Source organism: Mesorhizobium sp. YC-39 (assembly GCF_025753795.1).
Lineage (GTDB): Bacteria > Pseudomonadota > Alphaproteobacteria > Rhizobiales > Rhizobiaceae > Mesorhizobium.
In genome coordinates, this window is the sequence record NZ_JAOWPS010000002.1 from 752,501 (window position 1) to 864,461 (window position 111,961).

112 protein-coding genes, 1 tRNA gene and 1 riboswitch (2 of these 114 cut by a window edge) are annotated in these 111,961 nt (G+C 63.1%); of the genes, 54 read left to right on the top strand and 59 right to left on the bottom strand.

Annotated elements, in window-relative coordinates:
• Positions 1–933, top strand: the end of a protein-coding gene (locus OHD62_RS13065; protein WP_263783874.1) for a M23 family metallopeptidase. It extends 1,029 nt beyond the left edge of the window; the window shows 933 of its 1,962 coding nt (coding positions 1,030–1,962); its start codon lies beyond the left edge, outside the window; the stop codon is at positions 931–933.
• Between the two features lie 33 nt (positions 934–966).
• Here OHD62_RS13065 and OHD62_RS13070 read toward each other — a convergent pair whose 3' ends face one another.
• The 9 genes from OHD62_RS13070 to OHD62_RS13110 all read right to left on the bottom strand — a co-directional run bounded on the left by OHD62_RS13070 (position 967) and on the right by OHD62_RS13110 (position 14,582).
• Positions 967–2,526 carry an MFS transporter gene (locus OHD62_RS13070; RefSeq protein WP_263783165.1) on the bottom strand — a complete coding sequence of 520 codons (1,560 nt, stop codon included), beginning with the start codon at positions 2,524–2,526 and terminating at the stop codon, positions 967–969.
• Positions 2,527–2,653: 127 nt separating this feature from the next.
• A complete protein-coding gene (locus tag OHD62_RS13075; RefSeq protein ID WP_263783166.1) occupies positions 2,654–4,120 on the bottom strand; it encodes a L,D-transpeptidase family protein in 1,467 nt (488 codons plus the stop codon).
• Between the two features lie 150 nt (positions 4,121–4,270).
• Complete coding sequence (locus OHD62_RS13080) at positions 4,271–4,636, bottom strand: MmcQ/YjbR family DNA-binding protein (protein ID WP_263783167.1); 366 nt, start codon at positions 4,634–4,636, stop codon at positions 4,271–4,273.
• A gap of 135 nt (positions 4,637–4,771) precedes the next feature.
• A complete protein-coding gene (gene clpB / locus OHD62_RS13085) occupies positions 4,772–7,378 on the bottom strand; it encodes an ATP-dependent chaperone ClpB (protein WP_263783168.1) in 2,607 nt (868 codons plus the stop codon).
• 266 nt (positions 7,379–7,644) lie between these two features.
• Positions 7,645–8,688, bottom strand: a complete 1,044-nt coding sequence (locus OHD62_RS13090) for a DUF4167 domain-containing protein (protein ID WP_263783169.1) — start codon at positions 8,686–8,688, stop codon at positions 7,645–7,647.
• A 327-nt stretch (positions 8,689–9,015) separates the two neighbouring features.
• Positions 9,016–9,891, bottom strand: a complete 876-nt coding sequence (gene prmC, locus OHD62_RS13095; protein ID WP_263783170.1) for a peptide chain release factor N(5)-glutamine methyltransferase — start codon at positions 9,889–9,891, stop codon at positions 9,016–9,018.
• Complete coding sequence (gene prfA / locus OHD62_RS13100; RefSeq protein WP_263783171.1) at positions 9,884–10,963, bottom strand: peptide chain release factor 1; 1,080 nt, start codon at positions 10,961–10,963, stop codon at positions 9,884–9,886. Before prfA ends, prmC begins: the two co-directional genes overlap by 8 nt.
• 12 nt (positions 10,964–10,975) lie before the next feature.
• The gene (gene ptsP / locus OHD62_RS13105) at positions 10,976–13,246 is read right to left on the bottom strand and encodes a phosphoenolpyruvate--protein phosphotransferase (protein WP_263783172.1); all 2,271 of its coding nucleotides are present in this window, start codon (positions 13,244–13,246) and stop codon (positions 10,976–10,978) included.
• Between the two features lie 82 nt (positions 13,247–13,328).
• On the bottom strand, positions 13,329–14,582 hold the full coding sequence (locus OHD62_RS13110; RefSeq protein ID WP_263783173.1) for an aspartate kinase: 1,254 nt from the start codon (positions 14,580–14,582) through the stop codon (positions 13,329–13,331).
• A 372-nt stretch (positions 14,583–14,954) separates the two neighbouring features.
• Between OHD62_RS13110 and ubiG the strand changes: the two genes are divergently transcribed.
• Positions 14,955–15,704, top strand: a complete 750-nt coding sequence (gene ubiG / locus OHD62_RS13115; RefSeq protein ID WP_263783175.1) for a bifunctional 2-polyprenyl-6-hydroxyphenol methylase/3-demethylubiquinol 3-O-methyltransferase UbiG — start codon at positions 14,955–14,957, stop codon at positions 15,702–15,704.
• 140 nt (positions 15,705–15,844) lie between these two features.
• On the opposite strand, the gene OHD62_RS13120 is transcribed toward ubiG, so the two are convergent.
• Positions 15,845–16,759, bottom strand: a complete 915-nt coding sequence (locus tag OHD62_RS13120) for a DMT family transporter (RefSeq protein WP_263783176.1) — start codon at positions 16,757–16,759, stop codon at positions 15,845–15,847.
• Positions 16,760–16,861: 102 nt separating this feature from the next.
• On the opposite strand from OHD62_RS13120, the gene OHD62_RS13125 reads away from it, so the two are divergent.
• Positions 16,862–17,353 (top strand): MarR family winged helix-turn-helix transcriptional regulator, encoded by a 492-nt coding sequence (locus OHD62_RS13125; RefSeq protein ID WP_263783177.1) that lies wholly within the window; start codon positions 16,862–16,864, stop codon positions 17,351–17,353.
• Positions 17,354–17,644: 291 nt separating this feature from the next.
• The gene (locus tag OHD62_RS13130) at positions 17,645–18,223 is read left to right on the top strand and encodes a hypothetical protein (RefSeq protein WP_263783178.1); all 579 of its coding nucleotides are present in this window, start codon (positions 17,645–17,647) and stop codon (positions 18,221–18,223) included.
• Between the two features lie 67 nt (positions 18,224–18,290).
• Here OHD62_RS13130 and OHD62_RS13135 read toward each other — a convergent pair whose 3' ends face one another.
• From OHD62_RS13135 to OHD62_RS13155, 5 genes are all read right to left on the bottom strand, one after another.
• Positions 18,291–19,280 (bottom strand): carbon-nitrogen hydrolase family protein, encoded by a 990-nt coding sequence (locus OHD62_RS13135; protein WP_263783179.1) that lies wholly within the window; start codon positions 19,278–19,280, stop codon positions 18,291–18,293.
• Between the two features lie 335 nt (positions 19,281–19,615).
• The gene (locus tag OHD62_RS13140) at positions 19,616–20,041 is read right to left on the bottom strand and encodes a DUF1178 family protein (RefSeq protein ID WP_263783180.1); all 426 of its coding nucleotides are present in this window, start codon (positions 20,039–20,041) and stop codon (positions 19,616–19,618) included.
• On the bottom strand, positions 20,038–20,904 hold the full coding sequence (locus OHD62_RS13145; RefSeq protein ID WP_263783182.1) for a carbon-nitrogen hydrolase family protein: 867 nt from the start codon (positions 20,902–20,904) through the stop codon (positions 20,038–20,040). The genes OHD62_RS13140 and OHD62_RS13145 overlap by 4 nt, the downstream gene beginning before the upstream one ends.
• A gap of 10 nt (positions 20,905–20,914) precedes the next feature.
• Positions 20,915–21,184, bottom strand: coding sequence for a glutaredoxin 3 (gene grxC / locus OHD62_RS13150; protein ID WP_263783183.1), 270 nt, complete (start codon positions 21,182–21,184; stop codon positions 20,915–20,917).
• Between the two features lie 29 nt (positions 21,185–21,213).
• Positions 21,214–21,999 carry a ComF family protein gene (locus tag OHD62_RS13155; protein ID WP_263783184.1) on the bottom strand — a complete coding sequence of 262 codons (786 nt, stop codon included), beginning with the start codon at positions 21,997–21,999 and terminating at the stop codon, positions 21,214–21,216.
• A gap of 54 nt (positions 22,000–22,053) precedes the next feature.
• Here OHD62_RS13155 and OHD62_RS13160 point away from each other — a divergent pair, with 54 nt between their 5' ends.
• Positions 22,054–22,926: a methyltransferase domain-containing protein gene (locus OHD62_RS13160; RefSeq protein ID WP_263783185.1), complete on the top strand. Its 873-nt coding sequence runs from the start codon at positions 22,054–22,056 to the stop codon at positions 22,924–22,926.
• A 31-nt stretch (positions 22,927–22,957) separates the two neighbouring features.
• Here the strand turns inward: OHD62_RS13160 and OHD62_RS13165 are convergent, their stop codons facing one another.
• The 5 genes from OHD62_RS13165 to argJ all read right to left on the bottom strand — a co-directional run bounded on the left by OHD62_RS13165 (position 22,958) and on the right by argJ (position 26,139).
• Positions 22,958–23,137 (bottom strand): Flp family type IVb pilin, encoded by a 180-nt coding sequence (locus OHD62_RS13165; protein WP_263783186.1) that lies wholly within the window; start codon positions 23,135–23,137, stop codon positions 22,958–22,960.
• 150 nt (positions 23,138–23,287) lie between these two features.
• Positions 23,288–23,602: a hypothetical protein gene (locus tag OHD62_RS13170; RefSeq protein WP_263783187.1), complete on the bottom strand. Its 315-nt coding sequence runs from the start codon at positions 23,600–23,602 to the stop codon at positions 23,288–23,290.
• A 97-nt stretch (positions 23,603–23,699) separates the two neighbouring features.
• Positions 23,700–24,122 (bottom strand): (deoxy)nucleoside triphosphate pyrophosphohydrolase, encoded by a 423-nt coding sequence (locus tag OHD62_RS13175; protein WP_263783189.1) that lies wholly within the window; start codon positions 24,120–24,122, stop codon positions 23,700–23,702.
• On the bottom strand, positions 24,119–24,898 hold the full coding sequence (locus tag OHD62_RS13180; protein WP_263783191.1) for a GNAT family N-acetyltransferase: 780 nt from the start codon (positions 24,896–24,898) through the stop codon (positions 24,119–24,121). The genes OHD62_RS13175 and OHD62_RS13180 overlap by 4 nt, the downstream gene beginning before the upstream one ends.
• On the bottom strand, positions 24,898–26,139 hold the full coding sequence (gene argJ / locus OHD62_RS13185; RefSeq protein ID WP_263783193.1) for a bifunctional glutamate N-acetyltransferase/amino-acid acetyltransferase ArgJ: 1,242 nt from the start codon (positions 26,137–26,139) through the stop codon (positions 24,898–24,900). Before argJ ends, OHD62_RS13180 begins: the two co-directional genes overlap by 1 nt.
• A 224-nt stretch (positions 26,140–26,363) precedes the next feature.
• On the opposite strand from argJ, the gene OHD62_RS13190 reads away from it, so the two are divergent.
• Both OHD62_RS13190 and OHD62_RS13195 read left to right on the top strand, forming a co-directional pair.
• A complete protein-coding gene (locus OHD62_RS13190; protein WP_263783194.1) occupies positions 26,364–26,957 on the top strand; it encodes a TetR/AcrR family transcriptional regulator in 594 nt (197 codons plus the stop codon).
• Between the two features lie 14 nt (positions 26,958–26,971).
• Entirely contained in the window at positions 26,972–27,931 is a 960-nt protein-coding gene (locus OHD62_RS13195) for a glycosyltransferase (RefSeq protein ID WP_263783195.1), read from the top strand.
• A 120-nt stretch (positions 27,932–28,051) separates the two neighbouring features.
• Here the strand turns inward: OHD62_RS13195 and OHD62_RS13200 are convergent, their stop codons facing one another.
• Complete coding sequence (locus OHD62_RS13200; RefSeq protein ID WP_263783196.1) at positions 28,052–28,984, bottom strand: peptidylprolyl isomerase; 933 nt, start codon at positions 28,982–28,984, stop codon at positions 28,052–28,054.
• A 241-nt stretch (positions 28,985–29,225) separates the two neighbouring features.
• On the opposite strand from OHD62_RS13200, the gene secA reads away from it, so the two are divergent.
• The 4 genes from secA (at position 29,226) to OHD62_RS13220 (ending at position 35,003) form a co-directional block, all read left to right on the top strand.
• Complete coding sequence (secA, locus tag OHD62_RS13205; protein WP_263783197.1) at positions 29,226–31,958, top strand: preprotein translocase subunit SecA; 2,733 nt, start codon at positions 29,226–29,228, stop codon at positions 31,956–31,958.
• A 131-nt stretch (positions 31,959–32,089) separates the two neighbouring features.
• Entirely contained in the window at positions 32,090–33,490 is a 1,401-nt protein-coding gene (locus OHD62_RS13210) for a lipopolysaccharide biosynthesis protein (RefSeq protein ID WP_263783198.1), read from the top strand.
• The gene (locus OHD62_RS13215) at positions 33,490–34,770 is read left to right on the top strand and encodes a GNAT family N-acetyltransferase (protein ID WP_263783199.1); all 1,281 of its coding nucleotides are present in this window, start codon (positions 33,490–33,492) and stop codon (positions 34,768–34,770) included. The genes OHD62_RS13210 and OHD62_RS13215 overlap by 1 nt, the downstream gene beginning before the upstream one ends.
• Positions 34,771–34,802: 32 nt before the next feature.
• Positions 34,803–35,003: a hypothetical protein gene (locus OHD62_RS13220; protein WP_263783201.1), complete on the top strand. Its 201-nt coding sequence runs from the start codon at positions 34,803–34,805 to the stop codon at positions 35,001–35,003.
• Positions 35,004–35,163: 160 nt separating this feature from the next.
• On the opposite strand, the gene OHD62_RS13225 is transcribed toward OHD62_RS13220, so the two are convergent.
• Positions 35,164–35,248, bottom strand: a tRNA-Leu gene (locus OHD62_RS13225).
• Between the two features lie 432 nt (positions 35,249–35,680).
• Between OHD62_RS13225 and pstS the strand changes: the two genes are divergently transcribed.
• From pstS to OHD62_RS13250, 5 genes are all read left to right on the top strand, one after another.
• Positions 35,681–36,784 (top strand): phosphate ABC transporter substrate-binding protein PstS, encoded by a 1,104-nt coding sequence (gene pstS / locus OHD62_RS13230; protein WP_263783202.1) that lies wholly within the window; start codon positions 35,681–35,683, stop codon positions 36,782–36,784.
• Between the two features lie 99 nt (positions 36,785–36,883).
• On the top strand, positions 36,884–38,611 hold the full coding sequence (locus tag OHD62_RS13235; protein ID WP_263783203.1) for a Na/Pi cotransporter family protein: 1,728 nt from the start codon (positions 36,884–36,886) through the stop codon (positions 38,609–38,611).
• Positions 38,612–38,734: 123 nt separating this feature from the next.
• Positions 38,735–39,724: a DUF808 domain-containing protein gene (locus OHD62_RS13240; RefSeq protein ID WP_263783204.1), complete on the top strand. Its 990-nt coding sequence runs from the start codon at positions 38,735–38,737 to the stop codon at positions 39,722–39,724.
• A 366-nt stretch (positions 39,725–40,090) separates the two neighbouring features.
• Positions 40,091–40,678, top strand: coding sequence for a YqaA family protein (locus tag OHD62_RS13245; protein ID WP_263783205.1), 588 nt, complete (start codon positions 40,091–40,093; stop codon positions 40,676–40,678).
• A gap of 118 nt (positions 40,679–40,796) precedes the next feature.
• The gene (locus tag OHD62_RS13250) at positions 40,797–41,315 is read left to right on the top strand and encodes a disulfide bond formation protein B (RefSeq protein ID WP_263783206.1); all 519 of its coding nucleotides are present in this window, start codon (positions 40,797–40,799) and stop codon (positions 41,313–41,315) included.
• Between the two features lie 26 nt (positions 41,316–41,341).
• Here the strand turns inward: OHD62_RS13250 and OHD62_RS13255 are convergent, their stop codons facing one another.
• The 3 genes from OHD62_RS13255 to OHD62_RS13265 form a co-directional block, all read right to left on the bottom strand.
• Positions 41,342–41,800: a hypothetical protein gene (locus OHD62_RS13255; protein ID WP_263783208.1), complete on the bottom strand. Its 459-nt coding sequence runs from the start codon at positions 41,798–41,800 to the stop codon at positions 41,342–41,344.
• A 144-nt stretch (positions 41,801–41,944) separates the two neighbouring features.
• Complete coding sequence (locus OHD62_RS13260) at positions 41,945–42,502, bottom strand: HNH endonuclease (RefSeq protein ID WP_008874122.1); 558 nt, start codon at positions 42,500–42,502, stop codon at positions 41,945–41,947.
• A gap of 129 nt (positions 42,503–42,631) precedes the next feature.
• Complete coding sequence (locus tag OHD62_RS13265) at positions 42,632–43,273, bottom strand: DNA-3-methyladenine glycosylase family protein (protein ID WP_263783214.1); 642 nt, start codon at positions 43,271–43,273, stop codon at positions 42,632–42,634.
• Between the two features lie 92 nt (positions 43,274–43,365).
• Here OHD62_RS13265 and gluQRS point away from each other — a divergent pair, with 92 nt between their 5' ends.
• A complete protein-coding gene (gene gluQRS / locus OHD62_RS13270) occupies positions 43,366–44,241 on the top strand; it encodes a tRNA glutamyl-Q(34) synthetase GluQRS (RefSeq protein ID WP_263783215.1) in 876 nt (291 codons plus the stop codon).
• Positions 44,242–44,378: 137 nt separating this feature from the next.
• On the top strand, positions 44,379–45,278 hold the full coding sequence (locus tag OHD62_RS13275) for a DMT family transporter (protein WP_263783216.1): 900 nt from the start codon (positions 44,379–44,381) through the stop codon (positions 45,276–45,278).
• On the opposite strand, the gene OHD62_RS13280 is transcribed toward OHD62_RS13275, so the two are convergent.
• Positions 45,248–46,108, bottom strand: coding sequence for a YihY/virulence factor BrkB family protein (locus tag OHD62_RS13280; RefSeq protein WP_263783217.1), 861 nt, complete (start codon positions 46,106–46,108; stop codon positions 45,248–45,250). The genes OHD62_RS13275 and OHD62_RS13280 overlap by 31 nt on opposite strands.
• Before the next feature lie 48 nt (positions 46,109–46,156).
• Between OHD62_RS13280 and OHD62_RS13285 the strand changes: the two genes are divergently transcribed.
• From OHD62_RS13285 to OHD62_RS13315, 7 genes are all read left to right on the top strand, one after another.
• Positions 46,157–47,023 (top strand): SDR family oxidoreductase, encoded by an 867-nt coding sequence (locus OHD62_RS13285; RefSeq protein WP_263783218.1) that lies wholly within the window; start codon positions 46,157–46,159, stop codon positions 47,021–47,023.
• 25 nt (positions 47,024–47,048) lie between these two features.
• Positions 47,049–47,240 (top strand): twin transmembrane helix small protein, encoded by a 192-nt coding sequence (locus tag OHD62_RS13290; RefSeq protein ID WP_263783219.1) that lies wholly within the window; start codon positions 47,049–47,051, stop codon positions 47,238–47,240.
• Between the two features lie 28 nt (positions 47,241–47,268).
• Positions 47,269–47,850 carry a cob(I)yrinic acid a,c-diamide adenosyltransferase gene (locus OHD62_RS13295; protein ID WP_263783220.1) on the top strand — a complete coding sequence of 194 codons (582 nt, stop codon included), beginning with the start codon at positions 47,269–47,271 and terminating at the stop codon, positions 47,848–47,850.
• Positions 47,851–47,875: 25 nt separating this feature from the next.
• The gene (locus tag OHD62_RS13300; RefSeq protein WP_263783221.1) at positions 47,876–48,673 is read left to right on the top strand and encodes a rhomboid family intramembrane serine protease; all 798 of its coding nucleotides are present in this window, start codon (positions 47,876–47,878) and stop codon (positions 48,671–48,673) included.
• Positions 48,674–48,845: 172 nt separating this feature from the next.
• On the top strand, positions 48,846–49,595 hold the full coding sequence (locus OHD62_RS13305) for an electron transfer flavoprotein subunit beta/FixA family protein (RefSeq protein ID WP_023757211.1): 750 nt from the start codon (positions 48,846–48,848) through the stop codon (positions 49,593–49,595).
• Between the two features lie 24 nt (positions 49,596–49,619).
• Positions 49,620–50,549, top strand: coding sequence for an electron transfer flavoprotein subunit alpha/FixB family protein (locus OHD62_RS13310; RefSeq protein WP_263783222.1), 930 nt, complete (start codon positions 49,620–49,622; stop codon positions 50,547–50,549).
• A 118-nt stretch (positions 50,550–50,667) separates the two neighbouring features.
• The gene (locus tag OHD62_RS13315) at positions 50,668–51,546 is read left to right on the top strand and encodes a 3-hydroxybutyryl-CoA dehydrogenase (RefSeq protein ID WP_263783223.1); all 879 of its coding nucleotides are present in this window, start codon (positions 50,668–50,670) and stop codon (positions 51,544–51,546) included.
• Positions 51,547–51,660: 114 nt separating this feature from the next.
• Here OHD62_RS13315 and OHD62_RS13320 read toward each other — a convergent pair whose 3' ends face one another.
• Together OHD62_RS13320 and OHD62_RS13325 are read right to left on the bottom strand one after the other, a co-directional pair.
• The gene (locus OHD62_RS13320; RefSeq protein ID WP_263783224.1) at positions 51,661–52,299 is read right to left on the bottom strand and encodes an NrsF family protein; all 639 of its coding nucleotides are present in this window, start codon (positions 52,297–52,299) and stop codon (positions 51,661–51,663) included.
• 1 nt (position 52,300) lies between these two features.
• Positions 52,301–52,837: a sigma-70 family RNA polymerase sigma factor gene (locus OHD62_RS13325; RefSeq protein WP_263783225.1), complete on the bottom strand. Its 537-nt coding sequence runs from the start codon at positions 52,835–52,837 to the stop codon at positions 52,301–52,303.
• Positions 52,838–53,042: 205 nt separating this feature from the next.
• Here OHD62_RS13325 and OHD62_RS13330 point away from each other — a divergent pair, with 205 nt between their 5' ends.
• From OHD62_RS13330 to OHD62_RS13340, 3 genes are all read left to right on the top strand, one after another.
• The gene (locus tag OHD62_RS13330; protein WP_263783226.1) at positions 53,043–54,047 is read left to right on the top strand and encodes an iron ABC transporter substrate-binding protein; all 1,005 of its coding nucleotides are present in this window, start codon (positions 53,043–53,045) and stop codon (positions 54,045–54,047) included.
• A 175-nt stretch (positions 54,048–54,222) separates the two neighbouring features.
• Complete coding sequence (locus tag OHD62_RS13335) at positions 54,223–55,797, top strand: ABC transporter permease (RefSeq protein WP_263783875.1); 1,575 nt, start codon at positions 54,223–54,225, stop codon at positions 55,795–55,797.
• Positions 55,794–56,876: an ABC transporter ATP-binding protein gene (locus tag OHD62_RS13340; RefSeq protein ID WP_263783227.1), complete on the top strand. Its 1,083-nt coding sequence runs from the start codon at positions 55,794–55,796 to the stop codon at positions 56,874–56,876. The genes OHD62_RS13335 and OHD62_RS13340 overlap by 4 nt, the downstream gene beginning before the upstream one ends.
• Positions 56,877–56,884: 8 nt before the next feature.
• Here the strand turns inward: OHD62_RS13340 and OHD62_RS13345 are convergent, their stop codons facing one another.
• The 6 genes from OHD62_RS13345 to tlpA all read right to left on the bottom strand — a co-directional run bounded on the left by OHD62_RS13345 (position 56,885) and on the right by tlpA (position 63,236).
• Positions 56,885–57,688 (bottom strand): phosphodiesterase, encoded by an 804-nt coding sequence (locus OHD62_RS13345; protein ID WP_263783228.1) that lies wholly within the window; start codon positions 57,686–57,688, stop codon positions 56,885–56,887.
• A 62-nt stretch (positions 57,689–57,750) separates the two neighbouring features.
• Positions 57,751–58,851 (bottom strand): sn-glycerol-3-phosphate import ATP-binding protein UgpC, encoded by a 1,101-nt coding sequence (locus tag OHD62_RS13350; RefSeq protein WP_263783230.1) that lies wholly within the window; start codon positions 58,849–58,851, stop codon positions 57,751–57,753.
• A 19-nt stretch (positions 58,852–58,870) separates the two neighbouring features.
• Positions 58,871–59,785: an ABC transporter permease subunit gene (locus OHD62_RS13355; protein WP_263783231.1), complete on the bottom strand. Its 915-nt coding sequence runs from the start codon at positions 59,783–59,785 to the stop codon at positions 58,871–58,873.
• 7 nt (positions 59,786–59,792) lie between these two features.
• Positions 59,793–60,677, bottom strand: a complete 885-nt coding sequence (locus tag OHD62_RS13360; protein ID WP_263783232.1) for a carbohydrate ABC transporter permease — start codon at positions 60,675–60,677, stop codon at positions 59,793–59,795.
• Positions 60,678–60,826: 149 nt separating this feature from the next.
• Positions 60,827–62,179 carry an extracellular solute-binding protein gene (locus OHD62_RS13365; RefSeq protein ID WP_263783234.1) on the bottom strand — a complete coding sequence of 451 codons (1,353 nt, stop codon included), beginning with the start codon at positions 62,177–62,179 and terminating at the stop codon, positions 60,827–60,829.
• A gap of 376 nt (positions 62,180–62,555) precedes the next feature.
• Positions 62,556–63,236, bottom strand: coding sequence for a thiol:disulfide interchange protein TlpA (gene tlpA, locus OHD62_RS13370; RefSeq protein ID WP_263783236.1), 681 nt, complete (start codon positions 63,234–63,236; stop codon positions 62,556–62,558).
• Positions 63,237–63,270: 34 nt separating this feature from the next.
• Here tlpA and argH point away from each other — a divergent pair, with 34 nt between their 5' ends.
• From argH to lysA, 3 genes are all read left to right on the top strand, one after another.
• Entirely contained in the window at positions 63,271–64,671 is a 1,401-nt protein-coding gene (argH, locus tag OHD62_RS13375) for an argininosuccinate lyase (protein ID WP_263783237.1), read from the top strand.
• A 71-nt stretch (positions 64,672–64,742) separates the two neighbouring features.
• Positions 64,743–64,949, top strand: coding sequence for a hypothetical protein (locus OHD62_RS13380; RefSeq protein ID WP_263783238.1), 207 nt, complete (start codon positions 64,743–64,745; stop codon positions 64,947–64,949).
• Positions 64,950–65,001: 52 nt separating this feature from the next.
• The gene (gene lysA / locus OHD62_RS13385; RefSeq protein WP_263783239.1) at positions 65,002–66,270 is read left to right on the top strand and encodes a diaminopimelate decarboxylase; all 1,269 of its coding nucleotides are present in this window, start codon (positions 65,002–65,004) and stop codon (positions 66,268–66,270) included.
• Positions 66,271–66,292: 22 nt separating this feature from the next.
• Here the strand turns inward: lysA and OHD62_RS13390 are convergent, their stop codons facing one another.
• Positions 66,293–66,595 (bottom strand): ArsR/SmtB family transcription factor, encoded by a 303-nt coding sequence (locus OHD62_RS13390; RefSeq protein WP_263783241.1) that lies wholly within the window; start codon positions 66,593–66,595, stop codon positions 66,293–66,295.
• Positions 66,596–66,651: 56 nt separating this feature from the next.
• Between OHD62_RS13390 and OHD62_RS13395 the strand changes: the two genes are divergently transcribed.
• From OHD62_RS13395 to OHD62_RS13405, 3 genes are all read left to right on the top strand, one after another.
• Entirely contained in the window at positions 66,652–67,587 is a 936-nt protein-coding gene (locus OHD62_RS13395) for a threonine/serine dehydratase (RefSeq protein WP_263783242.1), read from the top strand.
• A gap of 139 nt (positions 67,588–67,726) precedes the next feature.
• Positions 67,727–70,345 (top strand): TIGR02302 family protein, encoded by a 2,619-nt coding sequence (locus tag OHD62_RS13400; protein WP_263783243.1) that lies wholly within the window; start codon positions 67,727–67,729, stop codon positions 70,343–70,345.
• Positions 70,346–70,386: 41 nt separating this feature from the next.
• Entirely contained in the window at positions 70,387–70,755 is a 369-nt protein-coding gene (locus tag OHD62_RS13405; protein WP_263783244.1) for a VOC family protein, read from the top strand.
• A 20-nt stretch (positions 70,756–70,775) separates the two neighbouring features.
• Here the strand turns inward: OHD62_RS13405 and OHD62_RS13410 are convergent, their stop codons facing one another.
• Positions 70,776–71,633, bottom strand: coding sequence for a LysR substrate-binding domain-containing protein (locus OHD62_RS13410; RefSeq protein WP_263783245.1), 858 nt, complete (start codon positions 71,631–71,633; stop codon positions 70,776–70,778).
• Between the two features lie 282 nt (positions 71,634–71,915).
• On the opposite strand from OHD62_RS13410, the gene OHD62_RS13415 reads away from it, so the two are divergent.
• Entirely contained in the window at positions 71,916–72,866 is a 951-nt protein-coding gene (locus OHD62_RS13415; RefSeq protein ID WP_263783246.1) for a DMT family transporter, read from the top strand.
• A gap of 63 nt (positions 72,867–72,929) precedes the next feature.
• On the opposite strand, the gene OHD62_RS13420 is transcribed toward OHD62_RS13415, so the two are convergent.
• From OHD62_RS13420 to OHD62_RS13430, 3 genes are all read right to left on the bottom strand, one after another.
• A complete protein-coding gene (locus tag OHD62_RS13420) occupies positions 72,930–73,301 on the bottom strand; it encodes a response regulator (protein ID WP_263783247.1) in 372 nt (123 codons plus the stop codon).
• Positions 73,302–73,365: 64 nt separating this feature from the next.
• A complete protein-coding gene (hpt, locus tag OHD62_RS13425; protein WP_263783248.1) occupies positions 73,366–73,908 on the bottom strand; it encodes a hypoxanthine phosphoribosyltransferase in 543 nt (180 codons plus the stop codon).
• Between the two features lie 77 nt (positions 73,909–73,985).
• Positions 73,986–74,630 carry a hypothetical protein gene (locus OHD62_RS13430; protein ID WP_263783249.1) on the bottom strand — a complete coding sequence of 215 codons (645 nt, stop codon included), beginning with the start codon at positions 74,628–74,630 and terminating at the stop codon, positions 73,986–73,988.
• Positions 74,631–74,821: 191 nt separating this feature from the next.
• On the opposite strand from OHD62_RS13430, the gene ftsE reads away from it, so the two are divergent.
• From ftsE to OHD62_RS13445, 3 genes are all read left to right on the top strand, one after another.
• Entirely contained in the window at positions 74,822–75,481 is a 660-nt protein-coding gene (gene ftsE / locus OHD62_RS13435) for a cell division ATP-binding protein FtsE (RefSeq protein ID WP_006328438.1), read from the top strand.
• Entirely contained in the window at positions 75,474–76,463 is a 990-nt protein-coding gene (locus OHD62_RS13440; protein ID WP_263783250.1) for a cell division protein FtsX, read from the top strand. The genes ftsE and OHD62_RS13440 overlap by 8 nt, the downstream gene beginning before the upstream one ends.
• Before the next feature lie 133 nt (positions 76,464–76,596).
• The gene (locus tag OHD62_RS13445; RefSeq protein ID WP_263783251.1) at positions 76,597–77,319 is read left to right on the top strand and encodes a YdcF family protein; all 723 of its coding nucleotides are present in this window, start codon (positions 76,597–76,599) and stop codon (positions 77,317–77,319) included.
• A gap of 28 nt (positions 77,320–77,347) precedes the next feature.
• Here the strand turns inward: OHD62_RS13445 and OHD62_RS13450 are convergent, their stop codons facing one another.
• Positions 77,348–77,980 carry a pyridoxamine 5'-phosphate oxidase family protein gene (locus OHD62_RS13450; protein ID WP_263783253.1) on the bottom strand — a complete coding sequence of 211 codons (633 nt, stop codon included), beginning with the start codon at positions 77,978–77,980 and terminating at the stop codon, positions 77,348–77,350.
• Positions 77,981–78,094: 114 nt separating this feature from the next.
• Here OHD62_RS13450 and OHD62_RS13455 point away from each other — a divergent pair, with 114 nt between their 5' ends.
• Complete coding sequence (locus OHD62_RS13455) at positions 78,095–79,006, top strand: LysR family transcriptional regulator (protein WP_263783255.1); 912 nt, start codon at positions 78,095–78,097, stop codon at positions 79,004–79,006.
• Between the two features lie 134 nt (positions 79,007–79,140).
• Complete coding sequence (locus tag OHD62_RS13460; RefSeq protein ID WP_263783256.1) at positions 79,141–79,941, top strand: lysophospholipid acyltransferase family protein; 801 nt, start codon at positions 79,141–79,143, stop codon at positions 79,939–79,941.
• 12 nt (positions 79,942–79,953) lie between these two features.
• Here the strand turns inward: OHD62_RS13460 and OHD62_RS13465 are convergent, their stop codons facing one another.
• The 3 genes from OHD62_RS13465 to OHD62_RS13475 all read right to left on the bottom strand — a co-directional run bounded on the left by OHD62_RS13465 (position 79,954) and on the right by OHD62_RS13475 (position 82,310).
• Positions 79,954–80,568, bottom strand: coding sequence for a LysE family translocator (locus OHD62_RS13465; protein ID WP_263783258.1), 615 nt, complete (start codon positions 80,566–80,568; stop codon positions 79,954–79,956).
• A gap of 142 nt (positions 80,569–80,710) precedes the next feature.
• The gene (locus OHD62_RS13470) at positions 80,711–81,658 is read right to left on the bottom strand and encodes an aldo/keto reductase (RefSeq protein ID WP_263783259.1); all 948 of its coding nucleotides are present in this window, start codon (positions 81,656–81,658) and stop codon (positions 80,711–80,713) included.
• A 115-nt stretch (positions 81,659–81,773) separates the two neighbouring features.
• Positions 81,774–82,310 carry a gamma-glutamylcyclotransferase gene (locus OHD62_RS13475; RefSeq protein WP_263783261.1) on the bottom strand — a complete coding sequence of 179 codons (537 nt, stop codon included), beginning with the start codon at positions 82,308–82,310 and terminating at the stop codon, positions 81,774–81,776.
• Between the two features lie 113 nt (positions 82,311–82,423).
• On the opposite strand from OHD62_RS13475, the gene OHD62_RS13480 reads away from it, so the two are divergent.
• Entirely contained in the window at positions 82,424–83,422 is a 999-nt protein-coding gene (locus OHD62_RS13480) for a DUF2125 domain-containing protein (protein ID WP_263783263.1), read from the top strand.
• Between the two features lie 4 nt (positions 83,423–83,426).
• Entirely contained in the window at positions 83,427–84,353 is a 927-nt protein-coding gene (locus OHD62_RS13485; RefSeq protein WP_263783264.1) for a sugar kinase, read from the top strand.
• 19 nt (positions 84,354–84,372) lie between these two features.
• On the opposite strand, the gene OHD62_RS13490 is transcribed toward OHD62_RS13485, so the two are convergent.
• Positions 84,373–85,308, bottom strand: a complete 936-nt coding sequence (locus OHD62_RS13490) for a prephenate/arogenate dehydrogenase family protein (protein ID WP_263783265.1) — start codon at positions 85,306–85,308, stop codon at positions 84,373–84,375.
• A gap of 4 nt (positions 85,309–85,312) precedes the next feature.
• Entirely contained in the window at positions 85,313–86,422 is a 1,110-nt protein-coding gene (gene hisC / locus OHD62_RS13495) for a histidinol-phosphate transaminase (RefSeq protein WP_263783266.1), read from the bottom strand.
• Positions 86,423–86,559: 137 nt separating this feature from the next.
• Positions 86,560–86,637: riboswitch (SAM riboswitch) on the top strand.
• A 116-nt stretch (positions 86,638–86,753) separates the two neighbouring features.
• Between hisC and metX the strand changes: the two genes are divergently transcribed.
• Positions 86,754–87,923, top strand: coding sequence for a homoserine O-acetyltransferase MetX (gene metX, locus OHD62_RS13500; protein ID WP_263783267.1), 1,170 nt, complete (start codon positions 86,754–86,756; stop codon positions 87,921–87,923).
• Positions 87,924–88,038: 115 nt separating this feature from the next.
• Positions 88,039–88,653 carry a methionine biosynthesis protein MetW gene (gene metW, locus OHD62_RS13505; protein WP_263783268.1) on the top strand — a complete coding sequence of 205 codons (615 nt, stop codon included), beginning with the start codon at positions 88,039–88,041 and terminating at the stop codon, positions 88,651–88,653.
• Positions 88,654–88,676: 23 nt separating this feature from the next.
• Here metW and OHD62_RS13510 read toward each other — a convergent pair whose 3' ends face one another.
• Positions 88,677–88,997 (bottom strand): DUF1330 domain-containing protein, encoded by a 321-nt coding sequence (locus OHD62_RS13510; RefSeq protein WP_263783269.1) that lies wholly within the window; start codon positions 88,995–88,997, stop codon positions 88,677–88,679.
• A gap of 329 nt (positions 88,998–89,326) precedes the next feature.
• Between OHD62_RS13510 and OHD62_RS13515 the strand changes: the two genes are divergently transcribed.
• Positions 89,327–90,262 (top strand): glycosyltransferase family 2 protein, encoded by a 936-nt coding sequence (locus OHD62_RS13515; RefSeq protein WP_263783271.1) that lies wholly within the window; start codon positions 89,327–89,329, stop codon positions 90,260–90,262.
• Positions 90,263–90,295: 33 nt separating this feature from the next.
• Here OHD62_RS13515 and OHD62_RS13520 read toward each other — a convergent pair whose 3' ends face one another.
• The 3 genes from OHD62_RS13520 to OHD62_RS13530 form a co-directional block, all read right to left on the bottom strand.
• Complete coding sequence (locus OHD62_RS13520; protein ID WP_263783272.1) at positions 90,296–91,102, bottom strand: DUF1194 domain-containing protein; 807 nt, start codon at positions 91,100–91,102, stop codon at positions 90,296–90,298.
• Between the two features lie 84 nt (positions 91,103–91,186).
• Positions 91,187–93,004 carry an ABC transporter ATP-binding protein/permease gene (locus tag OHD62_RS13525; protein ID WP_263783273.1) on the bottom strand — a complete coding sequence of 606 codons (1,818 nt, stop codon included), beginning with the start codon at positions 93,002–93,004 and terminating at the stop codon, positions 91,187–91,189.
• Positions 93,005–93,124: 120 nt separating this feature from the next.
• The gene (locus OHD62_RS13530) at positions 93,125–93,913 is read right to left on the bottom strand and encodes a class I SAM-dependent methyltransferase (protein WP_263783275.1); all 789 of its coding nucleotides are present in this window, start codon (positions 93,911–93,913) and stop codon (positions 93,125–93,127) included.
• A 202-nt stretch (positions 93,914–94,115) separates the two neighbouring features.
• On the opposite strand from OHD62_RS13530, the gene gloB reads away from it, so the two are divergent.
• Both gloB and OHD62_RS13540 read left to right on the top strand, forming a co-directional pair.
• Entirely contained in the window at positions 94,116–94,883 is a 768-nt protein-coding gene (gloB, locus tag OHD62_RS13535) for a hydroxyacylglutathione hydrolase (protein WP_263783276.1), read from the top strand.
• 60 nt (positions 94,884–94,943) lie between these two features.
• Positions 94,944–95,381, top strand: a complete 438-nt coding sequence (locus OHD62_RS13540; RefSeq protein ID WP_263783277.1) for a cupin domain-containing protein — start codon at positions 94,944–94,946, stop codon at positions 95,379–95,381.
• On the opposite strand, the gene OHD62_RS13545 is transcribed toward OHD62_RS13540, so the two are convergent.
• From OHD62_RS13545 to OHD62_RS13555, 3 genes are read right to left on the bottom strand one after another with little or no spacing between them, the layout of a single operon-like run.
• Entirely contained in the window at positions 95,378–96,049 is a 672-nt protein-coding gene (locus OHD62_RS13545; protein ID WP_263783278.1) for a lysoplasmalogenase, read from the bottom strand. The two genes, OHD62_RS13540 and OHD62_RS13545, sit on opposite strands and share 4 nt — an antisense overlap.
• Entirely contained in the window at positions 96,046–96,933 is an 888-nt protein-coding gene (locus tag OHD62_RS13550; protein WP_263783279.1) for a DMT family transporter, read from the bottom strand. Before OHD62_RS13550 ends, OHD62_RS13545 begins: the two co-directional genes overlap by 4 nt.
• 43 nt (positions 96,934–96,976) lie before the next feature.
• A complete protein-coding gene (locus OHD62_RS13555; protein WP_263783280.1) occupies positions 96,977–97,765 on the bottom strand; it encodes a DUF3108 domain-containing protein in 789 nt (262 codons plus the stop codon).
• Positions 97,766–98,021: 256 nt separating this feature from the next.
• On the opposite strand from OHD62_RS13555, the gene rpmB reads away from it, so the two are divergent.
• The 3 genes from rpmB (at position 98,022) to OHD62_RS13570 (ending at position 99,827) form a co-directional block, all read left to right on the top strand.
• Positions 98,022–98,318, top strand: a complete 297-nt coding sequence (gene rpmB, locus OHD62_RS13560) for a 50S ribosomal protein L28 (protein WP_140784042.1) — start codon at positions 98,022–98,024, stop codon at positions 98,316–98,318.
• A 93-nt stretch (positions 98,319–98,411) separates the two neighbouring features.
• Entirely contained in the window at positions 98,412–99,077 is a 666-nt protein-coding gene (locus tag OHD62_RS13565; protein WP_263783281.1) for a queuosine precursor transporter, read from the top strand.
• A 60-nt stretch (positions 99,078–99,137) separates the two neighbouring features.
• Positions 99,138–99,827 (top strand): hypothetical protein, encoded by a 690-nt coding sequence (locus OHD62_RS13570; RefSeq protein WP_263783282.1) that lies wholly within the window; start codon positions 99,138–99,140, stop codon positions 99,825–99,827.
• A 10-nt stretch (positions 99,828–99,837) separates the two neighbouring features.
• Here OHD62_RS13570 and OHD62_RS13575 read toward each other — a convergent pair whose 3' ends face one another.
• From OHD62_RS13575 to OHD62_RS13590, 4 genes are all read right to left on the bottom strand, one after another.
• Positions 99,838–100,869, bottom strand: a complete 1,032-nt coding sequence (locus OHD62_RS13575; RefSeq protein WP_263783283.1) for an esterase-like activity of phytase family protein — start codon at positions 100,867–100,869, stop codon at positions 99,838–99,840.
• On the bottom strand, positions 100,866–102,764 hold the full coding sequence (cobT, locus tag OHD62_RS13580; protein ID WP_263783284.1) for a cobaltochelatase subunit CobT: 1,899 nt from the start codon (positions 102,762–102,764) through the stop codon (positions 100,866–100,868). The genes OHD62_RS13575 and cobT overlap by 4 nt, the downstream gene beginning before the upstream one ends.
• Before the next feature lie 11 nt (positions 102,765–102,775).
• Positions 102,776–103,762 carry a cobaltochelatase subunit CobS gene (gene cobS / locus OHD62_RS13585; RefSeq protein WP_095084912.1) on the bottom strand — a complete coding sequence of 329 codons (987 nt, stop codon included), beginning with the start codon at positions 103,760–103,762 and terminating at the stop codon, positions 102,776–102,778.
• A gap of 123 nt (positions 103,763–103,885) precedes the next feature.
• Positions 103,886–104,515: a J domain-containing protein gene (locus OHD62_RS13590; RefSeq protein WP_263783286.1), complete on the bottom strand. Its 630-nt coding sequence runs from the start codon at positions 104,513–104,515 to the stop codon at positions 103,886–103,888.
• 191 nt (positions 104,516–104,706) lie between these two features.
• Here OHD62_RS13590 and OHD62_RS13595 point away from each other — a divergent pair, with 191 nt between their 5' ends.
• Positions 104,707–105,009 carry a BolA family protein gene (locus OHD62_RS13595; protein WP_263783287.1) on the top strand — a complete coding sequence of 101 codons (303 nt, stop codon included), beginning with the start codon at positions 104,707–104,709 and terminating at the stop codon, positions 105,007–105,009.
• Positions 105,010–105,012: 3 nt separating this feature from the next.
• On the opposite strand, the gene OHD62_RS13600 is transcribed toward OHD62_RS13595, so the two are convergent.
• The gene (locus OHD62_RS13600; RefSeq protein ID WP_263783288.1) at positions 105,013–105,819 is read right to left on the bottom strand and encodes an alpha/beta hydrolase; all 807 of its coding nucleotides are present in this window, start codon (positions 105,817–105,819) and stop codon (positions 105,013–105,015) included.
• A gap of 352 nt (positions 105,820–106,171) precedes the next feature.
• On the opposite strand from OHD62_RS13600, the gene OHD62_RS13605 reads away from it, so the two are divergent.
• From OHD62_RS13605 to OHD62_RS13615, 3 genes are read left to right on the top strand one after another with little or no spacing between them, the layout of a single operon-like run.
• Positions 106,172–108,121 carry a PrkA family serine protein kinase gene (locus tag OHD62_RS13605; RefSeq protein WP_263783289.1) on the top strand — a complete coding sequence of 650 codons (1,950 nt, stop codon included), beginning with the start codon at positions 106,172–106,174 and terminating at the stop codon, positions 108,119–108,121.
• A gap of 18 nt (positions 108,122–108,139) precedes the next feature.
• Entirely contained in the window at positions 108,140–109,447 is a 1,308-nt protein-coding gene (locus tag OHD62_RS13610; protein ID WP_263783290.1) for a YeaH/YhbH family protein, read from the top strand.
• Between the two features lie 11 nt (positions 109,448–109,458).
• A complete protein-coding gene (locus tag OHD62_RS13615; RefSeq protein WP_263783291.1) occupies positions 109,459–111,009 on the top strand; it encodes a SpoVR family protein in 1,551 nt (516 codons plus the stop codon).
• Positions 111,010–111,048: 39 nt separating this feature from the next.
• Here the strand turns inward: OHD62_RS13615 and OHD62_RS13620 are convergent, their stop codons facing one another.
• Complete coding sequence (locus OHD62_RS13620) at positions 111,049–111,945, bottom strand: HlyC/CorC family transporter (RefSeq protein ID WP_263783292.1); 897 nt, start codon at positions 111,943–111,945, stop codon at positions 111,049–111,051.
• Positions 111,942–111,961, bottom strand: the 3' end of a protein-coding gene (gene aroB, locus OHD62_RS13625; protein ID WP_263783293.1) for a 3-dehydroquinate synthase. Its footprint extends 1,123 nt past the window's final position; 20 of the gene's 1,143 nt are visible here — the last part of the coding sequence; its start codon lies off the right edge, out of view — the gene reads right to left on this strand; the stop codon is at positions 111,942–111,944. Before aroB ends, OHD62_RS13620 begins: the two co-directional genes overlap by 4 nt.

Consider the following 111,961-nt stretch of genomic DNA (forward strand, 5'->3'; position numbering starts at 1 on the left):
GTCACCATCGCGCTCGACGATCGCGGCCAGTATGTGCCGGCGCAGGAGCCGGAGCCCAATCCCGAACTTTTGACCGCGTTCGATGATTCGCCGCCGGTGGTGGTGCGCGGCAATCTGCCGAACATCTATGACGGCATCTACCGAGCGGCCTATTCCTACGGCATGTCGAGGGCGATGACCCAGCGGCTGATCAAGCTGCTCGCGTCCGGTGTCGATTTCCAGTCGCGGCTCAGTCCGTCGGATCGCATCGAGGTGCTGTTCTCGCAGCCGGACGGCGACGACCAGGCATCGGACGAATCCGAACTGCTCTATGTCTCGGCGACCTTCGGCGGCGCGACACGCAATTTCTACCGCTTCCAGATGCAGGACGGCAGCACCGACTATTTCGATGAGGACGGCTCGAGCGCCCAGCAGTTCCTGTTGCGCAATCCCCTGCCCGCGGGAAAATTCCGCTCCGGCTTCGGCGCCCGCAGACACCCGATCCTGGGCTATGTCCGTATGCACACCGGCGTCGATTGGGCGGCCCCCATCGGCACACCGATCATTGCCGCCGGCAACGGCGTCGTCGAGAAGGCCGGCTGGGCCGGCGGCTACGGCAAGCAGATCATCATCCGCCACGCCAATGGCTACGAGACCTCCTACAATCACCAGAGCGCCTTCGCCAAGGGCATCGAGCCGGGCGTGCGTGTCCGCCAGGGCCAGACCATCGGCTATCTCGGCCAGACCGGCCTCTCCACCGGTCCGCATCTCCACTACGAGCTGATCGTCAACGGCACCAAGGTCGACCCGATGCGCGTTCGCCTGCCGGTCGGCAAGGTGCTGAAGGGCGATGACCTCGTCGCCTTCAAGCGCGAGCGCGAACGCATCGATGATCTGCTCAAGCAGGAAGACAGCAATTCGCTGAAGGTCGCGAGCGCCAAGATCGAGGGCTAGACCCTAGACCCTAGTGCGAATCAATTCCCCGAATCAGGCCTGCGAGTTTTCCGCGCGGCGCGACCAAGGCAGCGCCTGCCCGGAGATGGTCGTCCAGGCAATGACCGCGGCAAGCAGGCAAAGCAGGGCGGTTGCGAGTGAGACGGCCGAGAAGGCCGCGTCGCTGGCGGCAAGCCTGGTTGCATCGAGTTCGGGCGCCAGCCCGACTGGTGCCGGTTCACCAAAACCCGGAATGCCTGATCTGACGCTGGTGTCCAGCATCGTCGAGTAGACCCAGGCTGCGAGCGAACCCATCGCCGCCACCGCGATCAAGCCGCCAATGCGGGAAACCGCATTGTTGATACCCGAGGCAGCGCCCGTGTCCTTGTCCTCGACGGCGGTCATGATCGCTGTCGACAGCGGCGACACGACCAGCGCCATGCCAAGCCCCATCACCGCCATCAGCGGAAATGTTCCCGTCCAGAAATTGTGGATGCCGGCGTGGGCGAGCAGGGCAAGGCCGGCGAAGGCGACGGCCACGACCAGACTGCCGCTGGCGATCGGAAAACGCGGTCCGATCCGGTCGGACCACTGACCGACCGGCCCCGACAGCAGCGCGATCGACGCCGACAGTGGCAGGAAGATGAAACCGACCTCCGCCGTGCTCAACCCCCATCCGGCGATCAACAGCATCGGCAGATAGAACAGATTGGCCGACAGCGCGAAGTAGAGGAAGAAGGTCGCCGCGTTGGCGCCGGCGAAAGCCCGGATGCGAAACAGCGAGAGGTCGATCATCGGCTCGCGCTGCCGCAGCTCGAAGAAGACAAAAACCACAAGCAACACCGCGCCGACAATAATGCTCGGTCCCGACATATGCCCGCGGCCCTCGGCGCTCATCGAGGTCAGGCCGTAGGCAAGCGCTCCGAACGCCAAAGTTGCGAGTGCAGCACCGCCGAGATCGAGGCTTCGCTTCTCCGCCGGTGCGTCGGCTGGGACCTTGGCCAGCAAAAGGTAGATCGACAGAAGGCCGAGCGGCAGGTTGATCGCGAAGATCGCCCGCCAGATGCCGTCGCCGAAGGCCGACAGGACAAAACCGCCCAGTACCGGACCGAGCGCCGTCGTCAGCGCCGAGGCCGCCGCCCAGATGCCGATGGCCCTGCCGCGTTCTTTCTTCGGATAGGCTTTGGCGATGATGGCCAGGCTGCCCGGTACCATGATGGCGGCGCCGATGCCCTGGATGGCCCGAAAGGCGATGAGCACTGCTGGGTTCGGCGCCACCGCGCAGGCAAGCGACGCGACAATGAACAAGGCGATGCCGGCGACGAAGGCATGGCGCAGGCCGAAACGGTCGCCTGCCGCGCCGCCGACAAGGATGAGTGCCGAAAGCGTCAATGCATAGGCGTTGGAAATCCACTGCGCTTCGGCCAGGCTGGCGCCGAGATCGACGCGGATCGCCGGCGTGGCGATGGCCAGGATCGAACCATCGATAAAACCGAGCGCGGAAGCCAGGATCGCCGCGATCAGCACGAACCTGCGCCGCGATTGCGGGCAGAACGCATCACCGGGTAGAGAGCCGGTCAGCGGAATGGCAGCGGCTTCGCTTGGAGACTTCATGCAGCCTGCATAGGCCTCGGACGCGCCATCAACAACCAGCCAGCAGGTTGTTGTCGTTGAACCCAGGCCGGAGGCTCCGGCACTCGGGCTAATACGCCGGATCGTCAGCCGATCCGAGCAGCAACGTTCAATCGACGAACTCCACCGTGACGCCTGGAGACACGATCCTGGCGAGTTCGCGCGCGTCCCAATTGGTCAGCCGCACGCAGCCATGGCTTTCGGTCTTGCCGATCTTGGAGGGATCGGGCGTGCCGTGGATGCCGTAGGTCGGCTTGTCCAGCGCGATCCAGACCGAGCCGACCGGTCCGTTCGGGCCCGGCGGAATGGTCAGGACCTTGTCGTTCTCGCCCTGCTTGAAATTGATGTTGGGGTTGTAGGTGTAATTGGGATCAAGCGCGACTCGCGACACCGTATGCGTACCGGAGGGCGACGGCGTGTCCGACGAACCGATGGTGGCCGGATAGGCCGCGACCAGCTTGCCCGACGCGTCATAGGCAAAGACCTCTTTCTTGCCCTTGTCGGCGATGATGCGTGCCACCGGCTTTGCCACCAGCTTGCCGAAATTGGCGACCTTGATGATCGTGCCTGGACGGTTGAAATTGGCGTCCGGATTAATCGCCTTCAGATAGTTCTCGTCCATATGGAACCGCTCGGCGATCGCCTCGGTGACGGAGGTATAGCCCATGCGGTCGAGCTGCGCCTTCTGGCTGTAGTTTTCCGGTATCGACGCGACATAGGGGCCGGCCGCATCTTCCGGTGTGATTGTGTAGGAGGCGAAGGCATCGCCGCCGGATTGCGCAAGGGCTGCCTGGATGCCGACCGCATCGGTGGATCGCAGATTGCTGCCGGTGATCTCATTGTAGGCGGCAAGTGCCTTGTCGACATTCGAGCCGAAGCGCCCGTCGATGACGCCGGGCGAAGCGCCGGCACGGTCGAGCAGCACCTGCAGCGCGGCGATATCCTGGCGCGCGCCGAGCGAGAGTGACGGATCGACTGTTGTCTTGCCACCGGTCTTTGGCGGCAGCGCCGCCTGTTCGGTCGGCGCGGCGGGCTCGACCGGTTCGATCGAGGCTTCGTTGAGCGGCTGGCGTTTGATGGTGCGCGGCTTTGCCGGCTGCGGCGCTTCCGGGTAGGTGCTGCCATAACTGCCGTCATCCTGCGGCGCCTCCGGAAAAGCCTCCACTGAATTCTCGCCATAGGGATCGTATTCGTCGGCCGGCGGCTCGATGATGCGGCCCTGCCCGTCCAACTGCCTGCGGCGGACGCGCGCCGTGTCTTGCGGGTCGTCGAGATAGTAGTCGTCATCCTCGACCGGCCCGAGATTGCGCCAGCGCTCGCGGCGCAGCGCACGGCGGTCATACCTGGTCTGTGGCGGCTGGATGGCGATGACCTTGCCGGTTTCGGCATCGACGAGGACGCGGTTTCCCCTGGCGTCGTAATAGACGTCGACATTACCGTTCTGGGCTACAAGAATGCCGCCGGAATCGTTCGCACGGACAGGTCGCGGCGCGGTATCCGCCATTGGCGAGGCCATCGCATTCGACACCAGCAGCCCGATGGCGAGTGCCGAAAGGGTGAAAATCCCGCGAAACATGATGGTCAAACTCTCCGGTCCCAAATGCCGCCGCTCCGGCGTTGCCTTTACGACGAACCCCTTCGCCAGCAAATCAGTCGCTACGATAAAGGTCCAACATGAACCGGGCATGAAGATGGCGGATTTCTGGCAAGGCTGAAGCAACATGCGTTAGCTTGCAGCGAGCCCCAATTCCTTGCGCGTCTGTTTCGTCAGCTTCAGCACGACAAGGCGATGGCTGTCGCGCAGATAGTCCTTCAGCGCGTCGTCATCCATGCTCTGGCTTGTCTGGCGCTGGATCCATTTCATGCCGCGCGACGCAAGATAGGGCGCGGGCCGGAGGCCTGGCTGTTCCTTCAGGATGTCATAGGCGATGTCGGAGCATTTGAAGGTGACGAAGGGCTGTTTGCCCTCGTCCCAACCGGCGATGGCAAACACCTTGGCGCCGACCTTCCAGACATGGGCGCCGCCCCACTGGACGACATGGGTCGTCGCAGGCAGCGAGGCGCAGAAGCCGTTGTAGTCGTCCAGCGTCATTCCGCTCCCCATTCTATACATGTCGCGCAAAAGTGCGCAGCGGTTTTGCGATAACGACTTGCATGAAAAACAAGAACGCCGCGCGTCTTTCTGAACGCGCGGCGCTCCGACGTTTTCTCAGGAGACGGCCTGAACTCAGGCCGCCGCCTCGGTCGCCACGACCGCCGGCTTCGAGCGGAAATTCAACCGGTCGGAACCGGCGGTGACCTTGACGGTCGAGCCGTCGAGGATCTCGCCGAGCAGGATCTTCTCCGCCAGCGGATCCTGCAGTTCCTTCTGCATCACCCGCTTAAGCGGCCGCGCGCCATAGGCCGGGTCGTAGCCCTTGGCCGCCAGCCAGTCGATCGCCTCCTGGTCCAGCGACAGCGTGATCTTGCGGTCGACGAGCAGGCTTTCCAGCCGCTTGAGCTGGATCTCGACGATGCGGCCCATATCCTGCCGGCGCAGCCGGTGGAACAGGATCACCTCGTCGACGCGGTTGAGGAATTCAGGCCGGAACGATGCCCGCACCACGCTCATCACCTCGTCGCGCACCTGATCGACATCCTGGTCCTCTCCGAGATTGACCAGATATTCGGCACCGAGGTTCGACGTCATGATGATCAGCGTGTTGCGGAAGTCGACCGTGCGACCCTGCCCGTCGGTCAGGCGGCCATCATCGAGCACCTGCAGCAGCACGTTGAACACGTCTGGATGCGCCTTCTCGATCTCGTCGAACAGCACAACCTGATAGGGCCGGCGCCGCACCGCTTCGGTCAGCGCGCCGCCTTCCTCATAGCCGACATAGCCGGGAGGTGCGCCGATCAGCCGGGCGACAGAGTGCTTCTCCATGAACTCAGACATGTCGATGCGCACCATGGCGCTCTCGTCGTCGAACAGGAAATTGGCCAGCGCCTTGGTCAGTTCGGTCTTGCCGACGCCCGTCGGGCCGAGGAACATGAACGAGCCGATCGGCCGGTTCGGGTCCTGCAGGCCCGCACGCGCCCGGCGGACGGCTTTCGACACCGCCTGCACCGCCTCGCCCTGGCCGACGACGCGCTTGCCGATCTCGTCTTCCATGCGCAACAGCTTGTCGCGCTCGCCTTGCAGCATCTTGTCGACCGGAATGCCGGTCCAGCGCGACACGATATGGGCGACGTGGTCGGGCGTGACCACCTCCTCGACCATGCCGGCCTTGCCGTCCTGGGCTTCAGCTTCCTTGAGCTTCTTTTCAAGTTCCGGGATCTTGCCATAGGCAAGCTCGCCGGCGCGCTGGAATTCACCCTTGCGCTGGGCAATGGCGAGCTCGTTGCGCGCCTCGTCGAGCTGCTTCTTGAGGTCGGCGGCGAGCCCAAGCTTCTGCTTTTCGGACTGCCATTTCGCGGTGATCTCGGTCGATTCTTCCTCGAGACCGGACAGCTCCTTCTCGAGACGGGCAAGCCTATCCTTCGAAGCGTCGTCCTTCTCGACCTTCAGCGCTTCGCGCTCGATCTTGAGCTGCATGATGCGGCGATCGATCTCGTCCAGTGCCTCGGGCTTCGAATCGACCTGCATCCTGAGCCGCGACGCGGCCTCGTCGACGAGGTCGATCGCCTTGTCCGGCAAGAAGCGGTCGGCGATGTAACGGTTGGACAGCGTCGCCGCCGCGACCAATGCCGAATCCGAGATGCGCACCTTGTGGTGCTGCTCGTATTTTTCCTTCAGGCCGCGCAGGATCGAGACGGTGTCCTCCACCGTCGGCTCGTCGACGAAAACCGGCTGGAAGCGGCGGGCAAGGGCTGCATCCTTCTCGACATGCTTGCGGTACTCATCGAGCGTGGTCGCACCGACGCAGTGCAGCTCACCGCGCGCCAGCGCCGGCTTCAACAGGTTCGATGCATCCATGGCGCCATCGGCCTTGCCGGCGCCGACCAGCGTGTGCATCTCGTCGATGAACAGGATGATGCCGCCGGCCGCGGCGGTCACCTCGTTGAGCACGGCCTTCAGCCGCTCCTCGAACTCGCCGCGATATTTGGCGCCGGCAATCAGCGCGCCCATGTCGAGCGCCATCAACTGCTTGTCCTTGAGCGATTCCGGCACGTCGCCATTGACGATGCGCAGCGCCAGCCCTTCGGCGATCGCCGTCTTGCCGACGCCGGGCTCGCCGATCAGCACCGGGTTGTTCTTGGTGCGGCGCGACAGCACCTGGATGGTGCGGCGGATCTCGTCGTCGCGGCCGATGACCGGGTCGAGCTTGCCGGCACGGGCATCCGCCGTCAGGTCGCGCGCATACTTCTTCAGCGCATCATAACCCTGTTCAGCGCTCGCCGAATCGGCGGTGCGGCCCTTGCGGACATCGTTGATCACCTGGTTCAGCGCCTGCGCGGTCACCCCGGCCTTGGCCAGGATGTCAGCGGTCTTGGCGGATTTCTCAACTGCCAGTGCCGTCAGCAGCCGCTCGACCGTAACGAAACTGTCGCCGGCCTTCTTGGCCAGTTCTTCGGCCGTCGAAAACACCTTGGCCAGCGGTTGCGCCAGGTAAAGCTGGCCATTGCCGCCTTCCACCTTGGGCATCGCTTCAAGGGCGGATTCGACGCCAAGCTTGACATCGCGAACGCTGCCGCCGGCGCGCTCGATCAGCGATGCTGCCAAGCCCTCCTCGTCGTCGACAAGGACTTTCAGGATATGCTCGGGGGTGAATTGCTGGTGATTGCGGGAGAGCGCCATGGTCTGTGCGGACTGGATGAAGCCGCGCACGCGCTCGGAATATTTTTCAAGGTTCATATCTGTCTCCTTCCGTCACCGGCCCGCTTTGCGGCACCGGATCAGATTGCGGTGACGGACCCGCCCGTTCGAGCCGGATCCTGTTCACGCGAGATATGGTGCATAGGCCATGGTCTCTCAAGACGCCTTGATGTCGGTCAAAGCATAATATTCCACCGAGGCGAAAACAAAAACGGCGGAGATTTCTCTCCGCCGTCCAGGGTAAAGGATGCTCTAACTTGGCTTGGCTCTAACCCGGCTTGAACGCCCGGTTAGAAAAGTCTGTTTTATCGGTTGTCGACGTCGGCAACGACAGCTTCGCCACCGCCTTCAACCGGCGCGGCCACTTCGCCGGGACCGGCATTGTCGCCAACACTATTGACCTGGCCTGTGTCTGCCTGGTCAGCGTCTACCTGGCCTGTCCCGTGGACAGCATCGGCACGCGGACGGCGCGGACGCCGGGGGCGGCGCGCAGCGCCATTCTCGGCGGCCGCTTCGTTCATCTCGGCCTGTGCGGCGAGAGCAGCCGGCGAAAAATTGCCGAACTGCGGCGCGGGTTCGGCGGCAAAAACAGGCTCGGCCTGAGACACGAAACCGGTTTCGGTCTGAGGCGCGAAACCAGTTTCGGTCGGGGAAGCCGCTTCCACCTGTACCGGGGAAACCGCTTCCGCCTGCACCGGTGTCTCGTTGCGCCGGTTCTGATCGCCGCGCTGGCCGCCCTGCTCGCCACGCGAACCATACTCGCCGCGCTGGCCGTTCTGGCCATAACCGCCATTGGGGCGACGGTCGCGGTGGCGACCGCCATTGTTATCGCGGTTGTCGCGCCCACCATTGTCGCGCCCGCTGTCACGATTGTCGCGGCTGTTTTCCTGGTTGAACGCCAACTCGGCCGGCATGCCCTCGATGACCGGCTGCGGGCCGGCGCCATGACCGGCCGCAGGAACCGAAGCCTCACCGGCATTGTTGCCGGCATTGTCGAACTCGTCGCGATCTTCGTCGCCGTCCTCATCGAAATCGTCGCGGTTCTGCTGTGCGTTCTGGATCGGCATCTGCGCCTGCGCGGCTGCAATGATGCGATTGTAATGTTCGGCGTGCTGGAGATAGTTTTCCGCCATCACCCGGTCGCCGGAGCTCTGCGCGTCACGGGCAAGGGTTGCGTATTTTTCGGCGATCTGCTGAGCCGATCCGCGGATCTTCACGTCCGGGCCGTTGCTCTCGTAGTTGCGCGTCAGGGGATTTGGGCCCTTGCGGTTGTTGTTGTTATTGTTGTTGCCACCGCCGCCATTGTTGTTGCGACCGCGCATGCGCCTGTTCTGCTGTTGTGGCCTCATCCGACTCTCTTCATTTTGAAATTTTCGAACAACTCTTCACGAACGGAGGCGCTCATGCAGCCAGCCGTTTCGTTTCTTCACCGGCGTTCGCCCGCATCAATTGCGTTGGCGCCACGTGTCATCCTGTTCCGGTTACATCACTTGCCGGACGATTCCCGCACGAAGCTTGGGCGTCGTTTGCGCAAGAAGGCAGCTATTTCCAAGGAAAACCGAATCGCTAAGAGCACTGCCTGCTTCGTCTCATCCGGTTAAGGCGACCCTAGCCGCATTCCCCGGCATTGCCAAGCGGTTTTTTCGCACTGCATCACGGCTTTGTCAGTTCCTCGATCAGAACCCATGTTCAAAGATCAGAACCCTGTCATTTCCGCCAAGATCGCGGAACGCCCCAGCCCGCCCATAGCCGGCTGTAGAAAATATCTCCGTGACCTCGTCGCGCTGCGTATGGCCGATCTCGACCACGATTCTGCCCTTGATGTCCAAAAACCCTGCCGCCTCGGCGGCGATGATCCTGTAGGGGCTCAGACCGTCCGCACCACCATCCAAGGCTTGGCGCGGATCGAAATCGCGGACTTCGTCCTGCAGATTTTCAATGTCTTGGCTTGGTATATAGGGAGGGTTTGCGGCAATTACATGGTACCGGCCTGAAACTTTTTCGAACCAGTCGGATTGAAGCGCCTTGAACCGGGCGGCGAGCCCCAGTTCCCTGGCATTGCACATGGCGGTCGTCAACGCGCCTTGGGAAATATCGACGCCGGTGGCAGTTGCGCCAGGAACCGCATTGAGCAGCGCCAGCGCGATGGCGCCGGTACCGGTGCCGAGATCGAGGATACGGCATTCGCGCTGCCGCTCCGCTGTCGCCTTCACGAAGGGCATTATCGCTTCGACCAGCGTTTCGGTGTCCGGCCGCGGCTCCAGCGTTTCAGGCGACAGCGACAGGCGCAAGCCGTGGAATTCGCGATAACCGAGGATGCGATGCACCGGCTCGCCGGAAATGCGCCGCTCCAGGGCCGCATCGATAGCGGCAACCGCGTCGGAGCCGATCTTGCGCTCGGGATCGGCGATGGCCTGCGTGCGGGTCGTGCTGGAAAAATGCTCGACGATCAGCCTGGCGTCCAGCGCCGGATCGGTCACGCCGGCTTCCGTCAGGCGTTGCCGCGCCGCCCGCAGCAGCGACCCGAGCCTGTCCGGCAAAATGTCAGCCATCGACGCCCATGTCGGCGAGCAGCTTCGATTGGTGATCAGCGATCAGCGCGTCGACGATCTCGTCGAGCTCGCCCATCATCACCCGGTCGAGCTTGTAGAGTGTCAGGTTGATGCGATGGTCGGTGACGCGTCCCTGCGGGAAATTATAGGTGCGGATGCGCTCAGAGCGGTCACCCGAGCCGACCTGCGATTTTCGCGACTCCGAGCGCTCCTCATCCGCCTTGCCGCGCTCCAGGTCGTAAAGCCTGGCCCGCAGGATCTGCATGGCTTTCGCCCGGTTCTGATGCTGCGACTTCTCCGCCTGCACCACCATGATGCCGGTCGGCAGATGGGTGATACGGACCGCCGAATCGGTAGTGTTGACGTGCTGGCCGCCGGAGCCCGAGGCACGCATCGTGTCGATGCGGATATCCTCGGCCCGGATGTCGATGTCGACCTCTTCGGCTTCCGGCAGCACCGCGACCGTCGCCGCCGACGTGTGGATGCGCCCGCCGGCTTCGGTTTCCGGCACGCGCTGCACGCGATGCACGCCGGATTCAAATTTCAGATGGGCAAAGACCCCCTTGCCCGACACGGTGGCGATGATTTCCTTGTAGCCGCCGACCTCGCCCTCGCTGGCCGAGGCCGTCTCGAAACGCCAGCCGCGCGACGCTGCGTAGCGTTCGTACATGCGAAACAGGTCGCCGGCGAACAGCGCCGCCTCGTCGCCGCCGGTGCCGGCGCGGATTTCGAGGATGGCATTCTTGTCGTCGGCGGCATCCTTGGGCAGAAGCAGGATCTGTATATCCTTCTGCAGCGCCTCGATGCGTTCCTCGACTTGCGGAAGATCCGCCTCCGCCAGGGCCCGCATCTCGGCATCGGTGCCCTTGTCGGCAAGCATTGCCTCCAGATCGGCCTGCTCCTGCTCGGCGGCGCGCAGCGCCCTGATCTTGGCCACCATTTCCTGGATGTCGGCATATTCCGACGCCATCCGGACATAGGCGTCTGCCGCCGGCCCGGCCGACATCTGCGCCTCGAGCATATCGAAACGCTTGACGACTTGATCCATACGGTCGCGGGGCAGGTTGATCATGGTGGGGTACTACTACAACGGAATCGAACGGTCGTCGGCAAAGGCCTGCAGCAAGGCCCGCATTGGCAGCCCCTGGGCCGGCGCCATCAGATTATCGTCGAAGAATGCCTGCAATTCATCCAGCGGCAATTCCGTCAGCATCGCCTTGACCGGACCGATCGAGGCCGGCGACATCGAGATCGAGCGGTATCCCAAGCCGATCAGTGCCATCGCCGAGATCGGCTTGCCGGCGAGTTCACCGCATAGCGTCACCGGCGTGTGGTTGCGCGCGCCGGCATCGGCAATGAGTTTCAAGATGCGCAGGAACGGCGTCGACAGCGTGTCGAAGCGGTCGGAGAGCTGTGTGTTGCCGCGATCGACCGCCATGACGAACTGGAACAGATCGTTCGAGCCGACCGAGACGAAATCGACGGCCTTCATCAACTCGTCGAGCTGGAACAGCAGCGACGGCACTTCCAGCATGGCCCCGAGCTTCAGGCTGGTCGGCAGATGATGGGCAAAACGCGACAGATGCCGCACCTCGCGATCGATGATCTCGCGCGCCTGGGCGATCTCGCCAAGCTCGGTCACCATCGGCAGCATCAGCTTCAGTTCGCGCCCGCCGCAGGCCTTCAGCAGCGCGCGGATCTGGGTCCTGAGCAGGCCCGGCCGGTCGAGCGTCAGCCGGATGGCGCGCCAGCCGAGCGCCGGATTCTCTTCCTGGATCGCTCCCTTGAAGTAGGGCAGCACCTTGTCGCCGCCAATATCGATGGTGCGGAAGGTGACCGGCTTGCCGCGCGCCGCGTCGAGCACGTCGCGATAGAGCTTTTCCTGTGCCTCGGCGCGGGGAAAGGTCGAGGCGACCATGAATTGCAGCTCGGTGCGGAACAGGCCGATGCCGGCAGCACCCGCCTCGGCAAGCTGCGGCAGGTCGACGGCCAGGCCTGCATTCATCAAGAGATCGACCTGGACACCGTCCTTGGTCAGCGACGGCTTCTTGCGCAACTCGCGATAAACCTCCTGCCGCCGCGCCCTGAAGCGGACCTTTTCGGCGTAGGCGGCCTCCAGATCGGGCTGCGGCCGCAGATGGATGAGGCCTTCCTCGCCATCGACGATGATGGCATCGCCGTTTTCCGCCATGGAAACGGCGCCCTTCATCTGTCCGGCGACCGGTATGCCCATGGCGCGCGCCACGATGACGACGTGGCTGGTCGCAGCCCCATCCTCCAGCACCACGCCGCGCAGCTTGTCCCTGGGATAGTCGAGCAGTTCGGCGGCCCCCATCGAACGGGCGACGATGATGGCATCCTTCGGCAGCGCGGCCGCGACATCTTCCGGCCCGCGCCCCATCAACTGGCGCAGCAGCCGGTTGGCGAGATCGTCGAAATCGCTCATCCGCTCGCGCAGATACGGATCGGTCATGTGCATCATGCGGGCGCGCATGTCGCTCTGCACCTTCTCGACCGCCGCTTCCGCGGTCAGACCGTTGCGGATCGCCTCTTCGAGCCGCCGCACCCAGCCACTGTCGTTGGCGAACATGCGATAGGCTTCGAGTACCTGGCGATGCTCGCCCTCGAAGGCAACTTCGCGGCGTTCCAGCATGTCGTCAATGGAAAGCCTGAGCGAACTGAGGGAGGTGTCGAGCCGCCTGACCTCCTCCTCGCTGTCCTCGTTGAACAAATTGGTGACGACGATGCGCGGCTCATGCAGCACGACATGGCCAAGCCCGACGCCCTCGTTGAAGGACAGGCCGGTGAAGCTCACCGGACGGCGCAAGTCGAGTTCGAGCCCGGGCCGGGTCAACCGCGCCAGATCGCCGGTGGCGATCATCTCGGCGATCACCATCGCCGTGGTTTCCAGCGCCTCGACCTCGTCGTCACGATAGTGGCGCATGGTCTTGTTCTGGACCACCAGCACGCCGAGCGTGCGCCCTGCCCTGAGCACCGGCACGCCGAGGAAGGAATTGTAGATCTCTTCCCCCGTCTCCGGCAGGTAGGCGAAGGCCGGATGCTCCTGCGCGTTGGAAAGGTTGAGCGGCCGCGCGGAGGCCGCGATGGTGCCGACGAGGCCTTGTCCCAGCCTGAGCTGCGCCAAGTGGACGGCGTTGGGGTTCAGACCCTCGGTGGCATAGAGTTCGAGCACCGAATCGGCGCGCAGCACATAGAGCGAGCACACTTCGGCGACCATGTTGGAGGCGATGTCGCGCACGATGCGGTCGAGCCGCTCCTGCGGCTCCAGCGGCTCCTGCATGAGCTCGCGGAGCCGTTTCAGCAAAACGCGCGGGCCACTGGCCGTATCACGCATCGCGGCTTCTTCTCCAATGGCATGTCAGCCGGCGCAGTTTCTCCTGCGGCCGGCGCTCACGCAACAACTGACTCAAGTCTTGCTACTGCTTATCCAGACCGTAGACGGAATGCAAAGTGCGAACCGCAAGTTCCGTATAAGGACCGTCGATCAATATCGAAATCTTGATCTCGGAGGTCGTGATGGCACGGATATTGATGGCGCGGTCGGCGAGCGCCTTGAAGGCGGTGGCCGCGACGCCGGCATGGCTCCTCATGCCGATGCCGATGACCGAGACTTTCGACATGCCGGCTTCCGACTGCACCACGTCATAGCCGATCGTGCCCTTCAGGCGCTCGAGCACGGCCAGCGCCTTGTCGACGTCGCCGGATGGCACGGTGAAGGTCATATCGGTGAATTTGCCGTCCTCGGAGATGTTCTGGACGATCATGTCGACATTGATGTTGGCCTCGGCCAGTGGCCCGAAGATGCCGGCGGCGACGCCCGGCCGGTCGCCGACACGGCGCAGCGAAATCTGCGCTTCGTCCTTGGCGTAGGCAATTCCGGTGACGACCTGCTGTTCCACGATCTCTTCCTCGTCGCAAATGAGCGTTCCGGGCGGATTGAGCAAATCCCCCATTCCAGGCGCGTCGGGATCGTCGAAGGACGACCGCACGAAAGTACGCACCCTGTGCACCATGGCAAGCTCGACCGAGCGCACCTGCAGCACCTTGGCGCCGAGCGAGGCCATTTCAAGCATTTCCTCGAAGGAAATCTTGGCCAGCCGCCGCGCCTTCGGCTCGATGCGCGGATCGGTGGTGTAGACCCCGTCGACATCGGTATAGATATCGCAGCGGTCGGCCTTGACCGCCGCCGCGATGGCGACGGCGCTGGTGTCCGAGCCGCCGCGGCCGAGCGTGGCGATGCGATTGTCCGGCCCGATACCCTGGAAACCGGCCACCACCGCCACCTGGCCCTCGCCGAAGCGCTTGATCAAAAATGCGCCGTCAATGTCCAGAATGCGCGCCGCGCCATGCGCGTTGTCGGTCTTGATCGGGATCTGCCAGCCCTGCCATGACCGCGCATGCACCCCCATATTCTGCAGCGCGATCGCCAAAAGACCGGCCGTCACCTGTTCGCCGGAGGCGACGACGGCATCATATTCACGAGCATCGTGCATCGGCGAGGCTTCGCGCGTCCATTGCACGAGCTCGTTGGTCTTGCCAGCCATCGCCGAGACCACCACCGCGACCTCATGGCCAGCATCGACTTCGCGTTTGACATGGCGCGCCACGTTGCGGATGCGGGCGATGTCGGCGACGGAGGTTCCGCCGAATTTCATCACGATGCGCGCCATGGAAGCGAAATGCCTTTGACTGGATGCCGGACCGAAGGCCGAAAAAACGGAAAGGACGTCCGGTTGAGGCCGGCCGTTGAATGCGCGGCCTCCTTAGCCAAAACAGGGACTATCTGCAAGGACCGTGGGCAAGTGCCGGAATCCTCTCGCCCCTCGTGATAAGGTCCCGCGGCTTGCTGCGACCTGTGGATAACAGCATTTTGATGCGCCGAGGCAGCGGCACCTTTGGTCAGCAGGGACTGGTCGGCGAAAATTGTTACCTTGACTTTCCTGCCCTCACGCCCGACTTCCTAGCGCACCAGAGCGCGATTAGCAAAAGTCGTTTTGCGTCCGATCGCGCTCTGAATTTTTGAGTCTGCGGGAGACCATGCCATGCCAGAGCCCCGACGATCGACGATCGATGCAGGAGAAGTGGAGCGTTTTTCCGCTCTTGCCGCCGAATGGTGGAACCCGAACGGCAAGTTCCGCCCGCTGCACAAGTTCAATCCGATCCGGCTTGCCTATATCCGCGACCGGGTCGCGGCGCGCTTCGGCCGCGACCCGCGCGCGGCAAGGCCGTTCGAAGGTTTGCGCTTCCTCGACATCGGCTGCGGCGGCGGGCTTTTGTGCGAGCCGATGGCGCGGCTTGGCGCCGAAGTGGTCGGCGCCGACGCATCCGCTACCAATATCGAAGTGGCCAGATTGCACGCCGCCGAGGGCAATGTGAGCGTCGACTATCGCGCGACGACGGCCGAGGATCTCGCCGACGCCGGCGAGAAATTCGACGTCATCCTCAACATGGAAGTGGTCGAACATGTCGCCGACATCGACCTGTTCGTGGCCAAATGCGGCGAGATGGTCAAGCCGGGCGGCATCATGTTCGTCGCCACCATCAACCGTACGCTGAAGGCGCTGGGTCTGGCCATCATCGGCGCCGAATATGTGCTGCGCTGGCTGCCGCGCGGCACCCACCAGTTCGGCAAGCTGGTGCGTCCCGAAGAGCTCGAAAAGGCGCTCGCCGGCGCCGGGCTGACCGTCATCGACCGCACCGGCGTCGTCTATCATCCGCTCGCCGACCGCTGGCAGCGGTCGAACGACATGGACGTCAACTACATGGTGCTGGCGGAAAAGGCATCCGTCTGAAACGGCCGCGGGCGGCCCGCGCCCCGCCGGCATCCCCGGCCGGAACCCGGCTGCGAACAGAGCGGCGACGGTCCAGGCTGAGACTACGATCCGAAAAATGGGAATCCGGTTTTCGGACAAGATCATGGTCAAACAAAACGTCACGCCGTCTGGCTTTGCGTCTTCATGGCGATCTGGCTTTGCGCTTTCGTGGTGATGAACACGCCTGCGGTGATGATGGCCGCGCCCGCCCAGGTCAGCAATTGGTAATGCTCGCCCAGAAAGACCGTCCCGGCAAACAGCCCGACCGCAGCCGCGACATAGCCGATCTGGCTGAGATAGACCGGGCCGCCGACCGCCTGCAGGCGGAAGAAGAAGGCGAACATCGCAGCAGCAGACGCGACCTGCCCAACGACGATCAGCGGCACGCCGGCGAGCAGGGCAAGCGAACCGCCGCCCGGCAGCATGAGGATGCCGCAAAAAAGCAGCACTGCCGCTGCCAGATGGCTGCCAACGGCAAGCTCGATCGGTCCGGTCCCTTCGGGCCAGTCGACCGTGCGGTAGATGTTGCCGACGGCAAGACTGACCGGGATGAGCAGCCCCACTGCCACCCAGAAAAATTCGGCCGGCTGGCCGGCCTCGCCGCGCGTCACCGCCACCATCACCGCACCGACGAAGCCGACGGCAATGCCGACGACACCAAGCAGATTGGGGCGCCGGACACCGAGCAGGATCGAAAACACCAGCGTGATAACAGGCGACAGCGTGAACATGATGCCGGTGTAACCGGCGCCGAGATGCGGGATGGCCGAGAACATCAACAGATTGGGCAAGGCATAGGACACCGTCGCCGTGACGAAGAAGTAGCGCAGCCTGTGCACCGTCAGCCGGATGCGCTGCCCGCGCAGCAGCAAGGCGCACAAAAGCACGCTGCCGGCGCCGAGCGAGATGACGAAGGCCCAGATGATGGCGGGAACTCCGGCCGCCGTCGCCAGCTTGCCGAACGGCAGCGTCAGGCCGAGCAGGCCGCCGGTGACGACCAAAAGACCGAGCGCTGAATCCCAGAAAAATTTCATGTCGTAGCCCTGTCGCCCATTTTGCGGCTCTTGGCCAGCATTGTATCTTGAGGTAAGACAATACAAAGAATCTTAACGTCAAGATATTTAACGGTGAGATAAATGGATCGCGCAGCGAAAGCCATCGAGCAGTGGAAAAGGGAACGGCCGGATTTGGATGTTTCTCCGATGGCCGTGCTTGGACGGTTGAGCGAGGCCTCGTCGCTGATCGCCCGCGAGCGCCTCGCTCCTTTGTTTGCGCGCTACGGATTGCAATCCGGGGAATTCGACGTGCTGGCGACGCTGCGCCGTTCCGGGTCACCTTACGCGCTGACGCCGACCGCACTCTATGAGGCGACGATGGTGACGTCGGGCGCCATGACCAACCGGCTCGACCAGTTGGAGAAGGCCGGGCTGATCGAACGCGCACCGCATCCCAGCGACCGGCGCGGGATCGTCGTGCAACTGACCGAAAAAGGTCTCGCATTGATCGATGAGGCGGTCGCCGCCCACGTCGCCAACGAACACGAGATCCTTTCCGGCCTGACGCGCCCGGAGCAGGAGACACTGGCTCGCCTGCTCGAGAAATTGATAGGGAGCGTGAGCCGGGGGTGAAAACCTGACGGTTGGTGCCCAAAACTAAACTACCGCTCAGGGTGGAGGGCAGGCCTTGCGGCCATCACGAAAATCGGTCGCGAAACTCAGACTTTCGCGAGAAAGTTTTGCGACGAGCAAATCGCTTGGCTTTCAATGACGCTCGATCCGTGGCGAATGTCAGGAGTTCCGCGACAGATTAGCCATCTTCAAGCTTAAGGGAATTTCTGCCGACTCGGTCTTGACCGCAACGGTGACGGCGGAGTCTTTCCAAATTAAGATGGAGCACCGAGCGAGATTCGAGCCGAGCCAGTGAATACGATTCCAGAGGTTGTGACGCATAACTACGATCCGAAAGGCGTCTTCCTCTCGAATCTATGTGATTTGCCCCCTGCTGAAGCAGAGCAGGCCTTGCAACGCATCCGGGATGCAGGCAAGCGGACCATTAAGGCAAACTATCTCGGTAGACGGCTCGAAACAGAAGCATGGCTGATTAACGAGAGGCAGCGACTCCTGGGGCAAACTCGACGGAATAGACCGATCTACTTCTTTCTCGGTGATTTTGCAGACGGTCGAGATTTTTCTCGCCCGTGCTCCTTGGTGATGCCGCTTGCCGAGATTCCCCCGGACGTGCTCACTTTTACCTATCCCGATAGCATGGCCAGCTTGCCTATCGGGACCCGTGACGACCATCGACCCGAACGGCAACCCTACCACGGACAAGTGTTTACGTTGCATCAGATCAAGCGAGTAGTCGAAGATTTCGGAATGCCCGGTGAGCGTTGGCGGACAGATCACCTGCGGCGCTATGATCGCTTCATTGAGGTCCAGGTCTGGGACGAAAGACCTATTTTGGGATTCTTGAATAATGCAAAGACCGGCACAAACTGACCGCCAGACTGGGAACAGGGACATGTCGTCAGGGGCCGAAGGCCAGCCCCTGACCGTTGACGTTCAACTAAAATAGATTTCTGCCGTCACTCCTCGGATCACCTTCTATGTGATGAGGCGTGTAAAGATCAGCGCGAGCCTTTCGCCGCCACGGCCTTGCAGGATGCTGCGGATCAGCCCAGATGTCGGCAACAGCAATTGCGGGCTCACCGTTTGCCGGGCATTGCGCTGCCCATCGTCCTTCGGGGCCAGCCACCCCGGAGGGGGTTGTCATGCTTTTAGGTGCGTGAGCCGAATAACTGACCCAAAGGGGATTGCTTGCCGCAAGTCCCAGAACCTCTGCCGCAAAATTCGGCTCGTTGGCAGCGGCTTCCCCCATGGTCGAGAACAGGACGCAGTCAACATCCAGGCGCTGATACTCCATAAAGATTTCAGGGAAATGGGCCTCTATACCGAGGGCGCAACCGAAACGGAGACCATCCACCTCAAACGTCACCGGAGCTTTCCCTGGAGAGTACATGAACGAAATTTTCGTGTTTGATAGCAGGCGCTCGTCGTATCGTGTCACCAGTTCTCCATGATCGGATATCACGTAAAGGCTGTTATGCGGTCGATGCGGCGCGGTGAGCTGATGAACCGAGCCAAAGATCGTCCATAGCTTAAGTTCCCCCGCAAGCTTTCTGGTCGCTTCCAGCTCCTCGCGTAACGCGCCCCACTCGAAGCGTGTCCAATCTGAGGGGCCGATTTCTCGGGGGCCGTTTTCAGACATGATACGCTTGTTCGGGCAGCAGGTCGTCCCTTCCGGGAAATGTACGACGCGAGCCTCCGCTTTCTGTGCATCACGCATCAGCCGGCGCATTTCGGTTCCGCTGGCGCGAAGCGCGACACTATCGCGGGGATCGTTGAACAGAGACGTTTGTGCTACAGCCACCCATATCGATCGGATTACGGGCTCGCCTGGCGGCTGGCGAATATGTTGGAGAGCTGCGGTGTAAGATTCGCCGGTTTTGGCTGCGCGAGCACGTACACGGCGTTTGAGATTTCCATTTTGCGTCATTGTCAGGCCTTTCACGTCCCGGACGCGGTTCCCCAGCAACCTCGCCCGAAACGATCGGACCAAGACAGCAGCCTGAGACGGAAGTCCCTTTGCCTCCGTTCAAGACCATGCTGGGGAAGGTCTGGGAGGTTAGGCGCAGGCCACGCCAAAATGAAGATGTCGGGCGAGCCTTGATTCGTCAAGCTTTCGCAAAAATCCCGATTAAAGCGACAGTTTCGCGCCCGATTTTTGCAACGTCGCATAAATCAGATTTTGCGACTTGCTCCAAGGACTGCAACGGGTCGGAAGCGGAATCCCGTCTCGGGTACCAATCGTCAGATTTTCACACCAACCTGTCAGTTCCGGTCCTCCGGGAACACCGGGATCGGCATGAACTCGACGCCGTCCTCGACCAGGCTCTTGGCTTCCTCGAGCGTCGCCTCGCCATAAATGCCGCGCGGGTCGCTCTCGCCGAAATGGATCTTGCGCGCTTCCTCGGCGAACTTGTCGCCGACATAGTCGGCATTCTCGCGCACCTTCTCGGCCATCGCCTTCAACTGCGCCAGCGCCTGCTTCTGCGCCTCACCCATGGCAAGCGCGATCTTCTCCTGTCTGCGCCCGGTGGAGACGGCCGGCGCCATCAGCGCCTTTTCTATCTTGTGCGAGCCACAGGTGGGGCAGTCGACGAAACCGCGCTTCTTCTGGGTGTCGAAGTCGTCATTGCTGCGGAACCAGCCTTCGAATTCGTGGTCGTGCTCGCAGATCAGGGAAAAGCGGATCAAGATGCCGCACCCCTGAGAGGCAGTGCCGCGGCCGAACCGGCGTTCACGGCAAAGTCCCGAGCATTCTTCAAATTGGGGATTTTTTTGCGCGCGGCGAGAGATTGCGCCGGGTCGATCTCGGCGACGATCACGGTGGGCTCGTCATGCGCGGCCTCGGCGATGATGCGGCCCCATGGATCGACGATCAGCGAATGGCCATAGGTCTCGCGACCGTCCTCGTGCAGTCCGCCTTGCGCGGCGGCCACGACATAGGCGCCGTTTTCGATCGCGCGCGCCCTGAGCAGCACATGCCAGTGCGCTTCGCCGGTTTGACGGGTGAAGGCGGCGGGCACCGAAAGCAGGTCGGCGCCGGCCAGCGCCTCGGCGCGGAAGAGCTGCGGAAAGCGCAGATCGTAGCAGACGGCGAAGCCCAGCCTTGCACCGTCGATGCCGATGACGACAGCCTCGGTGCCGGGTTCATAGGCGGCGGATTCGCGCCAGCTCTCGCCATTGTCGAGATCGACGTCGAACATGTGGATCTTGTCATAGGTGGCGAGCGTAGCGCCATCGGGACCGAACAGCAGCGCGCGGTTGGCGAGCTTGCCATCGGTGCGCAGGATGGCGGTCGAGCCGATATGCAGGAAGACGCCGAATTCTCGGGCCAGCTTGCGCGCGGTTGCGACGATGATGTCCTTGTCCTCGGAGGTGAATGAGGTGGCTCGTGCCTGCTTGTCGCGGACCAGCGCACCGGTCATTTCCGGGGTCTGGATATAGGTCGCGCCCTGGCTTGCCGCCTCGCGCACCAGCCGCTCCAGATCGGCCGCATTGCGCTCCGGGCTGGTGCCCGAACGCATCTGGATCGCCGCCGCCTTGAAAACACTCATGGTCATATCCTCAAATCGCCGAGCCGTTGGCAAGAAGTTTGTCCAGCCGGCCCTGCGCCTCCAGTTCGTGAAGGTCGTCGCAGCCGCCGACATGCGTGTCGCCGATGAAAATCTGCGGAAAGGTCGAGCGGCCGCGTGCGCGCGAAATCATTTCCTGGCGCAGCTCCGGCGAGAAGGACGCGTCGTGTTCGATATAGGCAACGCCCTTGCGCTCGAGCAGCCGCTTGGCCGCGGTGCAATAACCGCACATCATCCGCGTATAGATCGTCACATCGACCATCGGGTCAACAATCCTGCCTTTTCCAGAGCTTATATAGTCGCGGACTCGTCCGCCCGAAAGTCCCCCGGCAGCACGCGCGCGAAGGTCAGCACGTCGACCGCGCCGGCACCGCCCTTCTTCAGCGCCTTGGCGACCGCGCGGACGGTGGCGCCAGTGGTATAGACGTCGTCGATCAAAAGCACCCGGCGGCCGGCGATCTCGATCTCCGCCTCGCCGGGCACTCTGAATGCGGCACGCACATTCTCCTCACGCTCCTGCCGCTCCAGCCCGACCTGCTGGCGGGTGAGTTTGACACGGCGGATCGCCGATGGCGCGAAAGGCAGGCCGCCAAGCTGCGACACCGCCCTTGCGAGCTCCGCCGACTGGTTGAACTGGCGCCTGAAAAAGCGCCGCCAGTGCAACGGCACCGGCACGACCACATCGGCCTCCGCGATCAAATCAGCGCCGGCGCGCAGCATCCAGCGCGCCATCCATGGCGCCAGATCGGTGCGATCCTGGTATTTCAGCCCTTGCACCATCTGGCGGGCGACACCGGAATAGGCCACTGCCGCCCGCGCCCGCTCGAACGGCGGCGGGTCGGCAATCGCCTCTGCGGACAGGAACCCTTCGCCCATGTGATGGGTGAACGGCGTGCCCATCACCGGGCACCAGGGCCGCTCCAGCAGCCTGAGTTTCGGCCAGCAGGCGCCGCACAGCACGCCTGGCTGCGAGACATGGCGGCGGCAGCCGGCGCAGACCGGCGGAAACAGGATGCGCGCCGGCCAATCCAATGCCTTTCGAGCAATACCCTTGATCTCCAGCATCGGATCGGCCACGTGGTTGGTCTCCGCGCTACTATATCCAAGCGCGAGAAAACAGGAACCTGCCCATTGCAACCTATAATCGACATCCCGCTTTGGCTGGCGCACAAGCGCCGGGCATTGGCCTACCCTGTCAGCGGCGCGGATTTCCTGATGCGTCGGGCAGCCGAGGACCTTGCCGACCGGCTGGGCGCCGTCGAGCGCGAATTTAACAGGGCGGCCGTCCTGTTTTGCCAGACGCCGGCCGCCGCCGGCGTGATCGCGGCAAGCGGCAAGGTGGCGGACATCATACGCGTGGAGGCGGACGGAGCTTTCCTGAAGGGCGAGACGGGGCTGGTCTCATCATTGGAAACCGTACCGTTCGAGCCGGAAAGCCTCGACCTCGTTGTCAGCCTTTTGTCGCTGCAGGCGATGAACGACATTCCCGGCATGCTGGTGCAGGTCCGCCGCGCGCTGAAGCCGGACGGACTTTTCCTCGGCGCCTTTGCCGGAGCCGGCACGCTTTCCGAACTGCGCGAAAGCCTGCTGGCCGCCGAGACCGAGCTTCATGGCGGCGCCAGCCCGCGCGTCATCCCGTTCACCGACGTGCGCGACGCCGGCGCGCTTTTGCAGCGTGCCGGCTTCGCCTTGCCGGTGGCGGATGTCGAGACGGTCACGGTGCGTTACGCAACCCTGTTCGGCCTGATGGCGGATTTGCGGGCCATGGGCGAGACCAGCGCGCTAGTCGACCGCAGCCGCCGGCCGGGCACGCGAAAGCTGTTTGCCCGTGCCGCCGAAATCTATGCCGAGCGGTTTTCCGACGCCGACGGCCGCGTCAGGGCGAGTTTCCCGATCGTCTGGATGTCCGGCTGGGCGCCAGACGCCTCGCAGCAAAAGCCGCTGAAGCCGGGCTCAGCCACGGTCTCGCTCAAGACGATATTGGAAAATCCCGAAGGCCGCTGACCGGGTTCCGACAACCGATAACCGGTTCGGATCACTTCGCGAAAGCGTTGGCCAGCTTGCTGTTGTTGTCGCTGAACAACCAGGAGATCGCATTGGCGGCCTGGCCGACGCCAGTAACGATGGTGAGCGACAGTACGGCCACGATCAGCCCATATTCGATGGCTGTGGCGCCTGTCTCGTCTTCCAAAAATCGCTGCAGCACTGTTTTCATGGACATCGATCCCGCTTGCCACGACCTTAGCGCCGACCTGTTAAGAAAGGTTAACGGCACAGGCTTAACAGGCGATGAAACGCCGGCGTTCTCGGAATATGTTAGCTATGCATGTCGCTCAAAGGTGCGCCGCATGCATGATGCGCTTGATCAGCAGTCGCCGCTGCGCCTGCCATTGTCGCGTATCACACAGACCGAATCGGGCAGCGGTTGCAGCACGCTCCGGCGCAGCGTGTAGGTGTCATGTTGACCGATCGAAGCCGTGCTCATCATGTCGACGCCAGCAAGATCGTCGCCGGTGGCTTGCAATCGCGTCCGGCTGTCGAGATAAGGCGTCGCCAACAAGGCCAAGGCCACCGCGGCCGAACCGAACAGCAGCGTGATGCGCAAAAGGCCCATGCCCGCTTCGCTGGCGCCATGGAAACGGTTGGGCCTGATCGAGTCCCAGTCCCTATCGAGGCTCATGCAATTGCTCCCGGTGAAATCGGCGCTTTGCCTCAACTTTTCACGGCGAGATAAATCTTTCATTAACGCTGCCTGAAACAGGCCGTCAGCGAACGGCTCACAGCAGATCGATGAGGAACTGGATCAGCGGCGCGTCGGCCGGCGGCATCGGAAAATCGCGCATCTGGCGCGGCCGCACCCATTTCAGCGCCTGGCCTTCCTTCGGCTGGGCGATGCCACGGAAGCGGCGGCAGACGAACAAAGGCATCAGCAAGTGAAAATCATCATAGGAATGGCTGGCGAAGGTCAGCGGCGCCAGGCAGGGGATTTCGGTCTCGATGCCGATTTCCTCATGCAGCTCGCGGATGAGGCATTGTTCCGGCGTCTCGCCGGGCTCGACCTTGCCGCCTGGAAACTCCCACAGACCGGCGAGCTGCTTGCCTTCGGGACGTTGCGCCAGAAGCACGCGGCCATCGGCATCGACCAGCGCGCAGGCCGCGACCAGGAGCAGGCGCTTGCCGGCGGAGCTAGCGCCGGTCATGCGCCGGGCGGCCGGCGATAGTGATAGCGGTAGACTTCTTCGAAGCCCAGCGAACGGTAGAGCGCCAGCGCTGGCGCATTGCCGGCCTCGACCTGCAGCCAGGCTTCGCGGGCGCCGCGCAGCCGCGCCCATTTCAGCGCCGACAGGATAAGATTGCGGCCATGGCCCTGGTTGCGCACCGATTTGTCGGTGGCGATCTCGAACAATCCGGCAAGATCGCCGTCATGAACGCAGATCAGCGTCGCCAGCGCCTCGCTGCCCTCTTCGAGCGCGAACAGCCCGGCCTCGGGCTGGATCGCGCCGATGATCTCCGACAGGCCGGGGCGCAGCGACACGTCCGAGCCGCTGACCTTGAGCGACGCGCCGATGAAGCGGCTGATATCCTTCAACGGGATCTGGTCCATGGCCGGGTCGAGTTGCGCATCCGCCAGCGGCAGGCGCATCACCAGCGATTCGTCGAATATGCTCCAGCCTTCCTTGTCGAGGTGACTGGACAGATCAGGCCCCGACAGCGGCGAGATGCGAAAGGTCAGCGGCCTGCCATAGGCGTCGAAACGCCGACTGGCGCGGCCGATGCGCTCGGCAATGTGCTGGATGTCGCCCGGATCGAGCGGATTGACCGAATTCAGCCGCTTGGCCGGGTGGCCGGCCGTCAACCGGACCACCCAGGTGCCGTCATAGTGGACGGCCGCCGCCGGCCAGGCGCGAAAGCCGGCCGCCTCGTAGCGGCGTACGATGGCGAGCACGCTTGCCGGATGTCTGGAAACCAATGCCATCAGCTCCGATAATCGCCATTGATGGCGACATATTCCTTGGTGAGGTCGCAGGTCCACACCGTCGCCTTGCCGCGGCCGAGGCCGATATCGGCGCGGATGCGAATTTCGTCGCGCTTCATATAGGCCGATGTCGCCTCTTCCGAATAGCCGGGATCGCGCTCGCCCTCATGCGCCAGCCTGTTGTCGCCGAACCAGATCGACAGAAGGTCGCGGTCGGCCGGTTCGCCGGCCTTGCCGACAGCCATGACGACGCGGCCCCAATTGGCGTCCTCGCCGGCGACCGCCGTCTTGACCAGCGGCGAATTGGCGATGGACAGCGCGATGCGCTTGGCCGAGCGGGCCGATTTCGCCCCAGTGACGGTGACTTCGACCTGCTTGCGCGCGCCTTCGCCGTCGCGCACCACCTGCAGCGCCAGCGATTTCAGCACCTTGCCGAGCGCGCGGCGGAACGCGCCGAGGCGCGCATCTTTCGGATCGCTGATCAAAGGCGCGCCGCGCCTGGCGGCAGCACCTGTGGCAAAGATCAGCAGCGTGTCGCTGGTCGAGGTGTCGCTGTCGACGGTAACCGCGTTGAAGGTCTTGGCCGTGCCGCGCGACAACAGGTCCTGCAGCACGGGTGCCGCGATCGGCGCATCGGTGGCGATGAAGGAGAGCATCGTCGCCATATCGGGCGCGATCATGCCCGCGCCCTTGGCAATGCCATTGATGGTGACGTCGGCATCGCCGAGCTTGATGGTCGCGGTCGCCACCTTCGGATAGGTATCCGTGGTCATGATCGCCTTGGCGGCTTCGGTCCACAGCTCCGCCTTTCCGTCCTTGACCAGCCCGGCAAGCAGATGGCTGAACTTCCCGGTATCGAGTGGCTCGCCAATGACGCCGGTAGAGGCCAGGAACACCTCGCCTGGCATGCATCCCGCCGCCTTTGCCGCCGCCTCGCCGGTCATTGCCGTGGAGGCCCGGCCCTTCTTGCCGGTGAAGGCATTGGCGTTGCCGGAATTGACGACGAGCACACGCGCCTTGCCCTGCCCCAGGTTCTGCCGGCAGAAATCGACCGGCGCGGAGGGGCATTTCGATTTCGTGAACACACCGGCGACGGTGGTGCCGGCGTCGAAGACCATGGCCAAGAGATCGGTGCGGTTCTTGTACTTTATCCCCGCCTCGGCAGTGGCGATGCGCACGCCCTCGATCGCGGGCATTTTGGGGTATTTCTTCGGCGCAAGCGGCGAAATCGTTGCGGACATGGGGGCCTCGGGCGGGAAAAATCGCTTGGGGAAGGCCGGTTTGCCCGATACGACGCGCCGGCGCAAGGGCGTTTTCGTCGCCGGCCGGGGCATGGGCTTCTGGTTTCCACCGCTTCAGCGCCAAGCGATTTGTCAGCATCATGGCTGCCAGCGGAACGGCGCGTTTCGTTTCGGCACAGGGCCATGTATGAATGCCGGGAATAGGCCTAACGCGGACAGAACTCATGGGCGCTCACTCAGGCCGCAAGTCGATCGGCGCGCGACGCAACCCCGATAGCGCCGAGGCCATTCTCGACGCCGCCGAAGCGCTGCTGGTCGAGGCCGGCTATGCCGGTTTTTCGATCGAAGCCGTGGCGCGGCGGGCGCGGGCCGGCAAACCGACGATCTATCGCTGGTGGCCGAGCAAGGCGGCTTTGCTGCTAAACGTCTATCAGCGCGGCAAACGCGTCGACAGCCCCGACACCGGCAACCTCGAGGACGATCTTGTCGGCTTCCTCAAAAGCCTGTTTTCGCACTGGCGCGAGACATCATCGGGCAGCGTGTTCCGATCGCTGATCGCCGAGGCGCAGTCAGATCCGGCTGCCGCAGCCGCCCTTGCCGAATATTCGAAAGGCCGCCACTCCCATACCGGCCGGATGATCGAACGCGCCAAGGCGCGCGGCGAGGTGGCAGTCGATGTCGATGCCGCGCTCGTCGCCGACCTGATCGCCTCCTTCGCCTGGAAGCATCTTCTCACCGATCGTCTCGACGAGGACGAAGTGACACTACGCAGGGCGATCCGCTATGTGGTACAAGGCATACTTTCACCTGGTCGTTAGGGAGGATCGGCGGCTTGCTTGACAGAATATCTCCAGTACTGCCGGTCAGCCTGATCATCGTTTCCGACTATCTGACTGCGGATGGCGACACGGAATTGCGGCGCTCGCTGCAGGCCTATGCGCAGGACCGCCAAGGCATTCCCGGCGAAATCGTCATCATGCTGCCCAGCGGCCAGACTTCAGGCAGTCATCATTCGAAAATCGAAGCCGAGTTCGCCGGCAAACCCGCCTACTTCTGCCCGTCTGTGATCGTCGCGACGCATGACAGCGACGAATCCTCGCAACTGAAGGACGCCGCCCTCGCATACTGCCGTCATGACCTCGTTGCGGTGGTCGAGGCCGACTGCCTGCCGCGGCCGGGATGGCTGGCGGCCCTCTACGAAACCGTCGAGAAGGACCCGCAACTCGGCGCGGTTTCCGGACGGACCAGCTACGGCGAAGAGAGCATGATGAAAAGGGTGATGTCGCTGCTCGACCGCGGCTTCATCGAACGCCGCAACCGCCATGGCCAGGTCATTCATGCCAGCAACAATGGCGCGCTCTACCGGCGCCAGGTGCTCGAACGCTATCGCTTCGAGGCCGATCATGGTCCTTTCGTCAGCTCACATCTGCGCCAGCACGCCATGCTGAAGGACGGTGTCGCCATGGAGGTTGCGCCCAAAGCCGTCTCGATCCACGCCTATGAGGGATTGGGTTTCATCTGGGACGTCAGGCGCAACAAGGGCTACCAGTTCGCTCGGATGGAGCAGCGCAGGAAACCGCATCGCTCGAAGCTCGGCCTCGCCTGGCGCGCCATGGCGACGTCATTCAAGGAAAACCGCCAGACCGCGCAGGCCGTGGGCAAGGAGTTCTGTCGCTGGACGGACTGGCCGCTGTTCTGGGCAATGATGCTTCTGGTGCGGGTCCCCGAATTCACCGGCGCGCTCGCCGCCGATGATCCGGCGGGGTTCAAGGCATCCACGCATTATCGGTAATGCATGTCGCGCAAAAGCGTGCAGCGGTTTTGCGACAACGACATGCGTAAAAACAATAACTTAAAGCAAAAGGGCGCCTTGCGGCGCCCTGTCACCATCAGATTTTGATGCAGCCCTGAATTACTTCGCGCTTTCCAGCGTGTCGACCGTCTTCTTCAGGTTGGCGTCCGGGATTTCGACCTTGGCGGCGGCGCGCAGTTGCTTGACCAGGGCGAAATACTTGTCGCGGATGACCGCCTGCTTGGCCTGGTCCTTGACCTCGTCGAAAGCCGGCGGCTGCTTGGTGCGCTTGTCCTCGACCTTGATGACGTGCCAGCCGAACTGCGACTGCACCGGTTGCTCGGTGTATTTGCCGACCGCCAGCGCAAAGGCTGCCTTGTCGAATTCCGGCACCATCTGGCCCGGTCCGAACCAGCCGAGATCGCCGCCGCTGGTCTTGCCTGAGGGATCGCTGGTGTGCTCGTTGGCGAGCTTCTGGAAGTCGGCGCCCCCGTCGAGCTGCTTGATGATCGCGTCGGCCTCTTCCTTCGTCTTCACGAGGATGTGACGGGCATGCACCTCGTTTGTGGGTGGTGTGTTGGCGATTTCCTGGTCGTAGCGGGCACGAACCTCGGCATCCGTGACCTTGTCGACGACGCCCTTTTCGACCATTTCGCCATGCAGGGCACGCTGCTGCAGAAACGCCATGCGGCGCTGGAAGTCGGGATCCTTGTCGAGGCCGGTGGCAACCGCCTGGGCGGCCATGACCCTGATTTCGATCGCCGCCGAAAGTGCCGCCGCGCGCCGTTGTTCGGGCGGCAGCTGCGCAAACTGCTGCGACAGCTCGCCCTCGGCAAGCCCAAGGTCCGCCTCCGTCAGCGTCTGGCCGTTGACGGTCGCGACCACGGCGTTCGGATCGACAGGTGCCGCCGGCGCGGGGGTGGCCGGTTGGGCAGGCGCCGCCGGCTGCGCGGGAGCGGTGTCCTGCGCCATCAGCGGCGACAGCGACAGAGCCGACAACCCGACGGCCAGACCCAGGCTGGCGAACGACGCACGGCGGAACAAGAAGGACATAAAGATAACTCCGATGGGATTGGCGGCTGTTCAGATCAGCCGGATTGTGGCGGAATTTGGCGCGGTCGACAGGGCGAGCGCGGCGTTGACATCGATTGAGCCCCCTCTTATCTGTCCAACGACTTTGCGTCCAGAACCGTTTTCCGGGCGCTTTTTGCGTTTGTCTGCGTTTCACGCGGAATTGATGGGGCCGGCCGGTGCCCGTCGCAACGACTAAGAATGCTATCGAAAGGGCCATTGGATGGTCAGTCTCGGCGGTCTCGCCCGTAAGGTTTTCGGCTCCTCCAACGATCGTCGGGTCAAGTCGACCCGGCCGCGCGTCGAGGCGATCAACGCCATGGAAAACGAGATGCGGGCGCTCTCCGACGCCGAACTGACAGCCCGCACCGGGAAATTCCGCCAGGACATCGCCAATGGCGCCTCTCTCGACGACCTGCTGATCCCCGCCTTCGCCACCGTGCGCGAGGCGGCGCGCCGCGTGCTTGGCATGCGCCCGTTCGACGTGCAGCTGATCGGCGGCATGGTGCTGCACAATGGCGGCATCGCCGAGATGCGCACCGGCGAGGGCAAGACCCTGGTCGCCACGTTACCGGTCTATCTCAACGCGCTCGCTGGCAAGGGCGTCCATGTCGTCACCGTCAACGACTACCTCGCCACGCGCGACTCCGAATGGATGGGTCGCGTCTATAAATTCCTCGGCCTGAGCGTCGGCGTCATCGTCCACGGCCTGTCCGACGACGAGCGCCGCGCCGCCTATGCCGCCGACGTCACCTATGCCACCAACAACGAGCTCGGCTTCGACTATCTGCGCGACAACATGAAATATGAGCGCGACCAGATGGTGCAGCGCGGCCACAGCTACGCGATCGTCGACGAAGTCGATTCCATCCTGGTCGACGAGGCGCGCACGCCGCTGATCATTTCCGGTCCGCTCGAAGACCGCTCGGACATGTACAACACCATCGACGCCTTCATGCTGAAGCTCGGCCCGGCCGACTACGAGATCGACGAGAAGCAGAAGACCTCGATCTTCACCGAGGACGGCACCGAGAAGCTGGAGAACCTTTTGCGCGACGCCGGCCTGCTCAAGGGCGAGTCGCTCTACGACGTCGAGAACGTCGCCATCGTCCACCATGTCAACAATGCGCTGAAGGCGCACCGGCTGTTCCAGAAGGACAAGGACTACATCGTGCGCAATGGCGAGATCGTCATCATCGACGAGTTCACCGGCCGCATGATGCCGGGCCGCCGCTATTCCGAGGGCCTGCACCAGGCGCTCGAGGCCAAGGAGCATGTCGCGATCCAGCCGGAGAACCAGACGCTCGCCTCCGTCACCTTCCAGAATTATTTCCGCCTCTACAAGAAGCTTTCCGGCATGACCGGCACGGCGCTGACCGAGGCCGAGGAGTTCGGCAACATTTACGGCCTCGAAGTCACCGAGATCCCGACTAACCTGCCGGTCATCCGCAGGGACGAGGACGACGAGGTCTACCGGACGGTCGAGGAGAAATACAAGGCGATCGTCAAGGAGATCCGGGACGCCAGCGCCAGGGGCCAGCCAACGCTGGTCGGCACCACTTCCATCGAAAAATCCGAGCAGCTCGCCGAACGCCTGCGCAAGGAAGGCTTCAAGGACTTTGAAGTGCTGAACGCCCGCCACCACGAGCGCGAAGCCGCCATCGTCGCTCAGGCCGGCAAGCCCGGCGCCATCACCATCGCCACCAACATGGCCGGTCGCGGCACCGACATCCAGCTCGGCGGCAATGCCGAGATGCGCATCGCCGAGGAGCTTGGCGACATGCCGGAAGGCCCCGAGCGCGAGGCGAAGGAAAAGGCCATCCGCGACGACATCGCCCGGCTGAAGGAAAGAGCGCTCGCCGCCGGCGGCCTCTACGTGCTCGCCACCGAGCGACACGAAAGCCGCCGCATCGACAACCAGTTGCGCGGCCGCTCCGGCCGCCAGGGCGATCCGGGCCGCTCGAAATTCTTCCTGTCGCTGCAGGACGATCTGATGCGCATCTTCGGCTCCGAGCGCATGGACGGCATGCTGCAGAAGCTCGGCCTCAAGGAGGACGAGGCGATCATCCATCCGTGGATCAACAAGGCGCTGGAAAAGGCGCAGAAGAAGGTCGAGGCGCGCAACTTCGACATCCGCAAGAACCTCTTGAAATATGACGACGTCTCCAACGACCAGCGCAAGGTGGTGTTCGAGCAGCGCATCGAATTGATGGAAGGCGAGGGTCTCACCGAGATGATTGCCGAGATGCGCGAGGGCGTCATCGACGAGATCGTCGCCAAGGCCATTCCCGAAAACGCCTATGCCGAGCAGTGGAACGTTGCCGGCCTCAAGGCCGAGGTCGCCGAATTCCTCAACCTCGATCTGCCGATCGAGGAGTGGGTCAAGGAAGAGGGCATTGCCGAGGACGACATCCGCGAGCGCATCGCGACCGCCGCCAACGCCGCCGCAAAGGAGCGCGCCGAGCGTTTCGGCCCCGACGTGATGACCTATGTCGAGCGCTCGGTCGTGCTGCAGACGCTCGACCATCTGTGGCGCGAGCACATCGTCAACCTAGATCATCTGCGCTCGGTCGTCGGCTTCCGCGGCTACGCCCAGCGCGACCCGCTGCAGGAATACAAGGGCGAGGCGTTCGAGCTGTTCCAGGCGATGCTGGGCAATCTGCGCCAGGCCGTCACCGCGCAGTTGATGCGCGTCGAACTGGTCCGCCAGGCGGCAGAAGCCCCGCCACCCGAGGCGCCCGACATGTTCGGCAGCCATATCGACGGCACCACCGGCGAGGACGATTTCGACGGCGGCGAGACCGCCGTTCTGGTCCGCCAGGAAACCAACGCCATCGTTGCCCCCGAAAACCGCGACCCGAACAACCCGGCGACCTGGGGCAAGGTCGGCCGCAACGAAGCCTGCCCCTGCGGGTCGGGGAAAAAGTACAAGCACTGCCACGGCGCGTTTGCGTAAGAGGCACTCTCTTCCTTCTCCCCGTCCCTATAGGGGAGAAGGGAGCAATCCCTCCGCCCCACCCAACCGTTTCTTAATGTGTTTTCGTTAGACGCATAGGCAGAAAAGAGGCGGAAAACGGAGAGTATTGGGTGCGCTTTTCCGCGGCGACGACTGCCGGGCGGTTCCTGCCGCAGCGCCTTGCGCTGCGCGTAAAGCCGTTGCTTGGTCGTATCGACGCCGTGCTGTTCACCGCCGACGAGCGCGGCGAAGCCGGGCGCATGTCGCTCATCGCCTTCTCCGTCCGCATCATCAGCGCCGTCATCGCCTTCGTCAGCCAGGTGCTGATGGCGCGCTGGATGGGCTCGTTCGAATACGGTATCTTCGTCCTCGTCTGGGTGACGATGGTCATCGTCGGCAACCTCGCCTGCCTCGGCTTCCACACCTCGGTCATCCGCTTCATTCCCGAATATAGCGAGCGCGGCATGCTGGCCGAATTGCGCGGCATCGTGATGACCAGCCGCCTGTTCGTGCTGATTGCCTCCACCGCCATCGCAGCCCTTGGCGCGCTCGGCGTCTGGCTGCTCTCGCCCTTCATCGAAAACTACTATGTCGTGCCGTTCATCCTCGGCGTCATCCTGCTGCCGATGATCGCCATGTCCGACCTGGTGCAGGGACTGGCGCGGGCGAACTCATGGGCGCTGTTCGCGCTGTCGCCGACCTTTCTGATACGGCCGCTGCTGATCCTGGCCTTCATGGCGCTGATGCTGTTGTTGGGCTATGCGCCCGACGCCAAAACCGCGATCTTCGCCGCAATTGCCGCCACCTATGCCACCACGATCGGCCAGCTCATTGGCGTGACGTCGCGCATGGACAGGAAGATCCCCACCGGACCGGTGAAGGTGCATTTCGCGCAATGGTTTGTCGTGTCGCTGCCGATCTTCCTGGTCGAGAGCTTCTTCTTCCTGCTCACCAATGCCGATGTGCTGATGGTCGGCGCCTATATGGATCCCGACGACGTCGCCGTCTATTTCGCCACGGTCAAGACTCTGGCGCTGGTGCATTTCGTCTATTTCGCGGTCAAGGCGGGCGTTGCCCAGCGCTATGCGCAATTCACCCATGGCGAACCGGAAAAGCTCGCCGCCTTCGCCCGCGAGACGGTGTCGTGGACCTTCTGGCCGTCGCTGGCCATGGCGCTCATGGTGCTGGTGCTGGGCGAGCCGATGCTGACCCTGTTCGGCCCCGATTTCACCGCCGGCTATCCGCTGCTGTTCCTGCTGGTCTTCGGCGTCGTGGCGCGGGCCGCCGTCGGCCCTTGTGAAAGCCTGCTCACCATGAGCGGCAACCAGAACATCTGCGCCGCCGTCTACGCCATGACGCTGGCCTTCAACATCGGCCTCAACGTGGTGCTGATCCCGCTTTTCGGCCTGTGGGGTGCTGCCATGGCCACCACCTTCGCCATGATCTTCGAGGCAGCCGCATTGTCCTTCACGGTCTGGCGCAAGCTCGGCATCGTCATGGTTATTTTCGTAGCCGCCAAAGGAGCCGCGTAATGGCCGCCATCCCCTTGCTCGAGGAAACCAGCGGCGGTCCGGCCGGCGCCATGGTGTCCGGTCTGGCCGGGCTTGCCCGCGAGGCCGACCCCGCCCATATCGAAATCCTGGCCAACAACCGCCCCGAGCGCAAGCTCGCCATCTATCCGGCCTCCGCCGGCTTCGACCTGGTCGAGGAACTGGATTATCTCTGCGCCCGCACGATCGAGCCCAACATCTTCTTCAACCCGCGCTTCCTGGCGCCGGCCATGCCGAGGCTGGAAGACCGCGAGGTGCGGCTGGCGGTGATCCGCGACGGCGACGAATACCGCAACCGGCTGCGCCTGCTGGTGCCGTTTTCGGTGGAGCGGCCGGGCGTGCCGCTCGGCGTCCCGGTCATGCGCACTTGGTCGAGCCCGTTCGGCCCGATCGGCACGCCGCTGGTCGACCGCGACGACCCGGTCGGCGTCATCGAGGATTTCTTCGCGATGCTGTCGCGGCCGCATCTCAAATTGCCGAAAGTCCTCGTCCTGCCCGACATCAGGCTCGACGGCCCGGTGGCGAGCCTCTTTGCCACCGTCGCCGAAACGCATGGCCTGACGCTGCTCATCACAGGCAAGGCCGAACGCCCTGTGCTCGAAAGCGAACTCGACGGCGAAACATACCTCAAGGCGTCGTTGCGCTCGCACCACTACCGCGAATTCCGCCGCCTGAAGCGCCGCCTTGCCGATCTCGGCAGGCTGGAGCATCAGGTGGCGCGCGGACCGGAAAATATCCGCCATGCCATCGAGAGTTTCCTGTCACTGGAGGCGGCGGGCTGGAAAGGCCGCGAGCGCACCGCCATGGCCATCGACCGCTACCGCGCCGCCTTCGCCCGCGAGGCCGTGCACCGGCTGGCCGAACAGGATCTGTGCCGCATCCATTCGCTGACGCTTGACGACCGCACCATCGCCAGCCTGATCGTCTTCGTCGAGGCCGGCGTCGCCTACACCTGGAAGACAGCCTATGACGAGACGCTTGCCACCTATTCGCCAGGCACGCTGTTGATGATCGAGGTGACCAGGCAACATCTCGACGACCCCAACATCATGATGACCGATTCCTGCGCCGTGCCCGACCATCCGGTGATGAGCAGGCTGTGGATGGAGCGCAAGCCGATGGGCACGCTTGTCATCGGGCTTTCGCCGGACGCCGACCGCCTCGCCCGCCAGGCGGCGTCGCAGCTTCATCTCTACCGCGAGACCCGCAACATGGCGCGCATCCTGCGCAACCGGATGCGGAGTTTGCTGGGGCGGCGGTAGACCTGGATGACGATCTCAAGCAAGGGTAATCCATGAGTAACGATATCTGGACAGCCTTCATATACGGGATCATTGCCCTGGCGGCGATCGGCTGGCTGGTGGGCGCACTCCTCGCCCGCAGCCCGAAGGCGGGTTTCGCCCTGCTGGGATACACTCTGGTCGTGCCAGCTGTTGGCGCGATGCTGATGGGCGCTTTCTGGCTGTTTACCGTATTATGGGCAGAGGCCGGCTGATCGTCCGGTCCGTCGAAGAGTGTCCGCTTCGATCCCGGCGTTGACAAATGCGCTGCGGGGGGGCGTCCTTCATACCCAAAGCGGCCGGCCAACCCGGATGTTCCCGACATGCAAAAACGCCCATCGGCGTCAGCCAGTGTGCCTGTCGCCAAAAATGGGATGGTGCCCCTAGCCGGGATCGAACCAGCACTCCTTGCGGAACTCGATTTTGAGTCGAGCGCGTCTACCAATTCCGCCATAGGGGCTCAGGCCGGGCGGCCTGGATGGGCGCGGACTATACGGTTGGAGGCCTGTTCGTCAACTGGCCAATTCGCGACGGCCGCAAAGCCGACGCACAACCTCGAAGTCAGGCCGGTTTTTGCCATGATGGCGATCGGCTCGAAAAGACTTGGCCTCCGGAACACCCCAGCGTGTCGAAGCGATGAGGCTTCATTCGATCTGAGAGATTTCCCGCGACAGTGGGCGGCTAGGCGCATCCAACTGGAAAGCCCTGGCGCCTGAAAGATCCGGCCGCAGCGATCCTTGTCATCCAATCGTTAAGAAAAGTCAATAAGAAATAGGAGCGATCTTGTCCTCTTTGGCTGGAGGCCTACCTCGCCGAGGGTATGATCTACTGATTTTTCACTGAAATTCGCAGTTATTCACGTATTTTCGGTAGTATTAAGTGGGGTAAAACGATGTTTTCAGGAAACCCGACAAGTATTGCGTCATCGCGCAGCCCATGGCCTAAAGCCGCTGGTGGCGTCATCGCCCTTGCCGTTGCTTTGGCCGTTGCCTTGATCGGCCCCGCTGCCCGGGCTGAGCCCATTCGCGGCGCCGGATCGACCCTGGCCGCGCCGGTTATCGCCAAATGGGCAACGGCATATAAGAATGCGCGCGCCGATGGCGGCGACTTCTTCACATTGGATTGGACCGTCGACTATGAGCCGGTCGGCTCGCTTGCGGGCCTGATGCGGCTCAAGCAGCCCGAACTGGATTTCGCCGCCACCGACGTTCCGGTGCCGCCGGCCAACCTCGCCAGCAACGGCCAGAAACAATTTCCGATCGTCATGGGCGGCATCGCGGTGGTCACCAATCTGGAGGGCCTGCCGGAGGGTGGCTTGCGTCTTTCCGGCCCGGTTCTGGCCGACATCTATCTGGGAAAGATCAAGTCCTGGTCCGATCCCGCCATCCAGGCGCTCAATCCCGGCGTTACCCTTGCCGATCTCGCCATCAGCGTCTTCCATCGCCAGGACGGTTCGGGCTCTACCCATGTCTTCACCGAGTTCCTGTCGGCCAGCAGCGAGGAATGGAAGACCAGGTTAGGCGCCGACACGCTGATCGAATGGCCGCTTGGAACCGGCGCCGAGGGCACGCAGGCCCTCATTCGCGCCGTGGCCGCGACCAAGGGGGCGATCGCCTATGCCGAATATGGCCAGGTGCTTCGCGCCGGCCTGCCCTTCGCCGCGGTCCGCAACAGGGCCGGCAATTTCGTCAAGCCGGATCCCGCCGGCGTGCAAGCGGCGGCCACCTCCGTCGCCTGGGGGGAAACGACCGATTTCTTCGCCTCCCTGACCGATCGCGACGGCGATGCCGCCTATCCGATCAGCACGGCGGTGTTCGCGGTGGTCCAGGTTTCGGGGCGCTCGGAACATCGCTATCGCCGCGTGCATGACCTTTTCAGGCTGGCCTTCACGCAAGGCGTGGGCGATGCCGCAGCACTCGGCTACGTGCCGTTGCCGAACGCACTCGTCGCCCAGATCGAGCAGTACTGGGCAGGTCCGGCACCTATTGGAAACTGAGCATGAACGAAGGGCCAAGGCGTTTGTGCCTGGCCACTTCGCGCAGCAACTGAACTTTCGTGTCGCGTCGCAATGGCGACTTGTTGGGGATAGCGTGAAATGGACATAGATATCTTCAAGGACATTCTGGTGCCGGTGATCGGCGGATTGGGCATTTTCATGCTCGGTCTGGACTTCATGGCAAATGGCATCCAGGCGCTTTCGGTCAACCGGATGCGCGACTTTCTCGCCAAGGCGGCGGGAACGCCGATCAAGGGCGTGCTGGCGGGAACGCTGATCACTGGCGTCATCCAGTCGTCGACCGCGATGAGCGTCATGGTCGTCGGCCTGGTCAATGCCGGCGTCATCGCGCTGCGGCCGGCAATCAGCGTGATCATGGGCGCCAATATCGGCACCACGCTTGGCAACGGACTTATCGCCCTGCCGCTCGGTCCGCTCGGATTGATCCTGGCCGGCGTGTTCTCGCTGGTCTATTGCTTCGCCAAGAGCGAAAAGGTGAAGAACATAGCGCTCGCCTGCATGGGTTTCGCGCTGATCTTCTATGGCCTCAACCTGATGACCGGCGGCCTGCGCCCGCTGCGCAACCTGCCCGAAGTCATGTCGCTGCTGCAGACGCTCAAGGCCGATTCCTTCCTCAACCTGCTCAAATGCGTGTTCATCGCCGCTGGCGTCACCGCCATGATCCACTCGTCCTCGGCGACGATCGGCATTGTCATGGGCCTGGGTGCTGCCGGCATTCTCGACTGGACGACCGCCGTCGCCTTCTCGCTCGGCGCCGATCTTGGCACCACGATCACCTCGTGGATGGCCTCGCTCAATCTTTCGAAGAATGCCAAGCGGACCGCTTACGCGCACATATCGTTCAACATCATAGGCGTGTGCATCACCATCCCGCTGTTCTTCGTCTCCATCCAGGTTCTGGAATGGGCCATGCAGTTCTTCGGCGGCGATCCGGCCGTTCCGGTGATCGTCGACGGCAAGGAGACTTTCCCCCTGGTGCCGGTCGCGGTCGGCCTTTACTCGACCTTCTTCAACGTCTTCAACACGCTGTTGCTGTTCCCGTTCATCGGCGTGTTCGAGCGGGTGCTGTCGCGCGTCGGCCACACGGATGCCGAGGACGCGGAGGATTTCTCGACGCCGAAATTCCTCGACCGCAAGCTGGCCAGCGATTTTGCCAAGGCCGTTCCCGCCGTCCAGCAGGAGACGGCCCGTCACCTCGAGGCCGGCGCCATGTTCCTCGACATCGCACGCGGGTCGAAGAAAGCACCGTCCGATCCAGGCGAGCACTATCTTGCAACCGACATCCTCAGCCGCGACATCCGTGCCTACACCGCCGCGCTGATGAAGGAGGATCTGCCTTACGAGCAGCTCGACCTGATTGCCAGCCTGATCGAGGAAGCAGATTTCACGGCTGCCTTGACGGAATCGATGCACCAGGTGGCCCGGCGCGTCAAACGCGAGAAGTTCAGCAGTCCGGCGCAAGCCATCGTCGAGGTCGCGCTGAACAAGCTCGATGCCTCGCTGCGTGAGATCTTGCCGGACTACGGCATTGCCAACCCGCGAATGCCTGCCGGCCATGTCAGCTTCCCGGAGGTCGAGGAGCTGCGTGCCCGCACGCTGGCGCTGGGGCCGAATGCGGGGGCGGCCGAACGCGGCACGATCCTGGCCCTGCTCGGCTCGATCGAGCGGGCGGAAATCCTGATCCGCCGCATCGACGCCGAACGCAAATCCGTCAACCGGCAGAGTGTGCTTGCCCGTGCATCGGCACGCCGGGACAAGCCGCGTCCGATCGGAGACACCGGCCTCAGCCCGGTCCCGGCCGAGTAACGGCCAAAGGCGGTAGAACAAACGACCCGAGCGGCATCGCCATCTTGCGATGCCGTTCTCTATCCGGCCTTGCAATGACGCACTCCTTCCGCATGATCTGCAACACTGCTAAGTGACGGGTCCATGAGTGTCGGTCTGATCGCCCTTCTCGATGATGTCGCAGCTCTGGCGAAGGTCGCCGCGGCGTCGCTGGACGACATCGCCGGCCAGGCTGCCAAGGCGGGCGCCAAGGCAGCCGGCGTGGTCATCGACGACACCGCCGTTACGCCGCGCTACGTCACCGGTTTCACGGCGGCGCGCGAATTGCCGATCATCCGCAAGATCGCTGTCGGCTCGCTCAGAAACAAGCTTTTGATCCTGCTGCCGGCCGCACTCGCGCTCAGCCTGCTCGTGCCGCAAGCCATCACGCCACTGCTGATGATCGGTGGCGTCTATCTCTGCTACGAAGGCGTCGAAAAGATCTACGAACTCGTCGTGCCGCATGCAGCGCACAAGCATGAGGCAGAACTCGGCTCGATCGATCCCGGCGCACAATCCTTCGAGGACCAGAAGGTGGCAAGCGCGATCAAGACGGACTTCATCCTCTCGGCCGAGATCATGGCCATCACGCTGGGTTCGGTTCCCGACAGCGGCTTCGTGACGCAAGCCGTCATTCTGGCGGTTGTGGGCGTGGGCATCACGATTGCGGTCTATGGCGCGGTCGCGTTCATCGTCAAGGCCGACGATCTCGGCCTGGCGATGGCCGGTATGACGTCAACCTCGCCGACCGGCGGGCTTGTGCGCGTCATCGGGCGGGCGCTCGTTCTCGGCATGCCCTATTTGCTGAGGGGGCTCGGCATCATCGGTACCGCGGCGATGATCTGGGTCGGCGGCGGCATCGTCGTTCACGGCTTTGAAACCTATGGGTTCGGGGGCCTAAGCCATTTCATCCACGACACTGCCGAGATGGCGGCGCACAGCGTTCCCGCGGCCGAAGGAGCGGTCAAATGGCTGGTCCAGGCGATCGGCGCCGGCGTGGCTGGAATTGCAATCGGGCTCATCACCATTCCTGCGATCAGCTATTGCATCTCGCCGATATGGAACCGGTTCAGGCACAGAACGCGCCATGCCTGACGCATCGGCCCGAAAATCCGAATCGATTTTCGGAAAGCACGATGAGCAGATTCAAAGTGTTAGAGCGTACTTTGTGCGTCCAAACGGACGCACGTCGCTCTAACGACTTCAGGGACCGACAGCGAAACAGCAGGAAGCATCATGATCCAGGTCTACAGCGCCATCGCCATCCGGCGATACCGTTTTCGCGTTTGGGCGGCGGGACCCGATACCATCTTTCGACTTCGTGAAGCCCCAGCCATTGTGCGGCGCGGAAAATCTTTCTAGACAGACGGCGCATTGGAGCGCGCCGCGTCTGAAGAGATGATGCGACGCGCTTTGGGTCTTGGTTTTATGCACCTTGGACGACGTGCATTAGGAGTGCCGATGCTTCGCGGACTTTACGACTGGACCTTGTCGCTGGCGGCAAGGAAATCCGCCGAATGGTGGCTGGCCTTCATCGCCTTCGTCGAAAGCTCGGTGTTCCTGGTGCCGGCCGACGTGCTCTATCTGCCGATGGCGCTGTCGCGGCCGGATCGCGCCTATCGCTACGCGCTGGTTGCCACGGCGGCATCGGTGCTGGGCGGCATCGCCGGCTGGTTCATCGGCCACTATGCCTACGACGCCGTGGCAAAACCGATCCTCGAATTCTACGGCAAGTATGACGAGTTCGAGGCGCTGCGCACCTCGTCGGGCATTGGTTTCATCATCCTGATGCTGATCACTTCGGGGGCAGCGCATTTGCCGCCGATCAAGGTGGTGACCATCCTGTCCGGCGTCATCGGCGTCAATCTGCTGCTGTTCATCGTGCTGGCGATCGTCGCCCGCGGCGCCCGTTTTCTGTTTCTTGCCTGGCTGTTGCGCCGTTATGGCGAGCCGATCCGCGAGTTCATCGAAAAGCGTCTTGGCCTGATAGCAAGCGCCGCCGCCGCTGCCCTGATTTTGCTCTATATCACAGTCAAATACGCCATCTGATGCATTTCGCCCAAAAGCCCTGTCCACGGGCTTGACCCGAGGATGCGCAGCGGTTTTGGGACAACGACATGGACAAAAAGAGGCTGAGCGGGCGGCGAACGGAACGGACGGAAGATCGATGACAGCGACCGTGGATCCCGATACCGGACGCCAGCGCATGCGGACGGCTTTGTTTCTGGCCGTAGCCATGGCCGCCACTGTCGGCTCGGCGCTGGCCTTCCAGTACCTTGGCGGCTACATCCCCTGCCATCTGTGCCTCGAGCAACGCACCCCTTACTACATCGGCGTGCCGTTGATGCTGCTGGCGGTGCTTGCCTCGGCGCTGGGCGCACCCGCATGGGTGACGCGTGGCCTGCTGGCGGTCGGCGGCCTGCTGATGCTCTATGGCCTTTATCTCGGCGTCTATCACTCGGGCGTCGAATGGGCCTGGTGGCAAGGACCGGCCGACTGCACCGCGGGCGCCGGACCGGTCGACACCGGCGGCAAGGGCGTGCTCGACGCGCTCGACAAATTCGTTCCGCCCTCCTGCGACAAGGCGGCGCTGCGCATCCTCGGCCTGTCTCTGGCCGGCTGGAACGCCATCGCCAGTTTTGTTCTCGCCGTCGTCGCTTTCCGCAGCGCGTTTTCCCGCGACTAGTCTGAGCCAATGCGAGACGGGGCAACTCAAATGCTTCGGAGCGCTCTCTTCGCCGCCTCAGTGTGATCCACGCGACCGATGAACCGACGAGCACGAGGGATGGGATCGTGCAGGTATTGATCCGGGCCCAACATTTTGCGTTGGTTCAGTTCGGTCGTATCCAACAAATCGAAATCGACTGTCTCTATCGTGCAGCCCCAGCCAACGCTACGCTGGGTCCAACCTTTCCTGTGATGCTCCAGTAGCCGTCCGCGGTCGCAATAGCCGTGATAGTCGAAGGCGACGGCACCGTTCGTCACATAGATATGGTTTCCGGAAAGACCCTCGTCCGGGACGATGCGCTCGGCATAAAACCCTTCAAGAGGCCGGAGTTCAAGGAAAGTACCAGCAAGGATATGGCACGCACCGTGACCGAAGAAGATACGGTCTGGCAGCGCCCAGCGTTTTTGCGGATTTTTCTTGATGCCGTGCTTCAGGACATACATGCCGGTAGCCAAACTGTGAGCACCGGCCTACGCCGGCCGTAGCCTTAACCACCACACCATGACGCTCATGAGTGCTTCGGCCGGCGAAGGCCGGAAGCGCAGAAATCGCTTCAGGCGGCCAGCCTCCCGAATTGTCGGGTAATCTCAAGGCTCCAGTTCGACATCCCAGTAGAGATAGTCCATCCAGCTTTCATGCAGATGGTTGGGCGGGAACAGGCGGCCATTATTGTGCAAATCGTGTACCGTTGGCTGGTAGGGCTTCTGCAGCGGCCACATCTTGGCATGCGCCGGCATCATGCCGCCCTTCCTGAGGTTGCAGGGCGAGCAGGCGGCGACGACATTCTCCCACGTCGTCGCGCCGCCGCGATGGCGGGGGATGACGTGGTCGAAGGTCAGATCCTCCGGCGTACCGCAATACTGGCACTGGAAACGGTCGCGCAGGAAGACATTGAAGCGCGTGAAAGCGGGATGCCTCGACGGCTTCACATAGGCCTTGAGGCTGACCACGCTCGGCAGCTTCATCGAGAAGGTCGGCGACGACACCGCGTGCTCATATTCGGCGACGATGTTCACCCGGTCGAGGAACACTGCCTTGATGGCGTCCTGCCACGACCAGAGCGACAGGGGGTAATAGCTGAGCGGACGGTAGTCCGCATTCAGCACCAGTGCTGGAAGCCCATCCGGAGATACGGCAACCGTCACGTCATTGACCTCCTTGCTATTCGAAGCGATCGGCGCGGATACTGTAAGCCCGACATGACAGGGATGTGAAGCGGATTGTCGCTCGCCCGAAGCGTCAAAAACGCATGATTTCAAAGCTTTTTTGCGACTTTAGGCGGGAGGCGCCGCGTCCCTGCCCTTCAATTCGCGATAATAGGCCCAGAAAAGCCGCGATGCGACACCTCGCCACGGGCTCCATGATTCGGCGAGCTGGATCAGTGTTTTCTCCGGCGGACGCGGCTCGATGCCCAGCGCATGACCGACCGCGCTTTGCAGGGCAACGTCGCGGGCCGGGAAAACATCGGGATGGCCGGCGGCGAACAGCAAATAGACTTCCGCCGTCCACGGCCCGATGCCCGGCACGGAGATCATCGCCGCAATCGCTTGGGGGGCGTCGAGCGAACAGAGATGGTAGAGGTCAAGCCCATCAACCACCGCCTGGGCAACCGCGATCAGGCCACGCTGCTTCGGCCGCGACAGGCCGGCTTCGCGAAAGGTGTCCTCGCCGGCGGCGAGAATGGCTTGCGGCGTCAGCGGATCGACGAGCTTTGTCAGCCGCCCGAAAATGGCGTCGGCGCTGGCGCGCGACACTTGCTGTGAAACGATAATCGATGCAAGGCTGCGGAACCCCGGCTCGGACAGCCGGAGCGGCACCTCGCCGGCCATGCCGCGCACCCTTTCCAGGCGCGGATCGATCAGGCAAAGCGCATCGAGGCCTTGCGCAATGTCGTCAAGATTGGCGATGCGTTGCATGAATGCTTGTTCCCGGCGCAAAGTGGCTGACGTAACCAGCACACGCTAGCAACCGGCGAAAGCGCCTGACAACCGACAAGCCGCCCTCAGAGATGACACTCCTGACATTCCGCTTCGCGCCGAGCCCGAATGGCGAACTGCATCTCGGCCACGCCTATTCGGCGCTGCTCAACCAGCAAATGGCAAAAGCGGCCGGTGGGCGCCTGTTGCTGCGCATCGAGGACATCGACACGACACGCTGCACCCCGCAATTCGAGGCCGGCATCTATCGCGACCTGAAATGGCTGGGGCTTGGCTGGGAGGAACCGGTGCGCCGCCAGTCCCGGCATTTCGCGGACTATCAGGCCGTGCTCGACCGGCTGATCGGCCAAGAGCTCGTCTACCCGGCCTTCATGAGCAGAAGCGAGATCAGGGCCTTCATCGCCGACAGTGAAAAGCGCGGCCGTGACTGGCCGCGCGACCCTGACGGCGTGCCATTCTATCCCGCCGCCGACAAGGTACTGCCGATGAAGGAACGCCAGCGGCGGATTGCCGAGAATGCACCTTTCGCCTGGCGGCTGGATGTCGATGCCGCAATGGCGCATGTCGGCAAGGATCTGTCATGGACCGAATTTGCAGACGAGACGCTTTCCGCGGCGCGACAAATCGAGGCCAGGCCGCAGGACTGGGGCGACGTGATCGTGGCGCGCCGCGACATCCCGACCAGCTATCATCTCGCTGTCGTTGTCGACGACGCACTGCAAGACGTCAGCCATGTCGTGCGGGGCAAGGATCTTTATTCCGCAACCAGCGTGCAGCGCCTGCTCCAGGAGGTGCTTGGCCTGCCGCAGCCGGCCTATTTCCACCATCGTCTCGTCCTCGGCCCGGATGGACGAAAGCTGTCGAAGAGCCTTGGCGATACCGGCCTTGCCGCCTTGCGCGAAGCCGCCGCGTCGCCGGACGATGTCAGAAAACTGATCGGGCTCTGATCCTCGAAGAGAGCATGTGGGTTCGCCATGCGTTCAATTCGAATGACGTATGGATCAATCGTTTCGTTTTGCGTGTTGAGTCGAACCGCACTAGAGCATCGCCACGGTCAATCTCACCACGCGGCAGCCTCCGAACAATGCACAGCGTCAAGCGGTTCATCCCCGCCACCTTCGTCGTTCTTTGGGCGACCGGCTTCATCGGTGCGCGCTACGCCATGCCGTGGGCTGAGCCCTTCACCTTCCTCGCCGCACGCTTCGTCCTGGCCGCCGTCCTGTTGGTTGCCTTGATGGCGGCTTTTGGTTCGAAGCGTGCCACTCCCACGGAGGCGCTGCACGCCACCGGCGCCGGTATCCTGATGCATGGCGTCTATCTCGGCGGCGTGTTCTGGGCGATCCATAGGGGCATGCCCGCCGGGATTTCGGCCTTAATCGTCGGCCTGCAGCCGCTGATCACCGCGGTGCTCGCCGGCAAGTTCCTCGGCGAGACCATCTTGCCACGCCATTGGACAGGCCTCGGCATCGGCCTGGTCGGGGTGATCATTGTGCTGTGGCCTAAGCTTGGCGCGATCGGCGGCGGCGTGACCGCCGAGACGCTGGCCGCCTCGCTGGTCTCGGTGCTTGGCATGAGCGCCGGCACGATCTGGCAGAAGCGCTTTGCCTCCGATGGTGACCTCGTCGCGGCCACCATGTGGCAATATGTCGGCGGCGCCTCGCTGATGGTCCTGGCCTCGCTCGCCTTCGAGACGCACACGGTCACCCTCAACGGCGAACTGGTCTTCGCCATGGCATGGCTGGTGCTGGTGCTCTCGATCGGCGCCATCTTCCTTCTGATGGTGATGATCCGCGATGGCGAGATGTCGAAAGTCGCCTCGCTGTTCTACCTGGTACCGGCCGTCACCGCGCTCATGGCCTGGGCGCTGTTCGGCGAGCATCTGAACCTTGTCCAGATCGTCGGCATGGCGATCACCACGTTCGGCGTCGGCCTGGCCACTGCTCGGCCAGCCACTCAGCCAACCCGGGCGCGCGCCTCGAGATAGCGGCTGATCGCGGCGTTGAGCTCACCGCCAAGGATGAAGATCGCCGAGACGATATAGAGGAAGACGACGGCGATCATGATCGAGGCAAGGCCGGCATAGGTCGTCACATAGGACGAGAAATGGTCGAGATAGGTGGCGAAAATGGTTGAGCCGATGAGCCATGCGGCCAGCGTGAAGATGATGCCCGGTACGATCGAGACGAAGCGGCGCTTGCCCGCCGGCAGCCAGAAATGCACCGCGAACAGCCCGCCGACGATGACGGCGGAAGCGATGACGTAACGCCACAGCGTGATCGTGCCCATATAGGGCTTTATCCACTCGAAATTGGCCTCGGCCAGCCGCGCCAGCAAGGGCGCGAAGACCAGGAGTACGCTGATCGCCAGGAACCCTGCCGTGGCGATCAGCACGAAGGCGATGCTCTGCACCCGGCGGTAGATGATGCCCCGCGTTTCGGAGACGCGATAGGCGCGGTTAAGCGAGGTGCGCAGCGCCTCGATACCGTTGGAGGCGAAGAAAGCAGCGAGCACCACGCCATAGGTCAACAGATCGGTGCGCCGGACGGTAAGCACGTTGAGCACTTCGCGCGCGATCGGCTTGGCGATCTGCTCCGGCCAGGTGTCGAAGACGATATGCACGGCCGTGTCGGCGAAAGCCTGCGCACCGAAAAAACTGGCCAGCGTCGTGGCGAAAATCAGAAATGGAAACAGCGCCATCAGCGCCGTGATCGCCAGATGGCTGGCCATCGCCCAGCCGTCATCGGTGTTGAAATGGCCGAGCGCGTCATAGAGCACGCGGCGCAGGGCGACAATCTTCCGCAACAAGAGCCGCATTCCCTTCGATTGTCTCGACGTTGCGAATATGGGAAGGGATTGCGGCAAATGGCAACCCTGCGTCAAACCATGAATTCTGCTGGAGAAGAGTTGCGCACCATCATTGTCACCGGCGCCTCTTCCGGGATAGGCGCTTATTGCGCCCGGGCGCTGAAGGCGGACGGCTGGCGGGTGTTCGCTACGGCGCGCAAGCCTGATGACATCGCTGCCCTCGAGGCCGACGGCATCGAGGCCTTCTATCTGGACTACCGCGAAGCCGAATCGATCGAGGCCCTGGTGGCGTCGGTGCTGGAGCGTGCGGGCGGGAGGCTCGATGCCCTGTTCAACAACGGCGCCTATGGACAGCCCGGCGCCGTCGAGGATCTGCCGGTTGCGGCGCTCAGAGAGCAATTCGAGGCCAATGTGTTCGGCTGGCATGACCTCACCCGCCGTGTCATCCCGGTGATGCGTCGCCAGGGCCATGGCCGTCTCGTTCATTGCTCCTCGATCCTCGGCCTGACACCGCTGCGCTTTCGCGGCGCCTATGCGGCATCCAAGCATGCGATCGAAGGGCTGATGCTGTGCATGCACCAGGAGCTGCAGGGCAGCGGCATTCATGTCTCGCTGATCGAGCCTGGGCCGGTGAAATCGAAGATCGCCAGCAATGGCCTTGTTTGGTTCCTGAAGAACATCGACCACGAGAACTCCGTCCACCGCCTCGCCTACGCGGCGCAACTGGAGAGGCTGCGGGCCGGCGGCAGCACGTCACGCCTGAAACCCGGTCCGGAAGTGGTTTATGCGGCCCTGCGCCATGCACTTCTGTCGCGGCGCCCGCGCCCGCACTATGTGGTAACGGTGCCGGCCAGGATTGGCGTCGTCCTCAAACGTATCCTGCCGGCATCGATGCTCTACCGCCTGCTTGCCAAACGCGCTTGAACGCAATCGAAACTGGAAACACACTATGGCAACCGTCTTCAATGTCCTCGCCATTCTCGTCATGGTCGCCGTGGTGATCGTGCTCATCCGTGGCCTCATCAACATGATGCGCGGCGGCGACGGCATGACCTCCAACAAGCTGATGCAGGCGCGCGTGCTGTTGCAGTTCGTGGCATTGGTGCTGATCATGCTGGCCGTTTGGTTTACCCGCAAATAAGGCGACCAGCGAGTTCGGGAGGCAGGGCGTGGTCAAGCTCAACAAGATCTATACGCGTACCGGCGACGACGGCACCACCGGCCTCGGCACCGGCGAACGGCGGCTGAAATCCGATCTGCGTGTCGATGCCTATGGTACGGTCGACGAGGCCAATGCCTGTATTGGCATGGCCCGCCTCCACACCGCGACGACGCATCCATCGATCGACGCGATGCTTTCCCGCATCCAGAACGACCTTTTCGACCTCGGCGCCGATCTGGCTGTACCCGACGACGGCAAGCCGCTCGGCTATGAGCCGCTGCGCATCACAGCTGTGCAGACCGACCGTATCGAAAAGGACATTGACCTTCTCAACAAGGAACTGCAGCCGCTCAAATCCTTCGTGCTCAATGGCGGCACGCCGGCCGCGGCCAGCCTTCACCTCGCCCGCACCGTGGCGCGGCGCGCCGAGCGCATCATGGTGGCTTTGGCCCAGGATCCGCACGAACACGTCAACCGCGAGGGGATAAAATACATCAACCGCGTATCGGACTTTCTGTTCGTCGCCGCCCGTGCGGTCAATGACAATGGAAACGCCGACGTGCTATGGGTTCCCGGCAAGAACCGCTGAATCCGGCAGAAAGCGGGAGGGCCCGATGTTTATCCCGCTCTACGACACCAACAAGCTGCGGCACATCAGGCTGCAATATGTCACGATCGGGCTGATCGCGCTCAACACGCTCATCTATCTTGCCACCGTGCTTGCCGGCGAGAATTTCGCGAATGCCGCGGTGCTGGGCCTCGGCTTCATTCCGTCCGTCGTTCACGACAAGGTGGAACTGGCGCCGCAGTTTGTCGTGATCCCCGAGAGCCTGAGCTACGTCACCTATTCCTTCCTGCATGCGGATATTTTCCACCTCGGCGGCAACATGCTGTTTTTGTGGGTGTTCGGCGACAATGTCGAAGATGCGCTCGGCCACATCCGCTATCTGATCTTTTATCTGCTTTGCGCCATCGGCGGCGCCTTCTTCCAGGGCTTGGTTGCCTGGGATTCGCAGGTGCCGTTGATCGGCGCCTCGGGCGCCATCGCCGGCGTCGTCGCCGCCTATCTGATCCTCTACCCCAGGGTAAAGGTATGGGTGCTGGCCTTTGCCCGCATTCCGTTGCGCATCCCGGCCTTCATCCCGCTCATCCTGTGGATCATCTTCCAGATCGTGATGTTCGCCGCCGGCGGCGAGGACCAGGTTTCCTGGGCCTGCCATGTCGGCGGTATCATCGCCGGGGCCGTGCTGGTGCTGATTCTGCGCAGACGCGGCGTGCCGCTGCTTGCGGCGGCGGACGAAGGCCCCGCGCTGGTCCCTGGCCAGACGCCGGTTTCCGCTGAGCCAGTCGCCAGCGAGCCGCCGGCAGCGCAGCCAGCACCGCGCTGGGGCCGCGCGTCGGCTCCGGACTGAACCGATTTGAGTGGCTGGCGGATATTGACGTGCAGGTTTGTCGCAACTACGGAAGCGCCATTGTTAGGCGTTTGGAGAGCAGAATTCCGTCCCAAATGTCGGCTTTCGACAATTCTGCAGAGGCGCAGGCTGATATAGCGCGCCCAACTATCTCAAGAGAGGTGACAGGCAAATGAAGATCCTTGTGCCCGTGAAGCGGGTTGTGGATGCGAATGTGAAGGTTCGCGTGAAGGCTGACGGCTCGGCGGTGGAACTGGCCAACGTCAAGATGGCGATGAACCCGTTCGACGAGATCGCGGTCGAAGAGGCGATCCGGCTGAAGGAAGCCGGCAAGGCCGAAGAGATCATCGTCGTTTCGATCGGACCGCAGCAGGCGCAAGAGACCCTGCGCACCGCGCTCGCCATGGGCGCCGACCGCGCCATCCTGGTCAAGACCGACGAGCAGACCGAGCCGCTCGGCGTCGCCAAGGTGCTGAAGGGCGTCGTTGAGGCGGAGCAGCCCGGCCTCGTCATCCTCGGCAAGCAGGCGATCGACGATGACTCGAACCAGACCGGCCAGATGCTGGCCGCACTTCTCGGCTGGGCGCAGGGCACCTTCGCCTCCAAGGTCGTGCTCGACGGCGACAAGGCCAAGGTGACGCGCGAAGTCGATGGCGGCCTGCAGACTGTGGAGCTGAAGATGCCGGCGATCGTCACCGCCGATCTGCGTCTCAACCAGCCGCGCTATGCCTCGCTGCCCAACATCATGAAAGCCAAGAAGAAGCAGCTCGACGAAAAATCGCCCGCCGACTACGGCGCCGACGTCAAGCCGCGGCTTAAGGTGATCAAGACCGAGGAGCCTGGTGGCCGCAAGGCGGGCGTCAAGGTCAAGAGCGTCGCCGAACTGGTCGACAAGCTGAAGAACGAAGCCGGCGTGCTGTAAGCGATCGGGAAAGGAACAAGAAAAATGACAATTCTCCTCATCGCAGAACACGACAATTCAACGCTTTCCGATCAGACCGCCAAGGCGCTGTCGGCAGCGCTTCAGATCGGCTCGGACGTGCATGTGCTGGTGGCCGGCAAGGGCGCCAAGCCAGCAGCGGACGCCGCCGCCAAGCTCAAGGGCGTCAGCAAGGTGCTGTTGGCCGACGCTGACGAACTCACCGAGCGCCTCGCAGAACCGCTGGCGGCGCTGGTTGTTTCCCTGGCCGGCTCCTACGACACCATCATCGCGCCGGCGACGTCGTCGGGCAAGAATGTCGCGCCGCGCGTGGCGGCACTCCTCGATATCGCGCAGGTGTCCGAAATCATCGAAGTGGTCTCGCCAGACACGTTCAAGCGACCGATCTATGCCGGCAACGCCATCCAGACGGTGCAGTCGAGCGACGCCAAGAAGGTGATCACCGTGCGTACTGCTTCCTTCCAGGCAGCGCCCGAAGGCGGTTCCGCCGCGGTCGAGACCATCAAGGCAGCGGCCAATCCGGACCTGTCCTCCTTCGTCGAGAACAAGCTGTCGGAGACCGACCGTCCGGAGCTGACTTCGGCCAAGATCATCATCTCGGGTGGTCGTGCGCTGGGCTCGGCGGAAAAATTCCAGGAGGTCATCCTGCCGGTCGCCGACAAGCTCGGTGCCGCCGTCGGCGCCAGCCGCGCCGCCGTCGACGCCGGCTATGCGCCGAACGACTGGCAGGTCGGCCAGACTGGCAAGGTCGTGGCCCCCGATCTCTACATCGCCGTCGGCATCTCCGGCGCCATCCAGCACCTTGCCGGCATGAAGGATTCCAAGGTCATCGTCGCCATCAACAAGGACGAGGAAGCCCCGATCTTCCAGGTTGCGGACTACGGCCTTGTCGGCGATCTCTTCGTCATTCTGCCGGAACTGCAAAAGGCGCTTTGACGCTTTCTGCCAAAGCGTATTAAATTGTGAAGGGTGGGGTAGACGAAGCTGCCCCGCCCTTTTAGTTTGCACCGCACAAAAAGCAGGCCGCAAAGGCCTTTTCGACGGGATCGGTGTAATGAGCAAGATCGAGACGATCGGCATCATCGGCGCGGGCCAGATGGGCGGCGGCATAGCCCATGTGTCCGCGCTTTCGGGCTACAAGGTGCTGATCTACGACATCTCTCCCGACCGCATTGAAAAGGGCATCGCCACCGTCAGCGGCAACATGGCCCGCCAGGTCGGCTCCGGCAAATTGGAAGAGAAGCTGCGCAACGCCGCCATGGCGCGCATTTCGTCAGCGCCTGCCATGGCTGACCTTGCGGGTGCTGACCTGGTGATCGAAGCGGCGACCGAGGACGAGACGGTCAAGCGCAAGATCTATGCCCAGCTCTGCCCCCTACTCAACCCGGAAGCCATCCTGGCGACCAACACCTCGTCGATCTCCATCACGCGTCTGGCCGCGCAGACCGACAGGCCTGAGCGTTTCATCGGCATCCATTTCATGAATCCGGTTCCGGTGATGAAGCTGGTCGAGCTGGTGCGCGGCATCGCCACCGAGGACCAGACCTTCGAGGCGGCCAAGGCCTATGTGAAGCAACTCGACAAGACGATCACCGTCTCCGAGGATTTTCCGGCCTTCATCGTCAACCGCATCCTGCTGCCGATGATCAACGAGGCGATCTACACGCTCTATGAAGGTGTCGGCTCGGTCGACGCCATCGACACCGCCATGAAACTCGGCGCCAACCATCCGATGGGGCCGCTGCAGCTTGCCGATTTCATCGGGCTGGACACCTGCCTGTCGATCATGCAGGTGCTGCATGACGGCCTGTCGGATTCGAAATACCGCCCCTGCCCGCTGCTGGTGAAATATGTCGAGGCCGGCTGGCTCGGCCGCAAGACCGGGCGCGGCTTCTACGATTATCGCGGCGAGCATCCCGTTCCGACGCGTTAGAGCGACGCGCGGCCACTCGAACGCGCAAAGCTACGCACGCGCCATACGAGTATCCAAGCGTCGTGCTTTCCAGAAATCGATTTCGATTTTCGGAGTGATGCGTTTGCCGTGCGCCTACCAGCGCACGAAAAGCCGCCCGCCGAGCGCACCGAGCCCGGCAAGGACGGCAATCGCGATCGAGTACCAGGTGGCGACGAAAAGCGGCGAATCGTCGAAACAATGCGCCGCATAGAAAGTCGCCGCCAGCCCGCCGGCGAGCAGGCCCGCCACCGTCCCGGCAAGCACCGGCCGCGTCGGTGCGCCGTAACGTAGCATCCAGAGGAAGATAGCCAGCGGGCCGATGCCGATCAGCGGGATGAAGCCCATGCAAATCATCATGTTGCTGCCGACAAGGCGCGTGCCCCAATCGGCCTCGGGCACGGCGAAGAGCTCCAGAACCACCGCGACCAGCACAAGCAGCGGCGCCGCGATCATCCAGGCCGCCGCCTTGCCTGTCGACGCCCCGGGCGTCGACAGCGCTCGGATCAGGGCAAAGGCGGTGGCGGCAAGCACGATGGTGAAGACGAATTTCGACAGGAAGCGCATCGTGTGCATGGCTATCATGATGTCGGGACGCGGACCGATGGTGAGCCAGAAAACCACCGCAGCGATCACCGCCGCGGCAGCCGCGGCCAGCCACCAGGCCGAGCGCAGCGGCATCGCCTTGCTGCTTGCGTCAGCGTCCAATGCCTTGATGAGATCCTCGGTCCTCATGTCATTCCCGCCCGAATCGCTTGGCGATTGCGGCAAGCCCGCGATGCAGCGACACGCGCACGGCCGTCTCGCTGATGCCGAACTTCGCTGCCGTCTCGCCGATGGAACGGCCTTCGACCGACACGGCCGAAACCACTGAACGCTGCGCCGGCGGCAGGCCGTCCAGCGCCCGGTTGATGTCGCGCTCGCTGACCGTCTCGGTCTCCGGTTCGGCGAATGTCTCGGCAATCTCGTCGATTTCGATCTCGATGCGCCGCCCACGCCGCCGGAAGGCGTCGATCAGCTTGAAACGCGCTATCGCATAGACCCAGGGCAAGACCGGTGCATCCTGGCGCCAGGTATGCCGTTTCACATGAATGGCCAGCAAGGTTTCCTGCACGACATCCTCGGGGTCGACCCCGCCCTGTACGATCTTGCGCCTGACAAAACCGCGAACGAGAGCCGCCGTCCGGTGCAGAAAATCGGCATAGGCCCTTTCATCTCCTCCGATCGCAGCCCGCAGCAGCCGGGAGAGTTCGGCCTCGTCCTTGCCGGTCACAAGAGTTCACTCCCCGATGTTCGCGCCTCGGCGCTGATTTGTTACGTGGCCAGCGAAATAATGTCCAAGCCAAAGTAGGGAGCGTCACGAAAGTTTGCGGCCCGGCGACCGATTGAAGCAGCCTCTCAATGTTGACTATGATATTCAGGTATTGCTAGGTGCGGCCGTACCAATTCAGAAACCACCAAGAGCGAGGACGACGCCCATGAAATCTGCCCTTTCCACCCTTGCCGGCGCCGCGCTGGCGATCGGCCTGATCGTCGGCCCGACCTTAGCCGCGGATGACGGCATCGTCGTCTACAACGCCCAGCATGAGAGCCTGGCCAAGGAATGGGCCGAGGGCTTCACCAAGGAAACCGGCATCAAGGTCACGCTGCGCAATGGCGGCGACAGCGACTTCTCCAACCAGATCGTCGCCGAAGGCGCTGCCTCGCCGGCCGATGTGTTCCTGACCGAAAATTCGCCAGCCATGGCCCTGGTCGAAGCATCAGGCCTGTTCGCGCCTGTCGATGCCGACACGCTGGCGCAGGTCCCGCAGGAATATCAGCCGACCACCGGCAAATGGGTCGGCGTTGCCGCCCGCAGCACCGTCTTTGCCTACAACAAGACCAAGCTTAACGCCGACCAGTTGCCCAAATCGCTGCTCGATCTTGCCGATCCGAGCTGGAAGGGCCGCTGGGCCGCCTCCCCCTCCGGTGCCGATTTTCAGGCGATCGTCAGCGCCCTCTTGGAGCTCAAGGGCGAAGCCGCCACGGCTGACTGGCTGAAGGTGATGAAAGAGAATTTCACCGCTTACAAGGGCAATGGCACGGTGATGAAGGCGGTCAATGCCGGCGAGATCGAAGGCGGCGTGATCTACCACTATTACTATTTCGGTGATCAGGCCAAGACCGGCGAGAACAGCAAGAACGTTGAGATGCACTATTTCAAGAACCAGGATCCGGGCGCTTTCGTCTCGATTTCCGGTGGTGGCGTACTGGCCTCCAGCAAGCATCCGAAGGAAGCCCAGGCGTTCCTGAAGTGGGTGACCGGCAAGGGCGGCCAGAACGTGCTGAAGACCGGCACATCCTATGAGTACGCCGTCGGCAAGGGCGCGGAGTCCAATCCCAAGCTGGTGCCGCTGGCCGATCTGCAGGCGCCAAAGGTCGATCCGGCGAAGCTGAATTCCAAGAAGGTGACCGATCTGATGACGGCAGCCGGCTTGCTTTAGCCGGCATTCGTCCTAAAAGGGCAACCGACTGGCGCTCCTGCGGGAATTCGCTTTCCGCAGGGGCGCTCTATTTTTCGAGATGGCATTCGTCGATGACGACAGACTGCATTTCCGGCCGCGTTTGCGGTTCCTTCGACCGCTGCCGCCGGCAGGCAACGACACGGCGTCCGGCCTGATGCTGCCTGCGGCCGATCTTGCCCGCCCAGGCTTGCCGGCCGCCCGGTCGGCCCGACTTCGGTCCTCATCCTGGATCCTGCTGGCCGCCGTCCTCGTCTCGCTGTTTGCGCTGCTGCCGCTTGCCTTCATCGTCTGGGTCGCGGTGCAGACCGGCTGGGAAACCGTAGCGACGCTGGTCTTCCGGCCGCGTGTCGGCGAGCTTCTGGTCAACACCCTCCTTTTGGTGGTGCTGGCCGTTCCGATCTCGATCGTGCTGTCGGTCGCGCTGGCCTGGCTGACCGAACGCTCGGACCTGCCCGGCGCCCGTTTATGGGCCTGGCTCTCGGTGGCGCCGCTCGCCATTCCAGCCTTCGTCCATTCCTATGCCTGGATCACCCTGGTGCCGGGATTGCACGGCCTGTGGGCCGGCGTTCTGGTTTCGGTCATCGCCTATTTCCCGTTCCTCTATCTGCCGGTGGCGGCGGCACTGCGCCGGCTCGACCCCGCTCTCGAAGACACCGCAGCAGCCCTCGGCCTCGGCCCGTGGCGCGTGTTCACCCGCGTTGTGCTGCCGCAGCTCAGGCTCGCCATCTGTGGCGGTTCGCTGCTGGTCGGCCTGCACCTGCTTGCCGAATACGGCCTCTACGTGTTCATCCGCTTCGATACCTTCACCACGGCGATCGTCGACCAGTTCCAGTCGACCTTCAATGGTCCCGCCGCCAACATGCTGGCCGCCGTGCTGGTGACCTGCTGCTTCGTCCTGCTTGGGCTGGAAGTGCTGGTGCGCGGCGAGGAGCGCTATGCCCGCGTCGGCTCGGGCGCAGCGCGCCAGCAGCAGCGCACACGGCTCGGCCGCGCCACGCTCCCTTGCTTGGCTCTGCCGGTGATCACCACGCTACTGGCGCTTGGCGTGCCGTTTATCACCATAGGCCGCTGGCTGATCGCCGGCGGCGCCGATGTCTGGCGCCTCGACGAGATCGGCCTGGCGCTCGGCCAGACCCTGTTCCTGGCGCTCGCGGGCGCCTTGCTCGCCACCGTCGCCGCCATGCCGATGGCCTGGATCTCGATCCGCGCGCCGGGGCCGCTGCAGCGGATTCTGGAGGGCTGCAACTACATCGTCGGTTCGCTGCCCGGCGTCGTCGTGGCGCTGGCGCTGGTGACCATCACCGTGCGCATCGCCCTGCCGCTCTACCAGACCCTGTTCACCATCCTTGTCGCCTATGCGCTGATGTTCCTGCCGCGTGCCCTGATTAGCCTCAGGGCCTCGATCGCGCAGGCGCCGGTCGAGCTTGAACGTGCTGCCGCCAGCCTCGGCCGGCCGCCGCTCAAGGCGTTGTGGTCGACGACGATCCGCCTGTCGGCGCCAGGTGCGGCGGCGGGCATGGCGCTGGTGGCGCTTGGCATCATGAACGAACTGACCGCCACGCAGATGCTGGCACCGAACGGCACCCGCACGCTGGCGATGGCGTTCTGGTCCTACAGCGGCGAGATCGACTATGCGTCGGCCGCACCCTACGCCTTCATCATGGTGGCGATGTCGCTGCCGCTCACCTGGCTGCTCTATGTCCAGTCGAAGCGGATGGCCGGACGATGAGTTTTCTCGAAATCACGGATGTGCACAAGCACTACGGCCCGGTGGCGGCACTGGCCGGCGTCGACCTTAGCGTGACCAGCGGCAGCCGCACGGCGATCGTCGGACCGTCCGGCTGTGGCAAGACGACGCTGCTCAGGCTGATCGCCGGCTTCGAGGCGCCCGACCGGGGCCGCATCGTGCTCGACGGCGAGGTGCTGGCCAATGGCGGCGCGGCCGTGCCGGCGCATCGCCGCGGCATCGGCGTGGTGGCGCAGGACGGCGCCCTGTTTCCGCATCTGAGCATCGCCGACAATATCGGCTTCGGCATGGCTCGCGGCGAAGACAAGCGCACTGAGCGCATCGTTGAACTCGCCTATATCGTCGGGCTGGACAAGGCGATCCTGAGGCGTCGGCCGCACGAGCTCTCCGGCGGTCAGCAGCAGCGGGTGGCGCTGGCCCGCGCCATGGCGATGAAACCGCGGCTGATGCTGCTCGACGAGCCATTCTCGGCGCTTGACACCGGCCTGCGTGCCTCGATGCGCAAGGCGGTCGCCGAGCTTCTGGAGACCGCAGGGATCACCACCATCCTGGTCACCCACGACCAGGCCGAAGCACTGTCTTTCGCCAGCCAGGTCGCCGTGATGCGCGACGGCCTGTTCTCGCAGGTCGGCACGCCGCGCGAACTCTATCTCCAGCCGAAAGACCGCATGATTGCCGAATTCCTCGGCGACGCCATCATCCTGCCGGCGAAGATCGCCGATGGCTTCGCCAGCTCGCCGCTCGGCCGCATCGCCGTCGATACAAAGGAACGGCGCGACGTCGCCCGCATCATGCTGCGGCCGGAACAGGTGCTGCTGAAACGCACGTCACGCGAAGGCATGTCGGGGACGCCTGAGATGCTGTTCGGCGAGGTGACGGAATCCGAATTCGCCGGCTCCATGTGCACCATCGCGGTGCGGCTCCTGAACAGCCCCGACCCGCCGGACGCCGCCGCGATCGGCAACACGCCATTGATCCTGCGCAAGCCAGGCATGGACGCGCCTGTCGTCGGCGAGATCGTGCGGCTCACCGTTTCCGGCAAGGCGCATGTGTTTGCCTGAACGCGGCCTTACCGCACCCTCTCGCCTGTCGCCGGCGAATAAAGCGGCCAGCGCTCGAGGAAGTCGCAATTGTGCGCGACGACCCGGCGCGCGGCAGCGTCGATGAGGACGATCGCGTATGTCGGCGGCGCCTGCTCGACCACTTCTTCCCCGACCAGATCAAGCGTGAAGCGGGCATGCAAGCCGCGTTGCGCGGTGAACGGGATGCCGGCGACCGTACCGGCGATATCGCGATGGACATGGCCGAAGAAGATGTGGCCGACATTGCCATGGCGCTCGAGCAGGTCGACCAATCGCCGCGGCTGTTCGAGCCCGAGCGGGTCGAGGATGGGCAGGCCGAGCTCGACCGGCGGATGATGCAGGAAGATGTAGGCCTGCCGGCCAGCGGCTTCGGCGAGCCGTGCGTCGAGCCAGGCAAGCCGCTTGTCGCAGAGCTCGCCGGTGACACGGCCTTCAGCCAGGCTGTCGAGGAACAGCAGTGACGCCTCGGGCGTCTCGAAGGCCGACTGCACGAAGCCATCGTGGTCGACAGGGTTCTCGGGAAATGCGGCGACGAGGTTGGCGCGCCTGTCGTGATTTCCTGGCAACAGCCGGTAAGGCACCAAAAGCCTGCCTAAGGCCGATTTGAGATCGGCATAGCTCGCGGCCTCGCCAGCCTCGGTCAAATCGCCGGTAACGACGCAAAGCGCGGCGTCGGCGTGACGTTCATTGATGTGGTCGATGCAGCGGTCGAGCCGCTCATGCAGGTCGGCGCCGTAGCGGATCTCGCCGCGCCGCCCGAGATGGACGTCCGTGACCTGGATGATTTTCATTGCACGACCTTTTGTTCGACCCGACAAGAATTTGCTTTACCGGTCGCCGGAAACGGACGCCATCAATGTGCCGGAACCGGCATGGACGCCTTGAATACATCGAGGCGGGCGCCCGTCTCCGACGAGAAGAAATGCATGTCATCGGGCGAGATCTTCAAACCGACTGTCGCGCCGGCTGCCGGATGGACGGTCTCGGACGTCACCACGGAAAACGCCGCGCCGTCGAGATCGACATAGATGACCCTGCCCGCGCCCAGTTCCTCGACGAGATCGACGGTGGCATTGAGCGCGCCCTGCGAGCCGGGCGCCACCAGGCGGACGGCTTCCGGCCGGATGCCCATAGCGACCTTGGCGCCGACCGGCAGGCCGACCCGCGGAACGGGCAGACGCCGGCTGCCGCCAAGCAGCGAGAGGCCATCGAGCTCGACGACGCCCTCCAGGATGTTCATCGCTGGCGCACCGACGAAGGTCGCCACGAACCGGCTGGCCGGGCGCTTGTAGATTTCGCCCGGCGTGCCAACCTGTTCGACGCGGCCGCCATTCATCACCACCAGCCGGTCGGCGAGCGTCATCGCCTCGACCTGGTCATGCGTGACGAACACCGATGTCGCGTTCAGCCGGCGGTGCAGCTTGCGGATTTCCGAGCGCATCTGCACGCGCAGCTTGGCGTCGAGGTTGGAGAGCGGCTCGTCGAACAGAAATACCTTCGGTTCCCGGATCATGGCGCGCCCCATGGCAACGCGCTGGCGCTGGCCGCCCGACAGCGCCGCGGGCTTGCGATCGAGCATCGGCTCCAGCTCGAGGATGCGGGCCACGGCCTGGATGCGCTGCGTGCGCTCGGCGGCGGGCACGCCCGCCACTTTCAGCGAATAGCCGATGTTCTGGGCGACGCTCATATGCGGGTAGAGCGCGTAGTTCTGGAACACCATGGCACAGCCGCGCTCGCGCGGTTCCAGCCGGTTGACCACGGTGCCGTCGATGGCGATCTCGCCGCCGGAAATCTCTTCCAGCCCGGCGATCATCCTGAGCAGCGTGGACTTGCCGCATCCGGAAGGTCCGAGAATGACGACGAAGTCGCCCGACGCGATATCGAGATCGACGCCATGCACGACCTGCGACTTGGCATAGCTTTTCGTGACATCGCGAATGGTGATGGAGGCCATCAGCCGTCTCCTTGTGAGGTCATTTCTCGGTGGCGATCAGGCCGCGCACGAACCAGCGCTGCATCGCCACCACGACGATGAGCGGCGGCAACATGACGATCAGCGTGCCGGCCATGGCGATGTGCCATTCGGGAGCGCCGCCGACATTGGGGATAAGCTGTTTGAGCTCGGTCACCGCGGTGGCATGCGACTGGTCGGTGGTGATGAGCAGCGGCCACAGATACTGGTTCCACGCCCACAGGAACATGATGGTTCCAAGTGCAGCCATGTTGGTGCGCGACAGCGGCAGCAGGATGTCGATGAAGAAGCGCAACGCGCCGGCGCCGTCCATGCGCGCCGCCTCGGTCAGTTCGTCCGGAACCGTCAGGAAGAACTGGCGGTAGAGGAAGGTGCCCGTGGCGGTGGCGATCAGCGGCAGGATAAGCCCGGAATAAGAGTTGAGCAGCCCGAAGCTCATCGAGACCTGGACGCCCGAGACCTTTTCGATAAGCCAGGTCAGGCCGGTCACGTCGAGGATCGTCTGATAGGGCGACAGCACGTTGGCGACCACCGCATAGGTCGGCACGATGCGCACCTCCAGCGGCAGCATCAGCGTGACAAAGATCAGCCAGAAGATAAAGGTGCGCCCGGGATAGCGAAAATAGACGATCGAGAAGGCGGTCAGCGCCGAGATGACCACCTTGCCCGCCGCCACGCCCGCAGCCATGATGAAACTGTTGAGCAGCTTGGGACCGAGATTGGCCGTCGTCCAGGCCGTCTTGATGTTCACCCAGAAGTCGCCGCCCGGCAGCAACGACATTGGCACGTCGTTGACGTCCTTTAGATTGTGCGAGGCGGCGATGGCCACGATCACGAACGGCGCCACGGCCAGCACGAAGCCGAGAAACAGGACGAGATGCGTGATGAAATTGAGGATCGGCGTGCGCTCTACCATGACCGCCTCACCGGTAATGCACGCGCCGCTCGATGAAGCGGAACTGGAAGATGGTCAGCACGACGATGAGCAGCATCAAAATGATGCTCTGCGCGGCGGCGCCCGAATAATCCAGGCCTTTGAAACCGTCCGAATAGATCTTGTAGACCATCAGATTGGTGGCGTTCGCCGGCCCCCCTGATGTCATGATGTCGACGATGCCGAAGGAATCCTGGAAGCTCTCGGTGATGTTGATGACCAGCAGGAAGAAGATGGTCGGCGTGATCAGCGGGAACTGGATGTCCCAGAAACGCCTGATGACGCCGGACCCGTCCATCGCCGCCGCCTCGATCAGCGAGCGCGGGATGGCCTGGAACGCGGCAAGGAAGAAGATGAAGTTATAGCCGACATATTTCCAGGAAAAGGCCGCGATGATGGAAGCCATGGCGTCAGCGCCATCAAGGCCGGGATCCCAGAACCCAGGCCACATCCGGTTGACCACGGCCATGAAGCCGGCCTCGGGCGCCAGGATGAAGCGGAAGGCGAGCGCCAGCGCAGGTGCTGCAATGCCATAGGGCCAGATCAGCACGACCCGGTAGAAGCGCGAGCCGGCAAGCTGCCGGTCGGTGAGCGCGGCGAGCACCAGCGCAATGAACATCGCCAGCCCGGTGCTGATGGCGGCAAAGACAAGGCTGGCGGTGATCGAATTCCAGTAGTCGGCACTGGACAGGATCGACCGGAAATTGTCGAGCCCAACCCAGATGTTGCCGCCGCCCCAGGGCTGCTGCAGCGTCAGCGACCAGTAGACAGCCTGGCCGGCCGGCCAATAGAAGAACGTGAAGATGAGTAGAAGTTGCGGCACCGCGAACAGGATGCCGACCGTCCATCTGCTGAAGGTAACGCGTTTTTCCATCGATCCGCCGACGCCGTTGAACCGGCTGTTTTCCAGATATGAAATGGCCGCCCGCCGATCCAAGCATGATCCCGAAAAGTGGGTACCGGTTTTCGGAAGAGATCATGCTCAGACAAGAACCGGCGGACGGCCTGTGCAAACCCTGCCGATCAGGGCAGCGTCTTGTTCGGATAGGTCTGCTGGAAGCGGTCGAGGATGGCGTCGCCATTCTTGACCAGCGTGTCGATGCCATCCTGGACGCTGACCTTGTTGGCAAAGATCGCCTGCATCTGCGTGCCGAACTCGGCGCGGATCTGGGTGAAATTGCCGAGGCGGATGCCGCGGGTGATCTCGGTCGGTTCGGAAGCCGTCAGGCTGGCGATCGCGGTTTCGCGGCCCTTGTAGGGCGCCTTGTCGTAGAAACCGTTGGCCTTCATGTAGTCGAAGCCCGACTTCGTCACCGGGATGTAGCCGGTGTTGGTCGACCAGAACAAAGCGGTCTTGGGATCGTGGATGAAGTTGAGGAACGCAGCCGCGCCCTTGTATTCCGCATCCGACTTACCGGAGAGAACCCAGAGCGAGGCGCCGCCGACGAGCGAATTCTTGCGCTCGGTGCCGGCATAGGTCGGCAGCTCGGCGACGTCCCAGTTCAAGCCTTCCTTCTTGGTCTTGGTAACCGTACCATGGTCGCCGACCGACGACAAAATGACCTCACAGGTGCCGGAGGCGAAGGCCTGGACCATGTCTTGGCCGAGATCCTTGGATTTGATCTTGATGAGACCTTCGTCGTACCACTTCTTGAGGTCGCCGACATACTGCACGAACTTGGTCTTGTTGACTTCAAGGCGGGCGTCGAGGCCGTCATAACCGTTATTCTCAGTCGCGATAGGCTGGTTATGGATGGCAGAGAACTGCTCCATCAACTGCCAGCTTTCATTGGCCGAGATGTTGATCGCCATCGGGCATTCATAGCCGGCATCCTTCAGCGCCTTGAGATCGGCACCGACATCTTCCCAGGTCTTCGGCGCCTCGGTCTTGCCGATCTTGGCGAAGGCATCCTTGTTCCAGTACATCAGCGCGGTCGACGAGTTGAACGGGAACGACAGCATCTCGCCCTTCGAGGTCGCGTAATAGCGTGCGATGCCGGGGAAATAATCGCTGTAGTCGATCTTGTAGCCGTTCTCCTCCATCAGTCTGTCGGCAGGCTTGTACGCGCCCGAAAGCATCATGGTGGCGGTGCCGACATCATAGACCTGGACGACGGTAGGCTGCTTGCCGGCACGGAATGCCGCGATCGTGTTCTGCAGCGTGGCGTCGTAATTGCCCTGGCTGGTGCAGACGACTTCATAGTCCTTCTGCGATTCGTTGAAGTTCTTGCACAAGGTCTGGACGACGCGCTCGAGGTCGCCCGAAAGACCGAACCAGAAATCGAACTTGGCCGGCGCGGCGATCGCGGGCAGCGCCAATGAAACGCTGATTGTGCCGGCGGCAAGAGCCGCCAGGCCGTGTTTGATCATCGACATGAACTCATTCCCTGTTGAGTGGCTTGGCCCTGTTGAGTGGCTTGGTGCAGGATCGTTGCGCAGGTCCCTGACCGTCTCTTAGAGAAAGTATGTGACAGTTCTGTTGTGCCTTTTTCGCACCTGTGGACAGGCGATTTCCCTACCCGCGATGCGTATTGAGCCGACCTGGAAGGGATGAAACCGGAGCTGACGCGTGTTCCGCTTGCCCAGCGCCGCGAAGCGGGCGATCCGGCATCGGTCGGACGGATCGACCGGTTCTTCACGCGTGGGCTTATCGCCACCAAACCCGCGGTCCTTCCGGCCCGACGGACGCCCGAGCTCCGATCACGAGGCGCTTGTGGTGACCGTTCGCGTTGCGTGACGCGAGCGTCTTGGCTTAGTTTGTCAGTGCCGTCTCGACCAGCCGTTTGGCGTCCGGGCTCGACCATTCGGCCGGGCCGTTCATATGGGCGATCAGGCAGCCTTCGCCATCAATCAGCATGGTGACGGGAAGGCCAAGTGCCAGACCGCGTGTCTTGACGTCGTTGAACAGCGCCATTGTCGCATCGCGGTAGAATCCGAGGCCTTCGACGCCGATGTCACTGAGGAACTTCTTCGGCTTGGCATCGTCGCCGGCATCGACATTGACAGCCACGACCTGGAAGGCGTCGCTGCCTTTGTCCTTTTGCAGCGCATCGAGCGCCGGCATTTCGGCGCGGCAGGGCGCGCACCATGTCGCCCACAGATTGAGCAGCACCGTCTTTCCGGCGTGGTCGGCGAGCGTCATCGGCTTGCCGTCGGGGCCATTGAAGGCGAGGCTTTTCAGCGATTGCGGCGGGTCAGCCGGCAAAAGAGCCGCGACCTGGCCGGTGGCGGCGGCGGCAACCTTCTTGGCGCGGTCGGCCTTGGCGGCGCAGGCGATATCGTCCTTGCTGCCGCCAGCGGCCACCTCAGCGGGTGCGTTGTTGCCAGAACCGCTCTCGCTGACATATACCGCGACCGCGCCCGCCAGCACGCCCGCCACCAAGGCGGCGAGGATGAGGCGCGGGGCCGGGAAGAATTTATTGCCGTCTGCCATGTCTTAAAACTGCTCCGGAGCACGGGTTATAGCGATGAGCGACAAGAAGGCCAGCAACCAGATGTGGGGCGGACGTTTTGCCTCGGGTCCGGCCGCGATCATGGAGGCGATCAACGCATCGATCTCGTTCGACCGCAAACTCTACGCACAGGACATCAGAGGTTCGATCGCCCACAGCGAGATGCTGGCGCAAACGGGCATTATTTCGGCGGCCGATCAAGAAAAAATCGCTCACGGACTGAACACGATCCTGACAGAGATCGAGGCCGGCAGCTTCGAGTTCTCGACCCGGCTGGAGGACATCCACATGAATGTCGAGGCCCGCCTTGCCGAACTGATCGGTCCGGCCGCCGGCCGCCTGCACACCGCCCGCTCGCGCAACGACCAGGTGGCGGTCGACCTGAGGCTCTGGGTCAAGGACGAATGTTTCCGCGTCGCCGAGGCGCTGAAGGGCTTGATCGCAGCGTTCCTGGAGCGGGCCGAAGAGCACGCGGCAACGGTCATGCCGGGCTTCACCCACATGCAGGCGGCGCAGCCAGTCACCTTCGGCCATCACTGCATGGCCTATGTCGAGATGTTCTCGCGCGATTTGTCGCGCGTTCGCGACGCCATCGAACGGATGGACGAAAGCCCGCTGGGGGCCGCCGCCCTTGCCGGCACCAGCTTTCCCATCGACCGGCACCGGACGGCCAAGGCGCTCGGCTTCCGCGAGCCGATGCGCAATTCTCTCGATGGCGTTTCGGACCGCGATTTCGCGCTGGAATTCCTGGCAATCACGGCGATCTGCGCCACGCATCTGTCGCGGCTGGCCGAAGAGATCATCATCTGGTCGACGCCGCAATTCGGCTTCGTCAGGCTGTCGGACTCATTTTCAACCGGCTCCTCGATCATGCCGCAGAAGAAGAATCCCGACGCCGCCGAATTGGTGCGCGGCAAGACCGGTCGCGTCACCGGCCATCTTGTCGGCCTGCTGACTGTCATGAAGGGCATGCCGCTGACCTATGGCAAGGACATGCAGGAAGACAAGGAATCCGTATTCGACGCCGCCGAAACGCTCGACCTGATGCTGGCGGCGATGACCGGCATGGTGCGCGACATGACGGTGAACGCCGCTGCGATGAAAAAGGCGGCCGGCGCCGGCTATTCAACGGCCACCGATCTTGCCGACTGGCTGGTGCGCACGCTCGGCCTGCCCTTCCGCGAGGCGCATCACGTCACCGGCCGCGCCGTAGCACTAGCCGAGGAGAAGAAGGTCGGGCTCGATAGGCTGTCGCTGGAGGATCTGCAGTCCATCCACGCCGGCATCACCGCCGACATCTTTTCGGTGCTTGCCGTGCAGAATTCGGTGAAGAGCCGTATCAGCTTCGGCGGCACCGCACCGTCGGAAGTGAGGAAGCAGATACGCTATTGGAAAAAGCGGCTCGCCAAGGCCTGAGCCAGGGGGTGCAATGCGCCGAAAACTCGGCTAAAAGCGGCGGCGGATAATAGTTTCGGACGGATGGATCGATGACCGGAAGCAGGATTTTGGTGACGCTCGCGCTGCTCGCGGCGATGGTTGCCGTCACGGCCTGCGGCAGGAAAGCCGGTCTCGACACGCCCTATGAGGCGGCCGTGCAGGCCCGCAAGGACGCCGAGAAGGCCAAGCAGCCGCTCCCGCCGGAGCCGGAAAAACCGGTCGAGGACAAGAAATTCATCCTCGACCCGCTGCTCTAGAGCCGATGAGATCAGCCGATCTCATCGTGCTCCAACTTCCGGAACCATTCTCGTGAACCATTTCGACTACCGCGACGGCGTGCTGCATGCCGAGGACGTGGCCATTTCAGACATCGCGGCCAGCGTCGGCACGCCTTTCTACTGTTATTCGACGGCGACGCTGACCAGGCATTTTCGCGTCTTCACTGACGCTTTTGCCGGGCTCGACGCGCTGGTCTGCTACGCCATGAAGGCGAATTCCAACCAGGCGGTGCTGCGGACGCTGGCCAGGCTTGGCGCCGGCGCCGATGTGGTCTCGGAAGGCGAATTGCGCCGGGCGCTCGCCGCCGGCATCCCGGCCAACAAGATCCTGTTTTCGGGCGTCGGCAAGACCGCTCGCGAAATGGACTTCGCGCTCTCGGCCGGCATCCTTTGCTTCAACGTCGAATCCGAACCGGAGCTGGAACTTCTGTCGGCCCGGGCCAACGCACTCGGCAAGGTCGCGCCGGTGTCGCTACGCATCAACCCCGATGTCGATGCCAGGACCCACAAGAAGATCTCCACCGGCAAGGCCGAGAACAAGTTCGGCATTCCCTGGCAGAAGGCGCGAAAGGTCTATGCCCGCGCGGCCGAACTGCCGGGCATCAAGGTCACCGGCATCGACACCCATATCGGCAGCCAGATCACCGAGTTGCAGCCCTTCGACGACGCCTTTGCCCTGCTGGTGGATCTGGTCGGCACGCTGCACGCCGACGGCCACGCCATCGAACACATCGATCTCGGCGGCGGCCTCGGCATTCCCTACCGCGTCGACAACACCCCGCCGCCCTTGCCGGACGCCTATGCCGAGATCGTCAGGAAGCACGTCACCAAGCTCGGGCTGAAGGTGATGTTCGAGCCCGGCCGGCTGATATCAGGCAATGCCGGCATCCTGGTCTCGCAAGTCATCTTCGTGAAGGAAGGCGACGCCAAGAACTTCCTCGTCGTCGATGCCGCCATGAACGACCTGATCCGGCCGACGCTTTACGACGCTTTCCACGACATAAGGCCGGTGGTGCAGCAACCGGCGACGGCGCCGCGCATGACGGTGGATGTGGTCGGCCCGGTCTGTGAGACCGGCGACTATATCGGCCTCGACCGCGACCTGCCCCGGCTGAAGGCCGGCGACCTGATCGCGATTTCCACCGCCGGCGCCTATGGCGCGGTTCAGGCCGGCACTTACAACACCCGGCTTCTGGTGCCGGAAGTACTGGTCGACGGTGACCGTTTCCATGTCGTGCGCCCACGCCAGACCTATGACGAGCTGATCGGACTGGATTCAGTGCCTGATTGGTTGAAGTAGAGCCGCCGGCATCCCGGAAGCGCTACATCCTCCGCAGAACCAGCGCCCTGGTCTCGGCGATCCTGCCCTCGTCGCGGCGATAAAACGTCCACTGCTTGATGCGTTTGCTGCGCAGAAGCCCTGCTTGGGTGAGCACGCGCATATGCTCGCTGAGTGTCGCCTGGGTTATGCCGAGCTTTTCCGCGATCAGCAGCGCGCAGACACCGTCCTCGACCAGATCGCCATCCGCTTGGCGTGGAAAATGGGCGCGCGGGTCTTTCAGCCAGTCGAGGATTTGCAGCCTGCGCTCATTGGCAATCGCTTTGAAAACGTCAACCTCTTGCATTTAGTCATTTTGCTAAGTTACTAAGTAATGTCAATCCTAGGAAACGAGAGCGAGCCATGCCAAATACGATCACGCGCGAACGCATCGCCGCCGTGGAGCCGCGCATCCGACCCTTCGTGCGCCACACGCCGGTGCTGCGCGTCGACATGGCCGATTTCGACCGTCCGGCTCTCGGCGTCGACCTGAAGCTTGAATGCCTGCAGCACTCCGGCTCGTTCAAAGCGCGCGGCGCCTTCACCAATCTTCTCGAACGACCGGTTCCCAAGGCGGGCGTCGTCGCCGCATCGGGCGGCAACCATGGTGCCGCGGTCGCCTATGCCGCCATGCGGCTCGGCCACAAGGCGACCATCTTCGTTCCTGAAGTGAGCCCGCCGGCCAAGTTGGAGCGGATCCGCGGCTACGGCGCCGAGCTAATTGTCGGCGGCGCCCGCTATGCTGAAGCATTGGCCGCCAGCGAAAGCTTCGCCGAAAAGACTGGCGCGCTGCAGATCCACGCCTTCAACCAGGAGGAAACGCTGGTCGGGCAAGGCACGCTCGGTCTCGAGATCGGGAGAGACCTGCCCGAGCTCGACACGCTTCTGGTCGCCGTCGGCGGCGGCGGACTGATCGGCGGCATCGCTGCCTGGTTTGCCGGCCGCATCAGGATCATCGCCGTCGAGCCGGAGGGCGCGCCGACGCTTTACCGTGCCTTCGAGGCCGGGCGGCCCGTCGATGCGCCGGCGGAAGGCATCGCCGCCGATTCGCTGGCGCCCAAGCGCGTCGGCGAAATGATGTTCCCGATCGCCGAGGCCTTCGTCGAACGCTCCATACTGGTCAGCGACGACGACATCATCGCCGCGCAGGCCGCGCTTTGGGACCGGGTGCGAATCATCTCCGAACCGGGCGGTGCCGCGGCCTTCGCGGCGCTCCTGTCGGGCCGCTACGTAGCGTCTGCGGGCGAGCGCATTGCCGTTCTGGTCTGCGGCGCGAACACGAATCCGGCGAAATTCTGACAATAACGGCTGCAATCCCCTTCACGTTTTAGGGAACCGCCTCGCCTTCGCCGTGTTTGCTGGTATTCTTTAGAGCGACGTGCATCCGCTTGGATAGCGTTGTGAGGTTCGGGCCATCCCGCCCGATCAGGAAGGGCCGATGACGCAACGACCCACCTTGAGCAGCGATCGCAGCCTGGCCGGGCGCCTTGCCTTGAGCCGGCTGGCGACGCGGGTTTCCATGACGGTCGAGCGCGGCTGGCCGCTGCTGCTGCCGCTGATCATCGTTGCCAGCCTGTTCCTCAGCGTCTCGTGGCTCGGCCTATTCCCCCTTCTGCCGGACATGGCGCGCATCGGCCTTGTCGCGGCGTTCGGCATTGCAGCCCTTGCCGCGCTCTATCCCTTGCGTTTCTTCCGGATGCCGTCGAGCGCCGAGGTCGACAGGCGCATAGAGGCGGCCAACGAACTGCTCCACAGTCCGGTGCTGGTACAGACTGACCGGCCGAGCGGCAAGGAAAGCGGCTTTTCGCGGGCATTGTGGCGCGAGCATCAGAAGCGCATGGCCGAAAAGCTCGACCACCTCGGCGCCGACCTGCCACGCACACGCGTGCCTGAGCGCGACCCCTGGGGACTGCGCGCCGTGGCGGCGCTTCTGCTCGTCACCGCCTTTGCCTTTTCCTTCGGGCCGTCCGGCGGCCGCATGATGGACGGATTCAGCGCCAATGCGGCGCGTGACGCAGTGCCGCCGCGCATCGACGCCTGGGTGACGCCGCCTGCCTATACCGGCAAGCCGCCGATCTTCCTTACCGCCCCTGTCGCCACTGCCGCCAACGCCAATCAGGCGGCGCCCGCCTTCACCGTGCCGGAAGGCAGTGACGTCTCGCTGCGCGTCACCGGCGGTTCGGGTGAGGAAACGCTGAGTTACGCGGACGCCCGCGGCAATGCCCGCGCCATCGACCCGCAGGCCGCGACAGCCAAGCCGCCGGCAAACCCGGCGCCTCCTTCCGCGGTGCGCCAGTTCACCGGCAAGCTGACGGCCAATGGCACGCTGACGCTGAAATCGGCTGACGACGAACTTGGCCGCTGGGCCTTCGCGGTGATCCCCGACAAGCCGCCGCAGATCCGCTTCGTCGGCGAGCCCAAGCGCGCCGCCAATGGCGCCTTCGAACTCAACTATCAGATCGACGACGACTATGGCGCGGCCACGGCCATCGCTAAGTTCGCCTTGGCCGACCCGCAGGCGCCGAATGCACGCCCGCTTTATGGCTCGCCGGAAATGCCGCTGGCATTGCCGCGCCGCGGCGGCAAGGCCAATGCCGCCAAGACCACGAAGGACCTGACCGAACATGTCTGGGCCGGCGGCAAAGTCAGGCTGACGCTTGTCGCCACCGATGATGCCGGACATACGGCAACCACCGAAATCAAGACGCTGGTGATGCCGGAGCGGCCTTTCCTGAATCCGCTGGCGCGTGCCGTGATCGAGCAGCGCCGTATGCTGGCGCTCGACGCCAATACCAAGAGCCGCGTGCTCGACCTGATGGACGCGATCACGCTCCGGCCCGAAGACACGTTCGACAACATGGCTCACTACCTCGCCATCATGAGCGCCCGCAGCCGCTTGAAGATGGCCGACAGCGACGACCAGTTGCGCGACGAGGTGTCCTATCTCTGGGAGATCGCGCTCGGCATTGAGGAGGGCAATCTGTCGGCGGCCGAGAGGCGGCTGCGCCAGGCGCAGCAGGCGCTGCAGGACGCCATCAAGAACGGCGCCAGCGATGCGGAAATCGACAAGGCGATGAAGGAACTGCGCGAGGCGATGAACCAGTTCCTGCAGGAATTCGCGGCGCGCGCGCAGCAGAACCCGAATGCCCCGCAGATGCAGCAGAATGGCCAGGAACTGCGCCAGAGCGACATCGAACGCATGATGGACCAGATCGAGAATCTGGCGAAATCAGGCGATCGCGACAAAGCGCAGCAGCTACTGTCGCAACTGCAGGACATGATGAACAACCTGCAGGCCGGACGCCAGCAACAGGGTGGTGGCGAGCAGGACAGCGAGATGCGCCAGCAAATGGACAAGCTCGGCGAGATCATGCGGCGCCAGCAGGAGATGATGAACGACACGTTCCGCATGGACCAGATGCAGCGCGGCCAGCGCCAGCGCGGGGAGAACCGCGACGAGCAGCTCGGCGAGAATGGCGAGCAGGGTCCGATGGGCGAAGAGGGCAAGCCCGGCCCGGGCGACGACCGCGATCCGCTTGGCCGGCAGAAGCCGATGACGCCGCAGGAATTCGCCGATGCGCTGAAGCAGTTGCAGGAAGGCCAGGGCAAGCTGCAAAGCGACCTCGAGCAACTGAAGAAAGGCCTCGAGGGTATGGGTCTCGAGCCCAATGAGGGATTTGGCGAGGCCGGCAAATCCATGGGCAATGCCGAACAGTCGCTTGGCGAAGGCGACGGCGATCAGGCTGTCGGCCATCAGGGCCGGGCGCTGGAGGCGTTGCGCAAGGGCGCCAAGGACATGATGAAGCAATTGCAGGCCATGCAGGGCGACCAGGGCGGCGACGGAGAAGGCGGCCGCCAACAGAACGCCGACCGCGACCCGCTCGGCCGGCCGCGCGCCACCCAAGGCCCCGATTTCGGCGAATCGGTGAAGGTGCCGGACGAGATCGATGTCCAGCGCGCCCGCCAGATCCTCGAAGCGATCCGCAAGCGGCTTGGCAATGCGCTCAGCCCCGACATCGAGCGCAGCTATCTTGAGCGGCTGCTGGAGCTGAAATAAACCTCTGCTATTGCCTCAAACATCGAACCATTGAGATCACCATGGTGAAACTCGGCGCCGTCACCCCGATCCTGCGCATGTTCGACATCGCCAAGGCCCATGAGTTCTATGTCGGCTTCCTTGGTTTCGAAGTGCAGTTCGAGCACCGCTTCGACGACAACGCTCCCCTCTATATGGGAATTTCGCGCGACGGCTGCGTGCTGCATCTGAGCGAACATCACGGCGACGGCGCGCCAGGCGCCAACGTGCGGATCGAGGTGGCCGACATTGCGGGGTTGCACCGCGAATTGACGACCAGGAATTACCGCTTCGCCAGGCCGGGGCTTGAAGAGACGCCGTGGAAGACGAGAGAAATCACCGTCGGCGATCCATTCGGCAACCGGCTGACTTTCTACGAGGACATTCGGTAGCAACTTGCTCCACCTTTGCCCTACCGGTTGGTGAACGCCTCGCGGATTGCCTCTTCCATGCCGTCTATGGCCTCGCCGGAGGCGTTCGGATTGCGGCGCAGCACGACATTCGAAGCGTCGATGTCGCCAAACCCGTCGGCGGCGCTCAGCTCACGACAGCCGGCAGGTATGTTGCTGCGCGAGATCGGCGCGATCGCCAGCCCGGAGGTGACGGCGAGCTTGAGGCCGCCATTGGTATCGCTGGTATAGGCGACGCGATAGGCGAGGCCGCGCTGCTCCAGCGATTTGATGGCGAAATCCTTGCACCAGCCGGCACGATTGTAGAGTGCGATCGGCACCGGCCGCTCCTCATGCATGTGATGCAGCTCCGACGTCACCCATACGGTCGGGTCCTGCATCAGCACCTCGCCGCCGGAAAGATCCTGCCATTCGAACACCACCGCCAGATCGAGCTCGCCAGCGGCGAGCGCCGCTACCTGTGCCCAGGAATGCGCGTAGCGGACGGTCACTTCGACCTGAGGATGGCGCTTGGCAAAGGCGCCGAGCGCGCGCGACAGGATGGCGTGGCCATATTCTTCCGGGATGCCGATGCGCACCGGCCCGCCAAGCGGCGCCGCGGCCATCGACGCCGCGGTCTCCTCGAGCAGCGACACGATGCGCCGGGCGTTGCCGATAAGCTCGCCGCCGCGCCGCGTCAGCGCCACGCCGCGCGAGCCGCGCTCAAACAGGCTGTCGCCGACCAGGCTTTCCAGCTTCTTCATCTGCATCGAAACCGCTGACTGGGTGCGGCCGGCCTGCTCGGCCGCCTTGGTGAAATTGCCGGTGTCGGCAACCGCGACGAAGGTGCGCAGCAGGTCGCTGTCGAGGATCGGCCGCATGCTGTCTCGCCATAAGAAAATCTGATTGCAGGCATCATTCCAATTCGTTTGCAACATGTCAAACGCGAGACGATAGTCTGTCCACCCATTGGATATGCAGCCGCGAAATCGGCCGCGGACCAATCTGAAGAGTCCTCACTCATACCCGCTGCCCGAAACGGTGGCGGGTTCTTTTTGAGGCATGTCGCCCAAAAGTGCGCAGCGATTTTGGGACAACGACATGCATAGAAACAAGAAACAGGCACGGTTTTCGGACCGCGCGCAGGGAGCCTGTGAAATCGCATGCAGAACCGGATCGTCCTCGGCATGGCAAGTCTTTGCCTCGGCGTGCTGGTGTTCTCGCTCCAGGATCCGCTGGTCAAGGCCGTGTCGAGCACCTATCCGGTGACCGAGGTGATGGCCATTCGCTCGATCGTCGCCCTGCCGATCCTGATCTTCCTCGTCCATGCCGATGTCGGATTGCAGGCAATACTGTCGAAGCGGTTTGGCATGCTGACGGCGCGCGCCTTCATCCAGTTCTCGTCCTATACCGTCTACTATCTTGCGATCGCCGCCTTGCCATTGGCTGACGCTGTGGCGCTTTACTTCATGGCGCCGCTGTTCATCATGGCGCTGGCCGGACCCTACCTTGGCGAACATGTATCCTGGCGGACGCTAACAACCGTGCTGGTCGGCCTGCTCGGCGTGCTGGTGATGGTGCGGCCCGGCGCCGGTCTGTTCGACTGGGCAGCGCTGCTGTCGCTGGCCTCGGCGGCGCTTTACGGCTTTTCGCAGCTGATGGCCCGCAAGATCGGCGACACCGAATCCTCCACCGTCATGGCGTTTTACCAGAACGGCGCCTATCTGGTGGGTGCTGCGGTGGTCGCCGGACTGTTCTGGCTTGCTGGGGTAACCCACGCAGCACACCCGAGCCTCGAATTCCTCGTCAGGCCATGGATCTGGCCGACGACGGTCGACTTCCTGAAGATGGGCGCCTGCGGCTTCGTCGCCGCCGCCGGGATGATCCTGCTGTCGCAAGCCTACCGGCTGGCGCCCGCCAACCGCGTCGCCACCTTCGAGTACACCGGCATCATCTGGACGCCGCTGTGGGGTTTCCTGTTCTTTGCCGAGGTGCCGCGAGCGACCACCGTCATCGGCGCCGCCCTCATCATCGGCGCTGGCCTGTTCGCGCTCAATGTCAGTCGACGCCGGATCGGCGAACCGGCAATTGCGGCGACCTGCGATCCCGCCTGATCAGAGCATTTTGCAGCCAAATGGAATCATTTGGCGTCCGCATAAATGCGGCTAAACAAATAGTCAGGCGAAACAGGCGAGCGCCTGCTCGATCCGCGCGCGGATTTCGGCCAGCGTGAACGGTTTCTGCACGACATCGCGAATGATGCCGTTCAGTTCCTCGGCGCGTTCGCGCTGGTCGGCATAGCCGGTCATCAGCATGATCTTCATTCCCGGAAACAGACTGGCCGCCGCCTTGGCCATCTCGATGCCGTCCATCTCCGGCATGCGGATGTCGGACAGGACGAGGTCGTAGCCGCCAGATGCGGCGCGGATCAGGGCAAGCCCTTGCGCACCGTCGGCGGCGATGGCAACATTGTGCCCAGCGCGTTCGAGCGCGCGGGCGGCGAGGGTGCGGACGGACTCGTCGTCCTCGACGATCAGGAGCTTTGCCATGGCGCGAATACTTGGCGGGGAAAAGTTGACTTTTCCTGAACTGCAACTGGCGTCGAAGACAAATCTAAGCGTCGCCTTTGACGACACCGACGAAGGGCAATTCGCGAAAGGCGTGGGCGACATCCATGCCGTAGCCGACGACGAAATAGTCGGGACAGTCGAAGCCGACATAATCGGCACTGAGCGCGGTCTGGCGCCGCATGCGCTTGTCGAGCAGCACGGCGATGGCGCAGCTTTTGGCGCCGCGCGACAACATCAGGTCGCGGGTGAAGGACAGCGTCTTGCCGGATTCGAGGATGTCGTCGATCAACAGCACGTCGCGGCCGGCGACTTCATTGTCGATGTCGCGCAGCACCCTCACCTCGCCGCTGGTGGTACCGGCGCCGTAGCTGGAGATAAAGATGAACTCGACCTCGGGGGACAGGCCGGCATCATGCATGGCGCGGATGAGATCGGCGGCGAAGATGAACGAGCCTTTCAGCACCGAAATCACCAGAAGATCCTGGTAGTCGTGGCCGGCGATCTCCTTGGCCAGTTCCAGATTGCGGCGGGCGATCGCCGATGCCGAAAACAGGACTTCGATGTCCTTGCCGCGCACGATTGGCATTCTTCGCTTTCCCCAAATGACCGCCTGGGTATGTTGCTATTGAGGTCAGGCCGGCATCACCTGAATATCAACACACCCTAACTGGCGAAAGTGACCGAGACGGTCTTCACGCCGTTTCTAGGCACGTCGAGCCGGCTGGAAAAGCCAAATCTTTCGCCGGGCGCCAGCGGACGATTGGACGTCCCCAGCGTGTAGCGGGCGATGCGCCCGTCATTGCCGGTGACCCGGATTTCCAGTGGTGGCAATTGCGCAACCTTCGTCCCGTCATTGCTCGCCTCGGCATTGACGAGCAGCACCGGATCGGGGCCGGACGCATCGACGCGGGAGGTGACGCCGGAAATGCTGAGTGCGACACCGACCGGCTGCTCGACAGCCCAGAAGGGCGCATGGCGCACCAGCGCGTGGCCACCCGAGACCCAGAAGGCCGCAAAGGCAGCGCTGAGGCCGGCGATCCAGAAGATCGGCCCGCCGCGCGACGCCAGCGGCCGCTCCGCGGCGGCTTCGGGCTTACGCAACATGCCCATGCCTTCGATCGGTGGCGTGTCGATCACGCGCGAAGGCGGCGATGAAGGATCGATACCTGGAGCGGCGCCCGGCAGGACTTCGTAGTCGGCTTCGACAATATCATCGGCTGGACCACGCATGACGCGTTCCGGCACGACGGCCATATCCGTCATGATTTCGCCGGAAACCGGGCGCGCGGTTCGATCCTCAGCCATCATGGCCCAGCACTACACCACTTGTTCGCTCTTCGTTTCTTTTGCGTAAACGGAAATGGTTAACGCTTCCCCTCCGGAATCCCTGTGACGAACCGAAAAACATCGAAAATTAACCAAGGGTTAACCATGCCGGCCGATGGTCTTTTCCAGGAAAAGGCTGGCGTTTCGCCACCGCAAGTTTCAGGTCGTCGAACGTGATCCGCTTCGAAAATGTCGGCCTCCGCTATGGCATGGGTCCGGAAATTCTCCGCGACATTTCCCTGCACATACCGGAGCGTTCCTTCCAGTTCCTGAGCGGGCCTTCGGGCGCCGGCAAGACGACGCTGCTGCGGCTTTTGTTCATGTCGCTCAAGCCGACGCGCGGGTTGATCACCATCTTCGGCAAGGACCGCTCGCGCATCTCGCGCGCCGAACTGCCGCATCTCAGGCGGCGCATCGGCGTGGTGTTCCAGGACTTTCGCCTGCTCGACCACATGACGACCTACGAGAATGTCGCCTTGCCGCTGCGCGTGCGCGGGCGCGAGGAGATGAGCTACCGCACAGACGTCACCGAATTGCTGAAATGGGTCGGCCTCGGCGAACGCATGCATGTGCTGCCGCCGGTGCTGTCGGGCGGCGAGAAGCAGCGCGCCGCGATCGCCAGGGCGCTGATCGAGCAGCCCGAGATCCTGCTGGCCGACGAGCCGACCGGCAATGTCGACCCGCCATTGGCGCGACGCCTGCTCAGGCTGTTTATCGAACTCAACCGGCTGGGCACCGCGGTGGTGATCGCAACGCACGACCTCGGCCTGATGGAGCAGGTCGACGCGCGGCGCATGATTCTGGCCGGCGGAAGGTTGGATATCTATGACTGACCTTCCCGCTGAACATCTCCAGGATCAGGGCATCGAAGAGACCGGGATAAAACCCCGCGCCCAGCGCAAGATGGCGCCGATCGTGCCGGCGCAGAACATCGCTGGCCGGGCGCTGGTGCTGGTGATCGCCATCATGACGTTCCTGTCCTGCCTGACCTTCGGCGCGGTGACGCTGGTGCGCGACACCGCCTCGGTCTGGGAGAACCAGATTTCGCGCGAGGCGACGATCCAGATCAAGCCGGTCGAAGGTCTCGACATGGAGGCTGCCCTCGCCCAGGCCTCCGGGATCGCCGGCGAATTTCCGGGCGTCAAGGCCACAAGGATCATCGACCGCGACGCCACGGCACGGCTTTTGGAGCCGTGGCTGGGCTCGGGTCTCAACATCGACGAACTGCCGGTGCCGCGTCTGATCATCGTCACCATCGACGAGAACAACCCGCCCGACTTCGCCGCCATGCGCGCGGCGATCACACCGAAGCTGCCGAGCGCGTCCCTCGACGACCATCGCACTTGGGTCGATCGTCTGGTCGCCATGGCCCGCACCACGGTGACCATCGGCATTGCCGTGCTGGCGCTGATGCTGTCGGCGACCGTGCTGACCGTGGTGTTCGCCACGCGCGGTGCCATGGCCGGTAATGGCCACATCATTGAGGTGCTGCATTTCGTCGGCGCCGAGGCGCGCTTCATCGCTCGCGAATTCCGCCATCATTTCCTGGTCACCGGCATGAAGGGCGCGGCCGCCGGCGGTGCGGCGGCAATACTCGTCTTCATCGTCTTCTCATGGTGGTCGTCGCGCAACATGGCGACGCCGCAGGCCGACCAGGCGACTGCCCTGTTCGGCAATTTCGCCATCGGTTCGGCCGGCTATTTCGGCGTCGCCCTCATGGTGCTGATCATCGGCGCACTGACGGCGGCGACCTCCCATGTCACCGTCGTTGCCTATCTCAGCGACATCGATGTTCGCCAGCCTGACGGCGGCTAATGCATGCTGCCCAAAAATGGAAACCGGTTTTGACGACGACATGCACAAAAGGATCGATCACGGATGAAAACCTGCCGTAACGCAAAGTGCGACTTCGACCTACCAAAGGCCGCAATTCGGGGTTAACCATGAGATGATGGACGCGAGGGACTCGATCGATACGGCTGGACGCATGCCAGTTCTGGTCATGCTTTCGCGCGGCTTTGGCAAACTTGGCCGGCTAAATTCCATAATCCGTGTCTGCGCGTTTTCCGTGCTCGGGCTGATAGCGGTTTTTGTCGGCGGCTTTGCTCTCTTTGCCAATACTGTCAGCCATCTGACGACGCCGGCCAATCCGGCTAAGGCCGATGCCATCATCGTTTTGACCGGTGGCCAGTCGCGCCTTGACGCGGCGATGAGCCTGCTTGCATCCGGCAAGGGCGAGCGGCTGCTGATCAGCGGCGTGCACCCATCCGCCAGCCGCCGCCAGTTGCAGGCCGCGACCGGCGGCGACACGAAACTGTTTTCCTGCTGCGTCGACATCGACCGCGCCGCGCTCGACACGATCGGCAATGCCGAGGAAAGCGCCAAATGGGTGGAAGACCACGCCTACGGCACCGTAATCCTCGTCACCAATAACTATCACATGCCGCGCAGCCTGCTGGAAATGGGCAGGCTCTTGCATGGCGCCAAGCTCGAGCCCTATCCGGTGGTCAACACCAAACTCGACAATGGCGGCTGGCTGACCAAGCCCAAAGCGTTGCGCGTGCTGTTCACCGAATACAACAAGTATCTTCTGGCGCTGGCGCGCGGCATCGTACCGGTGAAGCCAACGCCTGACGGCATCGCGTTGGCCGAGGCCGCCGCACCGAATTAAGCTGTCCCTGGGACCCGGAGTGGCAGCATTATCCTTTGCCCGGAGTGCTTGGAATGCCGCGCAGGCGCGCGATCTCCTGTTCGAGCCATTCGATACGCTTGTCCCGCTCGGCCAGCGCCGCGGCCACATCAGACGCTTCGAAACGTTGCGGGATGTGCTGCGGGCAATTGGCATCCCAGGCCGAGACCGTGAACAGGATGATCTGCTCGGGGCGCGCCTTGTAACCCTCCGGCATCAGTTTCCCCATCAGCTCGGCGTCGTTCTCGATCACGCGCGCTTTGCCCCAGATCTTGATGCGCTGCCGGTGCGCATAGTCGATCAGGAACAGGAAGGCGCGCGGGTTGTCATCCAGATTGCCCTGGGTGATGAATTGCCGGTTGCCGGCGAAATCCGTGAATCCAATCGTCCGCTCGTCGAGCACCTTGAGGAAGCCGGCCGGCCCGCCGCGATGCTGGATGTAGGGCTGGCCCTCGCTATTGGCCGTCGAGAGGAAGACGCTGGTCTGCGCCTCGATGAAGGCGGCGAGATCGGGCGTGATGTCGGCTTGCCAGCCACCGCGCTCCTCGACCCGGGCATAGGCGGCGCGAGAGCCTTTGCGGGCCTGGATCGCCTTGACGGTCGGTGTAAAGGCGACGTCGCTGGTGAAAGCATGGGCGTTCATGGAAGCCTCCTTCAGGCAAAGTCTCGAACCATAGTCCATCCTAAATAGAGCCTTCCATCTTTCGGATGCAGATGGCAGATTTGCAATCTATCCTTCCATTTTCCGGAAGAACCTATGGATCGTTTCGAAGCCATGTCGCTTTTCGTCACCGCCGCGGAGACCGGCAGCCTTTCGGCCGCGGGGCGCCATTTCGGTATTCCGCTTGCAACGGTCAGCCGCAAGGTCTCCGACCTGGAGCGGCACCTGAACACGCGTCTCCTGAACCGCTCGACGCGGCGGCTGACGCTGACCGATGCCGGCCATGCCTATCTCGCCGCCTGCCGCCGCATTCTGGAGGAGGTCGGCGAGGCCGAGCGTGCCGCCGCCGGCGAATACAGCACCCCGACCGGCGAATTGATCGTCACCGCGCCGATCGTCTTTGGCCGCCTGCACGTGTTGCCGGTCGTCACCGGTTTCCTCGCAGCCTACCCCGACGTGGACATCCGCCTGACGCTTGCAGACCGGATAACCCAATTGATCGAGGAACATATCGATCTCGCCATCCGCATCGGCCAGCTTCCCGATTCAAGCCTGGTCGCCGTCCGCGTCGGCTCGATCCGTCGCGTTGTTTGCGCGAGCCCGGCCTATCTGGCCGAACACGGAACGCCAAAGACCCCGAACGACCTTGCCGCGCACAGCTGCATCGCCTTCGAGGGGCTGACCTCTCCGGCCACGTGGACCTTTGCCGCAGGCAAGACCGAACGCGCTGTCCCGATCCGCTCCAGGCTTCGGGTCAACACCGCGGAAGCAGCGATCGATGCGGCGATTGCCGGTGTCGGCGTGACAAGAGTGCTTTCCTACCAGATCGCCGCCGCGGTGCGCTCGGGTATGCTCTGCCCAGTGCTGGAAGCGTTCGAGCCGCAGCCATGGCCGGTGAACCTCGTGCATGCCGGCCAGGGCCTGCTGCCGGTAAAACTGCGCGCCTTCCTCGATTTCGCCGCCCCGCGCCTCAAGGAGCGCCTGGCGCAGGCCACGTGGCAGGCTTGAGGCAGGTGGTAGACCGGGAGAAGGAGCGGGCTGCGGCTCATTGCCGGCCAGACCGATCTCCGCCCATCGCGCCGTTTCCTTTTTGCCCGCGCTTGGTGTAACCAACGCACACTTCCTCACCGGGCACTTCCCACATGCTCTATATCCGCTCGTTGGCGTTCAACCTCGTCTTCTACGTCAATTTGATTGTCCAGATGATCCTCTGGACGCCCTACTATTTTCTGTCGCCGCGCCATCGCGCCTGGTTCGTGCCGAAGTTCTGGTCGCACACCTCGATGTGGCTCTACGACAAGATCGCCGGCACCGGAAACGACATCACAGGGCTGGAAAACCTGCCCGAGGGCTCTTTCATCCTGGCACCCAAGCACCAGTCTTTCTGGGACGCGATCGCCTTTTTCCCCTTCCTCAACGACCCGCTCTACATTCTGAAGCGCGAGCTGACCTGGATCCCGTTCTTCGGCTGGTACATCATGAAGATGCGGATGATCCCGGTCGACCGCGGCAGCCGCTCGAAAGCGCTGAAAGCGGTGGTCGCCGCCACCAGGCAGGAAATGGCGCGCAACCCCCGCCAGCTGATCATCTATCCCGAGGGCACGCGCCGACCACCGGGCGACGAGCCGGCCTACAAATACGGCATCGTCGAACTCTATGCACAACTTGGCGTTCCGGTGGTGCCGGTCGCCCATGTCGCCGGCCTCTACTGGCCACGCCGGAAATTCATGCGCTATCCCGGCACCATAAAGGCTCGCTTCCTGGCGCCGATCCCACCGGGACTGGACAAGGAGGAATTCATGGAACGGCTGATCGGCGAGACGGAAGCCGCCTGCGACCAACTGCTCGTCGAGGCCTCACGCTCGCCAAACCCGCCGCCCATGCCGCCGACGGCGGTGAAGCGGCTGGCCGAACTGGATGCAGCCGCGAAAACGAAAGACTGATTTGAGGCGCCTTCAGGCTAACGCAGCCAATGCCGTGGTCAAAACCAGTATCGCCGCAAAAATCAGATTGATGATTCGCGAGGCGCGCGGCCGGCGCAGGAAGCGCGCAAACGCTGCCCCGGCGAGAAGCCACAGGACGTGGATCGCGACGATCATCACGGCTAGAACCACCAGCTTGAGCCGCGTGTCGAGATCGTACGATGGCGTGGCGGCGAACACGGCGGCAATCGCCACATAGGCTTTTGGATTGGCGACGGCCAGAAGGAGGCCACCCAGGAATGTGGGAAGCGCGGCCCCGTCGGTGCGCGCCGCCACGGGCGGGGCCGTTGCGATCTTGAAAGCAAGGTAGAGTATGTAGGCCGCGGACGCCGCGGCCAGCAGCGGCGTCAGGTTCGGTACTGAGGCAAGCATTACCATGACGCCCGTCGTCACCACCAAAAGCACCGCGATGGTGCCAGCAATGACGCCGGAGGCGTAGCACAGCGAATAGCGCAGGCCGAAAGCGGCCCCGACGGCGGCGACGCTGATCGTCGCCGGCCCCGGACTACCCATGACGACCGTCGATGCCAGGACAAGCGTGAGCAAGCGTTGCCATAGTTCCGCATGGGAGAGGATCTGTTCGGCCACCTGGCGTCCCTGCATCTTGCGACGATCGACGATGCAGGGACGGTACGACAAGGCCGCGCCGGATGTCTTGAACGATCGTGCGTCCCCAGCCGGGTGCTGGCTGACGAAATGTCACGGACGCGCGGGCAGCTTTAAATTGCGGCTACGCACTCGCTTTGTCGAGCTCGGCCATATCGTCCGGTCCGAGCTTCAATGATGCCGCACGCGCCAGGCTGTCCACCTGATCCAGCGTCGTGGCGCTGGCGATCGGGGCGGTCACGCCGGGCCGCGCGATCGCCCAGGCGAGCGCCACTTCCGCCTGTTTGGCCGAATGCCGGGCCGATACCGCGTCGAGGGCAGCCAGAATACGCATGCCGCGCGCATTGAGATAATCCTTGACGCCGCCGCCGCGCGGGCTTTTGCCGAGATCGGCTTCGCTGCGATATTTGCCGCTCAAAAAACCCTTGGCGAGGCTGAAATAGGTGATGACGCCAATATCTTCAGCCGCACACAAATCGTGCAGCGCGCCGTCGAAGGACGAGCGGTCATAGAGGTTGTATTCCGGCTGCAGCACCGCATAGCGCGGCAGGCCGCGCAGGCTTGCCACATCGAGCGCTGCGCGCAGCTGGCCGGCATCGAGGTTGGAGGCGCCGGCGTAGCGGATCTTGCCCTTGGCCAACAGCTTCTGGTAGGCGCCGAGCGTTTCCTCGTAAGGCGTGGCCGGGTCTGGCCAATGCGACAGATAGAGGTCGACGACGTCCGTCTGCAGCCGCTTTAGCGACGCGTCTATGGCTTTCTCGATATAAGCGGCGGAAAGATCCTTCCTGCCCTGCCCCATATCCGATCCGACCTTGGTGATCACCACGACCTTGTCGCGATTGCCGCGGCTCTTCATCCATTTGCCGATGATGGTTTCCGATTCGCCGCCCTTATTGCCGGCAATCCAGCGCGAATAGGAATCGGCGGTGTCGATGGCGTTGAGGCCGGCGCCGACAAACCGGTCGAGCAGGTCGAAGGAGGTTTTCTCGTCGGCGGTCCAGCCGAAGACGTTGCCGCCCAGAACCAGCGGCGCGATGGACAGGTCGGTTTGACCGAGACGACGTTTCTGCAAGGCTGATCTCCACGAGGATGGGAAAGCTCGGACGGGAAGCGCCCGACTGGGCTTAACCTATGTCGTGCCGCACGGAGGTCAAAGGCCAGGTCGTCCTTTACACTCCACCAGCACTTCACAAAGGCGCGACCCGCCGCGCCACCTCTTCCAGCCAGTGGTCACGGATTCCCAGCGCCTCGAGATGCTCCAGCGTGTTCGAGACATAGTCCTCGTTCCTTCCAGACTGGCCGACAGCGCCGCGAACGACGCTCGCCGCGTCCGCGGCGTCGAGCGCGCCGGCATACTGCTCATGGTCGCGGTCGACAATATAGGCGACCGCCTCGACCGTCTTGCCCGCGCCTGTATCGCTGTCGTCGAGACGGACTCGCAGCAGGCGCTCGAGATAGACGTTGGTGACCAGCTCGCGTTCACGCAGATAGGTGATGACCTCGTCGCGCAGATCACCGGGGACGCGGAAAGCCAGGCCGATGCAAGAGCCGCCGCGATCGAGGCCGAGCACCAGGCCGGGCCGCTCGCGCGTGCCGCGATGCACGAAGGAGTAGACGCAGAGCGACCGGCGGTAGCCGTGCAGGCGCGCACGCCGCGTCTCGACATGCGCAAATCCCGGTCGCCAGATCAGCGAACCATAGCCAAAAACCCAAAAATCGCCCATATCGCCAAGCCTGACTGCAGCACCGCACCGGAATCGGTGTCTTTTCAATCGTTTCCGTCTATCTCTGTTGCCGGAAACGATAGCCTGCAACACGCGTTAACGAGAGCCGCAGCATGACGTCAAGTGAAGAGCGCCCGCCGGATTTTCGCCGCCGCCTCTTCTGGCTTGCCGCCTTCCTCGCCGTGCTGTTCGGCATCTATAGCGCCGGCTGGTTCTACCTGGCCGACAAGGTCAGGAGCGAAACCGACAAAGCCATCACCGAGCTCAACGGCAATGGCATCGAGGCTGACTGCGCCAATCTCACGGTCAGCGGCTATCCGCTGAGCTTTGCCATTTCCTGTGACAATCTGGCCTATCAGGACGACACCAGGAACGTCGCCGTTTCGAGCGGCAGCCTCAACGCCGTCACGCAGATCACACGGATTCTGTCGCCGTTTGCCCAATTGCGCGGGCCGCTCAGGACCTCGTTTCCGGGTATGGCGCCGCTATGGATCGACTGGGACAATCTGCAGGCGAGCGCGAAACTGTCCTGGCCCTTGCCGCGGCGCGTTTCGGTGGAGGCCGAGGGCCTGTCCGGCCAGACCGACCCGGCCGACGGCACCGACCCAGCCGAATTGTTCAGCGCAGGCACCGCGGCCGGGCAACTCAGTCCGAATGGCCAGGACATCGGCTATGTCGGGAGTTTTACCGATCTCGAAATCGACCCGGATACCATCGACGGGCGCGTGCTGCCGCCACTCGACGGCAGCGGCGACATGACCTTGAAGAACGGCGTGGCGCTGATCAAAACGCAAGCCAGGAGCCTGCGTGGCCAGGCGATCGATATCGCCAAGCTCGATCTGTCGTCGGGAACCGCGCGCGTCACCGTTTCCGGACCGGTGTCGGTCAGTGCCGATGGATTGATCGATGCCAACCTGATGATCAAGCTGAACGACCCGAAAGCCGTGGCGGCAATCCTCGGCGCGGCCATCCCAGAGCAGAAGAGCCAGATTGAAACCGGCTTCGCCGGACTGGCCCTGCTCGGCAACGAACCGTCAATGCCGCTGAAGATCGTCAAGGGCAAGGCCTCGCTGGGTTTTATCCCGCTGGGCAAGATCAAGCCGGTCGATTGATCCCATGAAGAAACCGGTCAGGCTCCTCAGCGTTGGCGCGTTCACCCTCGACACCATCCTTCGTGTCGAGACGCTTCCCGTGCATCAGGGCAAGTTCATGGCCACCGACGGTGTCCAGATCGCCTCGGGCATGGCAACAAGTGCCGCCTGTGCAGCGCGACGCCTCGGCGCGGAGGTATCGCTCTGGGCGAGCGCGGGAGACGACGCCGTCGGCGATCAGCTCGTCGCCGAGATCGAGGCAGAAGGCGTCGATTGCAGCCTTGTCCGGCGCGTTCCTGGCGCGCGATCGGCGCTGGCGGCCATCCTGGTCGATGCCCATGGCGAGCGTATCATTGTCCCTTTCTACGACAAACGGGCGCAGGCCGATCCCGAGATGCTGCCTGTCGCCGACCTTTCGGCATTCGACGCCGTGCTGGTCGATGTGCGCTGGCCAGGCGCTGCCGCCCTGGCGCTGGCGGCGGCGCACGCCACCGGCCGTCCGGCGATACTCGACGCGGACACCGCACCGCTCGAGGTGCTGGAGCGTCTGCTGCCGCTGGCCTCGCACATTGTTGCTTCGGAATCGGCGGCGCGCATCGTCTGCGGCCAGGCCTTGGACCCGGAGACCGCCTGCGCCGAGCTCGCCTGGCGCACCGATGCCTTCGTCGCGGTGACGGGCGGCGCGGCGGGAAGCTGGTGGTTCGACCGCCCGGCGCTATCCGTGCGCCATGTCGCGGCGCCGAGGATCAAGGCGGTGGACACTCTGGCCGCCGGCGACGTGTTTCACGGCGCCTTTGCCGTTGCCTTGGCTGAAGCCAAGCCGGTCGAGCAGGCCCTGCGCTTTGCCAGCGCCGCCGCCGCGCTCAAATGCCTGCATTTCGGCGGCAGGCTGGGCGCGCCGGACCGGGCCGAAACGCTGGCTATGGTCGAAACCCATTGGCCCGCGGACTGACCGAGGGCATCGGGGCGATCTACCCCTTCGGCGGGTGCTCGACCGCCTGGCGTCCGAAATCCGGCGCGTCGATATCCTGGCCGGCCTCGATGATCGAGCGGCGCACGGCCCGGGTGCGGGTGAACAGGTCGAACAGCTTTTCGCCGTCACCCCAGCGGATCGCCCGCTGCAGCGAGGCAAGGTCTTCCGAAAACCGCGCCAGCATTTCGAGGATCGCGTCCTTGTTGTGCAGGCAGACGTCCCGCCACATGGTCGGGTCGGAAGCGGCGAGACGGGTGAAATCGCGAAAGCCGGAGGCCGAATATTTGATGACTTCGGACTTGGTCACCGACTGCAAATCGTCGGCGGTGCCGACGATGTTGTAGGCGATGATGTGCGGCAGATGCGAAACGATGGCCAGCGTCATGTCGTGATGTTGCGGATCCATCGTATCGATGTTGGAACCGCAGCGGCGCCAGAATTCCGAGAGCTTTTCCAATGCCGCCGGATCGGTGCCGGGCAGCGGCGTGAAAATGCACCAGCGGTTCTCGAACAGCTCGGCGAAGCCAGCGTCCGGTCCCGATTTTTCGGTGCCCGCCAGCGGATGGCCGGGGATGAAATGGACGCCGGCTGGCACATGAGGCTCGATCTGCGCGATCACCGACGCCTTGGTCGAACCGACATCGGTGAGGATGGCGCCCTTTTTCAGCGCCGGTGCGATCTCCTCGGCGACTTCACCCGAGGAGCCAACCGGCACCGACACGATGACCAGATCGGCATCGCGCACCGCTTCCCTGGCATCCATGGTGTAGGAGGAGCCTAGGTCCAGTTCCCTGGCACGCGCCAGCGTCGTTTCGCTGCGCGTCGCGATGGCGACATGGTGGGCGAGGCCCTCGCGGCGGATAACGCGGGCCAGCGACGAGCCGATCAGGCCGATGCCGACCAGCGCGATCTTTTCAAACATCGGTGATGTCATTGTTTCAGCTTTTCAGGAATGTCTTGAGTGCGGCGACAACGCCGCGATTGGCCTCTTCGGTGCCGATGGACATGCGCAGCGCATTCGGGAAGCCGTAGCCGGAAACGCGACGCAATATGTAGCCGCGCTGGGTCAGATAGTCGTCGGCGGCGGCCGCCGAATGCTTCTCGTCCTTGGGAAAGTGGATGAGGATGAAATTGCCGACGCTCGGCGTCACCCGCAGCCCAAGCCTTGTCAGTTCCTCGCTCAACCAGGCCAACCAGGTTTCGTTGTGCGCCACGCTGCGCTCGACATGGGCGCGGTCGCGGATCGCGGCAATGCCGGCTTCGATCGCCGTCGCGTTGACATTGAAGGGACCGCGAATGCGGTTGATCGCGTCAACAATGTGCATGGGGCCATACATCCAGCCGATCCGCGCGCCGCCAAGTCCGAGCTTGGAGAAGGTGCGGGTCATGACCACGTTCTCGGTCCCGCCGACCAGTTCGATGCCGGCTTCATAGTCGTTGCGGCGCACATATTCGGCGTAAGCCGCATCCAGCACCAGAAGCACGTTTTTTGGCAGCCCGGCATGCAGTCGGCGCACCTCCTGGAACGGCATGTAGGTGCCGGTCGGGTTGTTGGGATTGGCGAGGAAAACGATCCTGGTACGCGGTGTGACGGCCGCCAATATCGCATCGACGTCGGCGCGCTCGTCGGTTTCCTTGACCGCGATCGGTTTGGCTCCCGCCGACTGGATGTAGATCTTGTAGATCATGAAGGCGTGTTCGGTGAAAATGGCTTCGTCGCCCGGCGCCAGATAGGTCTGCGCCAGCAGGCCCAGGATCTCGTCGGAACCATTGGAACAGATGATGTTTGCCGCATTCAGGCCGTGCACCTCGGCGATCGCCTCGCGCAGGCGCCTGGCGGTGCCGTCGGGATAGACGTCGAGCTTCGCTGCCACTTCGCGCGCGGCCTCGATCGCCTTCGGCGAGGGGCCGAGCGGGTTCTCGTTCGACGACAGTTTGTGAACTTTCGCCACGCCGGCTGGGGCCGTGCTTTTGCCCGGCACATAGGCCTCGATGTCCATGATCCCCGCGCGGGGCGTTGGACGTGCCTTATCCGGTCTCTGGTTCATGTCGCAAAAATCCGTCGAGAGCGCTTCCCGCCCGGAAGCCGCAGCGGAAATACAAGCCGTGGCCCGGAATGTCGAGAGGTGGCAGTGGTGCGGGCAACTGGCCGTTGACGGCGCGACGCGCGAGTTCTAGAAGGACAGCACAGTTCCGTGGTGATTTGGCCGGTCGGCTTGCAGCCACGTTAAACAACTCGCTAAAGGGCCGTTTGCATCCTGTAACCGGCTTTGCGATGGCGTTGCCGGTTTTTTGTTGTCCGCAGCCGGCCGGACGACCGTATCGGCGCGACGATCGCAAGCGATCTTCGCAAAGCTGATATGAGTGTAAGAGGATGTGATGGCCATTCTGCGCGCTCAAAAAACCAACAACGAGGCCGACCAGCCGTCGAGCCCGGTGTTGCGTTTCGGCGCCGACAAGCCGCTCAAGCTCGACGCCGGCACGCTGCTGTCGCCGTTCCAGATCGCCTACCAGACCTACGGCACCCTCAACGACGCTCGCTCCAACGCCATCCTCGTCTGCCATGCCCTGACTGGCGATCAGCACGTCGCCAACACCAATCCGGTGACCGGCAAACCCGGCTGGTGGGAGGTGCTGATCGGCCCCGGCAGGATCATCGACACCAATCGCTTCTTCGTCATCTGCTCCAACGTCATCGGCGGCTGCCTCGGCTCCACCGGCCCCGCCTCGATCAATCCCGCCACCGGCAAGCCCTACGGGCTCGATCTGCCGGTCATCACCATCCGCGACATGGTGCGGGCACAACTCATGCTGATCGACCATTTCGGCATCGAAAAACTGTTCTCGGTGCTCGGCGGCTCGATGGGCGGCATGCAGGTGCTGCAATGGGCATCGAGCTATCCGGAACGTGTTTTCTCGGCGCTGCCGATCGCCACCGGCGCCCGCCATTCCTCACAGAACATCGCCTTCCACGAGGTGGGCAGGCAAGCTGTGATGGCCGACCCGGACTGGCATGGCGGCAAATATTTCGAGCACGGCAAGCGGCCTGAAAAGGGGCTGGCGGTGGCGCGCATGGCCGCTCACATCACCTATCTGTCCGAGGCGGCCCTGCACCGGAAATTCGGCCGCAATCTGCAGGACCGCGACGCGCTGACCTTCGGTTTCGACGCCGACTTCCAGATCGAAAGCTACCTGCGCCATCAGGGCATGACCTTCGTCGACCGTTTCGACGCCAATTCCTATCTCTACATGACCCGCTCTATGGACTATTTCGACCTTGCCGCTGACCATGGCGGACGGCTGGCCGATGCCTTCGCCGGCACCAAGACCCGCTTCTGCCTGGTGTCCTTCACCAGCGACTGGCTGTTCCCGACCGAGGAGAGCCGCTCGGTCGTCCATGCGCTGAATGCGGCCGGTGCCTCGGTCTCCTTCGTCGAAATCGAGACCGACCGCGGCCACGACGCCTTCCTGCTCGACGAGCCAGAGCTGTTCGCCGCCATCAACGGCTTCATTGCCTCGGCCGCGCGCGCAAGAGGGCTCAGCGCATGACCCCGAAAAGTTGCAGACTTTTCGGATCGGGATCATGCGCCAGGCATCAGCGCATGACCCCGGAAAGTTGCAGACTTGTCCGTCCGGGATCATGTGCCAAGCAGAAGGCCCGTCCATGAGCGTCAATCGCGCCCAGCGCGTCGACCTCGAGGTCGTTGCGGATCTCATCCCGCCGCAGTCGCGGGTGCTGGACGTCGGCTCCGGTGACGGCCTGCTGCTCGAATTGCTGCAGGAGACCAAGCTGGTCGACGGACGCGGGCTGGAACTGTCGCAGCGTGGCGTCAACGAGTGCGTGGCGCGCGGCCTCTCCGTCATCCAGGGCGATGCCGACAAGGATCTCGAATTCTATCCCGACAAGGGGTTTGATTTCGTCGTCCTGTCGCAAACGCTGCAGGCGACCCGCAACCCCAAGCTGGTGCTCGACGAACTGCTCAGGATCGGCAACCGCGCCATCGTCTCCTTCCCTAATTTCGGCCACTGGCGAGTGCGCCTCTCGCTGTTCGTCCACGGACGGATGCCGGTTAACGACGACCTGCCCTACTCCTGGTACGACACGCCCAACATCCATTTCTGCACCATTCGCGACTTCGTCAATCTGTGCGACGAGCTCGGCGCCACGGTTGAAAAGGCGACCGCGCTCGACGGCAACGGCCAGAAGATCGGCCTCTCCATGCCATGGTGGTTCTGGAATTTCTTCGGCCAGCAAGCGGTGTTCCTGCTGAAGCGGTGAAAATAGCGCCCCGGCGATACGCCCTATTCCAGGACATCCGTTGCATTGTGCGGATGTTCGACGCCATCGACGAACACCACGTCGGCTTGAGAATTGTCCGTGCGCAAGGCCAGTATCGCCTGGTAGGCCGGCGAATTGTACCAGCCGCGCGCATGATCCTTGTTGGGGAATTCGATGATGATGATGTGGCCCGGCCAATCGTTCTCGATCACCTCCACATCGCCGCCATGGACCAGAAAACGGCCGCCGAAGGGCTCCAGCGTGGCGTCGATCCTATGCAGATATTCGACGATCCCAGGTCCCATTGTGGCCTGGCGCATATGGGCAACAGCGTAAGCGGTCATGGCGAAACTCCCTTGTCAATTGAAGCCAAACAACAGGCTTCATGCGGGGCAGTTTGCCGACGGGCTGCACGCTGGTCGATTACCTCAAAGGTAATGAAATCTAGCTCCAAGGTCATGAAATGTACCTCCGAGACCATGGAGTGCACATCGGCAAAGGGTGGCGCCGTTGAGCGCCGAGTTGTAAATTCGCCACATCGGACCGACCACCGTTCACTTTGGCGTGACACCAGTGCTTCTTTTTTGTACCGTCCCGCCGAACGCAACCTTGGGGCGAGCATGGAAGGCGAATTTCAAATCCAATCGGTTGTCGTGGAACGCGCCGGGGCGACATGCCAGAGACGATGAACCCCGCTCCGCTCATCACAGTGATAACGCCGACCCACAACCGGCGCAGCAAGGTCTTGCGCGCCGTCGAGAGCGTGCTGGCGCAGAACCTCACACGCTTCGAGCACATTGTCGTCGACGACGGCTCGACCGACGGCACCGAAGCCGCACTTGCCGCCATCAGCGACCCCCGCCTCATCTATGTCGGTGCGAAATGGCGAGGCGCCAATGCCGCCCGCAATGCCGGCATCGAGCGCGCGCGGGCGCCGATTGTCACCTTCCTTGATTCCGACGACGTCTACTTGCCGAATCGGCTGGAGCGGACGATGGCCTGGTTCGAGGAGAACCCAACACTCGAAATCCTGATCAGTTCGTTCGTGTCCATGAAGGGTGGCCGCAGCACCAATTGCATCAACCGCGACGCGTTCTTGAACCGGAACACGCTGGAAAGGGCGTTGGTCGCGCAGACGATCTTCATCGCCGGATCCGCGATTACCGCCAGGCGCGAGGCCTTGCTGGCGATCGGCGGCTATGACAGCGACATAGCGCGGATGCAGGATCGCGAATTGCTGTTGCGCCTGGCCCGCCGCAGTGGTGCGCAACTGTCCGAAGACGTTGACTGGAAAAAGTACAATTCGGAGAATTCGATCTCCGGTCAGCGCGACGGCTATGTCGAAGCCTATGCGAACCTGATCTGCAAGCACCCCTATATCATCGACCGCTATCCCGACATTCCGCCCTACATGATCGCACGCCAGATCATCGCCGACACGATGAAGGGCAGGATCTCGCAGGCATTTGCCGGCTATCTGGCCAACCGGTCGTCGAAGGCGCTCGGTTACTCCATGCCGCAATTGCTGCGCGGCTATGTCGGCGGTCGGCGCTGGCGGCGCGATCTCTATGACGAGTTCCGCAGCAAATATGGCGCGCGGCCGGCGTAGCGCACGCCCCCGAAAAACGGAAATTGCAAAGTCTCACCGGTCGAGTTCCGGAAAGAACGGATCGGAGAAAAACCGCCGGTCGCGCTCGCCCTGCAAGCAGTCGATCGGCGCTGCCGCATCGATCCGGACCGGCCGGGGATCGGCCCAAGGGCTGCCGCTGACCTCGAGGATCAGCTTGCGGCGTATGGCGGTCGTGAATTCTGAAACCGCGTAGATCGGCAGCACGAAGGAGCCAGGTCCGCCGGTCACGCATTCGGCATAGTATTGGTCGAGATGGCTGAAGGTGGGTGACGGGCTGATCAGGATCGGCAGACCGTTGATGACGATGCCCTTCGCCACTGCGGCGTCGCGTGTCATGGTGACGGGCAAGCCGATATTGTTCGGGCCATCGCCTGAAATGTCGATGACGCTGCGTGTGGCATTGAAAGCGGTTCCATCCAACAGCTCCGTGCCGAAGGTGAGCGCGCCGGAAATCGAGGTGCCGCGAAAGCTCCTGAACGGGCGGGCCTCGATCCTGTCGGCGAAAGCATTGGCGCTCTCCGCACCGTCGATGACCTGCCAGGCAATGACCGCATCGCCGCGGACGGTGCCGGCCCATTCGAAATAGGCCAGCGCAATGCGGCCGGTCGTGCCCGAGCGCACCGCCTTGATGAAGTCGGGGTGGCGCAGCGCCTCGACATAGCCGGCGCGCTGCAGGGCGAACTCGTTTTCGTCCATCGACTGCGAAATGTCGACCGCCAGCACCAGCTCGACATCCACGGCGACGCTATTGGCCGGCGCGACCAAAGGCGCTGCCTGGGCGCAGGCAAGGCAGGCAAGCAGGCTGAGCGCGTCGAGCATGGTCTCAAGCTTCGCAGGCTTTGCAACGATGCCGACAATTTTCCCTGCGATCGCGGCGAAATAAAGCTGGCTGGATGAACCCGGTTACTTCTTCTCCCGGCGCACTGCAACGGCCGGCGGCGGCTCGATCGCTCCGGCTCTGACGCGGGCCGGCTTGAGAGCTGGGCGGCCGGTATCCTTCACGATCGTCAGTGAGCGCGGAAAGAACTGATTGTTGTGCTGACCGCGGCCAATGTTGAGGATGGCCGCACCGGCGAGACGCGTTTCCAGCATCGACAGCACCCGTCTCAGCGTGGCGCCGTCGAATGTGTCCAGCGCCTCGTCGATGATCACCCATTTCGGCCGCCGCAAGGCGAGCCTCGCAAACGCCAGCAGGCGCTGCTCGTCATTGCTGAGCTCATGCTCCCAGCGCGCGGAACGGTCGAGCGAGGACGACAGGCGCTCGAGACCAACCTCGGCGAGCACGGCCGAAATCTCGGCATCGTCGACCTTGGCGGCGCCGCCCGTGTGATTGAGCACCTCGCGCAACGTGCCGAGCGGGAAATAGGGGGTGTGCGGAACGAAGACGGGCACTTCCTTGGCCGGCATGCCGATCCGTCCGCTCCCCCACGGCCACAGTCCGGCGATGGCGCGAAAGAACAGCGTCTTGCCGGCGCGCGGATCGCCGGTGAACATGACGCGTTCGCCGGCGCTGATCTCGACATGCGGCTCGGCAAGCTTGGTGCATCCGTCGGGCGAGGCAATTTCGAGCTTCTCGAAAGTCAGGCGGCCATCCGGGTTCTCGCCGAACACGATGCGTTTTTCCGTGTCGTGAAGCACATCCGTTTCGCCAAGCGCGATACGGAAGTCGGCGACGCGCATCAGCGTGGCGCGCCAGTCGGCGATGGCGCCGATATTGTTGATGAACCAGCGCAGCGACGCATTGACCTGGTTGAAGGCTCCGACCGCCATCATCAGCCCGCCGAAGCTGATATCGCCGGCGAAATAGACCGGCGAAGCAACCAGGATCGGCGCGACGACGGTGATCCAGCCATAGGTATCGGTAACCCAGGACAGGTTGATCTGTGCGCTGTAGATACGCCGCATGGCACCAAGCACCGTGCCGAGGTCGAGCTCGAGCTGGCGTTTCGCATCGGCTTCGCCATGGGCAAGCGCTATGGCATCGACATTCTCGTTGACGCGAACCACCGAGGACCGCAGTTCCGCCTCGCGCGAATAGCGATCGCTGTTGAAGCGGATGAGCGGCCGTCCGACCAGCCAGCTCAGCCAGGAGGCGATGCCGGCATAAAGGATCGCCGCCCAGACCATGTAGCCGGGGATCGCCAGCGAATGGCCGCCGATATGGAAGACGAAGCCGGAAGACAGCGTCCACAACACCCCGATGAAGGATGCGAGCAGAATGAAGGATTGCAGCAGCCCGACGCCGAGATCGGTCGAAAGATCGGAGAGATGTCCGACATCCTGCTGTATGCGCTGATCGGGATTGACGCCGATGGCGCCGGCATGGGTCAACCGGAAGGCGCGCGCCGGCAGCATCCATTCGCCGATCAGGTCGAGCGTCAGCGCCTCGCGCAGCTTCAGCCGGATCATCTGGTTGAGCCAGGTCTGACCGACATTGAGCACCAACAGCGTGCCGGCTATTGCCGCAAAGACGAGAAGCTGGTGCAGGAATCCCTGCATGTCGCGCCGCGCCAGTGCGTCGTAGAAAGGCTGGTTCCAGCGATTGAGCAGAACCTGCCCGATTGAGGTCGCCACTATGACGGCGACGATGCCGATAGAGAGCCAGAGCAGATACTTGCGGATCGGCGAGGCCGCCAGCGCCAGCCTGATCGTCGCGAGCTGGTCTCTTAGGCTGCTGGCCTCGACCGAAGCGCGGGCCATGTCATCCGGATGATCAGCCATGAGTGAGATCCCTGCGTTCGGAAGCGGCACTGAAACCGGTCACGGGCATTGGCGGCCCGCGCCTTCAACCGGGCTGCAAACCCGCTTTCGACAGATAGTTAGGAAAAAACGCAAGCCTGATCACGAACGCGTCACCCTTGTGGGTGAAGACGCTCCCTCGCCGGTCTGGCGCAGCCGGCCGAGCCTGGTGGCGCCATGCGGCGAAAAAACCGGCACGAAGACGCGGCGCGAAGCGCGCTGGGCGACCGGTACGCCCTGATAGAGCCGCTTCTGCGCCTCGACCACGATGACGCCGGAAAAGATCGGCCAGAACCGCCGGCCCGCGCGTTCCAGCACATTGTGGAACCGCATCATGAAGCGCCGCCGCGATGGCGGGAAGAACAGGGCATCGGACCATGCGGCGGGCGTGAAATTCGTTTCGCGCAGCAATTCGGTGAGCTGGCCGCGCGAGAAGGGCCGGCCATTGCCGAACGGTGTATGCTCGAAACGGGCCCAGACGCCGCGCCGGTTGGGCACGACGATGACGACGCGCCCCGCGGGCGACAGCACCCTCCAGATCTCGTTCAGCGTCTCGCGCGGGTTCTCGGCATGTTCGAGCGAATGGACGAGCAGCATGCGGTCGATGCAGGAATCGACCAGCGGCAACTCCTCGTCGAAGACCAGTGCCGTCGCCGTCGGCCCGGTCGCCGGCCAGACCACCGCGCCTTGCGTCGCCGGCATGAAGGCAAAGACACGCTCGGCATCGGCGCCGAAGCGCTCCAGCCATGGCAAGGTATAGCCGAGGCCGACCAGCCGCTCGTTGGGCACTACGGCCCATATCGAGGACAGCGCCATGGTGATCGAGCGCTCGGCGAGCCGCCCGAGCGTGGTCGAATAGAAGGAACGGAGATCAACGATATCGGAATGCATGCGCCGGACGGTAGCTTCGATGCCGTCCAAGTTCAACAAAGGCGGATGACATCCGCGGGCAAGCGCCCTATGTCTGCGGCGACGACTGCATCGGCCCGAAAATCGGATTCGATTTTCGGAAAGCACGATGCAGCAGATAGAAAGTGTTAGAGCGTCCTTTGTGCGTCCAACTGGACGCACGGCGCTCTAATGGAGAGATGCGATGCCGGTTGAGATCGAACAATTCATGTGCCGCAGCGACAATTTCGGCGTGCTCGTGCATGACCCCAAAAGCGGCCAGACCGCGCTCATCGATGCGCCCGAGGAGGCGCCGATCCTGGCTGCAATAAAGCGCACCGGCTGGACGCCGACGATGATCCTGACCACCCACCATCATGTCGATCATGTCGAGGCCAATCTGGCGCTGAAAGAGCGCTTCAAGCTGCGCATCGTCGGGCCGGAGGCGGAAAAGGCGAAGATCCCAGGCATCGACGAGACCGTCGGCCAGGGCTCGGTCATCCATCTCGGCGACGAGAGGATCGACGTGATTGCCACGCCCGGCCACACGGCAGGCCATGTCACCTATCATCTGCCGGCGTCGAAAGTGGCGTTCGCCGCCGACACGCTGTTTGCGCTGGGCTGCGGGCGGCTGCTCGAATGCAAGCCGCCGGTGATGTATGATTCGTTGAAGAAGCTCGCAGCACTGCCGGCCGAGACGGTCGTCTATTGCGGCCATGAATACACGCTCGCCAACGCCCGCTTCGCGCTGACGGTCGATCCGACCAATTCGGCGCTGAAGGAACGCACGGCGAAGATCGAGGCGCTGCGCGCCGATGACAAGCCGACGCTGCCGACCACGATTGGCGAGGAACTGTCGACCAATCCGTTCCTGCGCTGGCACGACCCTGCAATCCGCAAGCATCTCGGCATGGAGAAGGCCACCGACGCCGACGTGTTCGCCGAGATCCGCAAGCGCAAGGACAATTTCTAGAGCACGATCCCCGACCGAAAATCCGATGCTCAAACAAAAAGCCATGCTAGCCTGCAACGTATGACCAGCGCCGCCGAAATCATCGCCACGCTCGGCCTTAAGCCACATCCGGAAGGCGGCTGGTATGCCGAGACCTTTCGTGATGGCGAAGAAGGGACGCGCGGCCATTCGACCGCGATCTACTTCCTGCTGGAAGAGGAACAACTATCGGCCTGGCACCGGGTCAAGGACGCGGCCGAGGTCTGGCATTTCTATGCCGGCGCCCCGCTGGCGCTGTCGATGCATCAGGAAGGCGGTCCGGTGGTCGAACAGGTGCTGGGCACGGCTCTTGCCGCCGGCGAACGGCCACAGATCGTCGTGCCCGCCGGCTGGTGGCAGTCGGCGCGCAGCCTGGGTGAATGGACGCTGGTCGGCTGCACCGTGGCGCCAGGCTTCGATTTCGCCGCCTTCGAGCTGGCCGCGCCGGGCTGGGAGCCTAAGTTGGGGCCTGATCCCTAGCTAAGCAGAAAACCCAGGGTGATCGCCAACTGGGCGGCGTAGTACAGCGCCCAGACCGCGTAGCGCATCCAGACGCGGTGCGGCGAGATGGCGGGCGCTAGGAATTTTTCCGCGGCCAGCAGCCCGTCGGACGCCATGAACAGAAGCGCGCCGCCGATGACCCAGAGGCTGTTCAGGGTCAGCGCCGCAATGCCCATGGCGAGGATTGCCACGATATAGACGCTGACCGGAAGGCGCAGGCCGGGGCCGACACGGCGCCAGAGCGCAAAAAGCATGGCGAGCGCAAAGACGGCCATCGCCACGGCAATCGCCCCGCGCCACGGTTCGGCCGAGAGCAACCCGACCCCACCGCCGGAGCGCAGGAACAGCACGATATAGAGCACATGAGCGGCGAGAAAACTGGCGAGCCCGCCGAGAAAGGCCTTTTCGCCGTCACGCGACAGGAAGGCGTCACCCATGGCACTGAGCGCCAGCGCCGCGACGAGCATTAACGGACCGCTCTGCAGCGATGCCAGCACGGCAAGCATCGCCACGGCCAGCGTCTTTGCCGCCGATCGCGCCAGCGTCGGCCGCATGTCTGATGTGAAAGCGTAGATCACCGCTGCTGCGACGGAGAACACCAGCGTCGCATTGGCGTTGGCGTCAATACCGCCGGGAAACGGCATCATGCCTCTGCCCCGCCGGTTGCCCGCTTGCGGAAGAATAGCGACTTCGCCGCCAGCGCTGCGCCACCGGTGATGAGCACGCAGGCCGCGAGAATGCGCAGCGACGGCTCGGCGAAGCCGGCGGCAATCAGCACCAGGGTAGACAGCAGCGGCGCGGCATAGCTCGCCGCGCCCAGAACCTGGATGTTGCCGCGCTTGACGCCGATATCCCAGGCATAGAAGGCAGCACCCACCGGCATTAGTCCGAGGCCGAGCACGGCCAGCCACTGGCCGGCGCCATCAGGCCACACCGTCCTTTCAAGCACGAGATGGCAGACGAGCGAAAGTGCTGCCGTCGCCGCGCAGAACCAGGTGACGATGCTGGTTGGCACCGAGGGAAAGCGCCGCGACAACAGCGAATAGGACGACCACAGCAGCGCGCAGACGCCGGCCATCGCATAGCCGAAGGCATAGCGCGCGTCGAAGGCCAGGCCGCCGCCCTTGGTTACGATCAGGACCGTGCCGGCAAGGCCGAGCAGCGCGCCGACGACATGATTCCACGCCAGCCGCTCGCCCGGCATCAGTGCCGATCCAAGCACGATCAGCAGCGGCCACAGATAGGCAATCAGGCTCGCTTCCACCGCCGGCGCATTGCGCAATGCGGTGAAGTAGAAGAAGTGATAACCGAACAGGCCGGCAATGCCGATCACCCACACCTGGCGTGGTATCTTCCGGCTCCTGTCGGCGGCCGGCATAAATAGCCGCGCGACGAGCCCGACGCCGGTGCCGATCGTAAAGGTGATCGCCGACAGCAGGAAGGGCGGCACGGCGCCGGAAGCGTCGGTAAGCAGCGCCAGCAGCGCCCACATGGCGACCGCCGAGAAGCCGATCAGTGTTGCGCGCGCCATGCCCGTCGGCCCTGTGCCTATTTCTGGCGGCGCGCGAACGCGCCTACTCAGTTGCTTCGAAACGCCCGGCGCTGACGGTGAGTGTGCCGATCTGCGTGGTGACCGTGGCGTGGATCGGCGCATATACGCCGGTTTGGCCGACTGGCGCAAACGTCACCATGATGACGGCGCGATCCTTCAGGTATTTCAGGGCTTTGCGGTTCTTCCGGTAACCCGCCACCGGCTCGAAGCCCATCCTGCAGGTGACGGTTTCGCCCTTGTAGCCCCGCACCGAGGTCGAGCCTTTCGAAGCGTAGGTCAGTACCAGATTGGCGCGCATCTCGCCGTCATAGAGTTTCACCGTGCGCCCGCAGACCTTGTCGAGGCTGTCGGCATGGACGACGGTGGCGGCCATCGGATCGAGCACCGATGCCAGATCGCTGGCGCCCAGCGCTATCCAGTTCTTGGGATTGCGCTTCTTCGGCTCCGGCACGACTTTGGTCGACGTCACGACGCCATTAGCGAACTGGATATCGATCATCGACGCCTTCTTGCCTGACTTGTAGTCGGCGCGGAACGCCTGTGGCTGCAATTGCCTGCCCGAAATCTTGCCCTTTGACGAGATCGTGCCCTGCGTATCGTCGAACAGCGTGGCCAGCCCGGCGCTGGAGACGCTGCCGTCGATCGAATAGGTATCGCCTTCATAACTGCTGGAGAATGTCGCCTTGGCCACCGAAAGGCCAAGGAAAGACACCGTATACTCGCCCTTGAAGGATTGCGTCGCCGCAGTGGATGTCGCGGTCGGCAGCGCAACGGCAAGCAAGGTGAAAACAGCATGTGACGCACGAAGCATGGCGGGGATCGGTCCTCGTTTTTCGGCCGGAGATGGGCGGTACCGGCCTAGCATGTCCCTTTGCGACCGCTTATAGGCTGAATTCCGGCCTTTATGTGGAGGACGCCATCATGCTCCTGTGGCAGGCCGAGCTTGACGCACGGGCGAAATGCAACTATGGAACGCCAACTTTTTCCATAAGGCCGCCTGACCGAAACCGCGCGCCACCCGGCGCGGGTTGAATGTTTGGCCAGATCGAGAACTGAAGGTTAGAACCATGTCCCGCACCTGCGAACTCACTGCCAAGGCAGTCCAGACCGGCAATAATGTGAGCCACGCCAACAACAAGACCAAGCGCCGCTTCCTGCCGAACCTCGTCAATGTGACGCTGATCTCGGAGGCGCTGAACCAGAATGTGCGCCTGCGCATTTCGGCCAACGCGCTGCGTTCGGTCGAGCATCGCGGCGGCCTCGACGCATTCCTGGCCAAGGCCGACGCCAAGGAGCTGTCGCAGCGCGCCCGCCTGCTGAAGAAGCAGATCGCCAAGAAGCTGGCCGAACAGCCGGCAGCCTAAGCATTTCTTCGGGCGACCGCCTCTAAAACAACAAGGGACCGCTATCCGGCTTTCGGGTAGCGCTCCGCTGGTTCCATTACCCAGGATAAAAAAATGACTTCCTTCTCGCGATACCTGCCCTTTGTGGCCGCCATGGCGCTTGTCGTCGTGGCGTCGAACATCCTCGTGCAGTTCCCGATGCAGGGTGCGATCGGCGACCTGTCGCTGGGCGACATTCTGACCTGGGGCGCCTTCACCTACCCCTTCTCCTTCCTGGTCACCGACCTTGCCAACCGCCGCTATGGTCCGGCCGTGGCGCGCAGGATCGTCTTTGTCGGCTTCATGACGGCGGTGGTCTGTTCGATCCTTGTGCCGCCCTTCCTGTTCCGCCACGAGACGGCCGCCGACCGGCTGGTGCGCATCGCGGCGGCTTCGGGGGCAGCGTTCCTGACCGCGCAACTGCTCGACGTCACCGTGTTCAACCGGCTGCGCCGGCAGAGCTGGTGGCGCGCGCCGATCGTCGGCACGCTGGTCGGCTCGGTGTTCGACACGCTGGTGTTCTTCACCGTCGCCTTTTCGGCGGCCTTCGCTTTCGCCGGCCCGAGCGATGGCTTCGCGCTGGAGGCGGCGCCCCTGATGGGCGTGCTGCCGATCGAAACCATGCGCTGGGTATCGTGGGCGCTCGGCGATCTCAGCGTGAAACTGATCATCGCCGTGGTCGCGCTGATCCCCTACCGGCTACTTGCCGCCCGCTGGAGCCAGCCGGCGCTGGCTGTCTAGAGCATGATCCCGAAAAGTGGCACCCGGTTTTTCGGACAAGATCATGCTCAAGGGTAGAGCATGATCCCCTGGGTCCAGCTCGACGCAGCAAAAACGCCGGATGGCGGACAGGAACTGCGCCTGAAGCGGCGCGGCACCGAATTCTCGATCATGCTCGGCGCCAACGAGCTGATGAGCAGCCGCCTCAGCGGCTCCGAGGCGGCGTTGGCCAGACTGTCCTGCGAAAGGATTGCCGGCCGCAGGCAACCCAGAATCCTGATCGGCGGGCTCGGCATGGGTTTCACGCTGCGCGCCGCCCTTGCTGAGCTTGGCGCCGATGCAGGCGTCGTTGTTGCGGAACTGGTGCCAGCTGTGGTCGCCTGGGCGCGCGGCCCAATGGCCGAGGTGTTTGGCGGTTGCCTCGACGATCCTCGTGTCAGCATTCGCGAGGCGGATGTCGGGCAGCTCATACGATTGGAGAGATCCACCTGGGACGCCATTCTGCTCGACGTCGACAATGGCCCGGAAGGGATCGTCTACAAAGCCAATGATGCTCTCTACGGCGCGGCCGGCCTCGGTGCCGCCCGTGCCGCGCTCAAGCCTGGCGGCGTGCTGGCTGTGTGGTCACAAGGACCGGACTCAGGCTTCACGCGCCGGCTCAAGCAGGCAGGCTTCGCCGTCGAGGAGATCAAGACCCGCGCCAACGGCAAGCGTGGCGCACGCCACGTCATCTGGCTGGCGACCAACGGGCCAAAGCCTGCGGCAGGATGAGAGCCGCCCCTCAATCCTCGTGCAGGATGAATTCCAGATAGAGGTTGCGCTGCAGGATCGAGTGGTTGTCGTCAGAGATCAGCGACACCATCAGCGCACCGTCGTCGCGGGTCCAGATGTCGAGCCCCTCCATATTGTCGATCTGGTAGCTCATGTCGGCCTCCATCAGCACCGGCCCATCTGCAACGGCGCCCTTCTCGACGCTTTCGCCGTAGATGCGCCTCAGCCTCATCTTCAGGCCGCCGGCCATGGTAAAGCTGCGCTCCAAAAGCAAAAGGTCGCCATTGGGCAGGAAGGCGCCGTCGGTGATGTCGAAATCGCCATTGCGCTTGACGGTGAAGACGCCCTTTCTCGGCCCTTCGATGATGGCGGCAAAGATATTGCCCGCCTTGTCGAGGCTCTTTTCCGACACCACGACCAGTCCGCCCTCGTGCTGCCCGTTGGGATTGGCGCGGGTGACGGTCTCGAAGCCGCGATTGCGACGCAGCTCCCAGGCCGGAATCAGGAAGTCCAATTGCTTGAACGGCGCCTTCATATCGTCCGGATCGATGTTAAACTGGGAAACGCGGTGGTCACGCTCGAAGCCGACGGTGGCGATGTCGTCCTTGACCGCGAGGCCTTCGGAGTCGACCTCCGCTTTCTCGTCGACCGGCTGGCCCGATGCGTCGACCATCTGCTGCATATGGAAATTCTTGACGCCCAAAGGACGCTTGTCGGCACCATGGGTAACCGTGCCGAAGAACCAGAACCCTGTGTCGGCAACGCCGATGAAGTCGCTGCCAGGCTTCAGGAAGCGGAAGGCCGACAGCGCGCCGAAATCGCGCGACGGCGAGGTCATTTCCAGTCCGCCAACGAATTCGAACGGCCCGAACCTTTTCTCCGCGCGGCCAATGTGGAACGCACTGATCTGTCGGGCGGAAATTTCGATCGGCTCAACCGGTTCTGGGCCGGCGGCAATGGCCGGCGGCAAGGCAATGCCGGCAACAAACAACGCTATGGCGGCGTAAAGCGTCTGCCGAAAGCCGCCCCGCGAAAGGATCATCCGGCGCGCCGCGTACCGCCGCGCCGCGTCTCGCGCGCGCTTTCCTCGCCAAACAGCGACGCCAGCTGCTCGGTCATGGCGCCTGCCAGTTCCTCGGCATCGACGATGGTGACGGCGCGCCTGTAGTAGCGGGTGACGTCATGACCGATGCCGATGGCGAGCAGCTCGACCGGCGAGCGCGTCTCGATCAGTTCGATGACGGCGCGCAGATGTCGTTCGAGGTAATTGCCCGGATTGACCGACAGCGTCGAATCGTCGACCGGCGCGCCGTCCGAGATCATCATCAGGATCTTGCGCTGCTCCGGCCGCGCGATCAGGCGGTTGTGCGCCCACAGCAGCGCCTCGCCGTCGATGTTTTCCTTGAGCAGGCCCTCGCGCATCATCAGGCCGAGATTGCGGCGCGCCCGCCGCCACGGATGGTCGGCGGATTTGTAGATGATATGGCGCAGATCGTTGAGCCGCCCGGGGTTCGGCGGCTTGCCTTCCTTCAGCCATTTCTCGCGCGCTTGCCCGCCCTTCCAGGCCCGGGTGGTGAAGCCGAGAATTTCGACCGAGACGCCGCAGCGTTCCAGCGTGCGCGCCAGAATGTCGGCGCAAGTGGCCGCGACCGTGATCGGCCGGCCGCGCATCGAGCCCGAATTGTCGAGCACCAGCGTCACCACCGTGTCGCGGAACTTGGTGTCGCGCTCCTGCTTGAAGGACAGCGGCTGCATCGGGTCGATGACGATGCGCACCAGCCGCGCCGGATCGAGATAGCCCTCTTCGAGGTCGAAATCCCAGGAACGGTTCTGCTGCGCCATCAGGCGGCGCTGCAGCCGGTTCGCCAGCCGGCCGACAACGCCGGAAAGGTTGGCAAGCTGCTTGTCGAGGAAGGCGCGCAGGCGATCCAGCTCTTCTTCCTCGCACAATTCCTCCGCACCCACGGTCCCGTCGAAGGTGTTTGTGAAGATCTTGTAGTCGATCTCCTTCGACAGATTGGTGAAGGGATTGTCGTTGCGGCGCGCCTCGCCGGGCGTTTCGGCGTCCGCATCGTCATCGTCGGAGAGGTCGTCGGCGGTGGCGTCGGACGCCTCGGTCTCGGCTGACTGCTCGTCCTCGGACGACGCCTCGGTATCGTCGGACTGCGACTGCTCGGAGCCAGAATCGTCCTCGCCGCCCTCCTCGCTCTGCTCCTCGCCTTGCGGCTGGTTATCGTCATTGTCTTCCGAGTCTTCCGTCTCCTGGTCATCGCCGAGTTCCTCGGCCATTTCCATGGAGGCGAGCATGTCGCGCACGACGCGGGCGAAAGCCTGCTGATCGTCGAGCTTGGCCGAGAGACCGTCGAGATCGGCGCTCGCCTTCTCCTCGACCCAGGGGCGCCAGAGGTCGACCAGCCGCTCGCCGCTCTTCGGCACAGTGCGGCCGGTCAGCTTTTCGCGCACCATCAGCGCCAGCGCTTCCTCGATCGGCGCGTCGGCCTTGTCCTTGACGTCGGTGAGGTTAGCCTTGGCGTATTTGTCCTCGAGCATCGAGCCGATATTGTCGGCCACACCCTGCATGGCGCGGCTGCCGATCGCCTCGACGCGAGCCTGCTCGACCGCATCGTAGATGGCGCGGGCCTGTTTGCCTTCGGGCGCCAGCCTGTTGTGGATGCGCGCATCGTGGCAGGCGCGCTTCAGCGCCATGGAATCGCCGAGTCCGCGGGTGATGGCGATGTCAGCCTTGGAGGCCTTCTTCGGCAATTCGGGCAGGCGGGCGCGGCTGCCTGCAAGCGCCGGCCGGTCCTTGGCGAAACCGACTTCGAGTTCCTTGTCGCCGGCAATCGCACGCATGCACACGGTGACGGCGCGTTTGAAGCTGTCGGCTTCAGACCCCGTCTTCGACTTGTTGCGCGTATTGTCGCCCGGACCCGCCATCGAGACTCTGCTTAGCCCAGCACCACATTGGCGGCTGATTCCGGCAGATCCTCGCCGAAGGCGCGCTGGTAGAACTCGGCGACCACCGACCGTTCCAGCTCGTCGCATTTGTTGAGGAAGGTCAGCCGGAACGCCATGCCGATATTGCCGAAGATCTCGGCATTCTCGGCCCAGGTGATGACCGTGCGCGGGCTCATCACCGTCGACAGATCGCCATTGATGAAGGCCGAGCGCGTCATGTCGGCGACGCGCACCATCTTGTTGACAATGTCCTTGCCCTTGCCGTCGCGGTAGTGCTTGGCCTTGGCCAGCACGATGTTAACCTCATTGTCGTGCGGCAGATAGTTCAGCGTGGTGACGATCGACCAGCGGTCCATCTGCGCCTGGTTGATCTGCTGGGTGCCGTGATAGAGGCCGGTGGTGTCGCCCAGACCGACCGTGTTGGCGGTGGAAAACAGCCGGAAGGCCGGGTGCGGGCGGATGACCCGGCTCTGGTCGAGCAGCGTCAGCCGGCCTGACGATTCCAGCACGCGCTGGATGACGAACATCACATCCGGGCGTCCGGCGTCATACTCGTCGAAGCAGAGCGCGACATTGTGCTGATAGGCCCAGGGCAGGATGCCGTCGCGGAATTCGGTGATCTGCAGCCCGTCCTTGACGACGATCGCGTCCTTGCCGACGAGGTCGATGCGGCTGACATGGCTGTCGAGATTGACGCGCACGCAGGGCCAGTTGAGGCGGGCGGCGACCTGTTCGATATGGGTCGACTTGCCGGTGCCGTGATAGCCCGACACCATGACGCGGCGGTTGTAGGCGAAGCCGGCGAGGATCGCCATCGTCGTGTTCTTGTCGAACAGATAGTCTGGATCGATGTCGGGCACATGCTCTGATGTCACCGAATAGGCCGGCACCACCATCTTGGACTCGAAGCCGAATTTCTCCTTCACCGACACCGTGGTGTCGGGCAGGTTGGCGATGTCGCGATCGACCTTGTTCATCTTTATCAACGTCTCCACGGGCGAAAGGCCTGATTTCGCCGGCAATCTATTTTGTCCGGGGGCGGTCTTAGAGCCTTTTCCAACCTTATGAAAGTTGGAAAACGACACAAACCGTAAGGTAGCTCAGCACAATCCTGCCTGCTTGAGCACGCGATAGGCCTGGAGCACATCGCGGAACCGGTCTTCCGAACCTCTGTCGCCGCCATTCGCATCCGGATGGTGACGCTTCACCAGTTCCTTATAGCGCGCCTTGATATCCTTGCCAGTCGCCTTTGTATCAAGGCCAAGCGTTTCCAGTGCCTTGGCCTCAAGCGGCTTGGCCTTGCGCTCGCGCGCCTCGCGCGGGTCCTTCGGGCCTTTGAACAGGTCGAACGGATCGCGCATGCGGTTGTAATAGCCGGCGCGGCCGGAGCGTTGCTGCGCGAAGTCGGGCGAAGAGCGCGTCGAGGCGCCGGCGATGCCCATCTTCCATGTCGGCCGGTGGCCGGTCATCGCTTCCTTCTGAAAACGGGCGACCTCGCTGTCCGGCACACCGGAGAAATAATTGAAACCCTTGTTGTACTCGCGCACATGGTCGAAGCAGAACTGGAAATACTCGCCCTCTTTCATGCGTCCGACCGGCGCGCGATGGGTGCCGGCCTCCTTGCAGCCATCCCACTGGCAGATCGGAGAGCGCGACTTCAGCTCCGCGTCCTTCTCCGGCCGGATACGAAGCTTCTCGAAATATTTGGGGTACGGTTTCATCTCACCCATTTATGGGCTGTTCGCTAGTGCGAAACAAGAATTGACATTTTCGCGTTGATCGCCCTAACCGCTGAATCGCGGCATAAAGCGGGCGATTGGCGTATTTTGTCGCGGCGACGGCATTGCCCGTCCTTCGGACGCGACAAAGGGCACCGATTTTCGGGAGCAACTGCCGCTAGATGTGGTGAAGGGAAGTGCGAATGTCCATACAGGCAACGATGGAAGACAAGCTGAAAAAGGCTTTTTTGCCGGAACGGCTCGTCATCATCAACGAAAGCCATCTCCATGCCGGTCACCACCACCATGGCTCCGACCATCACGGCGCCTATGACGGCACCGGCGAGACGCATTTCCGCGTCCGCATCGTCTCTTCGGCCTTTGCCGGCATGAGCCGCATCGCCCGTCACCGTGCCGTCAACGAATTGCTGGCCGAGGAGTTGAAGGCCGGCGTACACGCGCTGGCGATCGAACCGGCGGCACCGGATGAAAAGACCAGGTGGTAGGCGTCAGCCGACCGCCGCATTCAGGAAAATCATCACCGCTGCGGTCAAGGCGTCGCCCTCCTCGCCGAAATCACGATTGATCGACATGTGTGAATAGGCGCTACCGTCGAACAGCGTGACTTCGGTCCCGGAGGCGCGCAAACGCTCGGCAAAGGCCTTCGAATCCGGCCTCCGCCCCTGCGCACGCGAATAGGCGACAAAGGTCGGCGGATGTTTTCGGCCCTCGACATACGCGGCCGGCGATAGCGTGCGCCATTGCGCCGGATCGGGAAATGCCCGGGCATAGGTCCGCGTCATGCCGCCACTCCTGGCCAGCGCCTCCAGATCATAGGCCCTGGTATCGTCAAGGACGAGCGCCGCGACACCGGGCAGGCCGCCGCGCAGGCCGGTCAACGCCGCCAGATGGCAGCCGGCCGAGTGGCCCATGACGGCGATGCGATCGGGGTCGCCGCCATAGCCGGCGATGTTGGCGCGCACATAGGCGTAGGCCTTCTCGACATCATCCGCCTGGGTCGCGACATCGGCCTGCGGCAGCATGCGGTAGTCGATCGAGACGAACACGAAACCGTTGGCGAGCAGGAAGCCTGGCTTGGCGTCCACCTGGCTGCGGTTGCCGATCCGCCAGGCGCCGCCATGGATGAAGAGCACGACGGGGCGGTTATGGGCGTTGTCGGGCGCATAGATGTCGAGCTTGGCCGGTCCGTAATCGACGGTGTGCGGCGCCGGCTGGCGCAGGCGCCAGGCGGCAAAGGCATCCGCCGGCAGCATCGCCGCCATGGATGCCAGGATGAGGCTGCGTCGATCAATCATCACCACCTCCGACTGCTTCGCGGCAAAGTGCACAAGCGCGCCACGGGCGTCCAGTTAAGGATCGGTAATGGCCCGGCCGGGATAAGATCGATCGAGGCGACGTCCGGGCATTCGTCCTGCCTCTGTATTCCCGACAACGAGATTCGGATTGCGATCCGCCCTTGAAGCTCCGCTTGCAATCACCACGTAATCTCTAAGGTGGGCATTGCGACCACGTCGGGTGCCTTCCCTGAGAGCGATGCCGAATTTTGCGTGCGTTTCTCCTCGATATGAAGGGAACCACAATGCTTTTCCGGCAGTTGGATGTATCATGAGCCGACTCACCCAGAAGGGGCTCTGAGGGCGAAATATCATGCGCGAGAACCAGTCTGACGTTTTCGACCTGTTTTCAGAAATTTACACAAACGCAGCGCAGGAAGAGATCAGCATCCAGCAATATCTGCTTGCCTGCCGCGAAGACAGGTCGATGTATGCCTCGGCACCTGAACGGATGGTGCAGGCAATCGGCGAGCCGAATCTGGTCGACACCAGCAAGGACGAGCGGCTCGGTCGAATTTTCTCGAACAGGACCATCAAGGTGTATCCCTCTTTTGCCGACTTCTACGGCATGGAGGACACGATCGAGCGCATCGCCGGCTATTTCCGCTATGCCTCTCAGGGGCTCGAGGAGCGCAAGCAGATCCTTTATCTCCTCGGCCCGGTCGGCGGCGGCAAATCCTCGCTCGCCGAACGGCTGAAGAAACTGATGGAGCAGCGCCCGATCTACACGCTGAAGGTCGGCAACCAGATCAGCCCTGTTTTCGAATCGCCGCTGGGCCTCTTTCATCCCGATCGCATGGGCGATCTACTGGAGGACAAATACGGCATAGCGCGGCGGCGCCTCAACGGGCTCATCTCCCCCTGGGCGTCCAAGCGCCTCGACGAACTGTCCGGCGACATTTCCAAATTCAGCGTGGTCAAGCTGATGCCGTCGCGGCTGCGCCAGATTTGCATCGCCAAGACCGAACCTGGCGATGAGAACAATCAGGATGTCTCGGCCCTGGTTGGCAAGGTCGACATCCGGCAACTGGAGAACTTCAGCCAGTCCGATCCGGATGCCTATTCCTATAGCGGCGGGCTGAACCGGACCACGCAAGGCCTGCTCGAATTCGTCGAGATGTTCAAGGCGCCGATCAAGGTTCTGCATCCGCTGCTGACCGCGACCCAGGAAGGCAGCTACAACGGCACCGAAAATTTCGGCGCCTTTCCCTACCAGGGGATCATCGTCGCCCATTCCAACGAATCGGAATGGCAGCAGTTCAAGAACAACAAGAACAATGAGGCCTTTCTCGACCGCATTCTGGTGGTCAAGGTGCCGTACTGCCTGCGGATCACCGAAGAGAGGCAGATCTATGAAAAGCTGCTGCGCGAGAGCGACCTGGCCTCCAGCCCCTGTGCCCCTGAAGTGCTGGACATTCTCAGCCGCTTCACCGTCTCGACCCGCCTTGCCGAGCACGACAATTCCCCGCTCTACACCAAGATGCGCGCCTATGACGGCGAGAGCCTCAGGGAAGTCGACCCCAAGGCGAAGTCGGTCCAGGAATATCGCGATGCCGCCGGCGTCGATGAAGGCATGACGGGCGTCAGCACGCGCTTTGCCTTCAAGATCCTGTCGCAGACATTCAACTACGACACCAAGGAAGTGGCCGCCGATCCCGTGCATCTGATGTACATCCTGGAGGAAGCGATCAAGCGCGAGCAGTTCCCGAAGGAAACGGAAGCGGCCTATCTCGAATTCATCAAGTCGGAGCTCGCCGCGCGCTACGCCGAGTTCATTGGCCACGAAATCCAGAAAGCCTATCTCGAATCCTATAGCGAATATGGCCAGAACCTTTTCGACCGCTACATCGCCTATGCCGACGCCTGGATCGAGGACCAGGACTACAAGGACCCGGACACCGGTCAGATCCTCAACAGGGAGGTTCTGGACAACGAGCTGTCACAGGTCGAAAAACCGGCTGGCATCGCCAATCCCAAGGACTTCCGCAACGAGGTGGTGAAGTTCACGCTACGCGCAAGGGCAAAGAACCACGACCGCAACCCGTCATGGACCAGTTATGAAAAACTGCGCGAGGTCATCGAGAAGCGGATGTTCGGACAGGTCGAGGACCTCCTGCCGGTGATCAGCTTCGGCTCCAAGCAGGACAGCGTTACGGAAAAGCGCCACAACGAATTCGTGCAGCGCATGGTTGAACACGGCTACACCGAACGTCAGGTGCGCCGGCTGGTGGACTGGTACATGCGAGTGAACAAGGCGGGTTGATAGAGCCCGGATGGTTCCATGCCGATCTTCATCGACCGTCGCCTGAACCCGAAGGACAAGAGCCTCGGCAATCGACAGCGCTTCCTCAGGCGTGCTCGCGAGGAGTTGAAGCGAAGCATCCGCGATCAGATCCGCAGCGGCAGGATCGCCGACGTGGATACCGAGCACGCCGTGCCCATGCCCGAAAGGGGAACGACGGAGCCGAGCTTCAACGATAACAAGGCCAGCGGCAACCGCCAGCACATCCTTCCCGGTAACAAGCATTTCTCCCCTGGAGACCTGATCTCCAAGCCCGGTCAGGGCAGCGGCGCAAGGGCTCCGGGCGACAAGGCGTCGGAAGACGATTTTCGTTTCGTGCTGTCGCGCGAGGAGGTGCTTGAGCTTTTTTTCGAGGATCTGGAACTGCCTGACCTGGTCAAGCTCAATCTCAAGGAAATCCATGCCTTCAAGCCGCGCAGGGCTGGCTTCGCGGCGACCGGTTCACCGACCAACATCAGTGTCGGGCGCACCATGCGCAACAGCCACGGCCGGCGCATCGCGCTGAGGCGCCCGAAGCAGCAGGAACTGGATGCGATCCTCCAGGAAATCGCCACGCTTGAGTCGGAGCCAGGAGGCGCTGCGACGCGGCAGCGCATTGCAACACTGCGCGAGGAGCTTGAGCGGCTGGAGCGTCGGCGCAGGCGAATTGCCTTCGTCGATCCGGTCGATATCCGCTTCAACCGCTTCGACGCCCGGCCCATACCAAATGCCAATGCCGTCATGTTCTGCCTGATGGACGTTTCCGGATCGATGGGCGAGCGCGAGAAGGACCTGGCCAAACGCTTTTTCGTGCTGCTGCACCTGTTCTTGAAGCGGCGCTACGAACGCACCGAGATCGTTTTCATCCGCCATACGCACGAGGCGCACGAAGTGGATGAGGACACCTTCTTCTACAACACGCAGAGCGGCGGAACGATCGTCTCCACCGCGCTCGACGAAATGCACCGCATCATCGAGCAGCGCTATCCCGCCGCCGAGTGGAACATCTACGCCGCGCAGGCATCTGACGGCGATAATTTCGCCGCCGATTCCGAGCGATGCATAAAGTTTCTGGACGGCAAGCTCATGCGCCTGTGCCAGTATTTCGCCTATGTCGAGATCATCGACGAACGCGAAGCCCATATATTCCGAGCTACCGAAAACGGGACGTCGCTTTGGCGCGCTTACAGCACGGTCGAGCTGAAATGGCCTAACTTCCAGATGAGCCGCATTGCCACTCCGGCGGATATATATCCGGTCTTTCGCCGGCTCTTCGCCAGGCAGCCGGCTGTCCGCAAGAGCGCTTGAGGAGAGGGTCGATGGCCAGGCAAGCCAACAAACCGGGTTTGCTCTTTTCAGGATCTGACTGGGACTTTGGGAAATTGTCGCGGGCTTATGAAGCGATCGAGGCTCTCGCGATCGAAGAGCTGCACCTCGATATATATCCGGTGCAGATGGAGATCATATCTTCTCAGCAGATGCTCGACGCCTATTCATCAGTCGGCATGCCGCTGATGTATCGTCACTGGTCGTTCGGCAAGCATTTCCTTTACGAGGACCTGCTCTATCGCAAGGGCGGGCGCGGACTGGCCTACGAACTGGTCATCAACTCCAACCCCTGCATCGTCTACCTGATGGAGGAAAACACCATGGCCTTGCAGGCCCTGGTGACGGCGCACGCGGCACTCGGACATAACCATTTCTTCAAGAACAATCATTTGTTCAGGCAATGGACGGATGCCGGGGCGATCCTGAGCTATCTGGAGTTCGCCAAGAGCTACATAACCCGCTGCGAGGAGCGGCATGGTCTTGCCGCGGTGGAGGCGGTTCTGGACGCGGCGCACGCGCTGATGGAACAGGGCGTATTTCGCTATCGTCGTCCGCCAAAATTGTCTTCGGAACGGCAGCGCGAGGGACTGCGTGAGCGCCTTGAATACGAAGAGCGTTCCTACAATGATTTGTGGCGCACGCTGCCATCTGCACAGGAAAGCAAGAAGGCTGACGGGGTGGACGGACGCATCGCGGAGCGGAAGAAATCGCTCAACCTGCCGGAGGAAAACCTGCTGTACTTCCTGGAAAAGAACAGTCTCGTCCTTGAGCCTTGGCAGCGCGAGATCGTCAGGATCGTGCGCATCATTGCGCAGTATTTCTATCCGCAGCGCCAAACGCAGGTGATGAACGAAGGCTGTGCTACCTTCGTGCACTATACGCTCATGAACATGCTGTTCGACCGGGGCCAGATCAGCGAAGGCGCCATGCTGGAAATCCTGCGCAACCATTCGAACGTGATCTTCCAGCCGGCCTTCGACGACCCACGGTTTTCAGGCATCAATCCCTATGCCCTCGGCCTCGACATGATGCAGGACATACAGCGCATGTCGACCAAGCCAACGGCGGAGGACCGCGACTGGTTCCCGGACATTGCCGGACATGGCAACTGGCGCGAAGTCCTGCTTGAAGCCTGGGCCAACCACCGCGACGAATCCTTCATCCGTCAATACCTCAGCCCAAGCCTGATCCGGAAATGGCGGCTATTCGTGCTGGCCGACGGAGCCGATGAACCGCATTTCGAAGTCACGTCGATCCACAACGAGCGTGGCTATGACAAGATTCGCGCTGCCCTGGCCAACAGTTACGACATTGGAGCGAAACGGCCGGACATCCAGGTGATTGATGTCGACCTGCTCGGCGATCGGCAGTTGCGACTGCAACACCGGGTGAAGGATGGCATTGTGCTCGATGAAGGCAGCCGCGACTCGACGCTGCGCCATGTCCGCAACCTCTGGGGCTACGAGGTCAGCCTGGTGGCGGTCGACGCTCAGACCGGAGCCGTGATCCACGAACGTTCCACGAGCCAGATCGCGGAATGAGGCTCGGCAAGGAGCGCCGATCTCTGGCCTGCCGCCTGATCAGCTCTCGCCAGCCGGCCGTATCCTCAGCCTGGCGATGCGGTTCTTGTCGCGCTTCATCACGACGAAGCGCATGCCATGGAAGGTAAAAGCTTGTTTCTCCTCAGGAATCGACTGCGTCTCGTGGATGACGAGACCGGCAATGGTCGTGGCTTCCTCGTCCGGCAGGTTCCAGTCGAGCGCCCGGTTCAGGTCGCGGATCGGCACCGTGCCGTCGACGACGACCGAACCGTCGGCTTCCTGTTTGACGCCCTGGATCTCGATATCATGCTCATCGGCGATCTCGCCAACGATCTCCTCGATGATGTCCTCCAGTGTCACCAGCCCCTCGACTTCGCCATATTCGTCGACGACTACGGCGAAATGCGCCTTGCGGCGTAGGAAGGCGTTGAGTTGCTCCTGCAGCGTCGTGGTGTCGGGCACGAACCACGGCTTTGACGCGATCTTCATCACGTCGATCCTGGAAAAGTCGTTGCCGACATCGTTCAGCGCGCGCAGCAGGTCCTTGGCGTGCAGCACGCCGACGATATTGTCGAGCGAGCCTTTCCACAACGGCATGCGGGTGTGCGGGCTCTGCAGGATCTCGCGCACCACCGCTTCCGGCGGGTTGTCGGCATTGACAGAGCGCATGTTGGTGCGGTGGACCATGACATCGGACACTTCGAGCTCGGCAAGGTCGAACAGACCACCGATACGGTCGCGATCCTCACGCACCACCTGGCCGTCGCGACGAAAATCATCGACGGCGCCGCGCAATTCATCATGGCTCGAGCGCTGGGGCTCGATGCGTGAGAGCTCGTAGCCGAAGGCGGCAAGCAGGCGCGCGCGTAAGGCAACGGCCAGCAGAATGAGGACGGCAAGGACGGCAACGACGATCCAGCCGGTCTCGTTGCTCATCGCGACCGGCTTTCCT

Excerpts from the sequence above, each read along its gene's own strand:
- OHD62_RS13070 (WP_263783165.1), bottom strand. The coding sequence starts at position 2,526 with ATGAAGTCTCCAAGCGAAGCCGCTGCCATTCCGCTGACCGGCTCTCTA.
- OHD62_RS13075 (WP_263783166.1), bottom strand. The coding sequence starts at position 4,120 with ATGTTTCGCGGGATTTTCACCCTTTCGGCACTCGCCATCGGGCTGCTG.
- OHD62_RS13080 (WP_263783167.1), bottom strand. The coding sequence starts at position 4,636 with ATGACGCTGGACGACTACAACGGCTTCTGCGCCTCGCTGCCTGCGACG.
- clpB (WP_263783168.1), bottom strand. The coding sequence starts at position 7,378 with ATGAACCTTGAAAAATATTCCGAGCGCGTGCGCGGCTTCATCCAGTCC.
- OHD62_RS13090 (WP_263783169.1), bottom strand. The coding sequence starts at position 8,688 with ATGAGGCCACAACAGCAGAACAGGCGCATGCGCGGTCGCAACAACAAT.
- prmC (WP_263783170.1), bottom strand. The coding sequence starts at position 9,891 with ATGGCTGACATTTTGCCGGACAGGCTCGGGTCGCTGCTGCGGGCGGCG.
- prfA (WP_263783171.1), bottom strand. The coding sequence starts at position 10,963 with ATGATCAACCTGCCCCGCGACCGTATGGATCAAGTCGTCAAGCGTTTC.
- ptsP (WP_263783172.1), bottom strand. The coding sequence starts at position 13,246 with ATGCGTGATACGGCCAGTGGCCCGCGCGTTTTGCTGAAACGGCTCCGC.
- OHD62_RS13110 (WP_263783173.1), bottom strand. The coding sequence starts at position 14,582 with ATGGCGCGCATCGTGATGAAATTCGGCGGAACCTCCGTCGCCGACATC.
- ubiG (WP_263783175.1), top strand. The coding sequence starts at position 14,955 with ATGCCAGAGCCCCGACGATCGACGATCGATGCAGGAGAAGTGGAGCGT.
- OHD62_RS13120 (WP_263783176.1), bottom strand. The coding sequence starts at position 16,759 with ATGAAATTTTTCTGGGATTCAGCGCTCGGTCTTTTGGTCGTCACCGGC.
- OHD62_RS13125 (WP_263783177.1), top strand. The coding sequence starts at position 16,862 with ATGGATCGCGCAGCGAAAGCCATCGAGCAGTGGAAAAGGGAACGGCCG.
- OHD62_RS13135 (WP_263783179.1), bottom strand. The coding sequence starts at position 19,280 with ATGACGCAAAATGGAAATCTCAAACGCCGTGTACGTGCTCGCGCAGCC.
- OHD62_RS13145 (WP_263783182.1), bottom strand. The coding sequence starts at position 20,904 with ATGAGTGTTTTCAAGGCGGCGGCGATCCAGATGCGTTCGGGCACCAGC.
- grxC (WP_263783183.1), bottom strand. The coding sequence starts at position 21,184 with ATGGTCGATGTGACGATCTATACGCGGATGATGTGCGGTTATTGCACC.
- OHD62_RS13165 (WP_263783186.1), bottom strand. The coding sequence starts at position 23,137 with ATGAAAACAGTGCTGCAGCGATTTTTGGAAGACGAGACAGGCGCCACA.
- OHD62_RS13170 (WP_263783187.1), bottom strand. The coding sequence starts at position 23,602 with ATGAGCCTCGATAGGGACTGGGACTCGATCAGGCCCAACCGTTTCCAT.
- OHD62_RS13175 (WP_263783189.1), bottom strand. The coding sequence starts at position 24,122 with ATGACCGGCGCTAGCTCCGCCGGCAAGCGCCTGCTCCTGGTCGCGGCC.
- OHD62_RS13180 (WP_263783191.1), bottom strand. The coding sequence starts at position 24,898 with ATGGCATTGGTTTCCAGACATCCGGCAAGCGTGCTCGCCATCGTACGC.
- argJ (WP_263783193.1), bottom strand. The coding sequence starts at position 26,139 with ATGTCCGCAACGATTTCGCCGCTTGCGCCGAAGAAATACCCCAAAATG.
- OHD62_RS13190 (WP_263783194.1), top strand. The coding sequence starts at position 26,364 with ATGGGCGCTCACTCAGGCCGCAAGTCGATCGGCGCGCGACGCAACCCC.
- OHD62_RS13200 (WP_263783196.1), bottom strand. The coding sequence starts at position 28,984 with ATGTCCTTCTTGTTCCGCCGTGCGTCGTTCGCCAGCCTGGGTCTGGCC.
- secA (WP_263783197.1), top strand. The coding sequence starts at position 29,226 with ATGGTCAGTCTCGGCGGTCTCGCCCGTAAGGTTTTCGGCTCCTCCAAC.
- OHD62_RS13215 (WP_263783199.1), top strand. The coding sequence starts at position 33,490 with ATGGCCGCCATCCCCTTGCTCGAGGAAACCAGCGGCGGTCCGGCCGGC.
- OHD62_RS13220 (WP_263783201.1), top strand. The coding sequence starts at position 34,803 with ATGAGTAACGATATCTGGACAGCCTTCATATACGGGATCATTGCCCTG.
- pstS (WP_263783202.1), top strand. The coding sequence starts at position 35,681 with ATGTTTTCAGGAAACCCGACAAGTATTGCGTCATCGCGCAGCCCATGG.
- OHD62_RS13235 (WP_263783203.1), top strand. The coding sequence starts at position 36,884 with ATGGACATAGATATCTTCAAGGACATTCTGGTGCCGGTGATCGGCGGA.
- OHD62_RS13240 (WP_263783204.1), top strand. The coding sequence starts at position 38,735 with ATGAGTGTCGGTCTGATCGCCCTTCTCGATGATGTCGCAGCTCTGGCG.
- OHD62_RS13245 (WP_263783205.1), top strand. The coding sequence starts at position 40,091 with ATGCTTCGCGGACTTTACGACTGGACCTTGTCGCTGGCGGCAAGGAAA.
- OHD62_RS13250 (WP_263783206.1), top strand. The coding sequence starts at position 40,797 with ATGACAGCGACCGTGGATCCCGATACCGGACGCCAGCGCATGCGGACG.
- OHD62_RS13255 (WP_263783208.1), bottom strand. The coding sequence starts at position 41,800 with ATGTATGTCCTGAAGCACGGCATCAAGAAAAATCCGCAAAAACGCTGG.
- OHD62_RS13265 (WP_263783214.1), bottom strand. The coding sequence starts at position 43,273 with ATGCAACGCATCGCCAATCTTGACGACATTGCGCAAGGCCTCGATGCG.
- gluQRS (WP_263783215.1), top strand. The coding sequence starts at position 43,366 with ATGACACTCCTGACATTCCGCTTCGCGCCGAGCCCGAATGGCGAACTG.
- OHD62_RS13275 (WP_263783216.1), top strand. The coding sequence starts at position 44,379 with ATGCACAGCGTCAAGCGGTTCATCCCCGCCACCTTCGTCGTTCTTTGG.
- OHD62_RS13280 (WP_263783217.1), bottom strand. The coding sequence starts at position 46,108 with ATGCGGCTCTTGTTGCGGAAGATTGTCGCCCTGCGCCGCGTGCTCTAT.
- OHD62_RS13285 (WP_263783218.1), top strand. The coding sequence starts at position 46,157 with ATGGCAACCCTGCGTCAAACCATGAATTCTGCTGGAGAAGAGTTGCGC.
- OHD62_RS13290 (WP_263783219.1), top strand. The coding sequence starts at position 47,049 with ATGGCAACCGTCTTCAATGTCCTCGCCATTCTCGTCATGGTCGCCGTG.
- OHD62_RS13300 (WP_263783221.1), top strand. The coding sequence starts at position 47,876 with ATGTTTATCCCGCTCTACGACACCAACAAGCTGCGGCACATCAGGCTG.
- OHD62_RS13305 (WP_023757211.1), top strand. The coding sequence starts at position 48,846 with ATGAAGATCCTTGTGCCCGTGAAGCGGGTTGTGGATGCGAATGTGAAG.
- OHD62_RS13310 (WP_263783222.1), top strand. The coding sequence starts at position 49,620 with ATGACAATTCTCCTCATCGCAGAACACGACAATTCAACGCTTTCCGAT.
- OHD62_RS13315 (WP_263783223.1), top strand. The coding sequence starts at position 50,668 with ATGAGCAAGATCGAGACGATCGGCATCATCGGCGCGGGCCAGATGGGC.
- OHD62_RS13320 (WP_263783224.1), bottom strand. The coding sequence starts at position 52,299 with ATGAGGACCGAGGATCTCATCAAGGCATTGGACGCTGACGCAAGCAGC.
- OHD62_RS13330 (WP_263783226.1), top strand. The coding sequence starts at position 53,043 with ATGAAATCTGCCCTTTCCACCCTTGCCGGCGCCGCGCTGGCGATCGGC.
- OHD62_RS13335 (WP_263783875.1), top strand. The coding sequence starts at position 54,223 with ATGCTGCCTGCGGCCGATCTTGCCCGCCCAGGCTTGCCGGCCGCCCGG.
- OHD62_RS13340 (WP_263783227.1), top strand. The coding sequence starts at position 55,794 with ATGAGTTTTCTCGAAATCACGGATGTGCACAAGCACTACGGCCCGGTG.
- OHD62_RS13345 (WP_263783228.1), bottom strand. The coding sequence starts at position 57,688 with ATGAAAATCATCCAGGTCACGGACGTCCATCTCGGGCGGCGCGGCGAG.
- OHD62_RS13350 (WP_263783230.1), bottom strand. The coding sequence starts at position 58,851 with ATGGCCTCCATCACCATTCGCGATGTCACGAAAAGCTATGCCAAGTCG.
- OHD62_RS13355 (WP_263783231.1), bottom strand. The coding sequence starts at position 59,785 with ATGGTAGAGCGCACGCCGATCCTCAATTTCATCACGCATCTCGTCCTG.
- OHD62_RS13360 (WP_263783232.1), bottom strand. The coding sequence starts at position 60,677 with ATGGAAAAACGCGTTACCTTCAGCAGATGGACGGTCGGCATCCTGTTC.
- OHD62_RS13365 (WP_263783234.1), bottom strand. The coding sequence starts at position 62,179 with ATGTCGATGATCAAACACGGCCTGGCGGCTCTTGCCGCCGGCACAATC.
- tlpA (WP_263783236.1), bottom strand. The coding sequence starts at position 63,236 with ATGGCAGACGGCAATAAATTCTTCCCGGCCCCGCGCCTCATCCTCGCC.
- argH (WP_263783237.1), top strand. The coding sequence starts at position 63,271 with ATGAGCGACAAGAAGGCCAGCAACCAGATGTGGGGCGGACGTTTTGCC.
- OHD62_RS13380 (WP_263783238.1), top strand. The coding sequence starts at position 64,743 with ATGACCGGAAGCAGGATTTTGGTGACGCTCGCGCTGCTCGCGGCGATG.
- OHD62_RS13390 (WP_263783241.1), bottom strand. The coding sequence starts at position 66,595 with ATGCAAGAGGTTGACGTTTTCAAAGCGATTGCCAATGAGCGCAGGCTG.
- OHD62_RS13395 (WP_263783242.1), top strand. The coding sequence starts at position 66,652 with ATGCCAAATACGATCACGCGCGAACGCATCGCCGCCGTGGAGCCGCGC.
- OHD62_RS13400 (WP_263783243.1), top strand. The coding sequence starts at position 67,727 with ATGACGCAACGACCCACCTTGAGCAGCGATCGCAGCCTGGCCGGGCGC.
- OHD62_RS13405 (WP_263783244.1), top strand. The coding sequence starts at position 70,387 with ATGGTGAAACTCGGCGCCGTCACCCCGATCCTGCGCATGTTCGACATC.
- OHD62_RS13410 (WP_263783245.1), bottom strand. The coding sequence starts at position 71,633 with ATGCGGCCGATCCTCGACAGCGACCTGCTGCGCACCTTCGTCGCGGTT.
- OHD62_RS13415 (WP_263783246.1), top strand. The coding sequence starts at position 71,916 with ATGCAGAACCGGATCGTCCTCGGCATGGCAAGTCTTTGCCTCGGCGTG.
- OHD62_RS13420 (WP_263783247.1), bottom strand. The coding sequence starts at position 73,301 with ATGGCAAAGCTCCTGATCGTCGAGGACGACGAGTCCGTCCGCACCCTC.
- hpt (WP_263783248.1), bottom strand. The coding sequence starts at position 73,908 with ATGCCAATCGTGCGCGGCAAGGACATCGAAGTCCTGTTTTCGGCATCG.
- OHD62_RS13430 (WP_263783249.1), bottom strand. The coding sequence starts at position 74,630 with ATGATGGCTGAGGATCGAACCGCGCGCCCGGTTTCCGGCGAAATCATG.
- OHD62_RS13440 (WP_263783250.1), top strand. The coding sequence starts at position 75,474 with ATGACTGACCTTCCCGCTGAACATCTCCAGGATCAGGGCATCGAAGAG.
- OHD62_RS13445 (WP_263783251.1), top strand. The coding sequence starts at position 76,597 with ATGATGGACGCGAGGGACTCGATCGATACGGCTGGACGCATGCCAGTT.
- OHD62_RS13450 (WP_263783253.1), bottom strand. The coding sequence starts at position 77,980 with ATGAACGCCCATGCTTTCACCAGCGACGTCGCCTTTACACCGACCGTC.
- OHD62_RS13455 (WP_263783255.1), top strand. The coding sequence starts at position 78,095 with ATGGATCGTTTCGAAGCCATGTCGCTTTTCGTCACCGCCGCGGAGACC.
- OHD62_RS13460 (WP_263783256.1), top strand. The coding sequence starts at position 79,141 with ATGCTCTATATCCGCTCGTTGGCGTTCAACCTCGTCTTCTACGTCAAT.
- OHD62_RS13475 (WP_263783261.1), bottom strand. The coding sequence starts at position 82,310 with ATGGGCGATTTTTGGGTTTTTGGCTATGGTTCGCTGATCTGGCGACCG.
- OHD62_RS13480 (WP_263783263.1), top strand. The coding sequence starts at position 82,424 with ATGACGTCAAGTGAAGAGCGCCCGCCGGATTTTCGCCGCCGCCTCTTC.
- OHD62_RS13485 (WP_263783264.1), top strand. The coding sequence starts at position 83,427 with ATGAAGAAACCGGTCAGGCTCCTCAGCGTTGGCGCGTTCACCCTCGAC.
- OHD62_RS13490 (WP_263783265.1), bottom strand. The coding sequence starts at position 85,308 with ATGACATCACCGATGTTTGAAAAGATCGCGCTGGTCGGCATCGGCCTG.
- hisC (WP_263783266.1), bottom strand. The coding sequence starts at position 86,422 with ATGAACCAGAGACCGGATAAGGCACGTCCAACGCCCCGCGCGGGGATC.
- metX (WP_263783267.1), top strand. The coding sequence starts at position 86,754 with ATGGCCATTCTGCGCGCTCAAAAAACCAACAACGAGGCCGACCAGCCG.
- metW (WP_263783268.1), top strand. The coding sequence starts at position 88,039 with ATGAGCGTCAATCGCGCCCAGCGCGTCGACCTCGAGGTCGTTGCGGAT.
- OHD62_RS13510 (WP_263783269.1), bottom strand. The coding sequence starts at position 88,997 with ATGACCGCTTACGCTGTTGCCCATATGCGCCAGGCCACAATGGGACCT.
- OHD62_RS13515 (WP_263783271.1), top strand. The coding sequence starts at position 89,327 with ATGCCAGAGACGATGAACCCCGCTCCGCTCATCACAGTGATAACGCCG.
- OHD62_RS13520 (WP_263783272.1), bottom strand. The coding sequence starts at position 91,102 with ATGCTCGACGCGCTCAGCCTGCTTGCCTGCCTTGCCTGCGCCCAGGCA.
- OHD62_RS13525 (WP_263783273.1), bottom strand. The coding sequence starts at position 93,004 with ATGGCTGATCATCCGGATGACATGGCCCGCGCTTCGGTCGAGGCCAGC.
- OHD62_RS13530 (WP_263783275.1), bottom strand. The coding sequence starts at position 93,913 with ATGCATTCCGATATCGTTGATCTCCGTTCCTTCTATTCGACCACGCTC.
- gloB (WP_263783276.1), top strand. The coding sequence starts at position 94,116 with ATGCCGGTTGAGATCGAACAATTCATGTGCCGCAGCGACAATTTCGGC.
- OHD62_RS13540 (WP_263783277.1), top strand. The coding sequence starts at position 94,944 with ATGACCAGCGCCGCCGAAATCATCGCCACGCTCGGCCTTAAGCCACAT.
- OHD62_RS13545 (WP_263783278.1), bottom strand. The coding sequence starts at position 96,049 with ATGATGCCGTTTCCCGGCGGTATTGACGCCAACGCCAATGCGACGCTG.
- OHD62_RS13550 (WP_263783279.1), bottom strand. The coding sequence starts at position 96,933 with ATGGCGCGCGCAACACTGATCGGCTTCTCGGCGGTCGCCATGTGGGCG.
- OHD62_RS13555 (WP_263783280.1), bottom strand. The coding sequence starts at position 97,765 with ATGCTTCGTGCGTCACATGCTGTTTTCACCTTGCTTGCCGTTGCGCTG.
- rpmB (WP_140784042.1), top strand. The coding sequence starts at position 98,022 with ATGTCCCGCACCTGCGAACTCACTGCCAAGGCAGTCCAGACCGGCAAT.
- OHD62_RS13565 (WP_263783281.1), top strand. The coding sequence starts at position 98,412 with ATGACTTCCTTCTCGCGATACCTGCCCTTTGTGGCCGCCATGGCGCTT.
- OHD62_RS13570 (WP_263783282.1), top strand. The coding sequence starts at position 99,138 with ATGATCCCCTGGGTCCAGCTCGACGCAGCAAAAACGCCGGATGGCGGA.
- OHD62_RS13575 (WP_263783283.1), bottom strand. The coding sequence starts at position 100,869 with ATGATCCTTTCGCGGGGCGGCTTTCGGCAGACGCTTTACGCCGCCATA.
- cobT (WP_263783284.1), bottom strand. The coding sequence starts at position 102,764 with ATGGCGGGTCCGGGCGACAATACGCGCAACAAGTCGAAGACGGGGTCT.
- cobS (WP_095084912.1), bottom strand. The coding sequence starts at position 103,762 with ATGAACAAGGTCGATCGCGACATCGCCAACCTGCCCGACACCACGGTG.
- OHD62_RS13590 (WP_263783286.1), bottom strand. The coding sequence starts at position 104,515 with ATGGGTGAGATGAAACCGTACCCCAAATATTTCGAGAAGCTTCGTATC.
- OHD62_RS13595 (WP_263783287.1), top strand. The coding sequence starts at position 104,707 with ATGTCCATACAGGCAACGATGGAAGACAAGCTGAAAAAGGCTTTTTTG.
- OHD62_RS13600 (WP_263783288.1), bottom strand. The coding sequence starts at position 105,819 with ATGATTGATCGACGCAGCCTCATCCTGGCATCCATGGCGGCGATGCTG.
- OHD62_RS13605 (WP_263783289.1), top strand. The coding sequence starts at position 106,172 with ATGCGCGAGAACCAGTCTGACGTTTTCGACCTGTTTTCAGAAATTTAC.
- OHD62_RS13610 (WP_263783290.1), top strand. The coding sequence starts at position 108,140 with ATGCCGATCTTCATCGACCGTCGCCTGAACCCGAAGGACAAGAGCCTC.
- OHD62_RS13615 (WP_263783291.1), top strand. The coding sequence starts at position 109,459 with ATGGCCAGGCAAGCCAACAAACCGGGTTTGCTCTTTTCAGGATCTGAC.
- OHD62_RS13620 (WP_263783292.1), bottom strand. The coding sequence starts at position 111,945 with ATGAGCAACGAGACCGGCTGGATCGTCGTTGCCGTCCTTGCCGTCCTC.